104 protein-coding genes, 1 tRNA gene, 2 other RNA genes and 1 other annotated feature (1 of these 108 running past the window's edge) are annotated in these 115343 nt (G+C 43.9%); of the genes, 100 read left to right on the top strand and 7 right to left on the bottom strand.

The window, feature by feature from the left end; genetic code table 11:
- Positions 1–322 precede the first annotated feature (322 nt).
- The 7 genes from MXE28_RS01160 to MXE28_RS01190 all read left to right on the top strand — a co-directional run bounded on the left by MXE28_RS01160 (position 323) and on the right by MXE28_RS01190 (position 7131).
- On the top strand, positions 323–820 hold the full coding sequence (locus MXE28_RS01160; protein WP_021841742.1) for a MogA/MoaB family molybdenum cofactor biosynthesis protein: 498 nt from the start codon (positions 323–325) through the stop codon (positions 818–820).
- Between the two features lie 33 nt (positions 821–853).
- Positions 854–1483 (top strand): DUF47 family protein, encoded by a 630-nt coding sequence (locus MXE28_RS01165; protein ID WP_021841741.1) that lies wholly within the window; start codon positions 854–856, stop codon positions 1481–1483.
- A complete protein-coding gene (locus MXE28_RS01170; RefSeq protein ID WP_021841740.1) occupies positions 1476–2477 on the top strand; it encodes an inorganic phosphate transporter in 1002 nt (333 codons plus the stop codon). The genes MXE28_RS01165 and MXE28_RS01170 overlap by 8 nt, the downstream gene beginning before the upstream one ends.
- A 207-nt stretch (positions 2478–2684) precedes the next feature.
- A complete protein-coding gene (locus MXE28_RS01175) occupies positions 2685–3149 on the top strand; it encodes an Rrf2 family transcriptional regulator (protein WP_021841739.1) in 465 nt (154 codons plus the stop codon).
- A gap of 17 nt (positions 3150–3166) precedes the next feature.
- Positions 3167–4549, top strand: a complete 1383-nt coding sequence (locus MXE28_RS01180; protein WP_021841738.1) for a cytochrome ubiquinol oxidase subunit I — start codon at positions 3167–3169, stop codon at positions 4547–4549.
- Positions 4540–5559 (top strand): cytochrome d ubiquinol oxidase subunit II, encoded by a 1020-nt coding sequence (cydB, locus tag MXE28_RS01185; RefSeq protein ID WP_021841737.1) that lies wholly within the window; start codon positions 4540–4542, stop codon positions 5557–5559. The genes MXE28_RS01180 and cydB overlap by 10 nt, the downstream gene beginning before the upstream one ends.
- A 261-nt stretch (positions 5560–5820) precedes the next feature.
- Positions 5821–7131 (top strand): amidohydrolase, encoded by a 1311-nt coding sequence (locus tag MXE28_RS01190; RefSeq protein ID WP_021841736.1) that lies wholly within the window; start codon positions 5821–5823, stop codon positions 7129–7131.
- Between the two features lie 210 nt (positions 7132–7341).
- Here the strand turns inward: MXE28_RS01190 and MXE28_RS01195 are convergent, their stop codons facing one another.
- The 3 genes from MXE28_RS01195 to dcuC form a co-directional block, all read right to left on the bottom strand.
- Entirely contained in the window at positions 7342–8706 is a 1365-nt protein-coding gene (locus MXE28_RS01195; protein ID WP_021841735.1) for an MATE family efflux transporter, read from the bottom strand.
- A gap of 327 nt (positions 8707–9033) precedes the next feature.
- Positions 9034–10152, bottom strand: a complete 1119-nt coding sequence (locus MXE28_RS01200) for a M20/M25/M40 family metallo-hydrolase (protein WP_021841734.1) — start codon at positions 10150–10152, stop codon at positions 9034–9036.
- A 124-nt stretch (positions 10153–10276) separates the two neighbouring features.
- The gene (gene dcuC, locus MXE28_RS01205; RefSeq protein WP_247239724.1) at positions 10277–11560 is read right to left on the bottom strand and encodes a C4-dicarboxylate transporter DcuC; all 1284 of its coding nucleotides are present in this window, start codon (positions 11558–11560) and stop codon (positions 10277–10279) included.
- A 211-nt stretch (positions 11561–11771) separates the two neighbouring features.
- Here dcuC and MXE28_RS01210 point away from each other — a divergent pair, with 211 nt between their 5' ends.
- The 8 genes from MXE28_RS01210 (at position 11772) to MXE28_RS01245 (ending at position 18874) form a co-directional block, all read left to right on the top strand.
- Positions 11772–12344: a DNA-3-methyladenine glycosylase I gene (locus MXE28_RS01210; protein ID WP_021841732.1), complete on the top strand. Its 573-nt coding sequence runs from the start codon at positions 11772–11774 to the stop codon at positions 12342–12344.
- A gap of 8 nt (positions 12345–12352) precedes the next feature.
- Positions 12353–13447 (top strand): AraC family transcriptional regulator, encoded by a 1095-nt coding sequence (locus tag MXE28_RS01215; protein ID WP_247239725.1) that lies wholly within the window; start codon positions 12353–12355, stop codon positions 13445–13447.
- Between the two features lie 294 nt (positions 13448–13741).
- Complete coding sequence (locus tag MXE28_RS01220; protein ID WP_247239726.1) at positions 13742–15010, top strand: SLC13 family permease; 1269 nt, start codon at positions 13742–13744, stop codon at positions 15008–15010.
- A gap of 104 nt (positions 15011–15114) precedes the next feature.
- Positions 15115–16014: a L(+)-tartrate dehydratase subunit alpha gene (ttdA, locus tag MXE28_RS01225; RefSeq protein WP_021841729.1), complete on the top strand. Its 900-nt coding sequence runs from the start codon at positions 15115–15117 to the stop codon at positions 16012–16014.
- The gene (ttdB, locus tag MXE28_RS01230; RefSeq protein WP_021841728.1) at positions 16014–16631 is read left to right on the top strand and encodes a L(+)-tartrate dehydratase subunit beta; all 618 of its coding nucleotides are present in this window, start codon (positions 16014–16016) and stop codon (positions 16629–16631) included. The genes ttdA and ttdB overlap by 1 nt, the downstream gene beginning before the upstream one ends.
- A gap of 339 nt (positions 16632–16970) precedes the next feature.
- Positions 16971–17348 (top strand): thioesterase family protein, encoded by a 378-nt coding sequence (locus tag MXE28_RS01235; protein ID WP_226973970.1) that lies wholly within the window; start codon positions 16971–16973, stop codon positions 17346–17348.
- A gap of 522 nt (positions 17349–17870) precedes the next feature.
- Positions 17871–18440 carry a DUF3793 family protein gene (locus MXE28_RS01240; RefSeq protein ID WP_021841726.1) on the top strand — a complete coding sequence of 190 codons (570 nt, stop codon included), beginning with the start codon at positions 17871–17873 and terminating at the stop codon, positions 18438–18440.
- A 14-nt stretch (positions 18441–18454) separates the two neighbouring features.
- On the top strand, positions 18455–18874 hold the full coding sequence (locus MXE28_RS01245; RefSeq protein WP_021841725.1) for a flavodoxin: 420 nt from the start codon (positions 18455–18457) through the stop codon (positions 18872–18874).
- 366 nt (positions 18875–19240) lie between these two features.
- Here the strand turns inward: MXE28_RS01245 and MXE28_RS01250 are convergent, their stop codons facing one another.
- The gene (locus tag MXE28_RS01250) at positions 19241–20407 is read right to left on the bottom strand and encodes an aminotransferase class I/II-fold pyridoxal phosphate-dependent enzyme (protein ID WP_021841724.1); all 1167 of its coding nucleotides are present in this window, start codon (positions 20405–20407) and stop codon (positions 19241–19243) included.
- 245 nt (positions 20408–20652) lie between these two features.
- Here MXE28_RS01250 and MXE28_RS01255 point away from each other — a divergent pair, with 245 nt between their 5' ends.
- From MXE28_RS01255 to pyrR, 35 genes are all read left to right on the top strand, one after another.
- Positions 20653–21780, top strand: a complete 1128-nt coding sequence (locus MXE28_RS01255; RefSeq protein ID WP_156704673.1) for a RuBisCO large subunit C-terminal-like domain-containing protein — start codon at positions 20653–20655, stop codon at positions 21778–21780.
- A 99-nt stretch (positions 21781–21879) separates the two neighbouring features.
- Positions 21880–22713, top strand: a complete 834-nt coding sequence (larE, locus tag MXE28_RS01260) for an ATP-dependent sacrificial sulfur transferase LarE (RefSeq protein WP_156704661.1) — start codon at positions 21880–21882, stop codon at positions 22711–22713.
- Positions 22714–22805: 92 nt separating this feature from the next.
- Positions 22806–23675, top strand: coding sequence for an MBL fold metallo-hydrolase (locus MXE28_RS01265; RefSeq protein ID WP_021841721.1), 870 nt, complete (start codon positions 22806–22808; stop codon positions 23673–23675).
- Positions 23676–23701: 26 nt separating this feature from the next.
- Positions 23702–24823 carry a trypsin-like peptidase domain-containing protein gene (locus MXE28_RS01270; protein ID WP_021841720.1) on the top strand — a complete coding sequence of 374 codons (1122 nt, stop codon included), beginning with the start codon at positions 23702–23704 and terminating at the stop codon, positions 24821–24823.
- A 33-nt stretch (positions 24824–24856) separates the two neighbouring features.
- Positions 24857–25333 carry a 23S rRNA (pseudouridine(1915)-N(3))-methyltransferase RlmH gene (gene rlmH, locus MXE28_RS01275; RefSeq protein ID WP_247239727.1) on the top strand — a complete coding sequence of 159 codons (477 nt, stop codon included), beginning with the start codon at positions 24857–24859 and terminating at the stop codon, positions 25331–25333.
- A gap of 22 nt (positions 25334–25355) precedes the next feature.
- Positions 25356–26285, top strand: a complete 930-nt coding sequence (locus tag MXE28_RS01280; protein ID WP_021841718.1) for a hypothetical protein — start codon at positions 25356–25358, stop codon at positions 26283–26285.
- Between the two features lie 234 nt (positions 26286–26519).
- Entirely contained in the window at positions 26520–26975 is a 456-nt protein-coding gene (locus MXE28_RS01285; protein ID WP_021841717.1) for a CBS domain-containing protein, read from the top strand.
- Between the two features lie 121 nt (positions 26976–27096).
- The gene (tig, locus tag MXE28_RS01290) at positions 27097–28404 is read left to right on the top strand and encodes a trigger factor (protein WP_021841716.1); all 1308 of its coding nucleotides are present in this window, start codon (positions 27097–27099) and stop codon (positions 28402–28404) included.
- A gap of 43 nt (positions 28405–28447) precedes the next feature.
- The gene (gene clpP / locus MXE28_RS01295; RefSeq protein WP_021841715.1) at positions 28448–29041 is read left to right on the top strand and encodes an ATP-dependent Clp endopeptidase proteolytic subunit ClpP; all 594 of its coding nucleotides are present in this window, start codon (positions 28448–28450) and stop codon (positions 29039–29041) included.
- Positions 29042–29056: 15 nt separating this feature from the next.
- On the top strand, positions 29057–30307 hold the full coding sequence (clpX, locus tag MXE28_RS01300) for an ATP-dependent Clp protease ATP-binding subunit ClpX (RefSeq protein WP_021841714.1): 1251 nt from the start codon (positions 29057–29059) through the stop codon (positions 30305–30307).
- Between the two features lie 73 nt (positions 30308–30380).
- Complete coding sequence (lon, locus tag MXE28_RS01305) at positions 30381–32693, top strand: endopeptidase La (protein WP_021841713.1); 2313 nt, start codon at positions 30381–30383, stop codon at positions 32691–32693.
- Complete coding sequence (gene yihA, locus MXE28_RS01310) at positions 32690–33385, top strand: ribosome biogenesis GTP-binding protein YihA/YsxC (protein WP_127059189.1); 696 nt, start codon at positions 32690–32692, stop codon at positions 33383–33385. Before lon ends, yihA begins: the two co-directional genes overlap by 4 nt.
- Positions 33382–34353 (top strand): polyprenyl synthetase family protein, encoded by a 972-nt coding sequence (locus tag MXE28_RS01315; protein ID WP_226973971.1) that lies wholly within the window; start codon positions 33382–33384, stop codon positions 34351–34353. Before yihA ends, MXE28_RS01315 begins: the two co-directional genes overlap by 4 nt.
- A gap of 3 nt (positions 34354–34356) precedes the next feature.
- Positions 34357–35280 (top strand): twin-arginine translocase subunit TatC, encoded by a 924-nt coding sequence (gene tatC / locus MXE28_RS01320; protein WP_021841710.1) that lies wholly within the window; start codon positions 34357–34359, stop codon positions 35278–35280.
- Between the two features lie 123 nt (positions 35281–35403).
- Positions 35404–35627, top strand: a binding site (T-box leader).
- A gap of 41 nt (positions 35628–35668) precedes the next feature.
- Entirely contained in the window at positions 35669–38326 is a 2658-nt protein-coding gene (locus MXE28_RS01325; protein ID WP_247239728.1) for a valine--tRNA ligase, read from the top strand.
- Between the two features lie 9 nt (positions 38327–38335).
- Complete coding sequence (locus tag MXE28_RS01330; protein ID WP_021841708.1) at positions 38336–39619, top strand: folylpolyglutamate synthase/dihydrofolate synthase family protein; 1284 nt, start codon at positions 38336–38338, stop codon at positions 39617–39619.
- A gap of 11 nt (positions 39620–39630) precedes the next feature.
- Entirely contained in the window at positions 39631–40905 is a 1275-nt protein-coding gene (locus tag MXE28_RS01335) for an O-antigen ligase family protein (protein WP_021841707.1), read from the top strand.
- Between the two features lie 478 nt (positions 40906–41383).
- A complete protein-coding gene (locus tag MXE28_RS01340; protein WP_021841706.1) occupies positions 41384–42886 on the top strand; it encodes an acetyl-CoA hydrolase/transferase family protein in 1503 nt (500 codons plus the stop codon).
- Between the two features lie 28 nt (positions 42887–42914).
- Complete coding sequence (locus MXE28_RS01345; protein ID WP_021841705.1) at positions 42915–44561, top strand: methylmalonyl-CoA mutase family protein; 1647 nt, start codon at positions 42915–42917, stop codon at positions 44559–44561.
- 46 nt (positions 44562–44607) lie between these two features.
- Complete coding sequence (locus tag MXE28_RS01350) at positions 44608–45003, top strand: cobalamin B12-binding domain-containing protein (protein ID WP_021841704.1); 396 nt, start codon at positions 44608–44610, stop codon at positions 45001–45003.
- A 72-nt stretch (positions 45004–45075) separates the two neighbouring features.
- Complete coding sequence (meaB, locus tag MXE28_RS01355; protein WP_021841703.1) at positions 45076–46017, top strand: methylmalonyl Co-A mutase-associated GTPase MeaB; 942 nt, start codon at positions 45076–45078, stop codon at positions 46015–46017.
- Positions 46018–46064: 47 nt separating this feature from the next.
- A complete protein-coding gene (gene mce, locus MXE28_RS01360) occupies positions 46065–46487 on the top strand; it encodes a methylmalonyl-CoA epimerase (RefSeq protein WP_021841702.1) in 423 nt (140 codons plus the stop codon).
- A 47-nt stretch (positions 46488–46534) separates the two neighbouring features.
- The gene (locus MXE28_RS01365; RefSeq protein WP_021841701.1) at positions 46535–48064 is read left to right on the top strand and encodes a carboxyl transferase domain-containing protein; all 1530 of its coding nucleotides are present in this window, start codon (positions 46535–46537) and stop codon (positions 48062–48064) included.
- Between the two features lie 81 nt (positions 48065–48145).
- The gene (locus MXE28_RS01370) at positions 48146–48484 is read left to right on the top strand and encodes an OadG family protein (RefSeq protein ID WP_247239729.1); all 339 of its coding nucleotides are present in this window, start codon (positions 48146–48148) and stop codon (positions 48482–48484) included.
- A 26-nt stretch (positions 48485–48510) separates the two neighbouring features.
- Positions 48511–48684, top strand: a complete 174-nt coding sequence (locus MXE28_RS01375) for a hypothetical protein (RefSeq protein WP_021841699.1) — start codon at positions 48511–48513, stop codon at positions 48682–48684.
- A gap of 64 nt (positions 48685–48748) precedes the next feature.
- Positions 48749–49135, top strand: coding sequence for a biotin/lipoyl-containing protein (locus MXE28_RS01380; RefSeq protein WP_021841698.1), 387 nt, complete (start codon positions 48749–48751; stop codon positions 49133–49135).
- Between the two features lie 65 nt (positions 49136–49200).
- Positions 49201–50322: a sodium ion-translocating decarboxylase subunit beta gene (locus tag MXE28_RS01385; protein WP_021841697.1), complete on the top strand. Its 1122-nt coding sequence runs from the start codon at positions 49201–49203 to the stop codon at positions 50320–50322.
- Between the two features lie 186 nt (positions 50323–50508).
- Complete coding sequence (locus MXE28_RS01390) at positions 50509–50766, top strand: hypothetical protein (protein WP_021841696.1); 258 nt, start codon at positions 50509–50511, stop codon at positions 50764–50766.
- A 145-nt stretch (positions 50767–50911) separates the two neighbouring features.
- Positions 50912–52210, top strand: a complete 1299-nt coding sequence (locus MXE28_RS01395; RefSeq protein WP_247239730.1) for an SLC13 family permease — start codon at positions 50912–50914, stop codon at positions 52208–52210.
- 135 nt (positions 52211–52345) lie between these two features.
- Positions 52346–52990, top strand: a complete 645-nt coding sequence (locus MXE28_RS01400) for a hypothetical protein (RefSeq protein WP_021841694.1) — start codon at positions 52346–52348, stop codon at positions 52988–52990.
- A 1-nt stretch (position 52991) separates the two neighbouring features.
- Positions 52992–53393, top strand: a complete 402-nt coding sequence (locus tag MXE28_RS01405) for a hypothetical protein (RefSeq protein ID WP_021841693.1) — start codon at positions 52992–52994, stop codon at positions 53391–53393.
- A gap of 304 nt (positions 53394–53697) precedes the next feature.
- A complete protein-coding gene (locus tag MXE28_RS01410; RefSeq protein ID WP_021841692.1) occupies positions 53698–53865 on the top strand; it encodes a 4Fe-4S binding protein in 168 nt (55 codons plus the stop codon).
- A 179-nt stretch (positions 53866–54044) separates the two neighbouring features.
- A complete protein-coding gene (gene lspA, locus MXE28_RS01415) occupies positions 54045–54488 on the top strand; it encodes a signal peptidase II (RefSeq protein ID WP_021841691.1) in 444 nt (147 codons plus the stop codon).
- 65 nt (positions 54489–54553) lie between these two features.
- Positions 54554–55501, top strand: coding sequence for an RluA family pseudouridine synthase (locus MXE28_RS01420; RefSeq protein ID WP_156704671.1), 948 nt, complete (start codon positions 54554–54556; stop codon positions 55499–55501).
- Positions 55502–55511: 10 nt separating this feature from the next.
- Positions 55512–56030, top strand: coding sequence for a bifunctional pyr operon transcriptional regulator/uracil phosphoribosyltransferase PyrR (pyrR, locus tag MXE28_RS01425; RefSeq protein WP_021841689.1), 519 nt, complete (start codon positions 55512–55514; stop codon positions 56028–56030).
- Between the two features lie 130 nt (positions 56031–56160).
- Here the strand turns inward: pyrR and MXE28_RS01430 are convergent, their stop codons facing one another.
- Positions 56161–57387: a nucleotidyltransferase family protein gene (locus MXE28_RS01430; RefSeq protein WP_021841688.1), complete on the bottom strand. Its 1227-nt coding sequence runs from the start codon at positions 57385–57387 to the stop codon at positions 56161–56163.
- Between the two features lie 249 nt (positions 57388–57636).
- On the opposite strand from MXE28_RS01430, the gene MXE28_RS01435 reads away from it, so the two are divergent.
- The 42 genes from MXE28_RS01435 to MXE28_RS01640 all read left to right on the top strand — a co-directional run bounded on the left by MXE28_RS01435 (position 57637) and on the right by MXE28_RS01640 (position 106343).
- On the top strand, positions 57637–58197 hold the full coding sequence (locus MXE28_RS01435) for a hypothetical protein (protein WP_021841687.1): 561 nt from the start codon (positions 57637–57639) through the stop codon (positions 58195–58197).
- Positions 58198–58200: 3 nt separating this feature from the next.
- Positions 58201–59415: an acetate kinase gene (locus MXE28_RS01440; RefSeq protein WP_127058763.1), complete on the top strand. Its 1215-nt coding sequence runs from the start codon at positions 58201–58203 to the stop codon at positions 59413–59415.
- A gap of 107 nt (positions 59416–59522) precedes the next feature.
- On the top strand, positions 59523–60119 hold the full coding sequence (locus MXE28_RS01445) for a Maf family protein (RefSeq protein ID WP_348644749.1): 597 nt from the start codon (positions 59523–59525) through the stop codon (positions 60117–60119).
- Between the two features lie 73 nt (positions 60120–60192).
- Complete coding sequence (radC, locus tag MXE28_RS01450) at positions 60193–60891, top strand: DNA repair protein RadC (RefSeq protein ID WP_127058765.1); 699 nt, start codon at positions 60193–60195, stop codon at positions 60889–60891.
- A 308-nt stretch (positions 60892–61199) separates the two neighbouring features.
- On the top strand, positions 61200–62237 hold the full coding sequence (locus MXE28_RS01455) for a rod shape-determining protein (protein WP_021841684.1): 1038 nt from the start codon (positions 61200–61202) through the stop codon (positions 62235–62237).
- Positions 62237–63154, top strand: a complete 918-nt coding sequence (mreC, locus tag MXE28_RS01460) for a rod shape-determining protein MreC (protein ID WP_021841683.1) — start codon at positions 62237–62239, stop codon at positions 63152–63154. The genes MXE28_RS01455 and mreC overlap by 1 nt, the downstream gene beginning before the upstream one ends.
- Positions 63151–63642 carry a rod shape-determining protein MreD gene (mreD, locus tag MXE28_RS01465; protein WP_021841682.1) on the top strand — a complete coding sequence of 164 codons (492 nt, stop codon included), beginning with the start codon at positions 63151–63153 and terminating at the stop codon, positions 63640–63642. The genes mreC and mreD overlap by 4 nt, the downstream gene beginning before the upstream one ends.
- A 20-nt stretch (positions 63643–63662) precedes the next feature.
- Positions 63663–65654, top strand: coding sequence for a penicillin-binding protein 2 (mrdA, locus tag MXE28_RS01470; RefSeq protein WP_021841681.1), 1992 nt, complete (start codon positions 63663–63665; stop codon positions 65652–65654).
- Between the two features lie 166 nt (positions 65655–65820).
- Entirely contained in the window at positions 65821–67350 is a 1530-nt protein-coding gene (locus MXE28_RS01475; protein WP_226973981.1) for an AAA family ATPase, read from the top strand.
- Positions 67351–67372: 22 nt separating this feature from the next.
- Positions 67373–68476 (top strand): rod shape-determining protein RodA, encoded by a 1104-nt coding sequence (rodA, locus tag MXE28_RS01480; RefSeq protein WP_247239732.1) that lies wholly within the window; start codon positions 67373–67375, stop codon positions 68474–68476.
- A 150-nt stretch (positions 68477–68626) separates the two neighbouring features.
- On the top strand, positions 68627–70510 hold the full coding sequence (locus tag MXE28_RS01485) for a TIGR03960 family B12-binding radical SAM protein (RefSeq protein ID WP_021841677.1): 1884 nt from the start codon (positions 68627–68629) through the stop codon (positions 70508–70510).
- Positions 70482–71177, top strand: a complete 696-nt coding sequence (locus tag MXE28_RS01490; RefSeq protein WP_021841676.1) for a TIGR03936 family radical SAM-associated protein — start codon at positions 70482–70484, stop codon at positions 71175–71177. The genes MXE28_RS01485 and MXE28_RS01490 overlap by 29 nt, the downstream gene beginning before the upstream one ends.
- A gap of 21 nt (positions 71178–71198) precedes the next feature.
- On the top strand, positions 71199–72629 hold the full coding sequence (locus tag MXE28_RS01495; protein ID WP_021841675.1) for an Rne/Rng family ribonuclease: 1431 nt from the start codon (positions 71199–71201) through the stop codon (positions 72627–72629).
- 151 nt (positions 72630–72780) lie between these two features.
- Positions 72781–73350 carry a manganese efflux pump MntP family protein gene (locus tag MXE28_RS01500; protein ID WP_021841674.1) on the top strand — a complete coding sequence of 190 codons (570 nt, stop codon included), beginning with the start codon at positions 72781–72783 and terminating at the stop codon, positions 73348–73350.
- 254 nt (positions 73351–73604) lie between these two features.
- Positions 73605–73916, top strand: a complete 312-nt coding sequence (rplU, locus tag MXE28_RS01505; RefSeq protein ID WP_006555125.1) for a 50S ribosomal protein L21 — start codon at positions 73605–73607, stop codon at positions 73914–73916.
- Positions 73917–73919: 3 nt separating this feature from the next.
- Positions 73920–74234 (top strand): ribosomal-processing cysteine protease Prp, encoded by a 315-nt coding sequence (locus MXE28_RS01510; protein ID WP_006555124.1) that lies wholly within the window; start codon positions 73920–73922, stop codon positions 74232–74234.
- 12 nt (positions 74235–74246) lie between these two features.
- Positions 74247–74531 carry a 50S ribosomal protein L27 gene (gene rpmA, locus MXE28_RS01515; RefSeq protein ID WP_006555123.1) on the top strand — a complete coding sequence of 95 codons (285 nt, stop codon included), beginning with the start codon at positions 74247–74249 and terminating at the stop codon, positions 74529–74531.
- A 397-nt stretch (positions 74532–74928) separates the two neighbouring features.
- Positions 74929–76347, top strand: a complete 1419-nt coding sequence (gene hydG, locus MXE28_RS01520) for a [FeFe] hydrogenase H-cluster radical SAM maturase HydG (RefSeq protein WP_226973986.1) — start codon at positions 74929–74931, stop codon at positions 76345–76347.
- Positions 76348–76739: 392 nt separating this feature from the next.
- The gene (gene recJ, locus MXE28_RS01525) at positions 76740–78731 is read left to right on the top strand and encodes a single-stranded-DNA-specific exonuclease RecJ (protein ID WP_021841671.1); all 1992 of its coding nucleotides are present in this window, start codon (positions 76740–76742) and stop codon (positions 78729–78731) included.
- A 10-nt stretch (positions 78732–78741) separates the two neighbouring features.
- Entirely contained in the window at positions 78742–80979 is a 2238-nt protein-coding gene (locus tag MXE28_RS01530) for a bifunctional (p)ppGpp synthetase/guanosine-3',5'-bis(diphosphate) 3'-pyrophosphohydrolase (RefSeq protein WP_156704669.1), read from the top strand.
- Positions 80979–81428 (top strand): D-aminoacyl-tRNA deacylase, encoded by a 450-nt coding sequence (gene dtd / locus MXE28_RS01535; RefSeq protein ID WP_021841669.1) that lies wholly within the window; start codon positions 80979–80981, stop codon positions 81426–81428. Before MXE28_RS01530 ends, dtd begins: the two co-directional genes overlap by 1 nt.
- 118 nt (positions 81429–81546) lie before the next feature.
- A complete protein-coding gene (locus MXE28_RS01540) occupies positions 81547–82167 on the top strand; it encodes an MBL fold metallo-hydrolase (protein WP_021841668.1) in 621 nt (206 codons plus the stop codon).
- 13 nt (positions 82168–82180) lie between these two features.
- Positions 82181–83245, top strand: coding sequence for an AI-2E family transporter (locus MXE28_RS01545; RefSeq protein WP_021841667.1), 1065 nt, complete (start codon positions 82181–82183; stop codon positions 83243–83245).
- On the top strand, positions 83242–83724 hold the full coding sequence (locus tag MXE28_RS01550; protein ID WP_021841666.1) for a Fur family transcriptional regulator: 483 nt from the start codon (positions 83242–83244) through the stop codon (positions 83722–83724). Before MXE28_RS01545 ends, MXE28_RS01550 begins: the two co-directional genes overlap by 4 nt.
- Entirely contained in the window at positions 83717–83863 is a 147-nt protein-coding gene (locus MXE28_RS01555) for a hypothetical protein (RefSeq protein ID WP_247239733.1), read from the top strand. The genes MXE28_RS01550 and MXE28_RS01555 overlap by 8 nt, the downstream gene beginning before the upstream one ends.
- 2 nt (positions 83864–83865) lie before the next feature.
- Entirely contained in the window at positions 83866–85215 is a 1350-nt protein-coding gene (gene hemZ / locus MXE28_RS01560; RefSeq protein ID WP_247239741.1) for a coproporphyrinogen dehydrogenase HemZ, read from the top strand.
- Between the two features lie 3 nt (positions 85216–85218).
- Positions 85219–86490, top strand: a complete 1272-nt coding sequence (hisS, locus tag MXE28_RS01565) for a histidine--tRNA ligase (protein WP_021841664.1) — start codon at positions 85219–85221, stop codon at positions 86488–86490.
- Positions 86491–86495: 5 nt separating this feature from the next.
- Positions 86496–88292, top strand: a complete 1797-nt coding sequence (gene aspS / locus MXE28_RS01570; protein ID WP_127058781.1) for an aspartate--tRNA ligase — start codon at positions 86496–86498, stop codon at positions 88290–88292.
- A 139-nt stretch (positions 88293–88431) separates the two neighbouring features.
- Positions 88432–88605, top strand: a non-coding RNA gene (gene ssrS, locus MXE28_RS01575) — 6S RNA.
- 322 nt (positions 88606–88927) lie between these two features.
- On the top strand, positions 88928–90244 hold the full coding sequence (locus tag MXE28_RS01580; RefSeq protein WP_247239734.1) for a replication-associated recombination protein A: 1317 nt from the start codon (positions 88928–88930) through the stop codon (positions 90242–90244).
- Positions 90245–90322: 78 nt separating this feature from the next.
- Positions 90323–93142 (top strand): DNA translocase FtsK, encoded by a 2820-nt coding sequence (locus MXE28_RS01585; RefSeq protein WP_226973989.1) that lies wholly within the window; start codon positions 90323–90325, stop codon positions 93140–93142.
- Between the two features lie 78 nt (positions 93143–93220).
- Positions 93221–93670 (top strand): helix-turn-helix domain-containing protein, encoded by a 450-nt coding sequence (locus tag MXE28_RS01590; RefSeq protein WP_021841659.1) that lies wholly within the window; start codon positions 93221–93223, stop codon positions 93668–93670.
- 29 nt (positions 93671–93699) lie between these two features.
- Positions 93700–95673, top strand: a complete 1974-nt coding sequence (locus tag MXE28_RS01595; RefSeq protein WP_247239735.1) for a YgiQ family radical SAM protein — start codon at positions 93700–93702, stop codon at positions 95671–95673.
- A gap of 27 nt (positions 95674–95700) precedes the next feature.
- Positions 95701–96744, top strand: coding sequence for an extracellular solute-binding protein (locus MXE28_RS01600; RefSeq protein WP_247239736.1), 1044 nt, complete (start codon positions 95701–95703; stop codon positions 96742–96744).
- The gene (rimO, locus tag MXE28_RS01605; RefSeq protein ID WP_247239737.1) at positions 96741–98087 is read left to right on the top strand and encodes a 30S ribosomal protein S12 methylthiotransferase RimO; all 1347 of its coding nucleotides are present in this window, start codon (positions 96741–96743) and stop codon (positions 98085–98087) included. Before MXE28_RS01600 ends, rimO begins: the two co-directional genes overlap by 4 nt.
- 125 nt (positions 98088–98212) lie before the next feature.
- A complete protein-coding gene (locus tag MXE28_RS01610; RefSeq protein WP_021841655.1) occupies positions 98213–99457 on the top strand; it encodes a competence/damage-inducible protein A in 1245 nt (414 codons plus the stop codon).
- A gap of 134 nt (positions 99458–99591) precedes the next feature.
- The gene (recA, locus tag MXE28_RS01615) at positions 99592–100623 is read left to right on the top strand and encodes a recombinase RecA (RefSeq protein WP_021841654.1); all 1032 of its coding nucleotides are present in this window, start codon (positions 99592–99594) and stop codon (positions 100621–100623) included.
- Between the two features lie 4 nt (positions 100624–100627).
- The gene (locus MXE28_RS01620; protein ID WP_021841653.1) at positions 100628–101125 is read left to right on the top strand and encodes a regulatory protein RecX; all 498 of its coding nucleotides are present in this window, start codon (positions 100628–100630) and stop codon (positions 101123–101125) included.
- A 143-nt stretch (positions 101126–101268) separates the two neighbouring features.
- Positions 101269–102813, top strand: coding sequence for a ribonuclease Y (gene rny / locus MXE28_RS01625; protein ID WP_277600405.1), 1545 nt, complete (start codon positions 101269–101271; stop codon positions 102811–102813).
- A gap of 331 nt (positions 102814–103144) precedes the next feature.
- Entirely contained in the window at positions 103145–104914 is a 1770-nt protein-coding gene (dnaG, locus tag MXE28_RS01630; RefSeq protein ID WP_021841650.1) for a DNA primase, read from the top strand.
- 24 nt (positions 104915–104938) lie between these two features.
- The gene (gene rpoD, locus MXE28_RS01635) at positions 104939–106102 is read left to right on the top strand and encodes an RNA polymerase sigma factor RpoD (RefSeq protein ID WP_021841649.1); all 1164 of its coding nucleotides are present in this window, start codon (positions 104939–104941) and stop codon (positions 106100–106102) included.
- A 166-nt stretch (positions 106103–106268) separates the two neighbouring features.
- Positions 106269–106343 (top strand) — tRNA-Ile (locus MXE28_RS01640).
- A gap of 75 nt (positions 106344–106418) precedes the next feature.
- On the opposite strand, the gene MXE28_RS01645 is transcribed toward MXE28_RS01640, so the two are convergent.
- Complete coding sequence (locus tag MXE28_RS01645; protein WP_156704633.1) at positions 106419–106880, bottom strand: hypothetical protein; 462 nt, start codon at positions 106878–106880, stop codon at positions 106419–106421.
- Between the two features lie 225 nt (positions 106881–107105).
- Positions 107106–107762, bottom strand: coding sequence for a hypothetical protein (locus MXE28_RS01650; RefSeq protein WP_247239738.1), 657 nt, complete (start codon positions 107760–107762; stop codon positions 107106–107108).
- A 233-nt stretch (positions 107763–107995) separates the two neighbouring features.
- On the opposite strand from MXE28_RS01650, the gene MXE28_RS01655 reads away from it, so the two are divergent.
- The 8 genes from MXE28_RS01655 to MXE28_RS01690 all read left to right on the top strand — a co-directional run.
- Positions 107996–108742 (top strand): class I SAM-dependent methyltransferase, encoded by a 747-nt coding sequence (locus MXE28_RS01655; protein WP_247239739.1) that lies wholly within the window; start codon positions 107996–107998, stop codon positions 108740–108742.
- A 113-nt stretch (positions 108743–108855) separates the two neighbouring features.
- Positions 108856–109971 carry a Nif3-like dinuclear metal center hexameric protein gene (locus MXE28_RS01660; RefSeq protein ID WP_021841645.1) on the top strand — a complete coding sequence of 372 codons (1116 nt, stop codon included), beginning with the start codon at positions 108856–108858 and terminating at the stop codon, positions 109969–109971.
- A 250-nt stretch (positions 109972–110221) separates the two neighbouring features.
- Positions 110222–110570, top strand: an RNA gene (gene rnpB, locus MXE28_RS01665) — RNase P RNA component class A.
- Positions 110571–110735: 165 nt separating this feature from the next.
- On the top strand, positions 110736–111062 hold the full coding sequence (gene trxA, locus MXE28_RS01670; protein WP_021841644.1) for a thioredoxin: 327 nt from the start codon (positions 110736–110738) through the stop codon (positions 111060–111062).
- A gap of 165 nt (positions 111063–111227) precedes the next feature.
- Positions 111228–112379, top strand: a complete 1152-nt coding sequence (locus MXE28_RS01675; protein WP_021841643.1) for a hydrogenase small subunit — start codon at positions 111228–111230, stop codon at positions 112377–112379.
- Positions 112379–114280: a nickel-dependent hydrogenase large subunit gene (locus tag MXE28_RS01680; protein ID WP_021841642.1), complete on the top strand. Its 1902-nt coding sequence runs from the start codon at positions 112379–112381 to the stop codon at positions 114278–114280. Before MXE28_RS01675 ends, MXE28_RS01680 begins: the two co-directional genes overlap by 1 nt.
- Before the next feature lie 14 nt (positions 114281–114294).
- Positions 114295–115008, top strand: a complete 714-nt coding sequence (gene cybH / locus MXE28_RS01685; RefSeq protein ID WP_247239740.1) for a Ni/Fe-hydrogenase, b-type cytochrome subunit — start codon at positions 114295–114297, stop codon at positions 115006–115008.
- Positions 114992–115343, top strand: the 5' portion of a protein-coding gene (locus tag MXE28_RS01690; RefSeq protein WP_156704627.1) for a HyaD/HybD family hydrogenase maturation endopeptidase. The gene runs 137 nt beyond the window's last position; 352 of the gene's 489 nt are visible here — the first part of the coding sequence; the start codon lies at positions 114992–114994; its stop codon lies off the right edge, out of view. The genes cybH and MXE28_RS01690 overlap by 17 nt, the downstream gene beginning before the upstream one ends.

A 115343-nucleotide genomic window follows, 5' to 3' on the forward strand; every position in this document is an offset into this window, starting at 1 on the left:
CAGTATCTATCTAGGTTTACAGCACTTTTTACACACACTTTTTGTCCTATAACTCAAAATTTAATACATTTTGCCGAACAACCGGCAAATAGCTAAAAAAATAGCCTGCATCTGGGGTGATGTACACCTCGGATGTAGGCTTTTTTGCATTTTCATTGACAATAGTTCATCTGAGAATTACAAAAACTCAATTTTTACATAAACTTTACAAATGAAAAGTGTAATGTTGTTAACCACGATTGCCAATTCGTGTTATACTAAGAGTAAAGGCTTTGTAAATTATCAAGATAGTGTAAAATGTATTTGTGTGGAGGAGTCGAACATGTCCTTACAAGAAGTCTCAGAACGACCTTTGGTACTCGGCGTTTTGACCGTATCGGATACCCGTACACCGGAAACCGATAAGGGCGGCGACACGGTTGTTCAACTAATCGAGGAAGGAGGCCATATTGTAAAAGTCAGGACGATTGTACCTGATGATTTTACAAGAATTTCCGAAGTATTGCAACGTTGGATTGCAATCGAAAGTCTGGATGCTGTTATTTTAACAGGCGGTACAGGCATAGCCAAGCGTGATGTATCGATTGAAGCAGTGGAGTCACTGTGCACTAAAATAATCCCGGGATTTGGCGAATTATTCAGATATTTAAGCTTCACCGAAGATATCGGTACGAGAGCCATTGCGTCGCGAGCAACGGCCGGTGTAAGTTCCGATGTATTGCTTATTTCATTGCCCGGATCGGTTGGCGCCGTTACACTCGGCATGACCAAATTAGTATTGCCTGAAATTCGTCACTTAGTTTTTGAAATCAATAAATAGCAAGTACCACAATCATATGTTATGGAGGATATTATGGCTTTTCATTTAAAAGGCAAGGAAGAAAAATTTTTCAACATTTTAAATAATCATGTTTCACTATGCCATGACGCATCCGTTGTTATGGAGCAGGCATTTAAAAATGAATTACCTAAAGAAGAAGCACTCCGCGTAATCGACCAGAAAGAAAAAGAAGCCGATCAATTGGTAAACCAAACGATTGAACAGTTGCGGTCCACCTTTATTACCCCAATGGATCGTGAAGACATTCAACAACTCATTGAACAGTTGGATATTACTTTGGATAGTATGAAAGACATTATGGATAAAATGTGTATGTATAACGTAGGTCAACCTACCAAAGGTGCTATCCGTTTAATTGAAATTGTGCAGAAATGCTTAAAACATATTACAAAATCCATTTCTTATATGAATAGCCTTAAGAAGAATCATGTTCGTGTAGAAGGCCGCGTGCTTGAAGTACTTCGTCTGGAAGAAGAAGCTGACGCCGTATATCATGAAGAAATGGCCATTTTATTCCGCGATTGTAAAGATCCGATTGAAATCATCAAATGGAAGGAAATCCTTAGCTCCATGGAAGAAGTCATTGACGGTTGCGAGGATTTGGTCGGTACATTCCGCCGGGTTGTGTTGAAGTATGCTTGATCATTGGTTTGTATGGCTGGTGGTACTCTTAGCATTGGCTTTTGATTATATTAACGGGTTCCATGATACGGCCAACGCCATTGCTACATCCGTATCGACGCGAGCCATTTCACCTAAAAAAGCGGTTATGATGACGGCGGTCCTCAATTTCGTGGGGGCCCTCGTAAGTACCGGTGTAGCTAAGACCATCGGCGGTGATTTAGTTATGTCCGCCAATTTAATTAATGCGGAAGTTATCAGTGCGGCCCTCTTGGGAGCTATCATTTGGAACTTGGTCACCTGGTGGTACGGAATTCCGAGTTCTTCGTCACACGCCCTTATCGGCGGTGTTATCGGGGCGGTTATGGTAGCTGTCGGTCATGAAGCCCTTAACTTTAACGGCATCGGTAAAATTTTCTTATCACTCGTGTTATCGCCGATTATTGCCATGATTTTAGGTTATATTATCATGCACATCTTATTGTTCCTGTTCGGTAGTTTCTCGCCGATTGCTTTGAATGACAGATTCCGCAATATGCAGTTATTATCCGCGACCTTAATGGCGTTTTCCCACGGTTCCAACGATGCGCAGAAGGCAATGGGGATTATTACCTTAACCTTACTCAGCGGCGGTTATATCGATACTTTAGATGTACCGACTTGGGTAAAAGTAGCCTGTGCGTCCGCTATGGCCTTAGGTACGGCAGCCGGCGGTTGGCGTATTATCAGCACCATGGGTACTAAGATTTTTAAACTAGAAAGCATCAACGGCTTTGCGGCCGATTTGAACTCTGCCATTACGATTTTTACCGCTACTTTCTTACACTTACCGGTATCGACCACACACGTTGTGAGCGGCTCGATTATGGGGGTAGGGACGGCTAAACGTGTTAAGGCCGTAAACTGGGGTGTAGCGCGCTCCATGGTATTAGCTTGGTTTGTGACCATTCCGTTAAGTGCCATTATGTCAGGCATAGCCTATTTAGCAATCGATATGATTCGCGAAATTTTATAAAAATTCGCTGAATATCTTGTAAAATTGAATAGATGTGTTATTGCAATTACACACTGTATTGTCTATAATGTAAGTAATAGAAAAAATGCTCGAGATTTGAGCATTTTTTTGTGAACTCAATGTATACTAAGATTGTATTGTTCAATCTTACAAAAGGGAAAGCAAATTATTGGGATAATGATTCGAATTAGGATTTAGGGGGTCACAATGAAACTTAACCAAGCAACAGATTATGCATTCCGTATGGTTTTGCATATGTCGCTCCTGCCGAATGGGACTAAAATTACCGGCGGGGAGCTCGCCAAAGCGCAGAAAATTCCGGATCGATTTCTTCTCAAAATTATGAGAAATTTAATATCAGGCAATATTATGCAATCGTTCCGCGGTGTAGATGGCGGTTTTGCCTTAGCACGTAAACCTAAAGAAATCACTTTATTAGATGTTATAGAAGCTGTAGAAGGGGCAACCTATTTGCAGCGGTGTTTGTATGATAGTGAAACTTGTTCCCGTGGTTGTCACGGTAATTGTTCGGTACAAGAGCAATTTTGTCAAATTCAAAGCCATTTAGTTAAGGAACTACAAGCTGTGGATTTTGAAACCTTGGCGAAACGTGAGCGAGAAATACATTTACAGAGAGTTTGTCCATCGAAGGCGCAAGCGCGCGATTTATAAGTGAGGAGGTTTTACGTATGATGGAAGCATTACTGTTAGCTCGATGGCAATTTGCCTTGACATCGATCTATCACTGGCTGTTCGTTCCTGTTACACTAGGGATGACAGTAGTCGTTGCATGTTTAGAAATTACTTATGTATCGACAAACAATGAAGTGTACAAAAAAATGGCAAAGTTCTGGGGGAAATTATTTTTAATCAATTTTGCCATGGGTGTTGTAACCGGTATCGTGCAGGAGTTCCACTTCGGTATGAACTGGGCTGAATATTCCCGTTTCATGGGTGATATCTTCGGCGCACCTCTTGCCTTGGAAGCTTTAACAGCTTTCTTCCTTGAATCCACTTTTATGGGGGCTTGGATTTTTGGCTGGGACAAATTGTCCGCTAAAGCTCATGCGGTTGTAGCCGTATTGGTAGCTATCGGTACCAACTTATCCGCTTTCTGGATTTTGGTGGCCAGCTCCTTTATGCAGCATCCGGTTGGTTATGTGATTCGTAATGGCCGTGCAGAAATGCAGGACTTCGGCGTTATTTTGAGCAACGGTTATGTACCGGGCCAATTCAGCCATATTTTCTTTGCCGGTCTTATGACTGCAGGCGTTATCATCGCATCTATCAGTGCTTGGCACATTCTCCGCAATAATGCGGTAGATTTCTACAAACGCTCTATTAAATGGGGCTTAGTTTTCACAATTATCGGTGGTGTTTTGGTTGCCGGTGCCGGTCACTTACATGGCCAGTATGTAACTAAAGTACAACCTATGAAAATTGCATCCGTTGAAGGTCTTTGGGACACAACTAAAGGTGCATCTTTCAGTTTAGTTGCTTCGATTGATGAAAAAAATCAGGTAACTAACAGTGCTATCGAAATTCCTGGTTTACTCAGCTTCATCGCTACTGATGACTTCAACGGTGAAATGAAAGGTATGAAAGACCTTCAGAATGCTGATGTACAAAAATATGGTCCTGGGGACTATATCCCACATGTAACGTCCATGTACTGGACATTCCGTGCTATGATTTTCTCCGGCTCTTTGGTATTGTTGGTAGCTATCATTGCTTTCGCAATGAACCGTGCCGGCAAATTGGAACAATCACGCGGTATGTTACAACTCGTATTCTGGATGTTACCATTCCCTTACATTGCTAACGCAACCGGTTGGTATGTTGCTGAAATGGGTCGTCAGCCATGGCTTGTTTACGGCTTACAGAAAACAGCTGACGGTGTATCCAGCACTGTAACGGCTGCTGAAGTTTGGACTACCATTATTGGTTTCTCCGCTGTTTACATTTTGGCAGCGATTGCAGCACTTTATTTAGCGGTTAAACACATTAAAAAAGGTCCTGAAGGCAATCCGTCTCATGATATCGAAGGAGAGGAGGCAGCATTATGGAAGTAATTTTACAGAACTTAGACGTAGTGTGGTTCATCCTCGTTTGCGTATTATTCGCCGGGTTCTTCACACTTGAAGGCTTTGACTATGGTGTAGGCATTTTGCTTCCATTCTTAGGTAAAACTGATGTGGAACGTCGTCAAATGATCAATACCGTTGGTCCTGTATGGGACGGCAACCAGGTATGGATGATTACGGCCGGTGGTGCAACATTTGCATCCTTCCCACATGTTTATGCTACTTTGTTCAGTGGTTTTTACTTGGCTTTATTCTTGATGTTAGCTGCTTTAATTGCTCGCGGCGTAGCATTCGAATTCCGTAGTAAAGACAAATCCATTGCATGGCGTAAAACTTTCGATTATTGCATTTTCTTCGGTTCTTTAATTCCGGCTCTTCTTTGGGGCGTTACTGTTGGTAACTTGATTCAAGGTACTCCGATTGATGCTCAGATGAACTTCGTAGGCGGCTTCTTCGATTTACTTAGCCCTTACACAATCCTTTGTGGTTTGGCATTCATCTTGGTATTCGTTTATCATGGTGCTTTGTATACGGCTATTAAAACAACCGGTCCTATCTCTGAACGTGCACGTGCTACCGCTTTGGTAGAAGGCGTGATTACTGCAGTAGGCGCTCTCGTATTAGTAGGGGCTACTTACTACTTCACTGATTTGTTCAACAGCATGATTGCAACAGTTGCGTTTGCTCTTTGCATCGTATTCTTCTTGATTTCTTGGGGCTTCACCCGCGTACGTCGTCCGGGCGTTGGCTTCACTTTCAGCTGCTTGAGCATTATTTCGGTAACAGCCGCTTACTTTGCAGGTTTGTTCCCACGTATCATGGTTTCCAGCTTAAATCCGGCTTGGAGCTTAACGATTAAAAATGCTTCGTCTTCCGAATATACGTTGACGTTGATGACGATTGTAGCACTTATCTTTGTGCCAATCGTATTAATCTACCAAGGTTGGACTTACTGGACATTCCGTCATCGTGTAAGCCCTGACGATTTACACTATTAATTAAATACTGACTCATTAGAGCCTTCGATTGGATTATAATGAGATTTTGAAAAGCGTGCCGCAAGGTGCGCTTTTCTTTTTGTATGGCGGTGCTTTTCCTTTAATATTCAGCCGTAGCTCTTTATATATTTATTCGTATTCGATATATCAAAAGACCGTTTAAATTATATTATGAGATTACAGATGTCCCCGGAGTGTGGTAAGATAAAGGTAGCAGTTGAAAAATACTCGTAATTAAGACATTAGGGAGGCGTGGTTTACATGAGTACATATAAGAGTGTTGCATTTGCCAACGATAATCGTGAAAAATTTATAGCTATGCGGCGTGATTTGCATCAACATCCGGAACCGGGTTGGTTGGAATATCGGACGGCCGCTATGGCAGCTGATCGCTTGACTGAATTAGGTTATGATTTAAAAGTCGGCAAAGAGGTTGTTAAGGCCGAATCGCGTATGGGTGTGCCTGAAGACGCCGTTATGAAAGCGGCCATGGACCGAGCCCTTCAAGAAGGGGCTAATCCAAAGTGGGTAGAAGCCATGGGATATGGTTTTACCGGCATGGTGGCGACCTTGCATTTCGATGACGAGGGGCCTACGGTAGCTTTCCGTGCCGACATCGACTCCAATGATGTTATGGAATCCACGGCAGACGATCATTTACCGGTTAAAGAAGGGTTTGTATCGAAGCATGAAAAAGCCATGCATGCTTGCGGTCATGATGCCCATTTAACAATGGCCCTAGGCTTGGCCGAATATATAACGACTCATAAAGAAGGGCTCCACGGCACCTTTAAATTGATTTTACAGCCTGCTGAAGAGGGGGTTCGTGGTGCGAAATCCATGGTTGATGCCGGTGTTGTTGATGATGTAGATATCTTCTTCGGCATGCATATCGGGATTAATAAGAATATTGCCGGTTGCCTTGCTTGTTTAAATAACGGCTTCTTGGCTACGACTAAATTAGACGTAACCTTTAAAGGCTACTCCTCTCATGCAGGCGGGTCGCCGGAGCTTGGCAAAAACTCCTTATTGGCAGCTTGTACGGCGGCTTTAAACTTGCAAGCCATTTCTCGTCACTCCAAAGGTAACTCCTGTATTAACGTAGGCGTTTTAGAGTCCGGCACAGGTCGTAACGTTATTCCGGACAGAGCCTATTTACAGATAGAAACGCGCGGTGCTACCGGTGAAGTTAATGATTATATCTGCAAACGAGCCTATGAAGTGTTAAAAGGTGCGGCCGCTATGTATGAAAATGAAGTGGACATCAAAGAAATGGGCAGTGCGCCGGCCTGCATTAACTCAGAAGATTTGGCTAAAGAAGTACAGGTTATTGCCAAAGATTTAGGTATCTTTAAAGATGTACCGTTAGCCAATGAAGGGGGCGGCAGTGAAGACTGCGCTTACTTCTTGGAACGGGTAATCGGCAATGGCGGACGCGGTACCTATATGATTTTAGGTTCCGATATTGCGGCACCGCATCATAATCCTAAGTTCAATATTGACGAAAAGGATATGATTAATGGCATTGCTTTTACGGGCGCTTTAATTGAATCTTATTTGAAAGAAAAATAAGCACAATAAACTTAAGGAAAATAAGCACAATAAACTTAAGGTAGAATAAGCGCACTAACGTTATGGTGCAAAATAAAATAGCGTCCGGAGTTTGCAGTAAATTTTTATAGTACATAACTAAAAGCGCCTCAGCCAATTTTGGCTGAGGCGCTTTATTTTCTATTTTAAATTATAAGTGGTAGCTCAATTTGTCTAAACTAATCTTAGTTTTTATGTATTTATGATTTTAAACTTTTTGTGTTGGATATACCAGACGCGCCATGTGAAGAGGGTGGCGGCGATGGCTGTACTGCCTAAGAGGCCAATCCAAATGGCGTATGGCCCGTAGTTTAGTACGAAGGTAAAGAAGGCAGCAATGGGAATGCTGGTACCACAGAAGCTGCTTATGGCGATAATCGAGATGATGCGCACATCTTTATAGCCGCGTAGAATACCTTGAATTGGTGTTCCTAAAGCGTCAATAACCGTGAAAAATACGGCGTAACTAAGGAAGCTGCCGATTAATCCTACCATACTCGGATCATTGGTATAGTAACCGGCGATGCGCGGTAAATTTGTAAAGGTATAGAGGCAAATACTTAATGCTAATACTACAGCTGTACCACGGGCGATATAAGAATAGGTTTTGGCAGCTAGTAAGTTTTTGGCGCCTACTGCATAACCTACCGTGATAGTGGCGGCAATACCGATGCTTAAAGGCACACCATAGAATAACGATGTAAAGCTGATAGCAGCCTGATGGGCGGCAATAATTTTAGTACCGTAAACGGTGGCGGCAATGCCAGCGAGGCTGAAAATACTGCTTTCTGCAAAAATGGCAAGCCCGATGGGGATACCTAAACGTAATTGTTCTCGAATGTAGGTAAAATCAAAAGTGAAGCCTTTACGGAATAATCGGTAATTTTTAAAAGTTTTGCCAAAGAGTAATAAAGTTACGAAGGCTAAGAAATTAAACCAGTAAGCTACAGTAGTAGCAATGCCGGCACCAAGCGCTCCTAAGGCAGGAAAGCCGAAATAACCGAGTATAAGAGCGTAATCAAGGAAAATATGAACACCCAGGCCACAGAGGATAATATACATGGTGTAGCGTGTATAACCATGACAATCGACGGTATTACGCAAGACACAGGTTAAAATAAGTGGCAACAGGCCCCAAGCAATGGCCTTTAAATAGAGCCAACAAATTTCGTAGGCGGCCGGCTCCAAATTCAAACTTAATAATAATGGGTCAAGGACAGTTACGCCTAAGAAAATTAAGAGTAAAAAGAAACAGACACTTAAAATAAGCCCGTGATATATAATTGTAGGGATATTATCTTTATGATTCGCGCCTAAGAGCTGTGCAATGATAGGGGAGATACCCAGATGAATCCCCAATATGCCGAAATAACAGGCTGTCCATAGATTAAAGCCTACAGACATGCCGGCTAAATCCACCGTGCTGAATTGGCCCGTAAGGACTACTGATACGAAGGATCCGCCGGTTATAGCGAATTGCGTCAAAATAATGGGGATTGTTAACGCGACAAAGTGTTTTATTTTATCAAATAGTGTTGTTGAAATTGGTTGTTCCATACGTTTGCTACCTCAAAAAAAAACACACCAAAGTATCTATCTTCTAAGACCTACGATAGACGCATTGATGCATTAATGCCGCTTACCCGCATCCGGTGACACAAGGTAAGACTGTGTATTACTAAATTTTAAAACTAAAAGCTTTTATCTGTCTGTTATTCTAACATAGAATATATGAAAAGTCCATAGTCATGACTAATAGACGAATGTCCACTATTTTGATGAGTGGGTGATGTCATAATAATAGATAAATGACAATAAAAAATAATAACGAAAACGCCCCGTTCTTAAGGAACGGGGCGTTTTCGTTATACAGATTTAATGTTACTATTTAGCTGCTTCCACAATAATTTGTAAAGCTAAGCGGGCGGAATTATATAAATCTTCTTCCTTAATGCATTCTTCTTTCGTATGCACATTGGTCATACCAACACCGAGAACGGCTGTCGGTACACCATAGGCATTGAAGAAGCTGGCATCACTGCCGCCGCCGGATTCAACTACATTAACGGTGAAGCCCAATTCTTCGGCCGCTTTGGAAGCGAGGCGAATTGTTTCGGAATCTACCGGCACATCGAACGGATCGTAAGCCGGTAATACTTCTACTTTAATGGACGTATTAGTGTCTTTAGCGCCCTGTTCGAAAATAGCTACCACTTCGTCGGTTAATTTAGCTAATTTTGCTTTATTACGGCTGCGGGTTTCCATAAAGATAACCGCTTCTTCCGCTACGATATTGGTAGCACGACCACCACTGATGGTACCGATGTTGCAAGTCGTTTCTTCGTCGATACGGCCTTGCGGTAGTTTTATTAAAATATGACCGGCCGCAACGATGGCGTTAATGCCTTTTTCCGGAGCGTTGCCGGCATGAGCCGCTTTACCGGTGATGGTGGCACGTACTTTGTTCTGGCCCGGTGCTTTATGTACGATACGGCCCGGTGCACCGGAGGTATCAAAAGTATAACCCAATTTAGCTTTAAGTAAGGACGAATCCATATTCTTAGAGCCGTTTACACCGCCTTCTTCAGCGATAGTAAAGACAACCTGTATATCGCCATGAGGGAGATTGTCTTCTTTAACAACACGCAAGGCTTCTAGGATAGCTACCACACCGGCTTTGTCGTCACCCCCGAGGATTGTAGTGCCGTCCGAAGTAATGAGGCCGTCTTTAATTTGTGGTTTAATATTGGCGCAAGGTTCTACGCAGTCCATGTGAGCGGTGAGCATAATCATAGGGGCGGAAGGAACATTTCCTTTAAGAGTTGCCACTAAGTTACCTGCATTGCCACCCAATTTTTCACCGGCATTATCTTCTTCAACGGTAAAACCGAAAGCTTCTAAACGCTTGGTCAATAAGTCGGCGATTTCACGTTCTTTAAGGGTGGAGCAAGGAATTTGAATCAATTCTAAGAATTCATCAAGGATACGCTTTTCTTGGATCATGAGAACCTCCTAAACATAATGTGAGAGAATAAAATAAAGAAATTGTATAATGTGAGAGTTTTCAGTTATAAATAATTAATAGTACCGGTTAATATAGTAATGAATAGGGGATGCAAATTTCAACTTAGAATAAAATAAGGAATGTAATAACGCCAACCAACATTGGCACGATATTACGTTTGGCAAGCTCCATAGGACCTACATTGGCGAGGGATGCACAAATAATGGCCGCACCCGCTACCGGTGAAGTAGAACGACCGATAGCCCCTGAAATCTGTGCCAAGGAGCCAAGGTCGACCATGTTCATGCCGAAGCTGGCTGCATGCGGTGTGATGGCACCGTTGAAGGCAAGCGCTGCTGCGTCGCCGGAACCGCTTAAGATAGCGATAATGAACGGACCGAAGCTGCCGGCAATTTTAGCGATGGATTGAGAATCCTTCATATACGTTAATAACGCATCGGTAAGGCCCATGGCCTGCATGCCTTTGGTGAAAACCGCAGCGGCGATGATAAGACCGATGATGCTGCCGTAGGCATCGCCCATGCCCTTGAAGAAGTCTTTCGTTACTTCTTGCGGATTGGCGCGGGCAATAATGAGAGCTACTACACAGCCGATAATCATAGCGGCCGGTACGCTTACTTTAGCAATCCCCATATCTTTGAGCGCAGCAATGTTTAAGTTGGTTACAACTAAAATAACGAGCGGCACAATCGGTGCCATAGCTTTAAGACCGTTAACTTTGAATTTACTTACGATAGAAGCGGTACCTTGTTCTGCTAACGCTTCTTGGCGAGCCTTGCTTGGGCCTTCCTTGCGAAATGCCGTTACTAAGGTAAGTGATACGGCTACTACTAAGGATGCGATGATGGCCGGTAAGGCAGTTTCAAGGACAACGAACATAACATCTACATTGGCCATCTTGGAAATGAAGGCCACATGCGTATTGCCGGGGCTGATGGCACTGCCCCAAGTGCCGGCTAAGATAGCGGCACCGGCCATGGCCGGATGTACGCCGGCCGCAATTAAAGCGGGAATCAAGATACTGCCGATAGCCGCAGCGGCACCGGCTGCACTGGTAACGGCGATGTTGAGCCACCAGGTTACGAGCATGGCAAGCGGAATGATAATGGCATGGCTTTTAGAAATAAGGCCTGATAATGCATGCACTAAATGTTGGTCACATTCCGTATGCTTCATAACGAAAGCAAAGCCCATTACGGTACAAATAGTTGGGACTAAGGAACCGTGAATCATGGTTTTGACAAACGAATCCATGAATTGGCCCATTACGCCGCCGATGAAACACATAAGTGCGCCGGCTACAAGTAGAACGGTGCGGGTTTCATACTTTCTAATGATGGCGGCAAATGCGATGATTACGATAATACCACCTGTCAGTTGCATCATAGGTAACACCTCCGTAAGAAATACCCCCTACTATATAACATGGTATAATACTACTATAGGCTAAATTAGAAAAAAATGCCACATTTAAATGATAAAATATAATTTTGATTATGTTAATTTTGCATACATTATGAGTGTTTTCAATGGCGTATATGATTTGAGTATTTGCAATTATGTTTAAAATATGCTACTTTACGGTGGAGGTAGACGTATGACAACCGGCAGAGAATGTGCGTGGGCTAAACGCAGCTTGGAAGAGCAAGTATATCATGATACCGAGTGGGGCGTGCCAACCCATGAGGATTCCGTTTTGTTTGAGTTTTTAGTACTGGAAACTATGCAGGCCGGACTCAGTTGGACGTTAGTACTAAAACGTCGCGAAGCCATGCGTGAAGCATTTGATGGTTTCGATATAAATAAAGTGGCGGCCTATACGCCGGACAAAGAGTCTCAATTATTGGAGAATCCGAATATTATTCGGAATCGACTTAAGATTGCTTCACTTCGTAAAAATGCCTTGGCATTTAAGAAAATTCAGGCCGAGTTCGGATCTTTTGATGCGTATATCTGGGCGTTTACGAACGGCGAAAGTTTAGTTGGTCACTGGCAAACAGAAGCGGACGTGCCGGCTATAACACCGTTGGCGGAGCAAATCAGTAAGGATTTGAAGAAACGCGGTTTTACCTTTGTGGGACCTACGATTGTATATTCTTTTTTACAGGCTATCGGCATGGTAAACGACCATATTGTGAGTTGCCCTTGTTATGAACGTTTAACAAAGTAGGAGGAATCATGCAATTTTATAATTTTTTATACCAACATGGACATATAGCCTTCAGCCAATATATTTATCGGATTGGCACGTATCATTATAATTGGCATCCGGAGATTGAAGTGCTCTTAGTACTGCAGGGAGCGGTCGAGGTATGTCATGACAATGAGTACACCAATTTGGGCCCCGATGATTTTATTATCTTGCCGCCGCAGTGTGGGCATGCTACGTTGGCTTTGGAGCCGGATACGATAGCTATGGTGTTACATTTACATCCGCAAATGCTGGCGCAATATGACAAGGAATTTAGGCAATCCAGTTTCTTTTTGGCCACCGATGAAATGACTCGATACGATTCAGGGTATGACAAGTTGCGGACACAACTTAGTGAATTGATGCGGCAGTTGGCTAAACATAAAGTTGATGAGGTTACGACCATTAATGTGGTAGAAGAACCGGATATTGCAATAGAAAGGGAATTTTTAGGTATTCTCCATTGTTTAATCGATTTGTTAAAGCCTGTTTCCTATATGCCTCAGGGAAATCCGGTGGCCTTGCAACAGGCGGCTACCTTTGAAAAAATGATTACTTACATTGATCAACATTATAAAGAACCGTTGACTTTGGGGGAGATAGCCGATATTGGCGGCTATACCGAAAGTTATGCGTCGCAATTTTTTAAACGGCAGTTGGGCATTTCGTTTAAGGCCTATGTACTGCGCATGCGCTTAAGAGAGGCAGCGGTACAGTTAGTTAATACGAAGCAGCAAATCGTAGACATTGCCAATGAATGTGGCTTTTCTGATGTGAAAGCCTTTAATACGGCCTTTCGCAAGCATTTTCATACGACGCCGACGGAATATCGTCAGGTAGCCGGCAAGGTAGAGCGTCATACGATGATGGATAATTGGAAGGAATATATTGCCGTCGATGATGCGGGGATTAATGAGCGGTTAGAGACTTATAGAAAAAAAACGACTGAAAATGAGGCGACCCCGACTGATAAAGGCGCGCATCCTATGAGTGAGTCAAGCAGCGCTGATGCTGAATTGGTGGCCGCTCGTGAACAATTACGTCTCGCATTAGCTACTTTGGATGAAATTTTAGATAAATAAATACGGCTATCTAAAAAAAGTGGAAGTTGGCATTTTTTTATATTATTTGAAATAAGAATACGGTCATATGATAAGTAGGGAGTGATGATAATAGCCGGTTTTTAAAAATAAAAGCCGGTTGTTTTTTTATATCATTTGCATTAAAAGTATATAACAAATCGCATAATAAAGAGTAATTGATAATAATTTTCATAGCGTAATTTGGATAGCTGAATTATGGTATATGCGTATAATGAAAGTATCGAATGCATTCACAGTATCACCAATACAATTAGTGTACGAGAGGAGACAAAGATGGATGGTGTTATTGTAACCCTAGTTCTTTTAGTTTTTGCCATTATCATGTTCGTTTGGGAGAAAATCCCCTTGTCCATAACCGCTATGACGGTAGCCGTTTGCTTGACCTTGACCGGTGTGCTCACACCGAAAGAAGCATTCTTAGGCTTTGTGGATTCCAATGTATTGCTCTTTATGGCCATGTTCATTGTAGGGGCCGCCTTTTTCGATACCGGCGTGGCTCATGCGGTGGGCGGTTTAATCAATCGTTTTGCCAAAACGGAACGTCAGTTAATTATTGCCGTAATGTGTATCACGGGTCTTATGTCTACATTCTTATCCAATACGGGTACAACCGCCGTATTGATTCCACTGGCCATGGATCTTGTGCAGCGCACCGGCATTAAGGCAACGAAACTGTTAATGCCTTTAGCTATTGCCGCATCTGCCGGTGGTAATGTGAGTCTCATCGGTTCACCGGGCAACATGATTGCTCAATCCGGTTTGGCACAGCAGAATTTGGCCTTCGCCTTCTTCGACTATGCCTTGGTAGGTTTGCCGGTATTGCTCGTAGGTATTGCGTACTTCGCTTTAATCGGTCATAAGTTATTGCCGGAAGAGCCAACTCACACACCGGCTACGGAGTATACGACTGACGCCGATTACAGTAAAGTGGCCATGTGGCGCAAAGTATTTGCTGCCGGTACCTTGGTTGCGACCGTACTGGGGATGATTTTTGAATCACAATTGGGCATTAAATTACACGTTATTGCCTGGATTGGGGCTTTATTCCTCGTAGCGACGCGCACGATTTCTGAAAAAGTAGCCGTTAATGCTATTGATATGAAAACGATTTTACTCTTTGTAGGTTCCTTGGCCTTAGCTCAGGCTCTTGTGAAAACCGGCGCCGGTGCTATGATTGCGGATACGATTATTCAGAGCCTCGGTGATAATCCGTCGCCGTTTATGTTATTGGCCGTTGTATTCTGTATCGCTGCTATTTTGACTCAGTTCATGTCCAATACAGCGACGACTGCTTTATTGGTGCCAATCAGCTTGGCCTTGGCACAGCAGGTTGGGGCCGACCCGAAAGCGGTACTTATGGCGACCGTTATAGGCGGTTCCGTAGCCTTTGCTACACCAATCGGTTGTCCGCCGAATACGATGGTATATAACGTAGCAGGCTATAGTTTTATGGACTATGTCAAAGTAGGTGGTCCTTACATAATCTTAGCAATGATCACTTCACTCATTTTATTACCGATTTTCTTCCCGTTTTACCCTTGATTTTAAGCGGCAAAACATTTTTGATAAAAATTTTTCTAGGTTTTTCTATATGTACAGATTGTAATTTGGGATCGGTACATCCCATAAGTTAAAGGAGGATATGTATGGATAAGGAAAAAATGAGTCAACGAATGACTCAAATTCTTGCGGATTTTGTAGGCTATTTTTCTAAAGTATTGCCGGATGATGTTGACGCTAAATTAAAAGAATTGGCAGCGGACGAAAAGAATCCGTTGGCAAAAACGATTTATGACACAATGCACAAGAATATGGAATTGGCTAAAGAATTGAGCCGTCCATCCTGTCAGGATACAGGCGTATTGCAGTATTGGGTAAAATGTGGTGCCAACTTCCCGTTAATCGGCGAATTGGAAACTATTTTGCGCGATGCTACCTATCAGGCTACGCAGGAAACTCCATTGCGTCATAACTGTGTAGAAACATTTGACGAATTCAACACGAAGAAAAACATCGGCTTAACGGCTCCATACATTCTTTGGGACATTGTTCCTGACCGTGACGATGTAGAAATTTACCCTTACATGGCCGGCGGCGGTTGCTCCTTGCCGGGCAGCGGTAAAACTTTAATGCCGGGCGAAGGTTACGAAGGGGTTGCCAAATTCGTACTCGATTTGATGACGTCTTACGGCTTAAATGCATGCCCACCGTTATTGGTAGGCGTAGGTATTGCTACCTCCATTGACACCGCAGCTTTATACTCCAAAAAAGCGATCATGCGTCCGGTAGGTTCTCATAATCCTAATAAAAACGCAGCGTATATGGAACAATTGTTGGAAGATGGCATCAATGCCCTTCATTTAGGACCGCAAGGTATGGGCGGCGACAAATCCGTTATGGGTGTTAATATCGAAAACGGTACCCGTCATCCTTCCGTTTTGAGCGTAGCTGTTAACGTTGGTTGCTGGAATCACCGTCGTGGTCACTTAGTGTTTACTAAAGATGGTCAGTGTACTGTTTTATCGCATAGTGGGGTGAAATACTAATGGAAAAGAAAATCTTAACAACACCGATTTCCGCAGAAGATTTAGAAGGCATTAAAGCCGGTGATATTGTATATTTAACGGGCCACATTACAACTTGCCGTGACGTAGCTCATCGCCGTTTGATTGAATACGGTCGTGAACTGCCGGTTGACGTTCGCAACGGTGCTATTTTGCACGCCGGTCCGATTGTAAAAACTATCGATGAAGCTAACGGTAAATACGAAATGATTTCCGTAGGTCCTACGACCAGTATGCGTATGGAAAAATTCGAATACGATTTCGTAAAACATACCGGTGTTCGCCTCATCGTCGGTAAAGGCGGTATGGGCCCGGGCACTCAAAAAGCTTGTCAGGAATTCAAAGCGTTGCACTTGGTATTCCCGGCCGGTAATGCCGTATTGGCCGCTACAGAAGTAGAAGAAATCGAACAAGCTAACTGGAAAGAGTTAGGCATGCCGGAAACATTGTGGACTTGCCGTGTTAAAGAATTCGGTCCATTGATCGTGTCCATCGACACCTATGGCAACAACTGGTTCGAACAGAAAAAAGTGGAATACAACGAAACGAAAGAAAAAGTGCTTGCTGAAATTAACAAACACGTAAGCTTCATTAAATAAGAATTCGTTTATACCTAATTATTTATTAACCCGTTCATGGTGTTAACCATATACATCGTTTACTGCTAATTGCGATGCATAAGGGAGAGCCATACGAGGTTACAATTTTATACTCGCTGCAAAGGTCGTCCCGCAAGGGGCGGCTTTTTGCATTTTAATAATAATTTTCAGCAAGGCCTCTTGAAATGTAGTATACTGTTTTTAGAATATAATGTAATAGTCAAATCGCCGGTTGAGATTGCCATAGTGGATGGCTGGAATTAGTTGCAGTATTTGGCCGGTAGGGGATTACATTAAACGTATTAATGGTGATTAGGTATAGCTACAGGAGGTTTCATTATGAATATAGAAGTGGGATTAAAGGGTGAGGCAACAGTGGTTGTTAATGAGCACAATATTGCCAAAACGATGAAAAGCGGTGCTCTTGAAGTATTCGCTACGCCTGCAATGTGTGCCCTTATGGAAGAAGCGGCGGTAGCCGCTTTGGCCGGTAGATTACCGGATGGTGACGGTACGGTGGGTATTTCCCTCAGTATTTCCCACGATAAGGCATCGGCTATGGGTGCTCAGATTCGTGCGGAAGCGAAGGTATCAGCTGTGGATGGCCGTAAAATCAGCTATGAAGTGGCTGCTTATGAAGGCGATACTTGTATTGGGAAGGGAACGCACGAACGATTTGTCATCAACAACGAAAAGTTCATGAGTAAGTTAAAATAGGAAGTTTAATGGTGATGTGCCGGAAACATAATGACGTCGAGCCGGAAACATAATGGCGCCGTGCCGGAAACATTATGGAGCTAGTGTTGGAAACATAATGGCGCTAGTGTTGGAAACGAAACATAATTTCTGTAATATTGAATTATTTTCTCAATAAAAATGTCCGGATGGAGCTGGAATGTAGCTGTGGCTACCGTTTTAAAAGAGGATGAGGTATACAATAAAGATACCCCATCCTCTTTGTTTTACAAAGGTTGTAGACTTTTAGTGCACATCGATAACTATCGTTTAAGTGAAAGCTATAGGTTCTTTGCTTAAATTTCATAATTGAAAATAACTGTCAATTATATTGACAGAACAGCGCTTTGATTGTATGATGAATTAAGAAGATAGTTAGCTTAATTATTTTAAAACCAAGTCATAGTAGCTTGGTAAAAGCTACTATTCATAAATCCGGATTTACTAGTATGACAGCCTTGAGAGCAAGTGTTCTCCTGAAAACATTGAGAGGCAGGGTGAACTATGGTAAGCGAAATAGATTCTATTATCGGTTATCATTGTGCGCCGGCAATACGGGGAATCAAGGTGGCGAATCTTGTGGCCATTCCACGAGATATGGATTTGCATTTGACAACGGCTTTGTCGGCGTATAATGAGAAATTTAATGATCGCGGCTTGTTCTTTTATGAACTGTGTCATTGCGATCGGCGAAGATTATTGTTGGTGTTCCGCAAACGAATGTTAGAGGAATATTTACGTCGTCCCGAACATGCTGCGTTTTTAAAACTCTACGGCTATTTGCCGACGGAATCTTTGGAAACGTGGTTTGAGCGCTTAAAAGGTCGTTTGGAAGAACGGATGGACTTTCCTCATGAAATCGGTCTGTTCTTGGGCTATCCACTCCACGATGTACGCTCTTTTATTCGTATGAAAGGCGCGGGCTATAAGCTTTGCGGCGAATGGAAAGTCTATGGCAATCCTATGTCCGCCATGCATTCGTTTCACTGTTTTCGGGCATGCAGAAATTACTGTCATACCCAGCTTTTAAATGGTAAACAATTAGAGTCTTTGGTAGCCGTAACGGCATGCTAGTAGGAGGTAATCACATGATTGGTGTAATTTATTGGTCTGGTACAGGTAACACACAAGCAATGGCAGAAGCAATCGGTAAAGGTATTGCCGGTGCAGGTCAAGAAGTAGTCGTTAAATCCGTGTCTGAAATTTCCGCTGATGAAGCAGCTGCTTTTGACAAATTAGCTTTAGGTTGTGCTGATATGGGTGCTGAACAGTTGGAAGAAATGGAATTCGAACCATTCTACACAGCTTTGGAACCTAAATTATCCGGCAAAAAAGTAATTCTTTTCGGCTCCTATGGTTGGGGCGGTACTTGGCTCGAAGATTGGGCTGAACGCGTAAAAGCAACCGGTGCTGAAATCGTAGCTGATAACTTGCCTGTTTTCGGTGCTCCTGATGATGCTGCTTTGGCAGACTGCGAAGCACGCGGTAAAGCATTGGCTGACGCATAAAATTAGAATAAGCAATAACTTAAAATAGTACATAGCAAAGTTTTGTTGTGTAAATATATTAGGGGGCTGTAATTGTAAGATTACAGCCTCTAAGCATATATAGGTAAGAGGATACTAATCTGCTGGATACGGTGCAGAATTTGAAAGCTGAAAATGAGGCGTTAAAAGAGCGAGATAATGCGCAAGATAGTATTATTGCTCAGCTACGCCAAGAATTGGATGCCCTCAAGGATAGTTTGAATAAATAAAATAAATATGGAAGGATATATAATACAATTTTAAAATGGGGTTGTGATAAAATATATCCTCAGACATAAAAATGCGGTTTGAAGACAAGTTGCTTCCAACCGCATTTTTAATTTATTTTTATTTTTTCAAACCGTTAATGAATCGTTCAATTCGGTTCAACGCTTCCTGAATGGTTTCGCGAGATGATGCGTAGGAGCAGCGGATGCGTCCTTTACCGCATTCGCCGAAAGCGGAGCCAGGTACTACGGCTACGTGTTCCTGTTGTAACAACTGAACGGCGAAATCAAAGTCACTTAAGCCGCAACTTGAAATATCAGGGAATACATAGAAGGCACCTTCCGGAACCGCGATGGGAAGCCCCATCTTTTGGAAGCCTGCAACAATTAAATCGCGCCGTGCTTCGTATTCTTCACGCATAGCAACTACGCTGTCGTCGCATTCGTTGAGTGCCACGATGGCGGCATGTTGAATCGGGGTAGCCGGTGCAACAATGCTGTACTGGTGAATTTTGATAGCCTGTTCAATAATTTCCGCAGGAGCCAAGAGGAAGCCGATACGTAAACCGGTCATAGCGTAAGCTTTGGAGAAACCGTTTAAAATAAGGGTGCGTTCTTTCATGCCCGGTAAGGCGGCAATGCTCGTATGAGTGCGACCATAGGTTAATTCGGAATAAATCTCATCACTTACAACGATGAGGTCATGTTTTTTTACAACCTCCGCAATGCCTTCCAGTTCTTCCCGTGTTAAAATGGCGCCGGTCGGATTACTTGGGTACCCCATGAGTAACACTTTAGTTTTAGGAGTAACCGCTTTTTCAATGGCAGTCGGTGTAATTTTGAAGCCTTCTTCCAAATGAGTCGGCACCATGACAGCCACGCCTTTATTTAGTTTGACTTCCGCTGCATAGGCCACATAGGATGGATCCGGAATGAGGACTTCGTCCCCTTCATCTAGCAATACACGCATAGCTAAATCGATGGCTTCGCTGGCGCCGACGGTGAGCATCATTTCGTTTTCGGTATAGTCAACGCCATAGCGCTTGCCGTACCATTTTCGAATGGCCGTGAGAAGCGGTAATAAGCCGGCGTTACTGGTATAACTTGTTTCTTTATTTTCAAGGCTTTTGATAGCGGCGTCCAGTACTTTCTGCGGTGGTGCATAGTCCGGTTCGCCAACGCCTAATGACAGCACATTATCCATGGATAAGGCCATCTCCCAAATTTTACGAATGCCTGAAGCAGGCAATTCTTGTGCTGTTTTTGAGATGTAATTGTTCCAATTCATAGTATGTTCCTCCTTAAATACGACTCAACATGATAGGCAAATCTTCTGTATCACATTGAGGCTCTCTTTTCTCTTTTTATAGTTTATCATAAAATACTTATAACAAGTAGTAATTTGTTGAAGGATTAGCCATATTGAAAGGCTGTATATAGAAATTTATTGAATTATTATCTATAATAAATGGTCGATTTATTGTAAAATAATACATTAGAGATGTATGTAAAAAGGAGGCAAAAATGGAGACCTTGTGTAATGAGCGGTTTGTGGTGACCTATCAGATAGAAGCGCCGAGCTATGAAGAGGCGAAAGCCGTTGCTTGGGGTGTACAAGTGGAACAAACCATTGAATTTCCTTATGATTTTGTAACGAATGAAGATATTAAACGCGATATAGTAGGGCGCCTTGAATCGTTGGAACCTACCGGTGACGGCAAATATTATTTGGCTCGCATTTCCTATGGTGTGGAATGCAGTGCTTTTGAAGCTACGCAATTTTTGAATGTGGTGTTTGGTAATTCGTCTTTGCAGCCTCATATTTGGGTGGTGGATATTGACCTTGCGCCATCGCTGATTGATTGCTTTAAAGGACCACGATTTGGTTTAAACGGTATCCGTGAATTGGTGAAAACACCAAAGCGCGCTATGATACAAGCGGTTATTAAGCCGATGGGAATATCACCGGCTCAATTGGCGGACATGTGTAAAGCCTATGTGCAGGGTGGAGCCGATGTGATTAAAGATGATCACGGCATTACGAATCAACCGTTCTGTACGTTTGAAGAACGAATTAAACGTTGTGCGGCCGCTGTAGCTGAAACAAATGCGCAAACCGGGCAGCATACGCTGTATGCCGCCAATGTATCGGCCGACGGTGAAGCGGTGTTGGAGCGAGCTCATTATGCTAAAGCCATGGGCGCTACGGCGTTAATGGTGGCACCGGCTTTAGTTGGTTACGGGTGGCTCCATCGTTTGGCTACGGATGATGAATTAGGCTTGCCGATTATTACGCATCCGGCCATGATGGGCGGGTTTGTATTACCGGGGATTTCCGGTATTGCCGACTACTTATGGATGGGCTTATTGCCGCGTTTGTTTGGTTCCGATATGTCGATTTTTGTGTCCTATGGCGGCCGTTTTACCTTTACGGCGCAGCAATGCCAACGTATTTCCGCCTACTGTACGAATCCGATTGAAGGTTTGAAAGCTACGTGTCCTTCACCGGGCGGTGGTGTTACGGAAAAACGTTTGCCGGAGTTACTGGATATTTACGGTCCGGATACGATGTTCTTGGTCGGTGGCGATATGTTCCGTCGCGGTCCCGATTTGGCGGCCAATATGAAGGCTTTTGTTGAGTTATTAGCTCAGCACAGTTAAATTTACAGGCGGTGGCAGAATCTTAGTTTGAACTGTGTGAGAACAGTTTGTTTATGACGTGCACCAACTGTTTTATACAAAGAGAAAGAGAGACAAAAAATGAGTTCAAGTGAGTTGAATACTGAATTGCAGACTAAACTGTCTGCCTTGGAAGCTGCTTTACAGCGTATGGGGAGCGCTGTAGTGGCGTTTTCCGGCGGTGTAGACAGTACCTTTTTAGCGGCGGTGGCCCATAAAGTATTGGGCGATAACGCACAGGCGTTTACAGTGAGTTCGCCAACCTTACCGGAGGAAGAAATTGAAGATGCCAAACGCTTTGCCAAGGCTATAGGTATCAAGCATACGGTAGTGGAAATTAACGAATTGGAGATGCCCGATTTTACGCGCAACGATCCGGACCGTTGTTATTATTGCAAAAAAAATCGTTTTCAGAAGTTAATCGACTGGGCTAAAGAACAGGGGATTAACGGCGTGCTTGACGGTGGTAATTTGGATGATAAAAAAGACTATCGCCCCGGTATGCGCGTTTTGGAAGAGCTTGGCACCGTTCGCAGTCCTTTGTTGGAAAACGGCTTTACCAAGGATGATATTCGCGCCGTAGCGAAGGCTTGGGGCTTAGAAGTATGGGATAAACCAAGTTCGCCATGCTTGGCTACGCGTATTCCTTACAATCATGAGATTACCGGCGAAGCGTTGACGATGATTGAAAAAGGCGAAAAGTATTTGCATCAATTCATTGACGGTCCTTTGCGGGTGCGATACCATGAAGGTATGGCACGCATTGAAGTAAGTCGTGAAGATTTTCAGATTTTTGCCGATGATGAACGGCGTGAAGCGATTCGTAAAGCGTTTGAAGAATTCGGCTTCACCTATGTGAGTGTCGATTTACAAAGCTTCAAGAGCGGTAATTTGAATCGTGAAGTGAAACAGTAATACCGACAAAGCAACAAAGCGAAAGTAAGGGAATTAAGATATAAAATAAGGAAAAGTAAGAAGTAAGAAGTAAGAAGTAAGAAGGAGTTATTTTGGAAGACAAAGAAGTGACAAATTTAATGACGGATCGAGCCCGTGCTATAGCGGCGGCTTACGAAACTTTAGAGTCTTCGGAAGCTCCGTTTGCCGTACATGTGTTGGCCAGTGGCAGTCAAGGTAATGCAACGCTAATAACCTACAAAAATACCACAATTTTGGTAGATGCCGGCATCAGTGCCCGGCGTATCACCAACGGCCTTAAAGCGGTAGGTTTAGGTCTCGATAAATTAAGTGCTATCTGCATTACTCATGAGCACACCGACCATATGGCGGGACTGCCGCAATTACTCAAACAGTGCAATGTGCCTGTCTATACCAGAGCGGGTACGATGCGTGAACTCGTAAATCGTAAGAACCTTGACACCAAGGCCTTTTGCGTTTTGACGAAGAATAATTTCACCATCGGTGATTTACAAATAGAAACGTTCCGTACCAGTCATGATGCGGCGGATCCTATGGGGCTCAGTTGTTATAACGGTAAGCATAAATTGACCTTTATGACCGATACGGGGCTGGTGGATGACACTATGTTAAAAAACATGGATGAAAGTGATTTGTTGGTTTTAGAAGCAAATTACGATCCGCAAATGCTCAAGTACGGCCCGTATCCTTTTGATTTGAAAAAACGTGTAGCCGGTCCTTACGGCCATTTAAGTAATGAACACGCGGCGCAAGCATTACTCATGATGAAGCGTCCCGAACATTTGCAAGTAGTTATGGCTCATCGCTCCGAAAAGAATAATGAACAAGCTGTAGTAACCGACACGGTGACCACGGCATTAACGGCGGAAGGGCTTATAATGAAGCAGGATATAACAATTTTTCACGGTCAACCGAAAGAAATGGTAACGATCCGTGCGTAGCTGATTCTTAAGTCAGGAGGTTTATTATGGATAACAAAAGAAGAGGCTTATTTATTCTGTTAGCTGTAGTGCTCATTATTGCGGGTACTGTAGGCGGTTATTTGACGGGTAATTTTTTTGGTAACACTAAGAGTATCACCCAGGAAACTACGGCGGTCAATGCCGATGGTACTAAAAAATCGGTACCCCTTTCCGATAACCGCAATACGGCGATAGTGTCGGCGGTTAAGAAGGCAGGACCGGCTGTGGTAGGCATTACCACTAAAGTGTATGATCGTAATATTTTTGACCAACAAGTATTGGTTGGTGAAGGCGTAGGCTCCGGGGTTATTATCGATAAAGCGGGCTACATCGTAACTAATTATCACGTAGTGGCGCAGGCGAATAATCGCAAGGTTACTGTGTCCTTAAGTGATGGTTCTTCACAACCCGGTACCATTGTGGGTGTCGATCCGTTGACCGACTTAGCGGTTGTTAAAATTGACCCGACCGAAAATATGCCGGTAGCTACTTTGGGTGATTCTGACCAATTGCAGGTTGGTGAACCGGCTATCGCCATCGGTAATCCGTTAGGCTTAGAATTCCAAGGAACTGTTACGGCCGGTGTTATCAGTGCTTTGCATCGGACAATCAATATGGAATCGCAACGATTCCCGCTTATTCAAACGGATGCGGCGATTAATCCGGGGAATTCCGGCGGTGTGCTCGTTAATGCAGATGGCGACGTTGTGGGCATTAACAGTGCTAAAATTTCGCAGACCGGTATTGAAGGCATGGGTTTCTCTATTCCTATCAATGAAGTAAAACCGATTGTTAAAGAACTGATTGAAAAAGGTAAAGTAGTTCGTGCGTATTTGGGGTTAGGCCTTTTGGATAAACAAAATGCGGCGAAATACGGCTTACAACTTAAAACAGACGGTTTATTGGTAGCGCGCGTTTATAGCGACGGACCGGCCGCTAACAGCGATATCAATGAAGGTGATATCATCACAGCGGTAGGTGAGAAATCTATTACCAACTTAATGCAGTTGAAACAAATTTTAGATAATCATAAACCGGGCGAATCGTTGGATCTTACGGTGCTCAGCAATGGTGCTGAACACACGGTGTCCATTACTCTTGGCACATTGCCGGATTCAACGAATTAATAAAATTACGGGGAGGCAGGTGGAATCTGAGTTATGAAATTTACCGTATTAGCCGTAGGCAAGCTTAAAACCGCTTATCTGCGCGATGGGGTGGCCGAATTTGTGAAACGCCTTACGGTATATGGCGGTGTGACAATTACGGAATTGAACGAGAGTAAATTGCCCAGTGCCGATGATAGCAAACGTCAGGCTATTGTGGCGGAGGAAGGGGAACGATTGCTCAAACAAATAGACCCGAAGAGCTTTGTCGTTTTACTGGACGTGAAGGGCAAAACCATGTCGTCGGAGGCCTTGGCAGAAAAGATTGCCGACTTGGAAGTGCAAGGTATCAGTGAGATGACTTTTATCATCGGTGGTGCCTTTGGGGTGTCGGAAGGGCTTAGGTCGCGAGCCGATTTAAGATTATCTTTCAGCCCCATGACCTTCACCCATCAAATGGTGCGGCTCTTATTGGTAGAACAGATTTACCGCGCTTGTAAAATTAATCGTCATGAACCTTATCATTGGTAAGGGAGCAGATGGAGGTAATAGAGTGACAGATAAAGTAGATACAACGAATAATGAAGCAAATGCCAATTTCAGTGGCATGCCGAGTCTGGAAACGCTCTGGCAGGTGCAACAGAACGAGGGCAGTGACGGATTTTATAGAACCTATATTGAGGCCGCTAAGACGGCGCAGACAATCATTCACAATAATTTGGCCTTATTGCAGCAACAGGCCGCTGTATTGGCCGAAGCTGTAGCCGCTCTTGATATGCAGGTAGCGGTTGCGGCGGAGCTGAAAGAACGGAATGATTTTTTGCAAAAAACGTTGGAAGAGGTTGCAAATACAACCCGCATAGTGAATTCAACCTTAGGGGCCTACGCTGATGCGGCTATGTCCATTCAAAAGTTGGAAAAAGGCAATTTTACACCGCAATACATTATGCATCGCAAAGAAGAGTTGGGCATGCAAAGCGGCGATTTGACGAAGTTATTGGTCGAGTTCAGTCGCTATGCACAGACCTTTTTGGACGCCTTGGCAAATGAAAGCAAAACGGCGAGCCTCATCAAAACAGAAGGTACGGCGGGCGATGCAAATCATAAGGTATTGAAGGTAGCTTATCAGTCATGGCTCCAACGATCCTTTGATGTAAATAAAATTCTGGAAGGGCGTCTCGTATTCATCAGCGGCCTTTTGGAGTCTTTGAAAAAGGATCTTACCACACTTCAAGTAAGTCAGATGGAACTTGATGTGCAGGAGCGTGCCAGGCAGGTTGCGGCGCGACGCTATAAGAAACAGGTGGAAGATGTAAGAGACTATGACGACTTGGAAGGGCAGTACCGCAATCGTTATGATGAGGACGGCAATTTAATCGGCGTCGACGAAGGCGGTGAGGGTGGCAATCGTCGCGGCTGGCAGGTTGTCATTGTATTTGCCGTTATTGTGTTGGCAGTGATTGCTTATTTTGTACTAAAATAAAGAGTTGTTTTGTACTAAAATAAAGAATTGTTTTGCACTAAATAAAGATAAAAATAAATTATAAAGCAGGATTTTACGAGTATATTGTCAAAGATATATATAAGTTGTAATTGCGATTAGTGCAGAATTAAGAATTATGGAATAAATGATTTAAAGTTTTTACAATCAGCCTTAGAATTCGATGTTTTTACATTCAGCACTAATAGTAAATTTTATAGTGAGGGAGGTAATCCTATGTTAATCGCTGAAGCTATGAACAAATATCCCGCAACAATCAGTAAAGAGTTGTCAATCAATGAAGCAGCTAAGTTGCTTGTTAAATATCAGGTAGCCGCTTTGACCGTAGTGGATGAAGATAATAAATTAATCGGCATCATCACAGAAGGGGATTTACTTTATAAAAAGATTCGCCCTCATGCACCGCACTATGTCAATGTTTTGGGCGCCAGCATCTATTACAGTGGCATTGGCGAATACAATGCACAGTTCAAGAAACTCTTGGCCGCTCATGTAGAAGAATTAATGACTACCGAAGTTATTACGTGCTCGCCAAAAGATGAAGTGGAAGGTGTAGTGGCCACTATGCTGGAAAAACATTTGAAGACCGTGCCCGTAGTTGATGAAACTAACACGGTAGTGGGCGTATTCAGTCGTCGCGATGTAATGGAATTGATTGCGAAAGAAAATTAAAATAAAATCGCTACTTTTATCACATAAAATTGCATACATTCAAATTTTATGATAAGATAAGGAATGCAATATTATAAAACAGAAATTTTGGGCATTTAGCCCTCAAGGAGGACATATTTTCATGAATGCAACTGTAACCCCTGTTGATCAACATAAGGTAACCTTAACAATCGAAGTACCTGCTAAAGACGTAACCAAAGGTATTCAGCAAGCTGTAAAACGCATTGCCGGCCAGGTAAATATTCCGGGCTTCCGTAAAGGTAAAGCACCTCGCCGTATTTTAGAAATGAACTTCGGCAAAGAAGCTATTTTGGAAGAAGCTTTTGACGTAATTGCCGGTCGCGCTTACCAAGAAGCTTTGACTGCTAATGAAATCATTCCTGTAAGTGAACCTGAAATCGAACGCGTAACGTTTGAAGAAGGTAAAGATTTAGTATTCAAAGCAACTCTTACTAAACGCCCTGAAGTTACTCTTGGCGAATACAAAGGCCTTGAAGCTGAAAAACAGGATGCTACGGTAACTGATGAACAGATTCAGGAACAGTTAGATAATATCCGCAACCAGCAAGCTAAAATGGTAGTAGCTGATGCAGATGCTAAATTACAGAAAGATGACTTTGCTGTTATCGACTTTGCCGGTTCTATCGACGGCAAACCTTTTGACGGTGGCGAAGGTAAATCCTACCCGCTTCAAATCGGTTCCGGCAGCTTCATCCCGGGTTTTGAAGACCAATTGATCGGTCACGCAGCCGGCGATGATGTAGAAGTTAAGGTAACCTTCCCTGAAGATTACTTTGTAAAAGAATTGGCTAACAAAGAAGCTGTATTCAAAGTTCATGTTCACGATATTAAACGCAAAGAATTACCTGAATTGAACGACGAATTTGCTAAAGAAGCCAGCTCTTATGAAACTATGGAAGAATTAAAAGCGGATCTTCGCAAAAACATGGAAGAAGACGCTGCACATCGTGCTATCGATGCTTACAATGCTGCTATTATTGAACAAGCAGTTAAAAACGCATCCGTAGATATTCCTGAAATCATGGTTGACGATCGCGTTGAACAGATGATTCAAGAAATGGCTATGAATTTGGAAAGCCGTGGCTTGAAATTGGAAGACTACTTGAAATTCTCCAACAAAACTATGGAAAGCCTTCGCGAAGAATACAAAGCTAATGCAGCTGAAAACGTTCGCGCCGATTTAGTATTGGAAGCCATTGCTAAAGCTGAAAATGTAGAAGTAAAACCAGAAGATATGAACATGGAAATCTACATGATGGCTCAACAATTCGGGGCAGATCCTAAAGAAGTTATGAATATTATTGTTAAAGAAGGCCGTGTAGCTATGTTGAGAAATTCTGTAGCTCGTAAAAAAGCCGCTCGTTTAATTATCGAACAGGCTAAAGGCGCAGAATCCGAGGAAAAATAATCCACGGGCTATATAGGTACATGGACCCATGAGGTAAAATTTTATGTATGTACCAATCGTTGTAGAACAAAGCGGACGTGGCGAACGTTCCTATGATATTTATTCTCGCTTGTTAAAAGACAGAATTGTCTTCTTGGGCGGCCCTATCAATGATGATGTGGCTAACCTTGTCATTGCACAATTACTGTTCTTGGAAGCGGAAGACCCTGATAAAGACATTCATTTGTACATTAACAGCCCCGGTGGTGTAGTAACTGCCGGCATGGCGATTTATGATACAATGCAGTATATTAAGCCGGATGTATCTACCATTTGTGTAGGTTCCGCAGCCAGCATGGGTGCTGTATTATTGACAGCCGGTGCTAAAGCTAAGCGTTATGCATTGCCACATGCCCGCGTGATGATTCACCAACCGCTTGGCGGCGTACAAGGTCAGGCTTCTGAAATTGAAATTCATGCTCGTGAAATTTTGCGTATGCGTGAAGAATTGAATGGCTTATTGGCATCTCACAGTGGGCAGCCGATTGATGTTATCGCCCGTGATACGGATCGCGACAACTTCATGAGTGCCGAAGATGCTGTGAAATACGGTTTAATTGATGAGGTATTGACTCGTCCTGTAGCAACAGACAAGTAATTAGGAGGACTCAGCTTGAAAAAAGACGAAAAAGAAACGTTGCGTTGTAGCTTCTGCGGGCGCACCGGCGACGAAGTTCGTAAATTAGTGGCAGGTCCTAATGTATATATTTGTGACGAATGCGTAGAAGTTTGTCAGAATATTATTGATGAGGAACTTGGTCATAGTGATGAAGCAGGGTTTTCATTAAAGCATGTACCTACGCCTCATGAAATTAAGGCTTATTTGGATGAATATGTAATTGGTCAGGAGGCTGCTAAAGTCTCCTTGGCCGTTGCTGTTTATAATCACTATAAACGGTTGCAGGTAAATAATACCGTGGATGATGTAGAATTACAGAAAGCCAACGTGTTGTTTATCGGACCAACCGGTAGCGGTAAGACGTTATTGGCACAGACTTTGGCAAAAATGCTGGAAGTTCCGTTTGCCATTGCTGACGCTACCAGCTTAACCGAAGCCGGTTATGTAGGTGAAGATGTAGAGAACATTTTGCTCAAACTCATTCAGGCCGCTGATTATGATGTGGCCAAAGCAGAGCGCGGCATTGTGTATATCGATGAGATTGACAAGATTGCTCGTAAATCTGAAAATCCGTCCATCACCCGCGATGTATCCGGTGAAGGTGTGCAGCAGGCATTGCTAAAAATATTGGAAGGTACGGTTGCATCTGTGCCACCGCAAGGTGGGCGTAAACATCCGCACCAGGAATTAATCCAAATTGACACCACGAATATATTGTTCATTTGCGGCGGTGCATTTGATGGCCTGGAAAAGGTTATTTCTAAACGCACGGCTAAGAAGACATTAGGATTTGGTGCCGATATTCAAAAACAGGAAGAAAAAGACGTATCTGCTATTTTGAAGGAAGTTGTTCCGGAAGATTTGCAGAAATTTGGTCTGATTCCTGAATTTATCGGACGTTTGCCTGTTATGGTAACGCTCGATCCTTTAGATAAGGAAGGCTTAATTCGCATTTTAACAGAGCCTCGCAATGCATTAACGAAACAATACGAAAAGATGCTCTCTTTGGAAGATGTATCCTTAACGTTTGAGAAAGATGCTTTAGAGGAAATTGCGGCTGAAGCAATGAAGCGTAATACGGGAGCTCGTGGATTACGATCCATCATTGAGAAAGTAATGAAGCAAGTTATGTATGATATTCCTTCGCAAAAGGGTGTTACCGATTGTATCATTACCCGTGATGCTGTGAAAGGCACAGCTGAACCTATACTCAAGAATGAGTCTGCCGTAAAGGGCATGAATTAATTGTAAGTCTAAGAAACTCATTTCCTTTGGAATGAGTTTCTTTTTGTAAATATAAACTTGAAAAGGAGCCTATATGAGTGAGACGAATTTTTCGCTGCCTTTAGTACCGTTACGCGGTATGGTAGTGTTCCCAAAAGTAGAAGTTCGACTGGACATCGGTCGTGACAAATCCATTCGGGCCGTTGAAGAAGCCATGGCTAATGAGCGTTTGCTCGCCGTATCCGCTCAATTAGATGACGAAGTGGAGAACCCGACACAAAAGGATATTGCCGAAGTAGGGACCATCGTCAAAATCAAACAAATGCTACGCTTGCCGGGGGGCTTGGTTCGCATTTTAGTTGAAGGTATTGCCCGCGCTAAAGTGGTTGATATAGATGAAAGTGGCGTATATTATCGCGCCACTATGGAAACATTGGTTTCCCAGTATGACGATCATGTAGAAATTGAAGCTTATCGTCGTCTGGCTCAGTCCAATTTCTTGAAATGGGCCGAAGAAACCAAACTTGTTACGGAAGATGAAATTCGTCGTGTTATGGAGCGCACCGACGCATCCGAAACGGCTGACCAAATTGTACAATTCTTACAGACGGAACTCGTTACGCGTCAAAGCTTTTTGAGCGAACTCAATGTGTTACGTCGTTTAAATATGGTTGTAGGCGCCTTAAATATGGAACTTCAAATCTCTGATTTGGAAAACTCCATTAATAACCAAGTGCGTCAACAGATGGAAAAAGCGCAGAAAGAATATTTCTTGCGTGAAAAAATCCGCGTAATTCACAATGAATTGGGTGATAAATCCGATCCTGATGAAGAAGCGGAAGAATTGCGTGAACAGCTTAAGAAAATCAATGTGTCCGACGAAGTGCGTGAACGTATTGAAAAAGAAATCAGTCGTTACAGCCGCATGCCATCCATGATGCCGGAAGCGAATATTTTGCGCAATTACCTCGATTGGGTATTGTCCCTACCTTGGGATAAAGTAAGCGAAGACCGTCTCGATATCGGCGAAGCGGCTAAAATTTTAGACCATGATCACTATGGCCTCAAAAAGGTCAAGGAACGTATCTTGGAATTCTTGGCGGTTCGTAAATTATCCGATTCCTTGAGTGGCTCTATTCTTTGCTTGGTAGGACCTCCGGGAGTTGGTAAAACATCCTTGGCTACATCTATTGCTAAAGCTATGAATCGTAAATTTATCCGCGCTTCCTTAGGCGGCGTTCGTGACGAAGCGGAAATCCGCGGTCATCGTCGTACCTACATCGGCGCGTTACCGGGCCGTATGATTCAGGGCCTTAAGAATGCCGGTACAAGAAATCCTGTATTCTTGTTGGATGAAATTGATAAATTGGCATCCGACTACAAAGGCGATCCTTCGTCCGCATTATTGGAAGTGCTCGATCCTGAGCAGAACAAGACGTTCAGCGATCATTTTATTGAAATTCCGTTTGACTTCTCCGATGTATTCTGGATTACGACGGCCAATGTACCGGGCAATATTCCGGCACCTTTGATGGACCGCATGGAAGTGATTGAATTATCCAGCTACATGGAAGATGAAAAATTGGAAATCGCTAAACGTTATTTGGTACCGAAACAAATTAAGAAAAACGGTTTAAGCGGTCATAATGTGAAATTATCCGATGCGGTACTTCGTAAAGTAATTTCCGAATATACTCGCGAAGCCGGTGTTCGTACTTTGGAAAAAACGATTGCCAAGATTTTCCGCAAATTGGCTTTTGAAATTATCAACGGTTCGGAAGCAACGCCGCGTGTAACTGTTAAAAACTTGTCCAACTATTTGGGTGCGCCAATCTATTTGGAACAGGAACGGGAGAAGAATGCTCAAGTAGGTCTCGTTTGCGGCCTTGCTTGGACATCCGTGGGCGGTGTAGTACTTCCTTGTGAAGCGACTACGATGCCCGGCAGCGGCAAGTTGTCCTTAACCGGCAGCCTCGGCAAAGTCATGCAGGAATCCGGTCAAGCCGCCTTATCCTACATTCGTCATAATGCTAAGGAGTTAGATATTCCGGCAGACTTCCATAAAACTATGGATTTACATGTACATTTACCGGAAGGGGCCACCCCTAAAGACGGTCCGTCGGCCGGTATTACCATGACATTGGCTATTGTATCGGCTTTAACAAACCGTAAAGTTCGTTCCGATTTAGCTATGACCGGCGAAATTACTTTGCGCGGTCGCGTCTTGCCGATTGGCGGTTTGAAAGAAAAATTACTGGCAGCTTTACGCTACGGTATTAAAGAAGTATTGATTCCGCAAGGCAATATTAAGGACCTTGAAGAGATGCCGACATCTGTTATTGAAGGCCTTAAAATTACGCCGGTAAAAACAATGGATGAAGTGTTAGCAAGAGCATTTGTAAAATGATGAAGCAGAAGAAAAACACACCAAGACAACCAAAACCTGTATATACCCGTAAAGAGCCGCAAGGACCTCGTATTATTGCGTCCAAATATGTGGCTTCTGCCGTACGCCCCGACCAATATCCGGAAGGGGATACGGTGGAAGTGGCCTTCTTGGGGCGCTCCAATGTGGGCAAATCTTCTTTGATTAACTCGCTGTGCAATCACCGAGGCCTTGCCTTGGTGAGCGGCCAGCCCGGTAAAACGAAGACGATAAATTTTTTCACAATTACGTCCAAAGAGGATATCAGTGAAACCGAAGAACGCCGTTATGAGTGGTTCTTGGTGGATTTGCCGGGTTATGGGTACGCAAAAACTGATAAGAGTAATCGAAATATATGGTCTTCCTTTATTGCCGATTATATTTTACAATCAGAACGACTGATGTTGCTCTGTTTGTTGGTAGACGGCCGTCATCCGGAATTACCAATCGATCAAGAAGCCTTCAATTGGCTTCGTGAGGCGGGGGTACCGTTACAAATTGTGGTGACGAAGGTTGATAAATTAAACAGTAAGGAACGACAACAAAACATGCGCTTTATTAAGGAGAATTTCCCTTGTGAAGCACCGGCTATTCCGTACAGCTCGCTTAAGCATACGGGCCGTGAATTGTTGTTAAAGCGTATTAATCAAGTGATTGTGGGGGTCGACGAATGAGTTTGGAAAAAGAACTGGCATTAATTGAACAAGTAAAAGCAGACCTCGTAAAAGTGGAAGCCTATTTGGCGGAGTCCTTGCAAACCGGTTCTGAAGATTTTAACCGCTTAATTCGCCCCATTTCGGCGGCCGGCGGTAAACGCTTAAGGGCTCGGTTATGTCTGCTTATAGCCGGTGCCGGTAAAGCATCGGAAGCGGATCGTGTCCGTATTGCCGCAGCTGTAGAAATGCTGCATTTAGCCACATTGATTCATGATGATGTACTCGATCAGGCTGCCGTGCGCCGTGGCGCCACAGCCATTCATTGCAGTAAGGGCAATAAGGTAGCCATTTTAAGCGGTGACTACTTATTTGCCAAAGCGTTTGACGTGGTGGCACAAATTGGTTCGGTAGCATGTTTGCATGTTTTTTCGTTTATTATTTCCGCCTTGGTGGAAGGGGAATTCATGCAGATGGAAGATGTGTATCGTCTCGATCAGGGCATTGAACGTTATTTGACGAAGACCCAAAAGAAAACGGCTGATTTTATAGAAGCTTGTTTGGAATTGGGCGGCATTCTCGGTAAATGGTCGGAAACCGACATTCGTTTATTAAAACAATACGGTCATGGCCTGGGGATGGCATTCCAGATTACCGACGATATCATGGATTATGCTGCTACCGCTGAAACAACGGGCAAACCTGTAGGCAAAGACTTACGTGAAGGTCTCATTACCTATCCGTTATTATCTGTCATTAACGAGGCCAATAAAGCGGAAGTCACTAAAGCCGTGCAAGCTATTGCCGACGGTCAGGCGCCGGATGAACTGATTGCTTATGTGGCGGCTCAAGGCGGGGTGGCCAATGCAGAAGCATTGGAAGCCGATTATCGTCGTGATGCTCACGAAGCATTAGAGGCTTTGCCTGATTTTGCCGGTAAAGCTGTCCTTTATGAAGTATTGGATTCATTGGCTGATAGAAAGGTGTAATATATGGAATCGTTTCAGGTACGTGATTTTAATGACCCGAAACGAAAGCCTTCCTTGAATAGTGTTTTGGCGCAAAAAGAACGCCTAAAGGCAGCCGAACGAATTCGCCGCGGTGAAGTAAATGACGAAACATCGGCTGAGGAGTTGAAGGCTGTATCCGGTGATGTAGCGACTGTTGATCTTGCTGCGACTGAGTCGCAGTATACACCGCTGGAAGAGCAGATTATGGCTGAAAATAAAGCCATGTCCTTAGTAGGTCACCTGGGTGAACTGCGTAAGCGGATAATTATTTCGGTCCTCGCTATTTTGGTGGGCTTTTGTGTCGCCTATTATTATGTAGATGATATATTGGCCATGATTGTGGCGCCGGCCGGTAAGTTGTACTATATGCGCCCGACGGAAGCTTTTTTTACCTATATGAAAGTAGCTTTTGTGGCCGGCGTTATTGCAGCCTCACCGGTGTGGCTCTATGAAATATGGGTCTTTGTTATTCCGGCACTAACACAACAAGAGAAAAAGTTAACCAATTGGTTCTTACCGTTTGCGATTATGCTGTTTGCTATTGGCATCGTGTTTTCTTATGCTTTGGTATTACCGGTGGCCATTAAATTTTTCATTGGTTTTGCCACCGATGAATTGCAGCCCCTATTTTCTATCGGGCAATACTTAGATTTTGTCATAGCATTTGTGCTACCTTTCGGATTCATATTCGAATTGCCCATTGTTATGATTATTTTGGCCAAACTGAATCTGATTACGTCGGATTTTTTGCGCTCCAAACGAAAAATCTTTATCTTCCTGTCCTTTGTTATAGGGGGCTTCATATCGCCGACACCGGATATGTTTTCGCAGACTATGATTGCCATGCCGATGATTATTCTTTATGAACTAAGTCTTTGGATGGTAGCCAAGGTGATGAAACGGTAAGTAAAAATTGACAGGTTGGACATTTTTAGATATTATGAGTATAGATACAGTTGTTTAAATTCTCGTATATCAGGTAGGGCCTGATTACCGTATGATTACAGCCGTATTAATTGATATTTGTATAACAAAGCTGAGATAAGGAAAAATCTTCTCATAGCGTGGCAGAGAGCGTTGGTAAGGTGCGAGCAACGTACGTGAAAGGAAGAGGGTAGCCTTTGAGCTGACTTGATGAAGCAATCTTTGGATTGTGTGTAGTTTTGTCCGGTTAACCCCGTTAGAGGTAATGAGTGATTGCAACGGCAATAATCTAGGTGGTACCGCGGAAGTTAAGCCCTTTCGTCCTAATGGACGAGAGGGCTTTTTTTATATCATAGAGGAGGAACTTGAGATGAGTGAGTTCAAGAATTTAACAACCTATAATCCGGGGGAAATTGAGCAGAATTGGTATGAATTTTGGGAAAAACAGGGATACTTCCACGAAGAAGTAGATGAAAGTAAAAAGCCGTTCAGTATCGTATTGCCACCGCCTAATGTAACGGGGCAACTTCATATGGGGCATGCGCTCGACAATACCTTGCAGGATATTCTGATTCGCTTCAAACGTATGCAGGGCTACAATGTGCTTTGGATGCCGGGTACCGACCATGCCGGTATTGCTACGCAGGTAAAAGTAGAACAGAACCTCAAAGAAACAGAAGGCAAGTCTCGTTATGATCTTGGCCGTGAAGAGTTCGTTAAACGTGTTTGGCAATGGAAAGAAGAATATGGCAGCACTATTGTTAAACAGATTCGCAGCTTAGGCGCTTCCTGTGACTGGACCCGTGAACGCTTTACCTTGGACGAAGGCTACTACAAAGCTGTTCGCGAAGTATTCGTAAGCTTATATGAAAAAGGTCTTATTTATCGCGGTGAACGCATTGCCAACTGGTGTCCTAGTTGTCATACCGTTCTTAGTGACATTGAAGTTGAGCACAGTGATGAAGCAGGCCATTTATGGTTCATCAAATATCCTGTAGTCGGTGAAGAAGGTCGCTTCGTAACGGTTGCTACAACCCGTCCGGAAACTATGTTCGGTGACGTGGCCGTAGCCGTTAACCCTGAAGATGATCGTTATAAAGATATTATCGGTAAAACATTGTTATTGCCATTCGTAAATCGTGAAATTCCGGTAATTGCCGATGATTATGTAGATCCAGGCTTTGGTACGGGCTGTGTAAAAATTACACCGGCTCATGACCCTAACGACTTTGAAATGGGTCAACGTCATAACCTCGAATCTATCGTAGTTATGAATCTTGATGCGACGATGAACAGCGAAGCCGGTCATTTTGAAGACATGACCCGTGAAGCCGCTCGTAAACAAGTAGTAGCCGAACTTAAAGAACAGGGCCTCCTTGCCAAAATCGAAGACCATGAACACAGTGTAGGTCATTGCTCCCGTTGTAATACCATCGTAGAACCGCTCGTATCGAAACAGTGGTTTGTAAAAATGGCACCCCTTGCCGAACCTGCTTTAAAAGTTGTTAAAGATAAAGACATCGAATTCGTACCGGAACGTTTCACCAAAACGTACACTAATTGGTTAGAAAACATCCGTGACTGGTGTATTTCTCGTCAGTTATGGTGGGGTCACCGCATTCCTGCTTGGTATTGCGATGATTGCGGTGAAGTGATTGTATCCAAAGATGACGTTACGGAATGTCCTAAATGTGGCGGTCATGTTCATCAGGAAGAAGACGTACTGGATACTTGGTTCAGCTCCGCTTTATGGCCGTTTGCGACTATGGGCTGGCCGGAACAGACCAAGGAATTGGCTCATTGGTATCCGACTAGTGTAATGGTAACCGGTTATGACATTATTTTCTTCTGGGTAGCCCGCATGATTTTCATGGGTCTTGAATTTGAAAAAGAAATTCCGTTTAAACATGTATTCATTCATGGTCTCGTACGCGACAGCCAAGGTCGTAAAATGAGTAAATCTTTAGGCAACGGTATTAATCCGCTTGATGTAATCAACGAATACGGCGCCGATGCACTTCGCTTTACGTTGGTAACCGGCAATACACCGGGGAATGATATGCGTTTTTACATGGAACGCGTAGAAGCTAATCGAAATTTTGCAAATAAGATTTGGAATGCCGCAAAATTTGTTATAATGAACTTAGATAATTACGATCCTGAGTTTGTTCCTAGTGAAGAAGACTTTACGTTGGCAGATCGCTGGATTATTGATACCTACAATAATGCTGTGGCCACCATCACCAATAATTTCGATAAATTTGAGTTAGGTGAAGCAGCTGCCGGTGTTTATGACTTTATTTGGAACAGCTATTGCGATTGGTTTATCGAATTGGCTAAGCCGCGTCTTTATAATAAAGAAGGCGGTCGTGACCGTGCGGTAGTTCAATACTTATTGGTAACTATTTTGCGTCATATGCTCGAATTGTTGCATCCGTTTATGCCATTTGTTACAGAACACATCTGGCAACATCTCCCTCATGAAGGGGGAAGCATCGTAGTGGCTCCATGGCCAACGGCTTTACCGTTCGCTGATCAGAGCACCGCTGCTGCGCAAATGAACATCATGATGGATGCCATTAAAGGGATTCGTAACATGCGCGCCGAAATGAATGTACCGATGGGTAAACGCAGCGCTGTTATTTTAGCTGTCACTGATGAATCGCTCCGCACCATGGTAAGCGAACATCAAGATTACTTTAAGACTTTGGGCTGGGCTGAATCGGTAACTATTTTGGGTGCCGATGATGCGAAACCTGAAAATGCTACCGTAACGGTAGTTAACGGTCTTGAAGTATATCTCTTACTCAAAGACTTAATCGACGTAACCAAAGAACGGGAACGTTTGACAAAAGAAAAAGAAACACTTAAGAAGGAAATTGCTCGTTTAGAAGGTAAATTAGGTAATCCGGGCTTCGTGGCCAAGGCTCCGGCAGATGTAGTTGCAAAAGAACAAGCCAAATTGGCTGAATATCAGCAAAAACAACAAGCTGTTATTGAACGTGAAGAATTTCTTAAAACCTTATAGGAGGTAATCATGACGTACGCAGAGGCAGTGGCCTATTTAGACAGTTGTGCATCCTTTGGCATCAAACCCGGTTTGGAACGCATTCATGCGTTATTGGACGAATTGGGGCATCCTGAACGGGCCTACAAAACCGTCCATGTGACGGGGACCAACGGTAAAGGTTCCGTTACGGTGTATATCGATTCGGTACTCACCACCAGCGGACACCGTTCCGGTCGTTTCACATCACCCCATTTAATCAGTTATACGGAACGCATTGCGGTAAATGGTCGCAATATTACCGAAGAAGCGTTTGGTGAATTGATTGCAAAAGTAAAAGACGCTGTAGCTAAAATTGAAGCGAAAGGATCGGAATCACCGACTCAGTTTGAAGTATTGACGGCAGCTGCTTTCTTGTTCTTCATGGAACAGCAGGTTAACTATGCAGTCATCGAAGTAGGCCTCGGCGGTTTATTGGATTCAACGAATGTGATTTTCCCCGAAGTATCCGTAATCACCAATGTATCCATGGACCATCAGGCGTATTGCGGTAACACCCTCCGTGAAATTGCTACCCATAAAGCGGGCATTATTAAACCGGGAATTCCCGTAGTGACGGCGGCTCAAGGGGAAGCCTTGGCTGTTATTAAGGATAAAGCCAAAGAATTGAATTCTAAAGCGTATGTGTTTAACGAAGATTTTTCAATCAGCAGTCGCACTGTCACTGAAGATGGTCAGATGATTACCTTGGAAGATAAGAGTGGTCATAAAGATATGCTGTTTACCAAAATGGTAGGCGTTCATCAAGCTGTTAATATGGCCTGTGCCTTTCGTGCCGTTCGCGTTTTAATGGAACGTGATGAAGTAATCAGCGAGGAAACGTTGCGCGAAGGCTTGGCTCGGGCTCATTGGGCCGGCCGTTTTGAAATCATCAAAAAACTAGACCGTACCTTTATTTTTGATGGTGCCCATAATGCGGGCGGTGCCGAAGCATTCCGCTTAACGTATGAAGAAGTATTTAAAGACAGACAGAAAACGGTAGTGTTGTCCGTCTTAAAAGATAAAGAAGTCAAAACAGTTGTAGAGGATTTGGTAAACCCTTACGATACTGTAATTACGGTGCCGGCTCCGACGCCGCGCACATCCACACCGGAAGAATTGGCTGAATTTGTGCCGGGTGTAGCTCAGACGGCTCAAACTGTCAGTGAAGGCATGCAAAAAGCCATGGCCGCTACCCAGGCCGGCGATATTATTGTAGTAGCCGGTTCCTTGTATATTTTAGGTGAAGCAGAAGAGTGGTTAAAAGCTCAGTAAAGGATGAAGTAATGACAGGTGCAGTATCTATTGACGGGGGCCGTCCGTTGCAACATTATATTACACGACTCCTGTATGCCGTGGTGTTGGTTATGCCTTTACATCCGTGGCTCGGGGATGCACTGGTCATTATTGCTCTTTTGCTCAGCGTTTGGGATACCTTGCGTTACAGACCATTGTCAAAACCCGCATCGTGGCTTCAGTGGTGCGTGTTGGGCTTTATGGGGTGGAGTTTATTATCAGCCCTCGGATCAGCTCGGCCGATGTGGACAACGGCCAGCTGGCTTTATAATGTAGGCATGTACGGCGGTATTTATTTCCTCACCTATCGCTATTTGCGCGAGCCCGAGCAGTGGCGTGTTTTCTTGCGTATTTTCATGTGGTCGGCCTTCATTGTTTGTTTGGTTGGCGTCTATCAATATATGACGACGTCCATGGAATTATTAAAACAGTGGGTGGATGCGGCGCATTTTCCGCTCTTGAAGCGGCGAATGTTTGCTACATTGCAAAATCCGAATTTATTCGGTGAATATTTATTAATTGTATTGTCCATGGTAGGAACGGGAATTTTTCAAGGCCTTAAAGAAAAGCGTTGGCGCTTATTGGCCTGGATGGTGCTGATGGCATTGTTTTTCCTGATTTGTATGACCCTAACCTATTCGCGGGGCATATGGCTTAGCTTTGCCTGTGTTGTGGTGTATTGGGGGCTGACTATCGATCGGCGCTTGCTTTTATCGTTATTAATAATCCCTATTGTTCTTTTTGGCTACCATGGGGAAGTGGCATCAAGGCTTTGGTCCCTGTTCGACGGTAACGATACATCCGCTGTGTTGCGCTGGGCTTTATGGGACAGTACAACCTATATGATTGCGGATTATCCGATTCTGGGGATCGGTTGGGATGCCTTCTGGTTTGAATATCCACATTATAATTACTACATTCAGGCCCCTGATGTGATAATTTATCATGCCCATAACATGTTTTTAAATATGTTGGCAGAAATAGGAATTCCCGGCGCACTCTTCTATTTTGTCGCAATATATGGCCATGCTGTGTATGCTTTGCGTTTGCCGAAAGCAACTATAAGTAACATCGTGAAGTATGGTATCGGTGCCGTTGTAGTAGGCATAACGGTTAGCGGCTTGTTTGACCATGATTTGTTTAGTCATCAGGTATCGGTAATTTTTTGGCAACTCTTAGGTTGGGCTTCATCCGTTTTATATACTTATAAAAAACGGGGGAACAAACCACTTGAGAATGAACTGACAACAGATATAAAAAATTAATATATTCGATTAGCAAGTTAATTCGTGTACTTACTAAAGTCGCTGTAATTAATAGACAAACATTGATATATTGGATTGAAATATTCTGATGTAAATGATTAAAAAAATTGATAATCTAATTTATTGATAACCGATAATTTTAGATATTTGGTTAACAATAAACCTGAAAAAGTATAGGTATGATGAGATTAATTCATCATACCTATACTTTTTTGTATATGAAATATCATTTATGCATATTGGTTGACAAAGGAAAATAATTCTTCTAAACTTAGCCATAGTTTAAAGTATAATTCTTTAAACAACATCTAATTATGTCGATGAAAGAGAAGATTTTCGATACGGTAAACTGTGAATAAAAATAAAAAAATATTCACAAAAAAAGAGGATATTTTAAACTTTTGTCGAATATGTATTAGTGTTGGAATGCGGAAGTACAATTTAATGTCATTCAAACTTTTTAAAGGAGATGGTAGTGATGATTAACATCCTCGATCGCGTACAAGGCAGTGCTCTTCAAGCTAAAATCGTTACAGCTGAAGAAGCAGCTTTGTTGATCAACCCGGGCGACCATGTGGGTATTAGTGGTTTTACCCCATCCGGTTATCCGAAAGCAGTTCCTTTGGCCTTAGCTAAACGAATGGAAAGCGATCCATTTCAAATTGACTTGTGGACAGGCGCTTCAGTTGGTGATGAAGCTGACGGTGCTTTAGTTCGAGTTAATGGGATTGCCCGTCGTTTCCCTTACCAGACAAATGGTGATATGCGTAAAGCATTGAACGCTGCGAAAGTACGTTATAATGATATGCATCTCAGCCATGTAGCTCAGAATGTTCGCTATGGTTTCTTCGGCGACTGCGATGTAGCCATCGTAGAAGCTGTATGCATCCGTGAAGACGGTGGTATTATTCCTTCCACATCGGTTGGTAACACACCTACCTACATTCATAAAGCTAAGAAAGTTATTGTTGAAGTCAATGTATCGCAACCTATGAGTTTAGTAGGTATGCATGATATCTACGAACCATTGGATCCTCCATATCGTCAACCATTGCCTATTACAGGCCCTGGTAACCGTGTGGGTACTCCTTATATCCCATGTGATCCTGAAAAAATCGTAGCTATCGTACCTTGCGATATTACCGATAAAACTCGTCCTTTGGCAGCTATTGATGATGATGCTAAAGCAATGAGCCAACATTTAATCGAATTCTTCCAGAATGAAATTAAACATGGCCGTTTACCTAAGAATTTATTGCCGTTACAATCCGGTGTAGGTTCGGTAGCAAATGCTGTTATCAGTGGTTTGGCACAAGGTCCGTTCACTAACCTTTCAATCTTTACCGAAGTAATTCAAGATGGCATGTTTGACCTTATTGATGCCGGTAAAGTTGAAGTATGTTCCGGTACGGCATTATCGCCATCTCCGGACGGCTTAAAACGTTTCTATGACAACGTTGATTTGTACTCGAAGAAAATTATTCTTCGTCCGCAAGAACTTTCCAATAGTCCTGAATTAGCTCGACGCCTCGGCGTTATTGCTATGAATACAGCTATTGAATTTGATATTTTTGGTAATGTAAACTCCACTCATATCATGGGTAGCAAGATGATGAACGGTATCGGCGGTTCCGGCGACTTCGCTCGTAACGCATATATCTCCATCTTCTGTACTAATTCGGTAGCGAAAGATGGTGCTATCAGCTCCGTTGTTCCAATGTGCTCGCACATTGACCATACAGAACACGATGTAATGGTATTCTGTACTGAACAAGGTGTGGCTGACTGCCGTGGTTTGTCACCTGAAGAACGTGCTCGCTTAATCATTAAAAACTGTGCACATCCGGATTACAAACCAATGTTAGAAGATTACCTCGAAAGAGCCATTGTAGCGACAAAACACGCCCATACACCGATTTTGCTCGACGAAGCTCTTTCTTGGCATAAACGTTTCCAAGAAACTGGAAGCATGAAGAAGTAAAGGTATATTTAGGAGGATGATGAAAATTATGGCTAACGAAGCTCTAAAAGCTAATCTCGCCAAATACGAGGCAGAAGTTGCAGAAAAGATTGCTAAATTCCCAGAACGTAAAAACTTGAAGTACAATCGTTTATACACTCCACTTGACATCGAAGGTTTCGACTACGAAAGAGATTTAGGATTCCCTGGTGAATATCCTTACACTCGTGGTGTACAACCTACAATGTACCGTGGCCGTTTCTGGACAATGCGTATGTATGCCGGTTTCGCAACTGCTGAAGAATCTAACAAACGTTATCGTTACCTTATCGAATCCGGTGCTACCGGCCTTAGCTGTGCATTTGACTTGCCAACTCAGATCGGTTATGACTCCGATGACGCTATGGCTGAAGGCGAAGTTGGTAAAGTAGGGGTAGCAATTGACTCCTTGAAAGATATGGAAATCTTGTTCGACGGCATTGACCTCGGTAAAGTTTCCACTTCCATGACAATCAATGCTCCTGCATCCGTTCTTCTTGCTATGTACATTGCAGTAGCTGAAAAACAGGGCGTACCTGCATCCGCTTTGATGGGTACTATCCAGAACGATATTCTTAAAGAATATGCCGCTCGTGGTACTTACATTTTCCCACCAAAACCATCCATGCGCTTGATTACCAATATTTTCGAATATTGCTCTCAGAATGTACCAAAATGGAACACAATCTCCATTTCCGGTTACCATATTCGTGAAGCCGGTTCCACTGCTGCACAGGAAATCGCATTCACAATCGCTGACGGTATTGCTTACGTAGAAGCTGCTTTGAAAGCCGGCTTAGACGTTGATGCTTTCGCTGGTCGTTTATCCTTCTTCTGGAATGCTCATAACAACGTACTTGAAGAAGTTGCTAAATTCCGTGCGTCCCGTCGTTTATGGGCTCACATCATGAAAGAACGTTTTGGCGCTAAAAAAGCTAAATCCATGATGCTTCGTGTACATACTCAGACTGCCGGTTCCATGTTGACTGCACAACAAGTTGATAACAACATCGTTCGTGTAGCTTTACAGACTGCCGCTGCTGTAATGGGTGGTACTCAGTCCTTACATACTAACTCCCGTGACGAAGCTTTGGCTCTTCCTACAGAAGCTTCCGTACAGGTTGCTCTTCGTACTCAACAGATCGTTGCTTATGAATCCGGCTTAGCTGACGTAATTGACCCATTGGGCGGTTCCTACTATGTAGAAGCTATGACTAATGCAATTTATGATGAAGCTGCTGAATACATTAAGAAAATCGACGAAATGGGCGGCGCTGTAGTTGCTATTGAAAAAGGTTACATCCAGAAAGAAATTCAGGAATCCGCTTACAAATGGCAGATGGAAGTTGAATCCGGTCTCCGCACTATCGTAGGCGTTAACAAATTCCAGGTTGAAGAAAAACCTGTTGAAGGTCTTCTTCGCGTAGACGCTTCCGTAGGTGTTAACCAGGCTAAGAAAACTCAGCAAGTTCGTGCAGAACGCGACAACGCTGCAGTTGAAAAAGCATTGACAGCACTTAAAGAAGGGGCAAAAGATGAAAATGTTAACCTTATGCCATTAATTCTTGATGCAGTTCGTACTTATGCAACATTAGGCGAAATTTGTAACGTATTACGTGAAGTATTCGGCGAATACCAAGCTCACTCCACGTTATAATTCTCAAGTATAATTAGCGTAACGATTAGTTCGGAGGTAATCTATCATGGCAGAAAAACGTATTCGTGTATTAGTAGCAAAACCAGGTCTTGACGGTCATGACCGTGGTGCTAAAGTTGTAGCTCGCGCACTTCGCGATGCTGGTTTTGAAGTAATTTATACTGGTCTTCGTCAGACGCCGGAACAAATTGTTGCAGCAGCTGAACAGGAAGATGTTAATGTTGTTGCATTGAGCCTTCTTTCCGGTGCTCACAACACATTATTCCCTAAAATCGTTGAAATGTTAAAAGAAAAAGGTATGGGCGACGTTCTTGTAGTAGGCGGCGGCGTAATTCCTGATGCTGATATCCCTGGTCTTAAAGAAGCAGGCGTTGCAGCAGTATTTACTCCTGGCACTCCTACAGGCGACGTAATCGAATTTATCAAAGCTAACGTAAAATAAGATGTTTTTTAGTAACAGGCTCGGATTTTTACAAGTCTGGGCCTGTCACTATATAAGAAGGCGGTGCAACCAATGGATTTAGTCAAAGAACTATTAAACGGTTCCCGACTGGCCTTGGCGAGAGCCATCACTGCAGTCGAAAGTGAATATGATGAAGCAATCGACATTATGAAAGCGATTTATCCTAAAACGGGTCATGCTCGTATTTTAGGTGTTACCGGGGCTCCCGGCGCCGGTAAGAGTACCTTGACTGATAAAATTGTTAAACAATACTTACAGCAAGGTAAAAAAATCGGTATCGTTGCGGTGGATCCGACCAGTCCGTTCTCCGGTGGTGCCATCTTGGGTGACCGTATTCGAATGAATGATTTGACGTTAAACGAAAATGTATTCATTCGCAGTATGGGTACTCGTGGCAGCTTAGGCGGATTATCTAAGAAAACATCTGATGCAGTTAAGCTGATGGATGCGTTCGGTATGGATCTTGTTATTATTGAAACCGTAGGTGTTGGTCAATCAGAAGTCGATATCGTCAAAAATGCCGATAGCGTTTTGGTTGTACTTGTACCGGGTCTCGGTGATGATATCCAAGCTATTAAGGCCGGTATTTTGGAAATCGGCGATGTATTCGCCATTAACAAAGCTGACCGCGATGGCTGTGATAAACTGAACGTTGAAATTGAAATGATGCTCGACTTAGACTCCCGTGAGGTTAAATGGCGTCCTCCTATTAAACGTACCATTGCGAGCAAAGACGAAGGTGTTGATGAATTAGTCGAAGCGTTGGATGAACATTTTGAATTCTTGGAAGACAGCGACGAATTAACTGTTCGCCGTCAGGATAGAACAAGAAATGAAATTATCGCGATGATTAATGAACAAATCGGACGTCGTGTTGCCGATGTAGTGGTAGCGAGTGACGACTTTAATAGCCAAGTTGACGCTGTTAACCAGCGTCAAAATGACCCATATACAGTGGTCAACAAAGTCTTGGCAGATGTTTTAAAAATTTAATGATACCAGCCTTCTAAGGCCTATCAAATGCAAAGGAGATTTTAACCATGGCATTTAAAGTATTAAACGTAGATCACATCGGTATTGGTGTTAGTGATTTAGCAGCAACTAAAGAATTCTACAAAAACACATTAGGTATTGAACATCTTCCTGAAGATGAAGTAGTAGAAGAACAAAAAGTAAAAGTAAGCTTCTTCCCATGTGGCGACGCTGAATTGGAATTCTTGGAATCCACTACTCCTGATGGCCCTATTGGCAAATTTATCGAAAAAAATGGTGGCCGTAACGGTATCCAACACGTTGCTTTACGTGTAGACAACATCGAAGCTGCAATCGCTGATTTAATGGAAAAAGGCGTTCGCATGATCGACGAAAAACCTCGCTACGGTGCAGGCGGATCTGCTATTGCTTTCATTCATCCAAAAGCAACTGGTGGCGTTCTTCTTGAACTTTGCCAGAGAATGAAGTAATATAAGATATATAATTTATTTATATAAAACTCTATGGAGGTGTAGTGATGGCAACAGTCCAAGAAAAGATTGAGTTGTTACACAAAAAGTTAGAAGTTGTGAAACTTGGCGGCGGGGAAAAACGTATTGAATCCCAGCACAACAAAGGCAAAATGACTGCCCGCGAACGTATCGCTAAGTTATTTGACGAAGGTAGCTTCGTTGAATTGGATCAATTTGTTAAACATCGTTGTGTAAACTTCGGTCAAGACAAAAAAGAATTACCTGGTGAAGGTGTAGTAACCGGTTGGGGTACTATCGACGGTCGTTTAGTGTATGCTTTCGCTCAAGACTTCACAGTAGAAGGTGGCTCCTTAGGTGAAATGCATGCTGCTAAAATCGTTAAAGTACAACGTTTAGCCATGAAAATGGGCGCTCCTATTATCGGTATTAACGATTCCGGCGGAGCTCGTATTCAGGAAGCTGTTGACGCATTGGCAGGCTATGGTAAAATCTTCTTCGAAAATACCAACGCATCCGGTGTTATCCCTCAGATTTCCGTAATCATGGGACCATGCGCAGGCGGTGCAGTTTATTCTCCTGCATTGACTGACTTCATCTACATGGTTAAGAACACTTCCCAAATGTTCATCACCGGCCCGGCTGTAATTAAATCGGTAACGGCTGAAGATGTAACGGCAGAAGCACTTGGTGGTGCTATGGCACACAACAGTGTATCCGGTGTTGCTCACTTTGCTGCTGAAGACGAAGATGATTGCATCCAACAGATTCGTTACTTGTTAAGCTTCTTACCAAGCAACAATATGGAAGATGTACCGCTCGTTGATACCGGCGATGATCCAAACCGTATTTCTGAAGAACTTAACACATTATTGCCAGACAACAGCAATATGCCTTATAATATGTTAGACGTAATCTCTGCTGTTGTAGATAATGGTGAATACTATGAAGTTCAACCTTTCTATGCAACTAATATTATTACATGCTTCGCTCGTTTCAACGGCCAAAGCGTAGGTATTATTGCTAACCAGCCAAAAGTAATGGCAGGTTGTCTCGATATTAATGCATCCGATAAATCTTCTCGCTTTATCCGCTTCTGTGATGCATTCAATATTCCAATCGTTAACTTCGTAGACGTTCCTGGTTTCTTGCCTGGTACTAACCAAGAATGGGGCGGTATCATTCGTCATGGTGCGAAAATGTTATACGCTTATTCCGAAGCTACAGTACCTAAGATTACAGTTATTACTCGAAAAGCATACGGTGGTTCTTATCTCGCTATGTGTTCTCAAGACCTCGGTGCCGATCAAGTATATGCATGGCCTACATCTGAAATCGCAGTTATGGGTCCTGCAGGTGCAGCTAATATCATCTTCCGTAAAGATGCAGACAAAGATGAAAAAACTGCCAAATATGTTGAAGAATTTGCTACACCATACAAAGCAGCTGAACGCGGTTTCGTTGACGCTGTAATCGAACCTAAGGTTACTCGTCCTGCAATTATTAATGCACTCGCTATGCTTGCAAGTAAGAGCGAATCTCGCGCAGCTAAAAAACATGGTAACATTCCATTGTAATTTTTAGAATGTAAAACTTAGTTTTGATTTGGAGTATCAAAATTCTTATTCTTTATTGTTAGATAGAAAGAGGAATTTATTATGGGAGGAAACGAAAGTGCTATGAACCCGTGGCTATTTATGGCAATCAATATGACTGTCGTATTTGCCGTGTTGGTTGTATTAGGTGCAATCATGGTCATTACTCATAAACTTGACCCTACAAAAAAAAAGCCTAGTGAACCGGCCAAAAGCGTAGCGCCAGCAGCTGCTCCTGTGACTGCAGCAGCGCCAGTGGTAGCTAATGATGAACCTGTAGTAGCCGCTATTACGGGAGCCATCGTGGCTATGGGTTACTCGTCAGATCAAATTGCATCAATTCGTCCGGCTACAACCAGCCGTAACTGGACACTAGATGGCAGACTAAGTGGTAGATACTAGTCAAACGTAATCTAGGAGGTGTAAACATGAGCAAGACGGAATCTAAAACCGGTAGCAACAAAGTCAATGATGAAGTAGTTGCAGTAATTGCCAGCGCTATTAGTGCTATGGGTTACTCGGTTAATCAGATTGCCAGTATTCGTCCAAGTGTAAATATTTATAATTGGAAATTGGACGGACGTTTGCGCATGAGTCGTTAATTGTAATATTGTGATGAAGAATTAGCAATTAGCATTGAAGTTTATATGTTTGGAGGATAACAAAATGAAAAAATTTAGCGTAACTGTAAATGGTACTGTATATGATGTTGAAGTTAATGAAGTAAAAGCTGGCGGCGCAGCTCCAGCTCCAGCAGCAGCTCCTGCACCTAAAGCAGCTCCGGCTCCAGCACCTGCAGCAGCTCCAGCTCCTAAAGCAGCAGCTCCTGTAGCAGCTGGTGCAACTACAGTTAAAGCTCCAATGCCTGGTAAAATTTTATCTGTTGCCGTTTCAGCTGGCCAAGCAGTTAAAAAAGGCGACCTTTTATTAGTTCTTGAAGCTATGAAAATGCAGAACGAAATCTACGCTCCACAGGACGCTACTGTATCTGAAGTTCGCGTATCCGCTAACCAGACTGTAGCTACCGGCGAAGACATGGTAGTTTTAGGCTAATAAAATATTTGTAGTGAATTGTTGATTATATCAGTAATTAAGTTCTCTGAGAAAGGAGATCACACATGGATGCATTTATCGTAGCGGTCTCTTCAGTTTGGACAGACAGTGGGTTCGTCAACTTCAACTGGGGTAATGCTGTTATGATTTTAGTAGGTTTACTATTATTATACATGGCATTTGCTAAAGAATTTGAACCATTATTGCTCTCGCCAATCGCATTTGGTTGTATACTCGCCAACATTCCTCGCAATGGTTTTGAAGAAGGGGTTATGGCCCTTATCAGCGCCGGGGTTGCTAATGAAATCTTCCCTCCACTTATCTTCTTAGGTGTAGGTGCGATGACTGACTTCGGTCCTTTAATTGCTAACCCTAAAACATTGTTCTTAGGGGCAGCAGCTCAAATCGGTGTTTTCGTTGCGTTAGCCGGTGCTATGGTGATTGGTTTCACTGCACCACAGGCAGCTGCAATTGGTATTATTGGTGGTGCTGATGGTCCTACATCCATTTACTTGGCTACTAAATTGGCACCAGAATTACTCGGTGCTATCGCCGTAGCGGCCTATTCTTATATGTCCTTAGTACCATTAATCCAACCACCGGTAATGAAGTTGTTAACAACGCAGAAGGAACGTGAAGTTGTTATGGAACAGCTTCGTGAAGTTTCTCGTTTTGAAAGAATTGCATTCCCAATCCTTTCCACTATCTTCATTTCCTTGTTATTACCATCCATCACTTCCTTGTTAGGTATGTTGATGTTAGGTAACTTGTTCCGTGAATCCGGTGTAACTGAACGTTTATCCGATACTTCTCAAAACGCTTTGATCAATACCGTTACCATCTTCTTGGCAACAGGTACCGGTCTTACTATGAATGCTGAACACTTCTTAACAATTGAAACCATTAAGATTATCATCTTAGGTTTAGTTGCGTTCATCTTCGGTACAGCCGGTGGCGTATTGTTCGGTAAAATCATGTACATGTTGGATGGCGGTAAAACAAACCCACTCATTGGTTCCGCCGGTGTATCCGCGGTTCCAATGGCAGCTCGTGTATCTCAGGTAGTAGGTGCTAAAGCAAACCCTGCCAACTTCTTGTTGATGCATGCTATGGGTCCTAACGTAGCCGGCGTTATCGGTACTGCAGTTGCAGCCGGTACTATGCTTGCCATGTTGGGTGCTAAGTAATTAAATATTGAAATGCTGGCTTGGGGGGATTCTCCCCCCCAAGGTTAGCTTTTTACTTGTCGATTTACAGTAATGTGAAGAGATACTTTGACAATAGGTTCTGCTCGAAGTATTCTTTGGGGATATTACAGATTAGTATCGATAAATCGTATTGCATTTATAATTTAATGTAGAGGTGATTTAGACTTGTTCTCCATAGAATTGAAAATTTTAATTTCTTTCGCGTGGGCACTTATTGTCTTTTTAGTTGTAGCCTTAATTATCGGACCTGAGCGTAAAGCTCAATGGTTCCAACGTCGTAAAAAGTATTCCTTCTTTAATCGACGGGGTGTTATTAGTGAACTCTTATTTTTTGGCTATCCCAATACTAAGGAGGGCATTTTTATAACAACAGGCATGGCTGTTGCCATCGGGGCGGTTGTCTTTGGTCTGTATCATTTATAGTCCTTAGTATGAGGTAGGATATTCTGATTATATGTAATCGGATAGTTGAAAAGATATAATTGAATAATCGAAGTTCACTTCCTGAAATAAGGGTCCTATTAATACGTTTAGTGAATATTGATGTATTAAAAGGAGATGACTTTACATGGATGCTGCAGTACAAACGTTGATCGTACTCGCTGTTATGGCGGTTTTCTTTGTAACTGAAATTATCCCACTTGCTATTACCTCCTTGGGTGGTGCCATTGCTTTAGCATTGATGGGTATCATTAGTAGTAAAGAAGCTTTTTCCGGCTTATCCGATAGTACAGTAGTATTATTCGCCGGTATGTTCGTTGTAGGCGGTGCTTTATTCTACACCGGTTTAGCCCAGAAAATTGGGGAAACCGTAGTATCCAAAGCCGGTACCAGTGAAAACGGCTTGATGTTCGCAATCATGGCTGTTACAGCCGTCATGTCCGCATTCTTGTCTAACACCGGTACAGCTGCTGCTTTATTACCGGTAGTAGTTGGTATCTGTGCGGTTGCTAAAATTCCTGCCAGCCGTCAGTTAATGCCATTAGCATTCGCTGCCGGTATCGGTGGTATTATCACAATGGTTGGTACACCTCCAAACATTATCGTTAACGGTGCCTTATCCAAAGCCGGTATTGAACCATTCGGTTTCTTTGAATTTGCTTGGATTGGTATTCCTTTGACTGTTGCCACTATCGCTTTCATGATGTTCATCGGTAAACACTTCTTACCTAAACATCAGATTACCGATGTTGGTGATGTTGAACAAGAAGTAGCTGCTGAAGATATTTCTAACGATCCTAAGAAACAATTATACTCCGGTTTAATTCTTTTAACAGTTATCGTATTGATGATCTTAGGCGATCCATTGAAATCCATTGGTATTAACTTACCATTGAGCTTGGTAGCCGTTATGGGCGCTTTAGCTTGTGTACTTACCGGTTGCTTGGAAGAAAAACAAGCTTACACTTCGATTGACTGGGTAACCATCTTCTTGTTCGCAGGTATGATGCCTGTAGCAGGTGCTATGGATAAATCCGGTGCCGGTCAATTAATCGCTGACTCAGTACTTGGCGTTATGGGTTCCGATCCTAGCCCTTACTTCGCAACAGCAGTATTGTTCTTATTATCTTGCGTTATGACTCAGTTCATGTCCAATACCGCATCTTGTGCATTGCTTGGTCCTATCGGCATCGCAATTGCAAAAGGTATGGGTGCTGACCCTCATGCCGTATTAATGGCTATCGGCGTTGCTGCATCTTGTGCTTTTGGTACACCTGTTGGTACGCCTCCAAACACATTGGTACTTGGCCCTGGTCAATACAAATTCATGGACTATGTTAAAGCCGGTGTTCCATTGATCGTTGTATGCTTCATCGTAAGTATCTTGATCATTCCAATGGTATGGCCTTTCTTCCCTGGTAAATAATTACCGGTCAGAAAGTAACTTTAGTTGAGATAATACTAAAAAATACTTTATAATTAATGTTGAGGCGGTGCGCTTTACGTGCTGCTTCAACATTTTTTATTTTATTGAACGGTATTTTTATGGGAGTTTATGATTATGAAGATTTTTGGAAAGGCTGAATCAAAACGTAGTATAACGGCTGCTTTTGTTATAGCCTTCTTCTGTATTTTATTATTGATTGCTATGGGCTGGACCATATCCAGAAGTATTGCCAAGGGCATTATTATCTTAGATGAATTATTTGTTGAAGTGGTGGCTTTATTTGTCATTTTAAAGTCCGCTGTTGCACAATATACATATCTATTAACTGGAGATAAATTGGTTATTGTCGAGAAAATCCTGTTTTACACTAAAAAGATGGAAATTCCGTACAATATGATCGATGGGGTGTATGCTCATAAGACCGAATTCATCAGCAAATTCCGTTTGCGTTATAAATATCGGAAATGTTCAACGGTAGATAATCGTCCTATTTGGGCGTTAATATATTCCATTGTTAACGGTAAGAAGATTAAAAATGGTCGTGTATTGTTAAAAGCCGATCCGGCTTTTTTTGAGGCATTCGATCGCTTTGTGCCGAATAGAATCTGTGCACCGCAAGCCGATGTCATGTTATATTCTTATGCAAGACGTGATGCTGTAATGCATGATGAGTCGGTAGAAGAATATTTTAAGAAACTATCAGGCGCGTCTGAAGAGTCGACTGATACAGCACATACGGAAGAGGAGGGCAGTCGCTAAGATGAATCATGAAGAATTAACCAAAAGACGTAAGGAACTGATTGATGAACGAGCCGCCCGTTTAGAGGAATGGCGTAAGCTAATTCAATTGGAGGATCGGCCTCCGCTGGCTATCTCCCTCATTGGTTTTATTTTAATTGCTGCCGGTACCGTCATGGTATATTTGGTGGAACATCCAAGTATTTATGAACCGATGTTTTTAGGTGGCTTAGCATTAATGCTCATAGGGGCGGCTGTTTTTTATAATAGTAAAATTACAGTAGATGGTCGATTTAAACGTAAACAAAGATTGCGTACCATTGTGGAAGAGCTGAATGAACAAATTCGTGATGCTTCACAAGAATTAGGGTTGCCGAATCCTAAAATTAAATTCCCTAAAGATCACAGTAAACGCAAAAAGTAATTGATAATGCTAGTCATTTGAAATTGAGCATGGTTCACATCTTAAATGAGAATGCACTGTGGGCCTATGGTTGGACAAAAACTTAAAAATGTATATTGAAAATGTCTATCAATAACCCGTAAAGTGGCATTCCTACTATGTAAATAAGTCAATTTAACTTGCGTAAAAATAATAAGAAATCATTCTCCATAAGTTTGACAAGAAGGAAAAATCGTGCCATAATGAGAATATAAAGTTAAGGTAAGTTCCTTAAAGAAATGATAATTCAGAAATTATCCGGTATATTATGTGGAGGTGTCCAACTATGAGATTGATCGGTGACGAATGTATTAAATGTGGTTCTTGTGCTTCTGTATGCCCAGTAGGCGCTATCAGCGAAGGCGAACTCAAATACGAAATCAATGAAACTTGCATCGACTGCGGTTCTTGCGAATCCGTATGCCCTGTAGGCACTATTCATCCAGCTGAATAATCTTGGATGCTCAAAGCCCTCTAGATAGAGGGCTTTTTTTCTTGCCCTTTTTTATATAGAGTAGACCAAACCGAGCGTTTTATGTCATAATACATAGTAAAGGAAATGCCCTAATGATATGGAATACAGGCATTTTAGAATAAACTGGCTAGACTATAAACTGATAAAGGATGGATAGAGTGTATATTATAATTGGTATTGCATGGTTCGTATTAGATCAATTGACAAAGCAATGGGTGCAGGCATCGTTCTTGCTGGGGGAATCCCTACCGGTCATACCTAATGTCTTTCATTTGACATATATTTTAAATAAAGGCGCAGCCTTTGGCATATTGGCGAATCAGCGACTTTTTTTCTTGGCTATAGTCGTTGTCTTACTCGGTGCGTTATGGTATTTTCGCCGATATATTTTAAACGGCGATGTTTTTACAAAACTGGGGACCGCCTTATTGGTTAGCGGTGCTCTGGGCAATGGCTGGGACCGATATCACTTGGGCGCCGTAGTGGACTTCTTTGATTTTCGTATATGGCCCATTTTTAATGTAGCCGATATCGGGATTTGTGTCGGTGTGGTGCTATTGGCAATTCATGTTTGGCGAACACCGCATGAAGGAGGTAAGTAATGAAATCAGATACTTTACATACTATGGATGAATCTTTGCAATATATGGATGAATCTTTGGATACGATGGAAGCAGTGGACGGTAATGCAGGAATTGATAAGACGATTACCTTAACCGTTCCGGACGATAAAGAAGGGGAACGACTAGATGTATATTTAACATCGATTATGGAAGGGTCTCGCAGTTATGTACAACAATTGATTAAAAGCGGGGCTGTCACGGTTAATCAAAAAGCGGCCAAAAGTAATTTAAAGCTTACGGCCGGTTCAAAGATTTTTGTGGCCGTGCCGAAGCCGCAAGCGGTTGAAGTAAAACCGGAAGATATTCCTCTCGACATCCTCTATGAAGATCACGATATTATTATCATCAATAAACCGCGTGGTATGGTAGTGCATCCGGCGGTAGGTAATTATACGGGCACACTGGTAAATGCTTTATTATTCCATTGTAAGGATTTATCGGGAATTAATGGTGAAATTCGTCCGGGCATCGTTCATCGACTCGATAAAGATACATCGGGCGTCATGATGGCAGCGAAGAATGATTTGGCTCACATCGGTTTGGCTGAACAGGTAAAAGCCCATTCGGCAACGCGTACCTATTATGCATTGGTACACGGCAATATTGTGGAAGAACGAGGCACGATTAAGGCGCCTATCGGACGTCATCCGAAAGACAGAATGAAAATGGCCGTTGTGTTTGAAAACAGTAAGGAAGCGATTACACATTTCACGGTTGTAGAACGATTCGGCAAACATACCTTGGTTCAATGTGTACTGGAAACAGGCCGGACACATCAGATTCGTGTTCATTTTGCTCATATCGGCCATCCGGTGGTCAACGATCCGTTCTACGGCTATCGTAAGATGGATTTTCCTATTGAAGGGCAAGCCTTACATTCCTTCAGTTTAGCCTTGAAACACCCTATTTCGGGACAGGATATGTATTTTGAAGCGCCGTTACCGGAGGACTTTTTAGCTTGCTTAGACTATGCTAAAACTCATAATGTATAAGGAGTCAGCTATGCAGGAAAAACGAATTCTAATGGATGAACAGGCTATGATGCGGGCCATTCGCCGCATTAGCCATGAAATTTTAGAACGTAATAAAGGCCTGGAACATGCACTCATTTTAGGCATTGAACGGCGCGGCATTTATTTAGCGGAGCGTTTACAAGCTCAGATTGAAGCTATCGAAGGCGTGCATATTGATGTGGCAACTATCAACGTGGCTATGTACCGTGATGACAGAACGACCAAGGGCAAAGAAGGGCCGCCGTTCACGTTAGATACGACGGGGAAACTGGTTATTTTGGTAGATGATGTTCTCTATACGGGGCGAACCATTCGTTCCGCCCTTAATGCCTTAATGGAAGTGGGCAGACCGCGGGCTATTCAATTAGCCGTACTCGTTGACCGAGGACACCGCGAATTGCCGATTCGCGCCGATTATGTGGGGAAAAATATTCCTACATCTCATATGGAAACCGTGCGCGTAAATGTTAAAGAGCAGGACGGGGAAGATAGCGTTACTATTTCGTAAGATTGAAAATATGATAATAGCAGGAAGCTTCGGTTGATGGCAAATAAAAGGACATTGCCTTATTTTGGCAATGTCCTTTTGGTATGTATATTTCTTAACGTCATAGCAGCAATATAGAACTATGAAACACTTATTTTTTTATATACCAAGGCGTAAAGTAGAAATCTTCGCCGCCTTGTCGTTTGATTGGATTGGTTAGGCACAGCTTTTGAATATCTGTAGCTCGTTGGTCCAGTGCAGCTAATTCAGCGGTGAGGCCGGAGGCCGTATTTATAAAAGGAGCCCACTTCTGGATGAGGGGCACCGTAAACTCTTTACGTTGCAGCCAAGGTCTGGCTTCATCGGTAAAACCAAGGAGGCGTGCATATTGCGGCCCTTCTGTGTGAGCTTCATTTTGTAATTCCCTAGTAATGCCAAGGACCGTATAAGAAGCCATGCGATCAAGGCGGGCATAGGAATAACGCTTCGATTTTAATTGCTCACGCGCTTCCGGCCAAGATGCTTTTTGACTGACCGAAGTCCAAATTTGGTGGAGACCTTCTTTAAAATCGGCTAATGCCTCTAATTGAGCGGCCCCTTGTTTTCGGCTTTCATAGAGCACGAGGTCATAGTATCTGGCTAAATCAGAATAAGCGCCCGATTCGACAGACTCTTTATATTCGCCTTGTAAATTAGCTGAAATATAGGGGGATACGTTATCCGTTGAAGGAAAATCGGTGAGCGCGTCGAGATTTCTGATTTGGCGGCGCAAGGCTGTGCCGGATGGCCAGTTACTTGCGAGTTTGTCACTATGATGTTCACCTTCCCGCAAAATGGGGATGATATTCATCGCTAAGCCATATTGATGAATGGCTTTGGTATATTCGAGACCAAGCAAGGCGTTTGGTTGATTGACGATAGCCGCCGCATCCGGACATTCAGTAATAATAGCTTGGCGTAAAGCGGTACCGTAAAATTCACCCTTTTTCAGCGCTTCACGGCAGGCCGTTTGTACGGTACTGCTCAGGCTAAGGCGGGCGATTTTTTGTAATAAAGAGGCATCTTCCGTTTCGGTGCCGAAAGCGAGGGCGCGAGCTCCTAATCGGTGCAATAATCTGACCCCGCCGGCGGCAAACCGTTCGGCGTTGGCCGTAGCGTACACCGTAGGAAGTTCGATGACAGCGTGAGCGCCGTTTAATAGAGCCCAACGGGCCCTGGTGAATTTATCAAAAAGAGCCGGTTCGCCGCGTTGCACGAAGGAACCGCTCATAACAACAAGACGCAGTGCATCGGGATAGCGTTTTGCCAATTCTTTCAGTTGATGTTCGTGCCCTTTGTGAAAGGGGTTATATTCGGCAATGATTCCGATACAATTCATAATGTTACTCCTTTGAAAATTTACGTGTTATTTATTTCATTATAGCACAGAATGAGAGGGCGTATTTTCAGTTGTAGAGAGGCAATTTTTTTGAAAAAACTTAATTTTTACAATAAAATTACAGTAAATATACATATGAATAAAAATAATAGTGAATATGTCTAAAAAGAGGCGTGCAAGTAATTGCAAAGAATGGTATAATTTAAACGTACGCTTTACTTGTACAGACGTTTTGAATCGAGGGATATTATGAAGAAATGGTTCACTGTTTTTTGCATGGCTTTGCTGATGCTTGCGATTAGCGGCTGTGGCAGTGATAATGCATTGGATTCTTATAGTTTCGGTCATAAAGTAATTAAGAGCGGCAACTCGGAAATTACCGTTGCCTTGCCTTACGATATAGGTGTTCAGCCTAATACGACCAAAAATGCGTTGGGGTATCCTGTAACGACGTATTTAGGGGCCGATAAAAACTTCCTGGTTTCCATTGAAGCCATCTCCCCGAAAGCGGGTCAACCTTTGCCGACAGCAGCGGCTTATGGTGCTGAATCTAAAGCTTTTTATGAAAAAAGCTTCGGCAACAATTTGACATGGTCGGATGAGATGAAAACGGTAGACGGTGTTCAAGCCTTTATCTCGTCAGCTACACTGGTAGCTAACAAAATCCAAATTCGTTTCTTTCAATACACATTTGCCGATAAAGGTGTATTGTGGAATATAACCTATCAGTATCCTGTTGACAGCACAATGGGAGCTCAGATTTCTGACCTTGTGGTAGGAAAAATTCAAATTACTAAGAAAGAGGGATAAGTAATGAATGTTTTAGTAGTAAACTGTGGTAGTTCTTCTTTAAAATACCAACTCATTGACATGGACAATGAAGCGGTATTAGCTAAAGGACAATTTGAAAAAATCGGTGCGGAAGATGCTATCTTCACTCACAAACGTCCGGATGCTGAAAAGTTGGAACGCGTAGAACCAATTTTGGACCACAAACAAGCGCTTAAAATTTTGCTCGACATCTTGATTGATGCAGAATTCGGCGTAATTTCTTCCATGGATGAAATTGATGCAGTTGGTCATCGTGTGGTTCATGGTGCTGAAAAGTTTGCTGACTCCGTGTTGATTACACCGGCCGTTATGGAAGCTTTAGAAGAATGTGCTAAAATTGCACCGCTTCATAACCCACCAAACATCCAAGGTATCGAAGCTTGCGAAGCTATCATGCCAAAAGTACCTCAGGTAGCTGTATTTGATACGGCTTTCCATCAGACTATGCCTGCTGAAGCATTCCTTTACGGTTTGCCATACGAAGCATACACTGAACTCGGTGTTCGTCGTTACGGCTTCCACGGCACCAGCCATAAATACGTGGCTCAGCGCGTAGCTGAATTAATGGGCAAACACATGAGTGATTTGCGCATCATTTCTTGTCACCTTGGTAACGGTTCCAGTGTGGCTGCTATTAAAGCCGGTCGTTCCATCGATACTTCCATGGGCTTCACGCCATTGTCCGGTTTGATTATGGGTACTCGTTGCGGCGATATCGACCCTGCTATCGTTCCTTTCTTGATGGATAAATGGGATATGACATACCATGAAATCGACGCCATCATGAACAAGAAATCCGGTGTATTCGGTATTTCCGGTGTGTCCAACGACTTCCGCGTAATCGAAGAAGCGGCTGAAGAAGGCAACAAACGTGCTCAGTTGGCACTTGATATGTTCCACTACAAAGTTCGCTCCACAATCGGTGCTTATGCAGCTGTTATGGGCGGCGTAGACGTAATCGTATTCACAGCCGGTATCGGTGAAAACGGTATTGGTAACCGTGACGCTATTTGTAACGGTCTTGAATACCTCGGAACTCGTCTTGATCGTGAACGCAACAACGTACGCGGTAAAGAAACTGAAATCAGCGTAGAAGGTTCCAAAGTTAAAATCTTCGTAGTTCCTACTAACGAAGAAATCATGATTGCTCGTGATACTAAACGTATTACTGCAAGTCTTGTGATGAAAAACTGGTAATATAATAGTCTGATTGACGATTGTAAAATCTAATGATGATATGCTCGCGCAGTACCTTTCGAGGTACTGCGCGTTGTAGTTTACGGCATATTCGGGGGTAAACATAACTGATGAAAATATATTTGGCATCGGCGTCGCCGCGGCGCCGTGATTTATTGGAACAATTACACATTGAATTTGAAGTTGTGACGAGCACCTATGAAGAGCATAATGAGGAGTTTGAGAGTCCCTATGAATTGGTGGAAGCGCAGGCTTTGGGGAAGGCCTTGGCGGCGTTGGTTCCGGAGACCGGGGTCGATAAAACTTATGTGGTTATTGGTTCCGATACGATTGTGGCTCATAAGGGCCATGTGTTGGGCAAACCGGCTAATGAAAAAGAGGCCGTTCAGATGCTCCGTGAATTGTCTGGTGATACACACGAAGTGGTGACCGGGGTGGCGCTTTGTTATTACGATGGAGACAAGGAGTTAATTAAGCAAGAGGTGTTTCACGTCGTAACAAAGGTTCTTTTTTACTCGCTTAGTGATGCGGAAATAAAAGCGTATGTGGCTACCGGTGAACCACTCGATAAAGCCGGTGCTTATGGCATACAGGGGAAGGGGGCTTATTTAGTAGAGCGCATTGAAGGTTCTTATACGAATGTGGTTGGCCTTCCGGTGGAAGTGGTAGCGCGATATTTACGGCGCATGGGGGCGCCGGACTAACAGCGTGAATTAGGTTAGTGAATTAGCTTGGTAATTTAGGTTAGTGAGTTGGGTTAGTGATTTAGGGGGACATATGATTAAGACATATACAGGCGTTGTCAGAGAATGGCAGCCATGGCAGAAACCACGTGAAAAATTTTTAACTTTGGGAGCCGCCGGCGTAAGCACGGTTGAGTTATTGGCGATTTTACTCAGAACGGGACGACAGGGGTCATCCGTATTGGATTTGGCCAAAGAAGTCCTTGATACAGTAAGTCATGGCGCGTATGGACTGAATGATACGACCGTAGGTGCTTTACAAAAGATTAAGGGCATCGGTCGCGATAAGGCGGTTACCGTTTGTGCGGCCATTGAATTGGGGCGTCGTCTCGGTCAGCTGCGAGTGAAGGAGCATTTTGAAGATTTCAGTAGCCCTAAAGCGGTGGCATCCTATATTATGGAGCGCTTGCGTTATGAAAAAGAAGAGCATTTCTGTGCCGCCTTTTTAACTTGTAAAAATAAATTAATTGATGTGGAAACCATCTCAATCGGCGGTTTAACCGGTAGTTTGGCAGAGCAGCGTACCGTGTTTCGTCAAGCTATGCAGGCCAATGCGGCGAGCCTCATTTTAATTCATAACCATCCATCCGGTGATCCGGAACCCAGTTCTGAAGATATCGGTATTACGAAACTGTTTATTAAAGCGGGCAAGCTGATGGGCATTCCCGTGCTGGATCATGTAGTTATCGGTGATGGCCGCTATACCAGTCTCTGTGAGAAGGGACTATTATAGGTTACAGAAGGCTTTGCGAAAATGGCTGATGAAAATTGCTGCATTCTTTGCTAAAAAGCTCTTTTATAGAAAAAATTGTCTAAACGAATTCACGGTAAATGCTATAATAAAGGGACAGGCTGAGTATAAAAAGGAAGATTTGAAAATGAATTTTTGGCGATGAGATTTATGTTTGCCGGGCCTGTTTTTACAAAAATACAGCAGTATGAATAGGGCGTGATAATTAGAGAACAAGCGCCGATTTGGTTGATTTATCCTTACTGCCGATAGTATAATATAGGGATGAGTAAAGTAAGGAGACTAAACATATGATTCGTATTTTTTCGTCCTTAGGACGAGATTTAGGCATAGATATTGGAACCGTGAATACCCATGTACATGTGCAGGGGCGCGGGGTCGTATTGTCCGAACCGTCACTGGTGGCTACCGATACGAAACAGGAAGGTATCGTAGCTGTTGGTGCCGATGCGGAACGACTTTTGCTTAGAACCCCTGACATGCTGGATGAACTTCGCCCGTTGCGCGACGGTTTTATTGTAGATTATCGTGTTATGCTCACTATGTTGCGCCACTTCATGAGTAAGGCGTCTCGTACCGTAGGTCGTACGCGTGTTATTATGGCCGTGCCTTGCGGTATTACAGATGTGGAAAAACGAGCCATGACGGACGCTATTATTCAGGCCGGAGCGCGCGAAGCGTACTTGGTGGAAGCACCGGTGGCGGCTGCTTTAGGCTGTAATTTGCCGGTATTTGAAGCATGTGGCAGTATGGCTGTAGATATTGGCGGCGGTACCACTGATATCGGCGTTATGTCCTTAGGGGGCAAGGTTATTGCTCACTCCGCACGTATTGGCGGTCATGATTTTAATGAAGCTATATTACAATATATTAAAAATACCTATTCCGTAATGGTCGCTGTAGAAACGGTGGAAGGTATTAAAATGGAACTGGGAACGGCCTTGCCGCCACAGGAAGAATTGGAAGTTTCTTTCATGGGGCGCGATATTGCCAATGGTCTGATGAAACGAATTATTATTCGTAAATCGGAAGTTTACCAGGTTATGCAGGACACATTACAACGGATTGTAGATGAAATTAAATCCGTTGTGGAACAGACGCCACCTGAATTGGCAGCGGATATTATGGAGCGCGGTATGACTTTAACCGGTGCTACGGCACTTATGGAAGGCCTTGGTCAGCGCATTAGTGAAGAATTGGGGATTCCTGTGCAGGTACCGCCGGAACCGGGGTATGCGGTGGCGGTTGGTTTGGGCCAAGCGTCCAAAGAATTTGCACGGATGGATCGTTTTATTATTGCATCGAAAAATCGGAAAGGAAGGGCGTAATGTTTTCATCAGAACGACGGTTAATAGTCGTAGTAGGATTATGCTGCGTATTTTTAGCGCTCTTAGGCTATGCGTGGAAACAACGAACTGCTATTCCGTATGTAACGGTACCGTTGGAGCGAGTAACAACACCGTTTACTTATGGCGCTTCGCGATTTTTAGGATCCATTCATACCGGCATTGCCGTTATTGATACAGCTATTAATGGTACTAAAGAAATAGACGCTATTCGTGAAGAAAATGCACAATTACTGCAACGCGTAACAAACTATGATGAAGTAGTAGCTGAAAACATGCGTTTACGTCAGTTATTGTCTTTTCAGAACAATCATCCTCAATTTGATATGATGGCGGCGACTGTGGTGACCCGCGATGTGGGGACTTGGACCAATACCTTTACTATTGATCGCGGTAGTGAAGACGGTTTGGAACCGAATATGCCAGTTGTGATTCCCGGTGGGGTAGTTGGTTTTATCAGCGACGTATATACTCATTCAGCTCGCGTACAGACCATACTTGATCCGCGTACGGCTATCGGCGTTATCGTACAGCGTCCAGAATCGCGTGTAGCGTCAATTGTTAAAGGTAACGGTAGCAATCCGGATGAGCCTTTATTGGTTAACGTGGCTCGCGATGGCGACGTATTGAATGGCGATACCTTGATTACCTCCGGCTACGGCGGGATTTACCCGAAAGGTCTCTTGGTTGGTCATGTAACGCGAATTGATAATGATTCGGAAGGTTTTGTTAAAAACGCGGTCGTACAATTATCGGCCGATTTACGCAATGTAGAAGAAGTATTCGTTATTATGCGCTCTCGCGAAGGCGAATTGGATAAGCCAAGCTTAACTCCAAAATTGGTACCGCAAACACAGCGTGACCAAGTTGAAGGGGTAAAAGGAGCGACGCAGCAATGAGAACTCTAATATACATACTCATGGGTATATTTACCTTTTTGATTCAAGCCGATGTATTGCCCATGCTCTTTAGGCAAGGGTGGATACCGAATTTGATTCTGGTTTGGGTTATTGTATTATCTTTGCTCAAAGGCCGTCGTATCGGCCTTATGGCCGCTATTACAGGCGGTTTAGTCCATGATATTTTGATCTCGAATTCTTTTGGACTTCACTTATTCCCATATATCGCCGTTGCTTACATTGTGAGCATCTGGTCATTCAGCGTATACGAAGAGCAGTGGTATATTACCTTTGCGTGGGTTTCCGTAGGTACTTTGGCGGATATTATTTTCCGCATTGGTATGCTCTGGTTGGGGCGTGAAGATATTCTCGTAGGTTCGTATTTATGGCATCATATTTGGCCTGTTTGGTGGCTCAACGGGCTCTTGGGCATTATGATTCATGAAATTTTATGGAACATGGAGGAGAAAGACGAATATATTTGGTAGTCAATTAAGGAGGCATCGGCGTGCTTGAAGCATTATATAAAAAGAATAAAAAAGGCCGTTTTGATGCCTTAATGTATATAGTCAGCGCTATATTTGTTATTCTTATTATTCGCTTATTTTATCTGCAGATTATGGATGGCGAATATTACCACACCAAGGCGGAAGGCAATCGCCTGCGCATGGTGTCGGTAACGGCGGCGCGCGGGGTCATGTATGATCGTAACGGTCAGATTGTAGCCGGTTCACGGCCAGCTTATACGGTATCCATTGTACCAACCGGGCAGGATATCGATCCGGGCGAACTCAACCGTTTGGCCACAATGCTTAATATTAAGCCGGACGTGATTCAAAGTAAAATTGCAGCCCATAAGGGCGGCTATGAGCCGATTCGCTTGGCCACGGACATTACGATGGACCGCGTAACTATGATTGAAGAACATCGCCATGAATTGCCGGGCGTAACCATTGATGTAGAGCCATTGAGATACTATCCATATGATTCTTTGGCATCACAACTCTTCGGTTATGTAGGTGAAGTCAGCGAAGATGAATTGAATGAGCTTAAAGCGGAAAATCCAGAAACACCGGTAGGACCGGGCACTATTTTAGGACGCTCCGGTCTTGAAAAAATGTATGATGATGTATTGCGTGGCATCGACGGCGGTAAGCAGGTAGAAGTAGATGCTACCGGTCGCCCCGTGGCGGAAGTGGGCCGTAAGGACACTATTCCGGGGCGAGACATTCATTTGACCATTGATTTACCGTTACAAAAAGCGGCTGAAAAAGCGGTAGCCGATCAATTGGCGTCACTCCGTTCTCAAGGCATTCCGGCCCAAGGTGCGGCGGTTGTAGCTATGGACCCGAATACGGGGGCTATTCTCGCCATGGTAAGTGCACCGGGTTTCAATCCGAACTGGTTTGCCCGTGGTATTACATCGGCACAATGGAATCAACTTAATAACGACCCAAATCATCCGTTTGATAATAAAGTTATTTCCGGTGAATATCCACCGGGCTCACCATTTAAAATTATTACCGGTGCAGCTGCATTGGAACTAAAAAAAGTAACGCCTAACGAGATGATATTCGATAGTGGTCGTCACTGGTTAATCGACAAGCGAAATGCCGAAGGTGAAGCTTTAGGCTGGCTTGATTTTAATACAGCCTTGGCCAAATCGGATAACGTTTATTTCTATGAAATGGGTAATCGTGTAGGCATTGAAGAACTGGACCGTTTTGCGAAGTTGTTTGGGTTGGGTGAAAAAACGGGCATTAAGCTCTATGGTGAATCCAGCGGTAACTTGGCAAGTCCGGAATACAAGCGTAAAGTATTTGATCAAGACTGGTATTTAGGGGAAACCTTCGATGCGGCCATCGGTCAGTCCTTTACCTTGGTAACGCCAATTCAGATGGCTATGATGATGTCGGAAGTAGCTAATGGTGGTATTCGTTACCAACCATATGTAGTAAGTCGTATCGATAATAGCGACGGTACACCGGCAGAAATTTTCGGACCTAAAAAAATGGGCGTATTACAAGTTTCAAAAACAGTTATGGATTTAATCCGTAATGCATTGCGCGACGTAACAGCCGAAGGCGGTACAGCAGGTGCGCTCTTTAAAGGGTGGCCTATTGAAATCGCCGGTAAAACCGGTACGGCGGAAAACTCCACCGGCCGTGACCATGGTTGGTTTGTAGCCTATGCACCATATGATAAACCGCGTATTGTTGTAGTTGCTTTGGTAGAACAAGGTAGTTTTGGTGCCGGCTCGGCCGGTCCGATTGTTAGAGACGTACTAGCTGAATATTTCCATATTAATGGTGCCGGTACTGATAATAAAAACGGTACTAATGGGAATGGTTCGTCAACCGGTGTCAATACTAATAGTGCAGCAAATAATAATTCTCTAGGAACTACTTCAACTAATACCGGTAATACAGCAAACGGTTCAACCGCTGCAGGCGGTGATAATTCATCGAATACAGCGGTAACAGGACCGCAACAACGTTAAAACATTGTTTAGTTATTCAAGTTTAACGGTTAAGTTTTAGTATCTGTTAAGTGTTAATAATTTTAGTATTTGTTATGTGTTTATTTTCTGAATTTTTTACTGCTATAGGTATGTTTGAGATTGATTGTGTAGTGGGTTATGGTAGTGAGAAAGGAAAGGAGTTGCTATGGGAAAGGTTATAGCTATTATGTCCGGTAAGGGCGGCGTTGGTAAAACTACAATGACAGCGTATATTGGTGCTGCTTTAAATCGTCGAGGTCATCGCGTGTTAATTACCGATGCCGATTTTGGGATGCGTGATTTAGACTTAGTCATTGGCAAAGAAAATGATATCTTTTTTGATGCTGTAGATATTTGGAAAGATAACTGCAATCAGGACAGTGCTATTATACCGTTAACGGACGATTTTGACTTTTTACCGGCAACTCAGACTCGCCGCTGGGAAGATGTGGGGCGCAAAGGTTATGCGAAACTTATAAAAAAACTGGCGGAAAGTTATGATTTCGTCATTATTGATGCGCCGGCCGGTATCGGTCGCGGCAATGAAGCCGTTTTCAAAGCCGCTGATCAATTATTGCTCGTAGCGGAACCTATGTGGGTATCGCTTCGTGCGGTGCAGCGCGTTATGCAGCTTTGTCACGAAGAACGTCAGTTCAACTATGCTTTAATTTTAAATAACGTAGGCCGCAGTGAAGTAGCCGTAGCCGTTGAAGAAGCTTTGGCGACGTTACAGGTAGAACAATTAGCAACCATTCTGCCTCACAGCATTAAGCTTATGAGCTGGGCACAGGATGGTACATTACATGAATTCTGTGATGATGCAGTGGATACCATGATGGTACCGCTCCTTGAATACATTGAAACATCCGAAGTTTGGCCGGAAGAAAAATTGCTGGACCGTTGGTATCAATTACAAGCGGCTGAGGAAATAGCAAAAGAAATAACGCCAACGGCCAATACGAAGGTTGAAGCAGCAGTGACTGCGGCCGTAGCCGAAGCCGCTACAGCTGAGCCTATGGTAGACAGAATTGTAGAAGGCGAACGCGTTGAAGTTGAGACTTTAGAAGTAAATCGAGACTCTGTGTCGGTCCATAGCGATGTGGCTACCCAAAATGAATTGGTTGGCAATGGCGCTAAAGTTGGTGCTGTTCCGGCTGTCAGCGATGTGGCAGATGAAGCCTCTGAGGACAGTGCGGTTGAAGCAAAATCCATGGTTGAGGCGGTTAAAACCGAGATGACCGCACCGGTAGCATCTTCGGCGAAAGTAGCTGTTGAAGCAGCCAAATCTACGGCTGAAACGGCAGCGGCTAAAGCGGAAGATATAGTTGATTCTGTAACCGACAAAGCTGAAGCAGTGACACATGCCGCATCAGACAAAGCTGAAGCAGTGGCAGATGCCGTATCAGATAAAGCTGAAGCAGTGGCAGATGCCGCAACCGACAAAGCTGAAGCGGTGGCAGAAAAAGCTGAGGACTTAGTAGAAGCTGTAACAGATAAAGTTGAAGAAGTAGTGGCAACTGTAGAAGATAAAACGGAAGAAGTAGTAGATAAAGCGAAAGAAGTTGCTGAGGAAACAGCTGCTGAAATTAAAGCAGTAACAGATGAATCGGCAGAAGAGAAAGAAGAACCGGCACAGCCTAAGAAAATGAGCTTGTTTGAAGTTTTTAAAAAGAAAATTTCAAGCCTATGGTCGTAGCCGTATGCGCTAGGAGGTATATATGTGGCATAGAATCTGGCGCGAATGGGACTGGACCGTCGTAATTTGTACGCTCCTGCTCATTAGCGTAGGTGTTGTCATCATTGGCAGTGCCACTCATGTAAATCGTGATGGTCTCGACATAAACGATTTAGTGAGTAAACAACTTATGTTTTTTGTAATTAACACAGTAGTTATTGTTATGATGCAATGGTTTGATTATCGTCGCCTTCGTTCGTGGGGACGGCCACTGTATTTTATTACCATATTACTGTTGGTAGCGGTTATGCTTATCGGTACATCCGCTTTAGGTGCGCAGCGTTGGATCCAAATCGGGCCAATCACCATTCAGCCGTCGGAATTCACGAAATTACTCATGATTATCAGTATGGCGCAAATGATGGAAAATCGAGTGAATAAACTGAACACCTTTCGCTCGCTGGTGCCGATAGTATTATATATAGGGATTCCGACCTTATTGGTATTTAAACAGCCTGACCTTGGTACATCCTTGGTATATCTGGCCATTTTGTGCGGCATGCTCTTCGTAGCAGGCATTCGGATGCGTTTGGTACAAATCATCGTAGGTGTTGCCGTTGTTTTGGCGCCGTTAGGTTGGTTCGTTTTGCAAGAATACCAGAAACAACGTATTTTAGTATTTTTAAACCCGAATATTGATCCCTTTGGGGCCGGGTATCACATTATTCAGTCGAAAATCGCCATCGGTTCCGGTATGATTCTCGGTAAGGGCCTTTTTGAAGGTACGCAAAGTCAGTTAAACTTCTTGCCGGAAAATCATACAGACTTTATTTTCTCCGTTATCGGGGAAGAATTAGGCTTTGTAGGCTGTGTAATCGTATTATTGTTATTGTTCCTTTTAATTTATCGCAGTATTATGATTGCCCGCAGTGCCAACGATACTTTCGGTACACTCTTAGCTACCGGTATCGGCTCCATGTTGGTATTCGAAGTGCTCGTTAACGTAGGTATGACGACCGGTATTATGCCGGTTACGGGGATTCCGTTGCCGTTTATCAGTTACGGTGTCAGTGCGTTGACCACGAATATGATTAGTGTCGGTTTATTGCTTAATATTGCAATGCATCGCAAGAAGTTAATGTTCTAAATTTAATTTTAGATTGATTGAAATTACGCCCAATAAATTAATAGCAGAGGCTATAAAAATAGCCTTAGAAGAAGTTTTAAAATGTTTTAATGAAAGTGAAAGGCAACTTCAGAAAGTTGTCATTATGATAGATTTTGAATCGGAGGTCCTATGGTTCAATTAGATGCGAGCTGGTTGCAGCATGTACAAAAGCCCGCGCGATATACAGGCGGCGAATGGAATAGCGTTGTGAAAGATCACAAAGATATGGATGTTACCATGTGTTTTGGTTTTCCTGACGTATACGAAGTGGCCATGAGTCACTTAGGTATTAAGATTTTATATTCCTTGCTCAATGAATTACCCTATGTGGCGGCAGAACGCGTATGCGCGCCGTGGCATGATATGGAAGAGGAAATGCGTAAACGCAACATTCCGTTGTATTCTTTGGAAACGAAGACACCGGTTAAAGATTTTGATTTCTTAGCGTTTACCTTACAATATGAAATGAGTTATACCAACATTTTAAACATGTTGGATATGGGCGGCATTCCGTTCTACAGTAAAGACCGAGACTTGTCCTTCCCACTCATTACGGCGGGTGGTCCTTGTGCATACAATGTGGAGCCGATTGCCGATTTTGTAGATATCGTAAACCTCGGTGAGTCGGAAGAGCACATCGTTGAAATGGTGGAACTCTACCGTCAGGAAAAAGCGGCCGGCTTCCCGGGCGGCAAAGAAGGGCTTTTGCGCAAAATGGCGCAGATTCCGGGTAACTATGTGCCGTCTTTATATGAACCGCAGTATACCGAAAAAGGTGATTTCAAAGGCATGAAAGTGCTGGCCGAAGAGGCACCGGCAGTAGTGCAGAAACGTATCATCGAAGACATGGACAACTGTTTCTATCCAACTAAACCGGTTGTACCGTATATCGATGTCGTTCATGACCGTGCCGTATTGGAATTGTTCCGCGGTTGTACCCGTGGCTGTCGTTTTTGCCAGGCCGGTATGTTATATCGTCCGGTGCGTGAACGTTCACCGGAAAAACTGGTTCAATTGGCGAAAGAAATCATTGCCAATACGGGCTATAACGAAATTTCCCTTATGTCCTTGAGCTCCGCCGACTACTCCCGTTTGCCGGAACTGGTTGACATGCTCATGGAAGAATTTAAGGACAAGCAGGTCAGCGTAAGCTTGCCTTCATTGCGTATCGATGCGTTCTCAATCGATATTGCCAAAAAAGTGCAGCAAGTTCGCAAGAGTGGTTTGACGTTTGCGCCGGAAGCGGGCTCCCAGCGTATGCGTGATGTTATCAATAAAGGGGTTAGCGAAGAAGACTTAATCGCCGCTTGTACCAATGCTTTTAAATCGGGCTGGAATACGGTTAAATTGTACTTCATGATGGGCTTGCCGACCGAAACGGATGAAGACGTAGCAGGCATTGCCGATTTGGCCTATAAAGTACTTGATTTACATCGTGAAATCACGGGCAAACGAAATGGCAAGGTAACGGTCAGCGTATCCTTCTTCGTGCCGAAGAGTCATTCTCCATACCAGTGGTACGGCCAGCAGTCGGTGGAAGAAATTCATCGTAAACAGCAATATTTAAAAACGCTCATCAATAACCGCAATATTTCCTATCATTATCATGACGGGGCTACCGGTTATATGGAAGCGGTGTTTGCCCGCGGCGACCGTCGTTTGGCGAAAACATTGATTGAAGCGTGGAAATTAGGCTGTAAGTTTGACGGGTGGACTGAATTCTTCTCCATTGATAAATGGATGCAGGCGTTCAAAAATACAGGCATCGATCCTGATTACTATGCCCGTCGCGACCGCGATTTTGATGAACCGTTGCCATGGGATCATCTAGATGATACTGTTTCCAAGAAATACTTAAAACAGGAATGGGACCGTGCCGTTGAGGCAACCTTGACCCGTGACTGCCGCCGCTTACCATGTAACGGCTGTAATGTGTGTCCGGAACTTAATACGGCGATTGTAGATTATCAGGAGGGTGGACGCGTTGAAAAAGTTACGTTTGGCCTTAAGTAAGGGCGAAGAAATGCGATTTTTATCGCACCTGGATTATGCACAGGCCGTGGAACGTATGATTCGTCGTGCTTTTATTAAAATGGCCTATTCGGAAGGTTTTAACCCGCATATGAAAATAAGCTTTTCCTCCGCTTTAGCCTTGGGTATTACGGCGGAAGTGGAATATCTTGATATGGATATTCTGGAAGATGAGGCCACCGTGGAATCCATTATGGAGCGCTTAAACCGGGTAGCACCGCCGGGACTCACCGTAATGTCCGGTCGTGAAATGCCGGATAAGGTAAAAAAACTCATGGCCATTTGTAACTATGCGGTCTATGAAGTATCCGGTCCGATAACGGCCGATGTCAATTGGGATGAACTTTTAAAAGAGTTCAATGAGGCTTCGGAAATCGCTTATGAAAAGGTGACACCGAAGAAAACCCGTACTATCGATGTGAAGCATTTTGTAAAAGAACCGATTACAGCGCGCCTTGACGGTGACCGCGTGACTCTAACCATGGGCATCGGCATATATCCGGAAGGTACCATGAAACCGGGGGATGTATGGCAACTTGGCCGTGAAAAATACGGCTGGCCTGTAACCGACGGTTACTCCATTCATCGCCATGAAATCATGGTGGAACGGGATGGGGAGTTATTGTCCCCGTTAGATGTAACGGTATAAGTATAAAGAAAGGAGTTTGCCATGAAACGAATCGTAGCCAATGTGATGGCTGAAGAAATTCGTATGGTTGTGTTGGATGAGCAGAATGAGCTGGTAGATACAGCCTTTTATCGTCCCACTCGTGACGAGACCATCAACCATATCTACAAGGGCATAGTGCGCAATGTACTGCCCGGCATGTCGGCGGCGTTCGTTGATATTGGTCTTAAGCAAAATGCGTACCTTAATTTGAAACAAGGTAAGCAGACTAAGGCTATGGGCAAACTCTTTGTAGGTCAAAATATACTCGTCCAGGTTGTGAAGGAAGAAATGCTCGGCAAAGGGGCGCGCGTCAGTGCCGACGTGAGCCTGGCCGGTCGTTTTATGGTGCTTTTGCCTTATTCGGAAGGGCTCCATATTTCCAAGCGTATTACCGATGACAATTTACGCGCTCAATTGGCTGATATGGCAGCGCCGTATTTAGCGAACGGTTGCGGTTTTATTCTGCGCACTGCGGCAGCGGAAGCTACGGCGGATGAGTTAAAGGGGGATATGGAATTCCTTTGGCGTACTTGGCAGCAATTGCAAAATCGCTACAAGGTGGCCAAGGGTGGCTCTGAGCTCTATAGTGATGCGGATTTTTGGTTCCGCGTTATCCGCGAATATTTAGGCCATGATGTTAATGAAATCATCGTAGATGACGGCGGGGCTTACGAACGGTTGCAGGAATTGTTGAGTATCACTAACATGACGGAGGCCGTTTCGCTGCAGCTCCATAATTCGGCGGAACCTATTTTTAAAGAGTGGCAGGTAGAGTCACAGCTTGATATATTGTTAAATGCTACCGTGGATTTACCGTCCGGCGGTTTTTTGAAAATCGATACGACGGAAGCTTTGACGGTAATAGATGTTAATTCCGGTCATTTTACGGGTCGTTCCGGCACCGCCGGGGAAGTAGCCATGGAAGTGAATCGTGAGGCCGCCAAGATGATTGCCAGACAGTTGCGCTTGCGCGATATCGGTGGTATCATCGTGTGTGACTTTATAGATTTGCCAAAGAAAGCACAACGGGATGAATTGGTGGCCTATTTGACACAACTGGTTCGTCAGGATCGGGTAAAAACCGTGGTGTGCGGCATTACCTCTTTAGGGCTCGTAGAAATTACCCGTAAACGGGAACGACAAGGCTTGCAGAGTATTTTATTTGATACTTGTTCCCAATGTGGCGGCACCGGTCAATTATTTTCGGCGGAAACCGTGTATTTACAGATTATTCGGCGCTTACGGGAATTATATCGAGGCGGCCGTTTGAAATCTAATGTACTCATTGAAGTCAATGAGGAGGTAAAACAATACTTCACAAAATCCGTTGTGGCTGATTTGGAAGCTGAATGCAAACGGACTATTAAGGTGGAAGTGCAACCGACTATGAGCCGGGAAGCGTACTCTTTGCTCGCCTTAGGGGATGAGTAAACCATTCGCACATTAAGCTTTGTGCGTCGAATGGACCTTTGGCGCTTGACTAATCGATTGTAAAATTTTTAAGACTTAGCTTGCTAAGTCTTATTTTTTTCGATATAATAGTTAGGTTATTGATTTACCTTTTAAGTGAGGTGCATGCTGTATGTCAATGTGGGAGCTCGTGTTAGTTGCCTTAAGTTTGGCCATGGATGCGTTTGCAGTGGCCGTAGCTAAGGGCCCTTGTCTCACGAGTCGGGACGATTTAAAGAGAGTAGGAATGCCTCTTTTGTTTGGTATATTCCAAATGGCTATGCCGCTTATTGGCTGGGTTATAGGTGCTCAATTGGCGGATAAAATCAATGATTACGATCATTGGATTATTTTCGGTTTACTGGCGTATTTGGGGATTAATATGATACGCAACAGTAAAAAGGCGGCCGAAGAAGAAGCTCATATTATATGCCAACTGGTAAGCTGGCGTGAAATTGTAGTATTGGCCTTTGCTACCAGTCTTGATGCCTTAGCCATCGGTTTGACGTTTGCCTTTATGGACATCAATGTGTGGGGGGCCAGCGGTTTAATCGGCGTGGTTGCGTTCCTTATCTCCTTGGTGGGGGTATTTTTGGGGCAACAATTAAAACGATTTTTGGGCGGCCGTGAAGAAGTACTGGGTGGTGTCGTGCTCATTTTAATCGGATTAAAAATTTTGTTGCAACATTTACAGATTATCTAGGGAGAGGGCGTAATAGGTTAGCTGTAGTGCTTTAATTGAATTTGAAGAATCCCTTTTAATTTTTAAGAAGTCGATGACAAACTATGAAGATAGGTCATTGACTTTTATTGTCTAATCATGTAAAATAAATTAGTCATAGTTTGGGTACGCCCAACTATTGCAGCCGCGTGGAGAGGTGTGTAAATTTCACTCATCCCGATTCCGGCATGAGAGAATACCGTATTCAGCGAGTTCGAAAACAAGGAGGTGTCACAATGTACGCAATTATTAAAACCGGTGGTAAACAATACCGCGTTGCCGAAGGCGATGTAATTACTATCGAAAAATTGGAAGCAGCTGCTGAAGAATCCGTAACGTTTGACGAAGTGTTAACTGTAGTTAACGACGGTGACGTTAAAGTAGGCGCTCCACTTGTGGACGGTGCAAAAGTAACAGGTAAAGTACTTGAACATGGTAAAGCGAAGAAGATTTTAGTTTTCAAATACAAAGCAAAATCCAACTATCGTCGTCGCCAAGGTCATCGTCAGCCGTTCACAAAAGTTCGCATTGAATCCATTCAGGCGTAAGTCATGATTAAGATTCATATTCGTCGTAATGAGGCACAACAAATTGTTGCTTGCTCCATTAACGGACATGCCGGCTATGACGAGCATGGCTATGATATCGTATGTGCCGCCGTTTCCGTACTGTCTTGTACCGCCATTTTGGGGTTACAATCAGTAGCTGAACAGCAAGGTATTTACGAGAACAGTTCCGGTGAATGTACCATTGAATTACAAGGGGCAATCACAGAAAAGGGACAGGCTATATTGGCAACCATGGTTCTTGGCTTCCAAGAAATTGCTCGCCAATATGATGATTTTGTATCACTTAGTGAAACATAGGAGGTGAACGGAATGTTTACTTTTGATTTGCAATTATTTGCACATAAGAAAGGTGTATCCAGTACACGTAACGGTCGCGATAGCGAATCCAAACGTCTTGGCGTTAAATGTCATGATGGTTCCGTAGTAAAAAGCGGTAACATCATCGTTCGTCAACGTGGTACTCATTTCCATCCCGGCACTAATGTAGGTATTGGTAAAGACGATACTTTATTCGCATTAGTTCCTGGTAAAGTTGCTTTCGAACGTGCTGGTCGCTATAACCGTAAAGTTAGCGTATACCCAGTAGAAGCGTAAGCTGAAACGAATATACAAGAGCCCCTGATTTATATCGGGGGCTTTTTTGCATGCCATTTTAAGACAGTACAGTTCTTTTTATGCGATATAAATGTAATGTCTGAAATGCCTATTTGTATGCGCTAAATAGGCATGGTAATGAGAAAATTCGATGAGCAACTAACATCAATCAAATAATGATAAAAACGGGCTTATTAGGTGGTGTTTTTATTTTCAAAAGTGGAGAAAAGGTGTATAATATAAGACATATTCAAGAGATTCAATATAGAAGAAGTGAAGTGCATAGTAAGTATGCTTGACCTGAATAGGCAGTCGAAGTGTGGACTGTCATTGAGCTCGTACTTGGGAAAGGACGAGGGCACAGGACTTCTCTATGGTATGAGTAAAGGAGACCAGTATGTACGATGTAAAATCTTCTAAAGCAGAAGAGTTTATTAACCACGAAGAGATTCTTGATACGTTGGCCTATGCGGAAGCGAATAAAGAAAATCGTGAAATTTTGGACCAAATTTTGGCAAAAGCGGCGACCATGAATGGCTTAAATCACCGCGAAGCGGCTGTTTTATTGGAATGCCCGTTGCCTGAATATAAAGATAAATTATTTGCTTTGGCTAAAGAAATTAAACGCAAAATTTACGGCGATCGCATTGTATTGTTCGCCCCTTTATACTTGTCCAACTACTGTGTAAATGGCTGCGTATATTGCCCGTATCATGCCAAAAACCGTCATATTACCCGTAAGAAGTTGACACAGGAACAGGTTCGTGAAGAAGTGTTGGCTTTGGAAGCAATGGGGCACAAACGTATCGTTATCGAATCCGGTGAAGACCCTGTAAACAATCCGTTGGAATACATTTTGGAATGTATCAAAACGATTTACAGCATTAAGAATAAAAACGGCGAAATTCGTCGTGTAAACGTAAATATTGCTGCTTGCGAAGTTGAAGATTACAAGAAACTTCACGAAGCGGGCATCGGTACTTACACTTTGTTCCAGGAAACATACAACAAAGAAAACTACGAAAACTTGCATCCCCATGGTCCTAAGAGTAACTATGCGTACCATACGGAAGCCATGGACCGTGCTATGAAAGGCGGCATTGATGACGTAGGTATCGGCGTTTTATACGGTCTTGAACATTACCGTTACGACTTCGTCGGCTTGTTGATGCATGCGGAACACTTGGAAGCCGTATTCGGCGTAGGCCCTCACACAATCAGCGTGCCGCGTATTTGCCCGGCTGATGACATCGATGTAGATGATTTCAGCAATGCTGTGCCGGATGATACGTTTGAAAAAATCGTAGCCCTTATTCGTGTATCTACACCATATACCGGTATGATTATGTCCACTCGTGAAAGTCAGCGCATGCGTGAACGCGGCTTGGCTCTCGGTATCTCGCAGATCAGCGGTGGTTCTCGTACCAGCGTAGGCGGCTACAAAGAAGAAGAATTACCGGAAGACAACTCGGCGCAGTTCGATACCAGCGACCGTCGCAGTCTCGATGAAATTGTTGACTGGTTGTTGGAACTCGGCTATGTGCCTAGTTTCTGTACTGCTTGCTATCGTGCGGGCCGTACGGGCGACCGCTTCATGGCCTTGGCGAAGAGCGGCCAGATTCATAACTGCTGTCAACCAAACGCGTTGATGACCCTCAACGAATACTTGCTTGACTATGCAACGGATGAAACGAAAGCTACCGGCGAAGCGGTTATTGAAAAACAGTTAGATCTTATCCGCAATGAAAAGGTTAAAGAAGCATCGGCCAACTACATCAAACAGATGGAACACGGCGAACGGGACTTCCGCTTCTAAGAATTACTTTCAACGCGATATAAACAATAAGAGATTCCGATTCTCCTATTAGTTGTTGAACATGTATGGCTCAGCCATCAATAATAAAAATATTTGAATAAGAATTTTGTCATTTAAAAGTTTATTTAACATGAGCTATTAACTGAAAATGATAAAGAAAGAGCGATTATATAATGATAATTGCTCTTTCTTTTTTTATAATATATAATCAAGAAAAATGAAAAAGAGGTTTAATTTAATAGGGTAATGGTGTATAATAAAATAAATTGAGAATGATAATACAGTATTTAATAGTAGGAAATCATAAATTGAGATTGATATTCGATTAAGTGATTTTATACATGCGCTAAACAGATAAATTGATGATAAGCAGATGATAAGTGAGACGACATATGAGACAGAGTAAAGCAAAACGATGGCGCATAGAGCCCGGTGATGAAACAATTGAACAAGAATTAGTGCGAGACCTTAAAGTATACCCGGTTGTAGCTAAATTATTGGTGAACCGCGGTATTACGACGGCAGAGGCGGGTCGTGATTTTTTATATGGCAATGTAGGGGATTTATTGGATCCTTACTTGTTAAAAGGCATGAAAGAAGCGGTGCCGCTTATTCAAGATGCGATTGCAACGCAGAAACGGATTGTTATTTACGGTGACTATGATGTGGATGGCATTACGGCTACCTCATTGATGTATCGTTTTTTGAAACGGTGCGGTGCCAATGTAAGTTATTACATTCCGGAGCGGCAAAGCGAAGGCTATGGCCTCAATGAGGAGGCTTTGGAGCATATCATTCAGCAGGGCACGGAGCTTGTCATTACGGTGGACTGCGGCATCAGCTCCTACGATATTGTGGAAGGTGTGCGGGACCGTTTGAACATGATTATTACGGACCATCATACGGCACCGCCCGATATACCGCGAGCGGCGGCCGTTATCAATCATAAGCAGCCCGACTGCCCGTATCCTGACAAGAACTTATCCGGCGTAGGCGTGGCGTTTAAAGTTTGCCAAGCCGTTTGGCAGGAACGAACCGGCGCAGAATATTTGGATGATATGGATATTGTGGCCTTGGGGACAGTGGCTGACGTGGTGCCGCTAGTCGGTGAAAACCGCATTATTGTTCGCGAAGGGCTTAAGAAGATGATGACCTCGCCCAATATGGGGATTGATGCCCTCGTAGCGGTAGCGGGCCTTCAAGGTCGTAAATTAACAACCGGTCACATCGGTTTTACCTTGGCACCGCGCCTCAATGCGGCAGGCCGTGTAACTCATGCGACGCGGGCGGTGGAATTATTGACCGCTGCCGATATGGCAACAGCCAATACCATTGCGGAAGAACTGCAAGAAACTAATTTGGAGCGCCAAACCATTGAGCGGGGCATTCACGAAGCGGCCCGGCAGGACGTAATCAATCAGGGGGAAGCGGCTCATAAGGTTATCGTCGTAGCCGGTGAAGGTTGGCATCCCGGCGTTATCGGTATCGTGGCGTCGCGCCTGGTGGAAGAATTTTATCGGCCATCTATGGTTATCAGTATTCATGACGGTGTGGGCAAAGGATCCTGCCGCAGTATAGATAATTGCAATATTTATGATGCTTTAAAATCGGCAGAAGATTTACTCTTGCAATTCGGCGGTCATAAACAGGCGGCCGGTTTCAGTATTGAAGCGGATAAAATCCCCGCTTTGCGGGAGCGCTTGGCCGCCTATTGCGAAGCGAATTTGACGGCGGAAGATTATGTGCCGATTATCGATATCGACTCGGAGTTGGAACCGGGTGAAGTAACGGTAGAATTGGTGGACCAGATTGAAACCTTAGAGCCCTACGGCATGGGGAACAGTACTCCGGTATTTGCCATCAATCCGATTGCCGTACAGGACGTGTACTTATTGGGGCAGCAGAAGAATCATTGTAAGATTATTTTGCAATCTCAAATAGGCCCGTTGGATGCGATTATTTGGCACGGCGCCGACTATCATCGGGAAGTATTTCCTGATGAACGGGTTAAAGTCGCGTTTTCTTTGCAAAAGAATGAGTGGCAAGGGCGCATTTCGCCACAATTGATGGTGCAGGATTTGGCGCTTTTGGATGAACAGCCCATCAAACTGACGGCAGAGGGCTTGCGCGAAATGTATGTCATCGTGCGCAGTATTTTCAGAAGTGCTACGGCGCCGCGTTATATTGTGGAATCGGAAGTATTGCACCGCCATCCGGACAATCAGACGAATAAGGAAGCTATGCTGTCCTTGGATGTTTTCAAAGAGCTTGGGATTTTGCAGGAAGAAGCCACGGATGACGGCATGGCGCTTTATCGTTGGTGCCATGTAAAAGAAAAATTAGAGTTAATTACATCACTGACATTTTTAAAATACAGTGCCTAAGGAGGTGGAAATTATGGCTGAAAATGAAGAAGGCAAGGTTATCGTCGATCAACCGGCTTTTAATAAAGAAGTGGAATTGGCACATCTGATGGAGATTGTTCACTCCTATTTGGATGATAAAGATTGTGACGACATTATGCGGGCTTTTAAAGTAGCGGATAAAGCTCACGCACCGCAAAAAAGAGCGTCCGGCGAACCGTACATCTTACATCCTTTAGCCGTAGCCACCATTTTGGCCAATTTACAAATCGATGCGACTACCGTTATTGCCGCACTGCTCCATGATGTTGTGGAGGATACGGAGTATACGTTGCCGCAGATTGAAGAGTTATTTGGGAAAGAAGTGGCTTTTTTAGTCGATGGTGTTACGAAATTAAATCAATTTCAGTATCATACCAAAGAAGATCAGCAGCTGGAGAACTATCGCAAGATGATTCTGGCTATGGCTAAGGACGTGCGCGTGGTGGTTATTAAATTAGGTGACCGCCTCCATAATATGCGTACCTTGAAGCATATGCGCAGCGATAAGCAAAAGCGCATTGCTCAGGAAACCTTGGAAATCTTTGCACCGTTGGCTCATCGGTTGGGGATTTTTAACATTAAATGGGAATTGGAAGACTTGTCCTTCCGTTATTTGGAACCGGACAAATACTACGACTTGGTAGAGCAAATGCGTGAAAAGCGCCATGTACGCGAAGAAATTGTTGACGATACCATGGAACAGCTGAAAAAGGCATTGGATGATGCTCATATTAAGGCGGATGTTAAAGGTCGACCAAAACATTTTTACAGTATTTATAAAAAAATGAAAAAGGACAATCGTGATTTGTCGCAGATTTACGACCTGTATGCAGTGCGCGTTATCGTGGATACGATTCCGGATTGTTATGCCGTACTGGGTATCGTTCATAATCTGTGGAAACCGTTGCCGTATCGTTTTAAAGATTATATTGCCATGCCGAAGTCGAATATGTATCAGTCCCTACATACCACGATCATCGGGACCATGGGGCATTCCGTAGAAATTCAGATTCGAACCTGGGAAATGCACCGCGTTTCCGAATACGGCGTAGCCGCTCATTGGCGCTACAAAGAAGGCAATAAGGGCGGCGATAAAGACTTTGACCAGAAGGTCGGTTGGCTTCGCCAAGTCCTTGAATGGCAGGATGCCAGCAATCCGAAGGAACTGGTTAATGCGTTAAAACTGGATGTGTTTTCCGGGGAAGTGTTCGTTTTCACGCCGCGCGGTGACGTATTGAAGCTCCCTAAAGGGGCAGTACCGCTTGATTTTGCGTATCGTATTCATACCGATGTAGGCCATCGTTGTGTAGGGGCTAAGGTAAACGGTAAAATCGTATCCCTTGATTACACCTTACAAAACGGCGATATCGTCGATATTATTACGTCGAAAACGGGCAAACCGAGCCTTGATTGGCTTAATATCGTAGGCTCTACGGAAAGCCGGAGTAAGATTCGCAACTGGTTTAAAAAGGAAAATAAAGAAGAAAACATCGTTAAAGGACGTGAACTTCTCGAAAAAGAAGCGAAACGACTCAATTATGATTGGAAAGAGCTCAATAAGCCGGGCCGCATGGAACAAATTGCGAAAGCTTTGAATGCAGGCAGTGAAACTGAACTCTTATCGGCTGTCGGTTACGGCGGCATTCCGGTCAATTCCGTATTGTTACGTTTTGTTGATTTATATAAACGTGATTTGGCAAAAGAAGACAATCGTCGCGATACGATGGCTCTGTTGGAAAAACTCAAAACCCACGAACCGGTGCATCGTAAGAGCAGTACGGGGATTCTTGTCAACGGCGAACCGGACGTAATGGTTCGTATGGCTCGTTGCTGTAATCCGGTACCGGGCGATGAAGTGGTAGGCTATATTACCCGCGGTCGCGGGGTATCCGTTCATCGGGCGGATTGTCCGAATATCGGTCATACGCCGGAAGACGTGGACCGCATGATTGAAGTATCGTGGGATGCAGGCACGTCGGAAAACTTCCACGTAGCCATTGAAATTACCGCCTACGATCGCGGTGGTTTACTCATGGAAATCATGGCCACGCTGTCGGAGATGAAAATTAACATTGTTAATATTAATGCCAAAGTAGACGATACGAAGAATGCGAACATCAACTTAGTTATTGAAATTCGCGACGTATCGGAACTTGATTTTGTTATGACTAAATTACGGCGTATTCGCGATGTGTATACCGTGCAACGCGCCAATGGAGGTAGTTGATGCGGGCAGTAGTGCAAAGAGTAAGCGAAGCAGCCGTAACCGTAGCCGGAGAAACAACCGGTGCCATTCCTAAGGGACTTGTAGTCCTCTTAGGTGTGGGCAAAGGTGACACGGATGCAGATGCCGTTTATTTGGCTGACAAGATTGTTAACTTACGCATCTTTGAAGATGCCGAGGAAAAGATGAATCTGTCCGTAGCCGATGTGAATGGTGAGATTTTGGCTGTGTCGCAGTTTACACTGTACGGTGATGTGCGTAAAGGCCGTCGCCCCGGTTTTGATCAAGCGGCACCGCCGGACGAAGCGGAGCGCTTATATGAAGTATTTATCAATCGCTGTCGCGAAGCGGGCGTTAATGTTGAAACCGGTCGTTTTAGAACGCACATGATGGTGAGCCTCACTAATGATGGGCCGGTGACCATCTTGTTAGACAGTCAGAAGCTATTTTGATGCCAGTGCTTTAGCAGTTAAGAATTTATAGAATGAATCCGGTAGCTAATGTTATCGGCAAGTTCGAATGATGACGTTTTAGTCTATTTCGCGTAATACATTGTGGAGAGTGATGCGTATGAAATTATATCGGATGCCCTTAGGGGCGTTGGGGACGAATTGTTACATCGTCGTTGATGAAAGCAATCAGCATTGTTTGGTCGTAGATCCGGGCGGTGAAGGCGAGCGTCTTGTTGCGCTTTTGAAAGAAAAAGGGCTGCAACCGGAAGCCGTTATTCTCACCCATGGTCACGGTGACCATATCGGTGGGGTACAGGCCGTGGTGGATGCATTCAAAGTGCCCGTTTACATCAATAAGGGCGATGAAGAATTTTTGACAAACAGCAATCTTAACTTGAGTGGTGCCATCGGTCAGCCCGTGAAGGTGACCGGCGATATTCATTTTATCAAAGAAGATGATGTGATTCATCTCGGTGAGTACTCCTTTAAGATTATTGAAACACCGGGGCATACGCCGGGCGGTGTTTGCTTCTACGGTGAAGGCATGGTTCTGGCAGGGGACAGCCTCTTTTTGGAATCCATCGGCCGTACCGATTTCCCGGGGAGCAGCTACGAAGATCTGATTGATTCAGTTCGCCATAAACTCTTTACTTTGCCGGAAGAAACTGTCGTTTATCCGGGCCATGGGCCGGAGACGACCATCGGTCATGAAAAGACTTATAATCCGTTTGTTCGTTAGGCGGTGACCGAATATGTTAAAAAAATCAACACAGTATTGGCTCAGAGTCGTGTTGATTGTGCTGGCCGTGATTTTTCTGTGGGCCATTATTCCGGTGCTCTGGCCGCTTATCGTATCGTTAATCTGTACGCTCATTTTGCTACCCGTAGTGAATGGCATCCAGGATTACATGCGGCATCGGGTGGGGCTTACGTGGTTCCCGCGCTGGCTGGCCATCATACCGGCATTTCTGTTGGTAGCACTCATTTTACTATTGGTAATTCAGTTTATTATCTTACCGTTTATTGCTGAATTTACCCGTTTGCTCAATAATTTACCGGTCTTGATGTCACAACTCATTGTGTTGTGGCAAGATATCACGTCCGGTGAATGGTTGAAGTTACCGCCACAGATTGATGCCATCGTCATGACTACTTTGGCCCGTATCAGTTCGTACGGCGTCGAGTTGGCGCAGCGCGGCATTTTCGCTATTTTTTCATTGGCAACGACTGTTTTGGAATGTTTACTCGTACCGATTATGACCTTCTATTTATTGAAGGACGGACGGCAAATTAAGGGCAAAGTCATTTCGATTTTCCAGCCGCCGCACAATCGGTATTTAATGGACGTGGTGAATCAGATTCACCGCACCATGGGGCGCTATTTGCGGGGACAGCTTCTTTTGGCAACCAATATGTTCTGCATAACGCTGGTCATAGCCTATTTTTTTGAATTGCCTTATCCCTTGGTATTGGCTTTGTTCGCGGCTATCGCGGAATGGGTTCCTATTATCGGACCTATTGTTGCAGCCATACCGGCTATTATATTGGCCTCCTTGGTGGGGCCTGCATTGGTAGTGAAAATTATCATTACCTATGCCATTATTCAGTTAATTGACGGGCAGATTGTGATGCCTAAAATCTTAGGTCACGTTATCAAGCTGCATCCGTTAGTTATATTAACCGTAATTTTTGTAGGCGGTTATTTCTATGGCATCATCGGTATGATGACGGCAGTGCCGATCACAGCGATGTTACAAATCGTGCTTACAAAACTTTGGTATTTTAACTCGTTTTACAAGAAGGATGGAACTGTATGAACACGACATTAGAAAAATTGAAAGAACGTATTAAAGACAAAAAGTATAAGTTGACGACGCAACGCCAGACAATTTTACAAGCGTTTATTGATGCGGAAGAAAAGCATCTCTGCGCTGAAGACGTATATGTATTGGTTAAAGCCGTAGCCCCTGATATCGGTTTGGCTACCATTTACCGTACCCTTGATTTATTCACTGAACTTGATTTATTAAAACGCCTTGACTTCGGTGACGGTCGTAATCGTTACGAATTAAATGATGAAGAATTTGCTCATTTCCATCATCATTTGATTTGTGTAAAATGCGGTTGCGTCAAAGAATTTGAAGACGATATGCTCGAAACTTTGGAGTCCATCATTGCCAAAAAACTTAACTTTAAGACAATTGACCATCAGTTGAAAGTCTATGGCTATTGCGGCGACTGTCAGGAAAAAATGAAAGCGGAAGAAGCGGAAGCAGCTGCTCAAAAGGGTGAGTAATTTGACCTATCGTTATACGGGACCGTTGCCTTTGGGCAGTGTGGTGGCGCATTATTGCGGCGCCGCCGGTCTTACGACGACTAAAGGGGCCCCGTTTGGCGCCTGGAAGGGCTGGGTGCTGAAGAGGGCTATACCTTGACGGTGTATCATAATGACGTGCCGGTAGCAGTGTTTAAAGGGGCTCTTTCCAATGAAGGACGCCTCGAGATAGGTGGGCAATTACTTAAATTAATTCGCACTACCCAGGGACGACCGGCTCTGGGTGAGTGGGGCACTTTGGTAGGTGTTCGGCCAACAAAAATGTTCCATAAATTATGGGACATTGACGAAAATAGCGATACACCACCAGCCGCTGAACCATCGAATCCCGATGAGCCCGGTACTGTCATAAACGGTTGTGACACGGCGGTACAAGTCTTGCGGAAACGTTTTGACGTCAGCGAGCCGAAGATTGAGCTGTTAAAAGCGGTAGCTACGCTGCAACGTCCTTTTGTGGCGCCTCATGAAACGGCGGATCGGGAAGTGAGCGTTTATGGGGGCATTCCGTTTTGCCAAACGCACTGCACGTATTGTTCGTTCCCGTACGGACTGATTCAGGATTACCGGCGCATTCCGGAGTTTTTGGGCGCTTTTGTAAACGATGCAACGCAGCTTAAGGGGCTTATTGAGACATATGGCTTACAAGTTGCCACGGTGTACATGGGTGGCGGCACACCGACGAGCTTAGGTGATGAGGATTTTGCCACAGCCTTGGCGGCCTTGGCCAAGCTTCATCGTGAAAACAGTGAATTTACGGTGGAAGCGGGGCGGCCTGATTCGGTGACGCCTCATAAACTTGCAACTATGGCTAAACTCGGGGTTAACCGAATCAGTATCAACCCGCAGAGTATGCACGATGATATTTTAAAAGCCGTCGGGCGCGGTCATACGGCTGCGGCTATTAAAGAATTATATGCCTATGTGCGTTCTTATACGAATTTTGCGGTGAATATGGACTTTATTGCAGGTTTACCGTATCAGACTCTTTCGCACATGGAAGAAAATCTAGATTATGTTTGTCAGGCACGGCCTGAAAATGTTACAATTCATACATTGGCATTGAAGCGGGGTAGTCCGCTTTATGACGGTGTAGGTCGCGAGGCCATGCCGGAAGCCGCAGCCGTGGAAGAAATGGTGGCGCGCAGTAAAGAGCGCCTTGAGGCGGCCGGTTATGTGCCTTATTATGTGTATCGTCAACAATATATGACGAGCCAGACTGAAAATATCGGCTATACTTTGCCGGGGTATATTTGTGAATATAATATTCGGATTATGGAAGAACGGCAGAGCATATTATCCGTTGGTCCGGGTAGCTCCTCTAAATGGATGCGCGCTCCGGAATATCGGCAATTACAACAGCATATGCCTAAAGATGTGTCCGTTTATATTGATACCTTATCAGCACTGCTTGAAAAGCGCAGTCGATTATGCAAAAAGTTTTGGGAGGGATAAAATATGGGAATTCAAAAGCCTAGAGGTACACAAGACTTATTACCTAATGTAATTGGTAATTGGCGCTATGTGGAAGACAAAATTCGCCGTATTTGCGCAGCGTATGGATTTGACGAGATTCGTACACCTATGTTTGAAGAAACAGGGTTGTTTTTGCGTGGTATCGGTGAAACAACCGACGTAGTACAGAAGGAAATGTACACATTCCCGACAGGCGACAAAAAAGAACAGACGTATACTTTGCGCCCTGAAAATACGGCATCCGCCGTACGTGCGTATTTAGAAAACAAAGTATACGGCCAGGAAAACTTGACGAAATGGTTCTACATCGGACCGATGTTCCGTCATGATAAACCACAGGCCGGTCGTTATCGCCAGTTCCACCAATTCGGTGTGGAAGTATTGGGTACGCAGGCTCCGGCAACTGACGCCGAAGTGATTTTGATGGTATTGCAATTATTTAACGACTTCGGCCTTAAGGACTTAAGCGTACAGGTTAACTCCGTAGGTTGCCCGAACTGTCGTCCGGCGTACCGTGAAAAATTAATTGCTTTCTTCGAACCTAAAAAAGATCAACTTTGCCCGGATTGCCAAGCTCGTTTATATAAGAACCCACTTCGCATTTTGGACTGCAAAGAAGAAACTTGTAAAGCTTTATCTGTCGGCGCCCCTGAAATTCATGAAAATCTTTGCCAGGAATGTTCCGACCACTTCGATCAGCTCCAGAAATTCTTGACCGCAGCGAATGTTAATTATGTAGTAAACCCTCGTTTGGTACGCGGTTTGGATTACTACACGAAGACAGCTTTCGAAGTACAGTACGCACCGCTTGGTTCTCAAAGTGCCGTAGCCGGTGGCGGTCGTTATGACGGCCTTGTAGAAGAATTGGATGGTCCGCATACGCCGGCCGTCGGTTTTGCCATGGGCATCGAACGTCTTTTGTTGGCCCTTGAAAAGCAAGGCTTATTACCGGAAGAAACGATTGATCCGTCCGTATTTGTAGTTGCTTTAGGCGAAGAAGCACAGGTTGCCGGTTTTAAATTGGTTAACGACCTTCATAAAGCCTATATTAAGGCGGCTATGGACGGCGAAGGTAAAAGTATGAAGAGCCAGTTAAAACATGCTAACAAAATTAATGCAAAATATGTTATTATAGTGGGTGATGATGAATTAGCTCGCGGCGAAGCAATTATTCGCGACATGGAAAGCAGCGAGCAGGAAACCGTAGCCTTTACGGATGTATTGGCACGAGTAACTTCACTAGTGAAAGGATGACAAGAATGGAAACAATGCAAGGATTGCACCGCACACATGGTTGCGGTACTATCAGCGAAGAACAAGTAGGTAAGGAGGTTGTCCTTTGCGGTTGGGTAGAACGCCGTCGTGACCATGGCGGATTGATTTTTATCGACCTTCGCGACCGCTCCGGCGTAGTTCAGGTCGTAGCATCCCCTGATCATAATTTAGAATCTTTCCACAAAGCGGAAGATGTACGTAGTGAATATGTACTTTGTGTTCGCGGTAAAATTACGGAACGTGATGCAGATGCCATCAACCCTAATTTGGCAACCGGTCGTTATGAAATGTACTGCGAAGAACTTCGCGTACTCAATGCGTCCAAAACACCACCGTTCTATATTCAAGACAATATCGACGTTGATGAAAACATCCGCTTAAAATATCGTTATTTGGATCTTCGCCGTCCTGAAATGCAACGTAACTTAATCCTTCGTCACCGCGTGACTAAGGCTATGCGTGACTTCTTGGATTCCCGCGATTTCCTCGAAATTGAAACACCAATGCTTACGAAGAGTACACCGGAAGGGGCTCGTGACTACTTGGTACCGTCCCGCGTGAACCCTGGTTCTTTCTATGCATTGCCACAGTCTCCTCAGATTTTTAAACAAATCTTGATGGTAGCGGGCTATGAAAAATACTTCCAAATCGTTCGTTGTTTCCGTGACGAAGACTTACGTGCCGACCGTCAGCCTGAATTTACCCAGCTCGACTTGGAAATGAGCTTCATTGACCAGGAACAGATTTTGGAAACCTTGGAAGGTTTGATTCACCACGTATTCAAAACAACGATGGACATTGATGTTCAGATTCCGATGGCGCGCATCACTTGGGATGAAGCCATGGATAAATACGGTTCCGACAAACCGGATCTTCGTTTCGGTATGGAATTCACCGATGTAACCGACTTGGTTCGCACAACTGAATTCAAAGTGTTCCGCTCCGTAATCGACAATGGCGGCATGGTTAAAGGTATCGTAGTACCTGGCGACGCCGGCATTCCGCGTCGTGAACTTGATGACCTCGTAAACTATGTTGGTCAATACGGTGCGAAAGGTCTTGCTTGGGCATGCTTCAACGAAGACGGCACTATCAAATCCCAGATTATGAAATTCTTGGGTGAAGATACTATCCGTGCCATCGGTGAAAAAATGCAGGCTAAACCTGGCGACTTGGTACTCATGATTGCGGACAAACCGGCTGTGGTAGCTAAAGCTTTGGGTGAACTTCGTCTTGAAATGGGTCGTCGTATGAACCTTATCGACGAAAACAAATTGGCCTTCACTTGGGTAACCGATTTCCCAATGTTCGAATACGATGAAGAAGAAAAACGTTATGTGGCTATGCACCATCCGTTCACTTCACCGCGTGCCGAAGATATGGATAAATTGGAATCCGATCCTGCATCCGTTAAAGCCATCGCCTATGACATGGTATTAAACGGCGTTGAAATCGGCGGCGGCAGTATCCGTATTTACCAATCCGATGTACAGGAAAAAGTATTCAAAGCTATCGGCCTTACGGAAGAAGAAAGCCGCAGCAAATTCGGCTTCATGTTGGATGCCTTCCAGTTCGGGGCACCTCCACACGGCGGCTGTGCCTTCGGTCTTGACCGTTTGGTAATGCTCATGGCTAAACGCCAATCCATCCGTGACGTAATTGCGTTCCCTAAGACACAGAGTGCGGCCGACCTCATGAGCCAGGCTCCGTCTACGGTAGCACCAAAACAGTTGCGTGAACTTCACATTAAAACCGATACGGAAAAAGAAAAGTTAGTGTAAAATCAAGTTTCTTGTTAAAAAAAGTATGACCGCTAGTACTTTTTGGTCTACTTCTGCTTGATATATGCTAAATCTATATCAGTCGTTTGTTTCAAGACCTTGAAATAAACGGCTGATTTTGTTAATATAATAGTAAAGAATCCCCCTGCTGTGTGCGTGTGGTATCGTAGTTTTGAGCCAACACTATTACATCGGGAGCCTGGACTCTTGTATTGGCACTATGCCTGATGAAGGACAGTAAGATTACGAGGAGGGCACCCACCTGCTATCGCAGGATCAAAACACGGTACATATACGGCATGGTGGGGCTCTTATAAGCCGCCTTAGGGCGGCTTATTTTTTTATCTTGAATTAGGTAATAGAGGACCTAGAGGACCGTTTTTGCGGCCGATAATTATAAATTTAAGGTCAAATAATCCTCAAATTAAGGCGAGATAATCCCAAATAAAAAGAGGATATAGGGTATAATAAATATAAGTGCAAAGTAAGACGTTACATATTGTCTTTACACTTTGAACGCGAGCTTTTAACGGTAAATTTAAATTAGCAGTTATAGATGGTAAGCCTTTAACGGTAAATTTGAATAGGCAGTTATAGAAGATAAGCCTTTAGCATATATTTTAGGAGAGAAATTTATGGACAGTTTATTTGCTGAATATGAACCGAAACGGTTTGAACCGTTGGCCGTGAGACTGCGTCCTACCTCATTGGATCACTTTTACGGACAGGAAAAAGCAGTGGGGAAGGACAGTTTTTTACGGGCTATGATAGAGCGCGATACAATTCCGTCTTTGTTGTTTTACGGGCCGTCCGGCACCGGTAAGACTACCTTGGCCGGTATTATAGCCGCTATGACCCATAGTCAATTTGTGGTTTTGAACGCTACCAATGCGGGCATTGGTGAACTGCGGGCTATTATTGAAAAAGCACGCAAAACGATTCAGAATTTGCAACAGCGTACGATTTTATTCCTCGATGAAATTCATCGTTTTAACAAGAGTCAACAGGATGTGCTTTTACCATGTGTGGAAGACGGGACTATTATATTAATCGGCGCTACCACGGAAAATCCTTTTTTTGAAGTAAACCGACCACTCTTATCGCGTTTGCGTTTGATTACCTTGGAAACATTGACGCCGGATGCGATTGTCAAAGTATTGCAACGGGCACTTACCGATGAAGATAAGGGGCTTGGTAAGCAACAACTTAAAGCAGAAGAATCTGTATTGCGCGAAGTGGGCATGTTTGTAAATGGTGATGCCCGTATGGCTCTTAATATTTTAGAACAGGCCTCCGCCATGGTTGAAAACGGCGGCGAATTGACCTTGGAAATTTTAGAGCGCGTAGTGGGTCGTCGCATTTACAGTTATGATAAAAAGGGTGATAACCACTATGATACGATTTCCGCTTTTATTAAAAGTATGCGTGGTTCCGACCCGCAGGCAGCGGTATATTATTTGGCGCGCATGATTGAAGCGGGGGAAGATCCTAATTTCATTGCCCGGCGCATTGTGATTTGTGCGGCCGAAGATGTAGGGCTCGCCGATCCGCAGGCCCTCGTAATAGCGAATGCAGCGGCTCAGGCGGCGCACTTAGTGGGCTTTCCGGAAGCACGTATCATTTTGTCCGAAGCTGTTTTATATGTAGCCTTAGCGCCTAAGAGCAATAGTGCGTATATGGCTGTTGATGCGGCTATTCAAGATGTACGTCATTACGAACATGGGGAAGTACCGGAGCATTTGCGGGACGCTCATTACAGCGGCGCGGCTAAATTAGGTCATGGCGTTTCCTATAAATATGCCCATAATTATCCGAACGGGTATGTGAAGCAGCAATACTTGCCGACCCCGTTGGTGGGACGCACCTATTATGAAGGCATTGAGCGCGGCAAAGAAAAAGAATTACTGACTCTTTGGAACGAACGTACAAGCGGTAAAACTTCTAAAAAGTAGTCAATCTGTGGTATAATAAAATGCTAACGAGTTTATAGTTTAATCGGATTGATATGTATAGAGGTGTGTAGATAGATTATGGCGGAACAAAAGAAGGAGCGAGCGAAGGCGGCGCCGCGTAAAACGGCAACAAAGCGCAAGACGACCACTTCCTCGCGGACTGTTAAAACGAATAAAAGCGATAAGGCCCCTAAAATTCGTAAAGAAGTGCGAGGCCTTTTTACCATGCTCTTTGCTGTGGTAGCTTTGCTGGGGATATTTAACATTACATCCGGTACGGTAGTTGATATAATAGCCGGTATTTTTAAATACGGTTTCGGTATTGGCGGTTTGATCCCTTGCCTCTATGTAGGTTATGTGGGCTGGCGTATTTTGTATGCCGACAAAGGGTTTTCAATCACCCGTCGGGGGCTTTTGTTGAGTTTGGTATACTTGTTTGCCATTACGCTCGTAACCCTTCTTATGGCCGGCAATGGGGAAGAATTAATGACCACTAAAGTTGCTGCTCAAGGCGGCGTTTTAGGTGGTATGATAGCCAGCCTGCTACGCAGTTTGCTTGGCAATGTGGGGGCCATCCTGGTGACTATCGTTGTGGAATTAGGTTTAATCCTATTGATTTATCAGATTTCCTTGCGTACCGGTCTTCATAAGGCAAAGGCTAAAACCGATGTAGGTTTGGAAAAAGCGCGCGTGCTTACGGAAGAAACCGTGCAGCATGCGAAAGAACGCTATGCGGATTGGAAAGAAGAACAAACTGAAAAACGCCGCATTTATAATCAAGAAAAAGATACGCGTTTTTCACCGAGTGCGGCCGTAGAAGTACTGACCAATGCAGCACAAGTATCGGCTGAAGCTAAGGCTAAAGCGCAGGAAGAAGCGGCCCGTATAGCGGCCGAAGAACAGCGGGTGGCAGCGGAGGCTGAGGCGAAGGCTAACCTTGTGGCAATGGGAGAACAAGTAGATCTTACTAAAGCCCAGGCTGAACGTATTGATGCGGCCCAAGCCGAAGCGGCTGAATTCTATGCCACTGTTGCTTCTGAGACAAGCAATACTACCGCAGCTACTAATTATAATGAGCCTGCTTCAAATGACGAAGATGATGAATTGGAAGTGCCGCCGTTTTTACGCGGTCGTGGCGCCGGCACAACGCCGACTACGACAATAACGAGTGGGGCTACAAGCACGGCAGTTGCTGCCGATACGGCTATGCCTATGGAGGCTAATCCGGCTACCGTTGGTGTAGCAACTGACGGTGATGACGCTTCCGGTACGGTAGCAACCGATTCAGTTGAAACGGAGGCCGTAGCTGCTGATGCAAGTACAATTAATAATACAGAATCTGAGACGGACGTAATTCCGGTAGCGGCCGACACGTTGGCTACCTCTAATATGCACCCCGTACCGACGTTAAAAGGTACGGAAGAAGATACGGCGGCGGTGGCCGTTACTGTTGACGGTAAACCGAAACCGCGCCGCATTGAATTACCGTATCATTTTCCGCCATTGGCGATGCTTGCCAAAGGCCAGCCTAATCAGGTGACCAGTCAAGAAGTTACTCATAATGTAACGGTATTGGAAGAAACATTAAAAAGCTTCGGCGTAATAGCCCATGTAGTAAATGCTACACAGGGACCAACGGTAACCCGCTATGAATTGGAACCGGCGCCGGGCACTAAAGTAAGCAAGATTTTGAACCTTACCGATGACCTTAAGATGGCATTGGCGGCTATTGATATTCGTATTGAAGCACCAATTCCGGGAAAATCGGCAGTGGGTATCGAAGTACCGAATAAAAATACCTCGGCCGTTCATTTGCGGGACGTATTGGAATCTGAGAAATTCCAAAAAGCACGGGGTGGTATTCCAGTAGGTCTCGGCAAAGACATTGCAGGCGAAGCGGTTATTACCGACCTTGCTAAAATGCCGCATTTACTCGTGGCCGGTTCTACCGGTTCCGGTAAGTCTGTGTGCGTAAATACGCTGATTTCCAGTATTTTGTTCAGTCGTAAACCGAGCGAAGTACAGTTAATCTTAGTGGATCCGAAGATGGTAGAATTATCTGTTTATAACGGTATTCCTCATTTAAAAGTACCGGTTGTAACGGATATGAAAAAAGCGGCTGCCGTGTTACGTTGGGCCGTTCGCGAAATGGAAGCCCGTTATCTCACCATGGCTACGTCCGGGGTGCGTAATATCAGCGGTTATAATGAACAATATCCGGAATCGGCTATGCCGCTTATTTTGATTATTATCGACGAATTGGCAGACCTTATGTTGGTGGCACCGGATGTGGAAGAATCCATTAACCGTTTGGCCGCTAAAGCGCGTGCTGCCGGCATCCATATGGTATTGGCAACGCAGCGTCCATCGGTTAACGTTATTACCGGTACCATTAAAGCCAATGTACCGAGTCGTATTTCCTTTGCCGTGGCAACGCAAATCGACTCCCGTACCATTCTGGATATGGCAGGGGCTGAAAAACTCCTCGGTAAAGGGGATATGCTCTTTAATCCAATCGGGGCTAGCAAGCCGATTCGTATTCAAGGGGCCTTCATTTCCGATGAAGAAGTGGAAGAATTGGTGGCCTTTGTTAAACAGCAGGGACGACCTGATTATGACGAATCCATAACGGAAGAAACGGAACAAGGCACTTCGGAAGAAGCGGCCGCGCCGGCGGAAGAGCGGGATGAACTCTTAGAACGGGCGATTGAGCGCGTTATGAGTGAAGGTCAGGCTTCTACGTCCATGTTGCAACGTCGCTTCCGAATCGGTTATTCCAGGGCGGCTCGCTTAGTGGATACGATGGAAGAAATGAAAATCATCGGGCCTGCTAACGGCAGTAAACCGCGCGATATTTTAATGACACCGGAAGAAGTGAAAACGCGTTATTTCTCATAGGATTTTATGAGTTAAAAACTAGAAGCATTGGTAGAATTAGAAAGTTAAAATGATGTTAGAATTTAAAGGAGGCCGAACTTGTCAACGATAGGCGAAGAATTACGTCGAGAACGTACACGGCGAGGTCTGACTATTAAAGATATTGAACAGGCTTTACACATCCGCTCCGCGTATTTGGAAGCGATTGAAGAGGACAATTATAAGATTATCCCCGGTGATGTGTATGTAAAAGGCTTTATCGGCAATTATGCGGATTTAATGGGCCTTGAACGACATCGCATGATTGATCGTTATAAAAGTTTAATCGGTGAGCCCTTGGGCGTACCTTTGCGGCGAGTAAAACCGCGTAAACTTGTTCATCATGAAGATGTTGAACGGGAAGTGGACATTGTAGTACCTCATTCCAAGCGCTTGAGCTATACGTCACGGCAGCAACGTCGTCAGAAGACGTTGGCTCAGGAGCGATTAGCCGTATCTGTTATTGTTATTTGTATAGTTGTATTTTTAGGCTGGTTATTTTTTGTGTAAATACAGTATAAATTAAGGAGATATGTGTAGTGAGCGACTTTTTAATTACGGAACGGGCGGAGATGGAAGCACGCGGTTGGGCTGAACTCGATTTCGTGTTGATTACCGGTGATGCCTATGTGGATCACCCCTCTTTTGCCGGTAGTGTGATTGGCCGACTGTTGGAGCACCACGGTTATCGGGTGGGGCTCATTGCACAGCCCGACTGGCAAGATGTAAATGCCTTTAAAGTGCTGGGCAAACCTCGATTGGCTTCGTTGGTAACAGCCGGTAATCTTGATTCTATGCTTAATAAATTTACGGCGGCTAAAAAATTCCGCCACAATGATGATTATTCACCGGGCGGTGAAAGCGGTCATCGGCCGGATCGGGCGACACTGGTATATGCGAACCGCATGCGTGAAGCATTCCGTGATGTGCCCGTAATCATCGGTGGGATTGAAGCGAGTTTGCGCCGTTTTGCCCATTATGATTACTGGTCCGATACGGTGCGCCGTTCGCTCTTGGTTGATAGTAAAGCAGACGTACTCATCTACGGTATGGGTGAAAAACAGATTTTAGAATTGGCGAAAGCCTTGGATGAAAATCGTCTGATCGAGCAATTGCCAACCATTAAAGGGATTTGCTACATGTCAAAGACTTTGCCGGAAGGAAAAATCAAGGAATGTCCGTCTTATGAAATAGTGAAAGAAGATAAGAAGCAATTTGCTGAAGCTTTTCGCATTCAATATTATGAACAAGATCCGTTTATCGGCAAAACCGTGGCTCAGCTTCACGGGGACCGTTATGTGATTCAAAACAGTCCCGCTTTGCCGCTCACGCAGGCTGAAATGGATGAAGTATACAGTTTGCCGTTCACGCGGCGTTGGCATCCTCGTTATGATGCGAAGGGCGGCGTGCCGGCACTTAGGGAAGTGCAGTTTAGTCTGGTAAGCCATCGCGGCTGTTTCGGCAGCTGCTCCTTCTGTGCCATTACGAGCCATCAGGGACGCATTATTCAGAACCGTAGTCATGAATCGCTCATCGCTGAAGCGGAACGTATGATAGCCATGCCTGATTTTAAGGGCTATATTCATGACGTAGGTGGTCCGACGGCAAATTTCCGCCACACGGCTTGTGAGAAACAGGGAACTAAAGGTGCGTGCCCCGGTAAGAACTGTGCGGCCCCTCATGCCTGTGAAAATCTCGACACCAGTCATGATGATTATTTAGCAATATTGCGTAAATTGCGTAAGCTCAAAGGCGTTAAGAAGGTCTTTGTGCGCTCCGGTTTACGCTATGACTATGTATTGGAAGATAATAACCGCGAATTTGTGAAAGAATTATGCGAACATCATGTAAGCGGTCAGCTGAAAGTGGCACCGGAACATGTGTCGGAAGCGGTTACGGAAATCACGGGGAAAGCGGACAAAACCGTTTTCCTCAAATTTAAAGATTGGTTTGAAACGGCTAATCGCCAATTAGGTAAGAAACAATTCTTAGTTCCTTACTTTATGAGTTCTCATCCCGGTTGTACCTTGGCTGACGCCGTTGAACTGGCGGAGTTTTTACGGGATCAGAAGATGACGCCGGAACAGGTGCAGGACTTTATTCCTACGCCGGGCAGTTTATCCACCGCCATGTATTATACGGGTATTAATCCGCTCACCGGCGAAGCCGTCTATGTGGCCAAAAAAGGGCGCGACAAAGCGATGCAGCGGGCACTTATGCAATATAAGAATCCCGATAACTATGACTTAGTCCGCGAAGCCTTGGTAAAGGCAGGGCGTACCGATTTAATCGGCTTCGGACCTTTGTGCTTAATTCCGCCTCGTCCAATCGGACGTAATAAGGCCGGTAATCAGCATAGAAAGCAGACCGGTAATCAGCCGCCAAATCGACGGACTCAAGGTGGTCGGTCCGGCTCCGGCAGAAGTCAGGGGTCAAAGTCGAACGACCGTGGCAAAATCAGTATAAGTAAACAGTCAAAACGAGGTGGTTTGGCTGGCAATAGACGACCTTAGTGTGTCATAATGGAGGCGGGCATGAGCATGAAACGATTTTGGCCTATCGCATTATTAATAGCCTTTGTTCTCGGCATGTTTGCAGCGGGAACATATTTTGAAAAAACTGAAGAAAAAGAGCGTACGGCCATTCCGGTTAAAGCGGAGCTGACGATTTATACGGACCTGCCTTCCAACTTGACCACTTTGTTGGCGCAACAGTATGAAATGCAGTACCATGTACGCCTCACCATGTTGCCGATTACGGAAGAACAGATGGCAACGCGTATGACCTTGCCCGCATCCGATCAAAAGGGCGATTTGGTCATCACGACCCGAGATAATTTAGACATCGGTGTTAAATATAATCAATTAAAACCGGTCCTTACCGAAGGGGTAGACGAAATATCCGATCGTTTTAAAAATAACGATGCCCTTTGGGTCGGCATTTGGTATGACCCGGTTGTATTTGCCCAGAGCGATGCCTTTTATAATCGCATGGGCCGCTATGTAACGGCCTGGCAATCATTAATTCTTCCCGGCGATTGGCGCATCATTATGACAGACTTTGTAGCTTCGCGCAGTGCGGCGAATATTTTATACAGCTTTGTCGAAATGAACGGGGAAGAACAGGGTTTGCATTATTTTGTGGAATTAAAACCGCATGTGGTGCAATACGCGAAATTTTTATCGACACCGATTCGCTTGGCCGCCTTGGGTGAAACTGATTTGGGTATCGGTAACTATTCTGACGGTCAGCAATATGTGAACCATAAATATCCGGTGAAAATTATTTTCCCCGCTGACGGTACACCGTATTACTTGACCGGTGTGGGTATGTTAAAAGGCACAACCCATGAAGAAGAGGCGACCCAAGTTATTAAATGGTTATTGTCAAAACAAGTGTCGCAATTTTTGCAAGACAATGGCTTTTATTATGTGTACACCAATCCGGAATTGCCAAATCCGGTGGATTCTTTAGGCCGTGAATTGGTTCTTTGGGATACCAAGGGTGGTTACACGGAAGACGGCAAAAAAGTATTGTTGGATAAATGGATTAGCCAAGTGCGCTTTAGAAAGGATATACAATGAGTAAAAAATTAGGCTATGTGAGTTTAGGCTGTGCCAAAAACCTGGTGGATACGGAGATTATGCTGGGGGCCCTCAAGGATAACGGCTATGAAATCACGGAAACCTTGGATGAAGCAGAAATTATCATCGTTAATACCTGTACGTTTATTGAAAAAGCTAAACAAGAATCGATTAATACGATTTTAGAAATGAGTGAATATAAGCAATTCGGCGCTTGTCGCGGCTTGATTGTGGCCGGTTGTTTAAGTCAGCAGTATCAGGAAGAGCTATTTGCGGAAATTCCTGAAATCGACGCCCTCATCGGTACCGGTTCATGGAATCGTATCATGGAAGCTATCGAAGCGATTGATGATGGCAAACGTATCTGCATTATGGACTCGATTACCAATATTTATAATGAACGCATGCCGCGTATGCAGACTACACCGACGTACAGTGCCTATGTAAAAATTGCCGAAGGTTGTGACAATGGTTGTACTTTCTGTATTATTCCAAAAGTACGTGGTGCTTACCGCAGCCGTACAATTGAATCCATCGTAGAAGAGGTGGAGCGTTTAGCCGCTATGGGCGTTAAAGAAATTAATCTCATTGCTCAGGATACAACGAGTTACGGCTCCGATCTTAACAATGGTAAACCGATGTTGGCGGAACTCTTAAAAGCCCTCGTAAAAGTGGAAGGTATAGAGTGGTACCGTTTATTGTACTTATATCCTAAATATTTCACCGATGAGCTTTTGGATCTTATTGTAGCGGAACCTAAGATTTGTAATTATATCGACTTGCCGTTGCAACATATTAATGACGATATTTTGCGTCGCATGAATCGTAAAGACCGTAAAGCGGATATTGTGAATTTATTGCAAAAAGTTCGCAGCAAAGCGAGTCACGTAACGCTTCGTACATCCCTTATTGTAGGTTTCCCCGGTGAAACGGACGAACAGTTTGAAGAACTTTGCGAATTTGTCAAAGACGTTTGCTTCGATAATATGGGCGTATTTACTTACTCTCAGGAAGACGGTACACCGGCAGGCGCTATGAATGACCAAGTTCCGGAAGAGGTCAAGGAAGAACGTTATCATGCGTTGATGGCCATTCAGGCGGCCATTTCAGAGGAAAATAACCGTGACTTAGAAGGCACGGAGCACGAAGCGATTATCGAAGAAATCAGCGAAGACGAACATGGTCATTTATTGGCTAAAGGCCGCTTGGAAACGCAGGCGCCTGATGTAGACGGCAATATGTACATTGAAGATGTGGCAGGCCTTGAAGTGGGGCAAATCGTGCCGGTTACAGTGGCCCAAGGCTTTGCTTATGACGTGGTAGCCGAAGTGCGCACTAAGTAATTTCTGAGAAGTAATTCCCAAGAAGTAATTCCCAAGAAGTAACGCGCTTTCAGGCGAACTGACGGAATTTGAAGTAACAAAGAAATCGGTATCCGTAATCCCGAATGGGAGAATTGAGGCAAATGATGATAGTAGAATTGATTTCAACAGGTTCAGAATTGTTATTAGGTGATACCATTAATACCAATGTGGCGTGGTTGGCGCGTGAGCTCAATAAGCTCGGTTATACCGTAGCGTTTCAAAGCACAATTGGCGATAATCCGACGCGAATGGAAGACTGTTTTAAATTGGCCGGCAGCCGTGCCGATTTAGTGGTTTGTACCGGTGGTTTGGGACCGACTCAGGGGGATATTACCCGTCCATCCTTGGCAAAAGCCATTGGTCTTGAATTGGAGCTCAATGCTGATGCAGAACGCATGGTAAAAGCCTTTTTTGCCAACAAAGGGCGGGAAATGCCGGATCCGAGCCGTCGGGAAATGATGTTGCCCGTTGGCAGCCAAGCGCTCATGAATAGTTGCGGCGTAGCGCCCGGCGTAGCCGTTCAAGCTGAAGGCACGACGTATATACTTTTGCCGGGACCGCCGGCAGAAATGAAAGCCGTATTTGATGAATCGGTGCGCCCGTATTTGATGGAACATTTTGGCGGTCAAGGTGTTGTTCAATCTCATCGCTATGCGGTGTATGGTATGCGCGAACTGGAGTTGGAATCAGCTCTCATGGATTTAGTCAAAGCACAGCAGAATCCGACCATTGCTTTTTTAATTAAAAACGGCTATATCGAATTACGGATTACGGCAAAAGCTATGACGCCGGAAGAGGCGGAAGCTTTATTGGCTCCATGGGATGCTATCTTGCGGGAACGCCTCGGCGATTCCTTAGGGCGCCGTTTAGAAAAATCCATGCTGGAACTGGTAACGGATGCCTTATTGGAGGCTGAAGCTACGGTGGCTACCGCCGAATCCTGTACAGGTGGCTTGGTGGGGAAAAAGCTCACTGAAATGCCGGGCAGCAGTGCTTATGTACAGGGCGGAGTCATTTCCTACTCCAATGAAGTAAAACACAAAGTACTCGGCGTGCCGCAAGAAGAATTGGATACTTATGGCGCTGTCAGTGAAGAAGTGGCCAAGTCCATGGCGGAAGGTACGCGTAAACTGTTAGGGACAACGTATGGCGTATCTACGACCGGTATTGCCGGACCGGGCGGCGGAACGGCAACAAAACCGGTAGGCCTTGTATATATCGGGGTTTCCGGGCCTAACGGTACGGTAGCCTATCGCAATGATTTTATCGGTGACCGTGAAAGTATTCGTCAGAGTACGGCGGAACGAGCCTTATATCTCTTGTATCAGGCTATAACCGGTAAACGATAAGGTGTTACTTATACTTTTAGAAGTTCTACGTTTACGTTGTGAGCGGAAGGCTTGTTGCAAAAGTATGCTTATCAATTTTAAAGATTAATATATTTATTAAGTCATGTATGATATGACAAAGAAAGGATTATATCATGGAAGGTAGAGAACAAGCCTTAGACAATGCGTTGAAGAAAATCGAGAAAGATTATGGTAAAGGTGCTATTATGCGCCTTGGCGATATTACGGACCGCATGAATATTGAAGTTATTTCCACCGGCTGTTTGGCTATTGACCTTGCTGTAGGTGTAGGTGGTTTTCCCCGCGGCCGTGTTATTGAAATTTATGGCCCTGAATCCTCCGGTAAAACAACCGTAGCTTTGCATGCTATTGCAGAAGCACAAAAGGGTGGCGGCATTGCGGCCTTTATTGATGCGGAACATGCGCTCGATCCTGTATATGCCCGTCATTTGGGTGTCGATATTAATAACTTATTAGTATCTCAGCCGGATAATGGTGAACAGGCTCTTGAAATTACAGAGTCCCTCGTTCGCAGTGGTGCTGTTGATATCATCGTTGTCGACTCCGTAGCAGCGTTGGTACCGAAAGCCGAAATCGAAGGTGAAATGGGCGATGCTCACGTAGGTTTGCAGGCTCGTTTAATGAGTAAAGCGCTTCGTAAATTAACAGGTATTATCAGCAAATCTCGTACGGTTGTAATTTTTATCAACCAGTTGCGTGAAAAAGTTGGCGTTATGTTCGGTAATCCGGAAACAACGACCGGTGGCCGTGCCTTAAAATTCTATTCCACCATTCGCCTCGATGTGCGTAAAGGGGAAGTTATTAAACAAAATAATGAAAACGTAGGTAACCGAACTAAAGTAAAAGTTGTTAAGAATAAAGTGGCACCGCCATTTAAAACTGCTGAATTTGATTTGATGTATGGCAGTGGCGTTTCCTATGAAGGTACTTTAATTGATATCGGTACCAACATGGAAATTATTAAAAAATCCGGTGCTTGGTACTCTTACAATGATGAACGTATGGGCCAAGGTAAGGAAGCGGCTAAAGAATACTTACGTTCTAATCCGGAAATCGCTCATGAAATCGATACTATCATTCGTGATACTTTGATGGCGGAACCGGAAACTTTTGATGTAGTCGGCGAAGAAACGACGGAAGAATAATTCGATGGCTTTGACCAAAGAATATACGCTTACAACGGCCATAGACCAGGCGATGCGCTTTTTGGCGCCTCGCTTCCTGAGCCGCTTGGAGCTGACGCAAAAACTTCAGCGTAAAGGCGTGCCGGCCGATTTAATACATCAAGTATTGGAGCGTCTGGAAGACCTTGATTACATCAACGACGAACGTTTAGCTCATGATGCATTACAATTATACATAAGTGAAGCTAAATACAGTGTTCAGTTCATTCGTAATAAGCTTTATCAACGAGGCTTGCCAATTGGGAATGAACTTTCGCAGTATGATGAAACTGAGCCGGCCCTTAAGTTGGTGGTTCGTCATTTTATCGGTGTTGATGCGGCAGCAGAGGCCGAGTGGTTTGATAACACTTGGCCTCTGGAGGCCCGCGTTGAATACAAGAAAGTTTTTAACTATTTGAAAAACCGTGGTTTTAGCGCCGGAACAATCCGGAATATCTGTGACCGGGTTGCTCGCTATGAGTAGTCTATATAGAGTTTACCTTGACAGGGGATTGATGACAGACTACAATTATAGTAGTCTCACAGTAGTGGGCAAATTTCAAATATGTATGAAACAGACGGCAATTTAGGAGAAGACGAAAGCGCTTCTTACTTTTATATGAGGAGGTGAACATTATTTTAGAGTATAGTATTATTGCCGTTGTAATGGTGCTTATCGGTCTTGGTGTAGGCTATATGATGCGTAAGAACATCGCTGAAGGGAAGCTTAACCGTGCTGAAACTGAAGCGGCTCGTATTGTAGCTGATGCTGAGCGATTGGCTGAGTCTAAGAAAAAAGAAGCCTTAGTAGAAGCTAAGGAAGAAATTCATAAACTTCGCAGTGAAGCGGATAAAGAAAACCGAGATCGACGCAATGAATTACAACGTTTAGAACGACGTATTCTTCAGAAAGAAGAACATCTCGACGGTAAATTGGAATCCTTAGAGAAAAAAGAAGATGCGTTGCATCGTAAAGAACAAGAAACAAAAACTTTAAAAGAACGTACAGAAGCTCTGTACGACCAACAAATGGCGGAATTAGAACGTATTTCCGGCATGACATTTGAGGAAGCGAAAGGAATTTTACTTTCCAATGTAGAACAAGAAATTCGTCACGAAACGGCGGTTCTTGTTAAAGATTTAGAGCAACAAGCCAAGGAAGAGGCTGAAAAGAACGCCCGAGAAATTATTGCATCCGCAATTCAACGTTGTGCTGCGGATCATGTTGCAGAGTCTACCGTATCGGTAGTAGCTCTTCCAAATGATGAAATGAAAGGGCGAATTATCGGTCGTGAAGGCCGAAACATTCGTGCCCTAGAAACCTTAACAGGTATAGATCTTATCATTGATGATACCCCTGAAGCAGTTATTCTCTCCGGCTTTGACCCGATTCGCCGTGAGGTAGCGCGTATTGCCCTTGAGAAATTGATTGTTGACGGCCGTATTCATCCGGCTCGCATCGAAGAAATGGTTGGTAAAGCTCGTAAAGAGGTTGACCAAGTTATTAAAGATGCGGGGGAACAGGCAACTTTTGAAGCCGATGTACATGGCTTACATCCTGAAATTATCCGTATTTTAGGTCGCTTAAAATATCGTACCAGCTACGGTCAAAATGTATTGAAACACTCCGTTGAAGTGGCTCATTTGGCCGGCATGATGGCAGCCGAATTAGGTTGTGACGTAACCCTTGCTAAACGCGGTGGTTTACTCCATGACTTAGGGAAAGCGCTTGACCACGATATGGAAGGCTCCCACGTACAGATTGGTGTGGATGTAGCTAAGAAATACCATGAAAGTGTATTGGTACAGAACTGTATCGGTGCTCATCATGGGGATGAAGAATTCAAATCGGTTGAAGCCGTATTGGTGGCAGCTGCTGACGCTATTTCGGCGGCTCGTCCGGGCGCACGTCGCGAAACCCTTGAAAACTACTTGAAACGTTTGACTAAGTTAGAGGAAATTGCCGAGTCCTTTGATGGCGTTGAAAAATGTTTCGCAATTCAAGCGGGTCGCGAAATTCGCGTTATGGTTAAACCTGAAAAGATTGACGAAGCGGAAGCAACCTTATTGGTACGCGAAATGGTTAAACGTATTGAGTCTGAATTGGAATATCCGGGTCAGATTAAAGTCGTTATCATTCGTGAAACCCGCGTTGTTGATTACGCTAAATAATTAAAGAGAACGGAAACGGACTCTTTATAAAAGATTAATAACCAAAAGACTATAATTACCACTCCCTTTGGCGGACGTCACGAGGGAGTGGACAATTATAGTCTTTTTTTCGTCTTGTTTTTAATTGAGAAAAGAAGTATAATAATAGTCCTTGTGAACAAAATAAATTATAATGGCTTATTTCATACCCTAAAAGCAATTGCATAAATTGCATAAAAATTTTGCAGATAAAAAATGAATATATTTAAAAAAATCTTCTTGACATAGAAGGAAAAACATTATCTTTTGTAGAAATATATATACAGTGAAGTTTATTAAGGGATGTGAGGAAATGAGTAGACACTTCGATGCTGAACTGATTGAACAGATAAAAGATGCAAATGACATTGTGTCAGTGATTTCTGAGCATATGACATTGAAGAAGAAGGGGAGGAATTACTGGGGCTGTTGTCCCTTTCATAATGAGAAAACGCCTTCATTCAGTGTAAACCCAGAAAAGGGCTTTTTTTATTGTTTCGGATGTCACGAATCAGGCAATGCGATTGGCTTTTTAATGAAATATGATGGACTGTCATTCCCCGAAGCCTTGGAAAGGTTGGCGAATCGTGCGGGCATTGCGTTACCTCAGCGCGATTTAACCAAAGAAGAATTACATCGGCAGGCACACAGGGAAAGTTTGTACAAGGTGAATGCCTTGGCGGCTACATTTTTTCATAATTGCCTGACGCAGACTGAAATGGGTAAAGCAGGGCTTGCTTATTTGGAGAAACGGGGTCTCACTAAAGACACCATTGAAAAATTCCAGCTTGGCTTTGCGCCCGACAATTGGGACAAACTATATCGCTCATTCAGAGAGCGAGGCATAGATGAACGCATATTAATTGAAACCGGTCTTTGCCGTAAAAGTAATGGTAAAACGTATGATTATTTTCGTAATCGTGTAATGTTTCCCATTATGGACGGAAAAGGGCGTGTGGTTGCGTTCGGTGGCCGTGTGCTGGATGACAGCAAGCCTAAATATTTAAACTCACCGGAATATGAATTATTCAATAAAGGCCATATGCTCTTTGCTTTTGACAAAGCATACCGAACTATTCGGGAGAAAAAACAGGTCATTTTAGTAGAAGGGTATATGGATGTTATAAGTGCTCATAATCGAGGGGTTACCAATGTAGTGGCCTCTTTAGGCACGGCTTATACCAAAGATCACGGGCGCTTATTAGTGCGTCAAGCTGATGAAGTCGTATTGGCCTATGATATGGACGGAGCCGGGCAACAAGCAGCGCGCAGGGCTATTGAGCTTTTACAAGATACGGAATTTAAAGTGCGCGTGGTAGCTATGCCGGACGGCAAAGATCCGGATGATTATGTGCGCAACCATGGGCCGGAAGCATTCTTAAAACTCGTAGATGAGGCCGTGCGGCCATTTGATTTTTACTTGAACAGTGCCATGATTCGGCACGACAGTAATACGATGGCCGGCAAACAGGCTATTTTAGAAGAAGTGTTTCCCCTCATAGGTGCTACAAGCAGTCAGATAGAGCGCGAAAATTATCTGAAAGCACTGGCATTGCCATTGTGGTTGGATAATAGTCAGATTTTTCGCATGTTTCGCCAATACTTGGCCAAAGGTGGGGTAGAATTACCAACCGATACGGCTAGTGCGGTTGTGCCGGAAAATGTGACGACCGAAGAAGACCGATTACTGGCCGCGGCCGTAGTTTGGCCGGCGGCTTGGGAACGGGTCCATCAATATTTACCGTTGGAGGATATAACCAATCCTTTGTACCGTGCTTTGTTTAACAAAGCCGGAGAACTTCTAAGTAAGACCGGTGCGCTTTCGACAGTGGCGCTGGAAGAAATGCTTACTGACGATGAAAAGACCGCTTATGGTCGCTTAATGGTGCTTGGTGAAGGCGAGTATAAGGAAGCACAAGTGGATGGCTATATACGAGCAGTGCGCTTGAAGTCATTACGAGAACAGTATAAACAACATAGTGTGTTAGCAGATCAACTGAACCGGGCAGGTAATCCTAAATTTATTGAGGAATTACGTATTTGCCAGGAATTACAAAAATTGATTAAGGAATGGTCTCGATAAACTATGAAAGAAAGGAAGAGCATTGTGGCTAAGAAGCAAACTAAATCACGGTTAGAAGAAATAATAGAACAATTACTGGCAAAAGGTCGTAAGGCAGGGGCATTAACGAGTAAAGAAATTACGGATGCTCTTCACGAAGAAGTAGAACTTACGGCTGAGCAGTTAGACGATATGTATGAAGTATTACAGAAAAGTAATATAGACGTTATCACCGATGATGCTGAAGTGGCAGCTGAAGAAGATGACATCATCGAAGATGAAGAAGAAAGCGACGAAGTTCGCGAAGCGAAAGAAGTAAGCCTTGACCTTAGTATTCCGGAAGGCGTTAACATTGACGATCCTGTTCGCATGTACTTAAAAGAAATCGGTCGCGTACCTTTGTTGTCCGCTGACGAAGAAATTCTTTTGGCTCAGCAGATTGAAGCGGGTGCCAAGGATGATGCGTCGTATAAAGAAATGAAAGCCGGCGAAAGAGCGAAACAGAAATTGATTGACGCCAACTTGCGTTTGGTAGTTAGTATCGCTAAACGTTACGTAGGTCGCGGCATGTTGTTCTTGGATCTAATTCAGGAAGGTAACTTGGGCCTCATTAAAGCGGTTGATAAATTCGACTATACGAAAGGTTATAAATTCTCCACTTATGCAACATGGTGGATTCGCCAGGCCATTACCCGTGCCATCGCCGACCAGGCACGTACCATTCGTATTCCGGTACATATGGTAGAAACAATTAATAAATTGATTCGTATTTCCCGTCAACTCTTGCAGGATAAAGGTCGCGAACCATTGCCTGAAGAAATTGCGGAAGGTATGGGCATCAGTGTAGAACGTGTTCGTGAGATCCAGAAAATCGCACAGGAACCGGTTTCTTTGGAAACGCCAATCGGGGAAGAAGAAGACTCCCATTTGGGCGATTTCATCGAAGATCAGGATGCTATTGCACCGGATGATGCAGCCAGCTACATCTTACTTAAAGAACAAATCGAAGATGTATTCTCTTGCTTAACCGATCGTGAACAGCAAGTCTTGGTATTGCGTTTCGGTTTGAAAGACGGCAAACCTCGTACCTTGGAAGAAGTAGGTCAGCACTTCAGCGTTACCCGTGAACGTATTCGTCAGATTGAAGGTAAAGCCTTGACGAAACTTCGTAATCGTGGCAAACGCGATAAGATCAAAGACTTCTTATAAGATTAAACATTGGTAGTGACGCACTCTGAAAATTTGAGATTAACGTTGACTATCGCTGGTGTATTGATGTGAATTACACTTTAAGTGTAGATTTTCGGCGTTATATTGACGTGAATCACACTTATTGTGTATAATATTTTGGTGGAATACTGCAGTATTCCCCTATGGGCCTATAGCTCAGGGGTAGAGCAACCGGCTCATAACCGGTCGGTCCCTGGTTCGAACCCAGGTGGGCCCACCATGATTTGAAAGAAAAACCGCTTGTATCAAATTGATGATACAAGCGGTTTTTTGTAGTTATAATGAGGTTCTTGTGCTATAAGACTAAATTAACCTGGCCGGTTTCTATGGCTAACTTAAGAGCATACATTGCTTCTGGATAGGCTGGATATTCCGGCCCCAGCACCACTTTTTTAGGATTCTTATAAATTGTTTTACTGACTACTTTACCATTTCTGCCATTAATCAAATATATCTGCTCTGTAGCTAATATAATTTTTTTAGTATTTAAGTCATAGTAATAATGGCACAGTAGTTCAGATACTGCATAACTGCGATGTGATGTCGAGATAACATATAGCTTCATTTTAATTTCTGGTGTTTCTGTTAATCCGTTTATTACTTCTATATTGTTATCGGCGTAGGTTGTCATGATCTCATCTTTTTCAATTACTGTATAATTCCCTATAGTGAGGTCATTTAAAGTAACAGCATGAGTTGTAGAAACAGGAAAGAACAACAAACCAATTAACATAACCCCTAAAATAAACTTTTTCACAATATCATTCCTTAACTTCAATGGCACATAATAAAAAATATATAATCGCATCAATTCTCTCCAGTGTTCTCTCTGTTACAGCAAAAACTTCCTGTTTAAATAAAGGCAGAATAAGATCCTTCATTATCGCACAACTTTGTATTATTACGGGTCGCTTTTACGGCAGCTCCTGAAAAATGACGCGTATTGGATTCGGTACCGACAATGATGATTAGTAGATTTATCTTACGAGTTCAACCGATTAATATACTCAATCTTTTCCGGTGTAAACACAATCCTTGTCACGCCGTTAGCGTAATAAGAGATTTCATACGGCTGATAGAGCATAGCGATTTTGCCCTCGCCGAGCAAAACATAGTTATTGTTACGAATCGGATTTTTTTTATCGAGAATTTGGAATTCATTGTACTGCAATTGATGTTCGCGAGAGCTGAAAACCGGCAGCATACCTTCCATAACTAATTTATACAATTGCTCATCGTCTTTGAGATGGACATAGTTGGTGGCCGGGATGAGATTTCCTGTATGCTTGTCAAAAACGAGACCTTGCGATGTGTAGTAGCCGTGCGCACTTTGACCGTTATACCAACCGCTTGTGATGATAAGCGATATATAATCATCATCTTCATAGGTGGTTTCGTAGTTTAAATTAACCGTGTACATTTTTTCTTTGTAATAGAGGTCGCGCATTTTATCCACATAAATGGCAATTTCAGTGTTAACTTTAGTTTGCGCTGCTTCATTGTACAGATAAACCAGCGGGTAGGTGAGGTTCATATTCACATCTGTTTGGTGCATTAGAACAGTATAGGCGTCGCTTGTAAATTGGGGACAACTAAGACAGGCCAGAAGACCGGATGAAATAAGAATTTTTTTCCACATACCATACCTCCGTTTACAATTAATATATTTAACACTAAACAGCTTACTTGTTGCTTCTTTCGACAGTGACATGAAAAACTCCTGCTATATCAAGTATTCAACTTATAAAAAGGATGTTTTATGATACAATAATAATAGAAATAAATATAATTACTAAGCACGGAGTTTGTTTATATTATTATATAGAAAGCATATTACAATAGATTTATAGAAAGATTGCGAGGAATGTGAGTGTGACAATGAAAAAGATGACCGATAGGTTAGAAGCGGTGTTTACCTTGATTCCCAAGGCTGAAGTCATTGCCGATATCGGTACCGATCACGGTTATTTGGCGGTAGAATTGGTGCGACGCGGACGTGCTGACAAAGCGATTGCCGGTGATGTAAATAAAGGCCCCTTAGCATCGGCCAAAGCCTATGTGGCGTCAACGGACGTGGCCCAATTTATCAATTGTCGTTTGGGCAATGGTTTGCAAGTGGTAAAAAAAGGCGAATTACAGGGCGCTGTCATTTGCGGTATGGGTGGTTTTTTAATGAGAGACATTATTGAAGCAGGTCCGGAATTATTGGACTTTTATGTACTCCAACCGCAGAATGGCCAAGCGGAACTGCGGCAGTATATGGTGCAACAGGGCTATCGCATTGTGCGCGAAGTGATTATGACGGACATGGGTAAACATTACCAAGCATTCTTAACCCTTAAAAAAGGCCGAGAATCGGTCTATGTTACGGCTGATGGACCGGTTACACAAGCAACAATTGATGCAAAAGACCCTTATGACGCTCTGCCGGATACATCCCTATTGTGGCTGATAGGAGCGCTGGTTCAACGCGAAAAGCCGCCTTTGTGGCAAGATCACATGGCGCATTTACTTCATATTCGTGAATCGGCCTTGGCAGGTATGACGGATGCTATGGCGCATACGGAAAAATATCAAGCGTTAGCAGCTGAAGTTAAAGAGTTAAAAGAATTAATATAAGCTGATTTGCTAGATGAGTCCAGACAAATGGGCCAATCAATCGATTAATGAATCGACTAATGAATCGGCTAATGAAAATGAATAACAACTTTTATAAAATAAAGGAGGCAACTATGGCAACAGTGCAGGATATCGCCAAAATCGTAGAAAAATTGGCACCAAAGCATTTAAAAGAAGATTGGGATAATGTAGGCCTTTTGGTAGGCGAACGCAACATGGAAGTCAAGGGTGTTTTGACAACCCTTGACGTGACGCCTGAAGTGGTTGCCGAAGCAGAAGCGAAAGGTTGCAACCTGATTGTGAGCCATCATCCGGTTATTTTTAAGGGGATGAAACAGATTACCGATGAGTCTGCCTTGGGCCGTTTGGTTATTGAATTAATCTCCAAGAAAATCGCCGTATACAGTGCCCATACGAATTTAGACATCGCACCGGGTGGCTTGAATGACTTGGCGGCGGCACAAATCGGCTTAGGTAATGTGAAAGGACTTGAGACTGTTCACGAACAAGGTTTTTGCAAAATTATTACCTTTGTACCGGCTACTCACCGTGATGCGGTAATGCAAGCCATGGGTGATGCGGGAGCCGGTCAAATTGGCAACTACAGTCATTGTGCTTTTTATACGGAAGGCACCGGAACCTTTAAGCCGTTGGACGGAGCTAATCCATATATCGGCGAAGTAGGGGAAGCAACTACGGTGCAAGAAAATCGCCTTGAAGCTATTGTGCCGCAGATTTTGGTAAGTGCCGTTATCGAAGCACTGAAAGCCGCGCACCCTTATGAAGTGCCGGCCTATGAAGTGCATCAATTGGTGACACCGAGTGAAGAAGCGACCATCGGCCGCATCGGTGAATTAGCTGATACGTTAGACACGGAAGGCTTTATAGAACTCATTAAAGCTTGTTTCCCACGGGGACGAGCGCGTTTTGGCGGGGCTAAAGTGGACGCTATTACTAAAGTGGCCCTTTGCACAGGCAGTGGCGCCGAATTTATTAAAGTGGCTGCTAAAATGGGGGCACAAGCCTATGTAACGGGTGACGTGAAGTATCACGATATGCAACTTGCCAAAGAACTGGGCATCTTGGTTGCTGATGTTGGTCATTTTGGTACTGAAATTGGTGCGGCTGCTTTATTGGCTGCTCATATCGGTATCCAATTACAAGAACAAAAAATGACTGACGTGCCGGTTGTTATCAGTGATGTACATGAAGATTTTTTCTTCGCGTAAACGAATTAGGCTAAAATAAATTAGGCTTAAATAAATATTGATTAGATAGTTTTTTAGGTAAATAGATTTTTTAAGTAACAAACTATGCTAATTTGATTAGAGTGGGATATCTGGCATAAACAGTGTTGAAGGTCAATCTCAATTAGATGGTTATAAGCTTATTCGATACCTTTAGATGTGCTGTTAGTTCATACAATTATTGAGAAAAAGATAATTGACCTACTTCGCTGTATCTGCTAGACTTTAAGTAGCAAGTATGAAAGGTGATTGCGAGCGTAAGTTCGAGGAAAGTCCGAGCTCCATAGGGCAGGATGCCGGATAACGTCCGGCGTGGGTGACCATAGGGAATAGTGCCACAGAAAAGTAAACCGCCGCTTATGCGGTAAGGGTGGAACGGTGTCGGTAAGAGCGCACCAGCAATATAGTAATATATTGGCTCGGTAAACCCCATCCGGAGCAAGGCCGAATAGGGAAGGGATAAGGGTGGCCCGCCTACCTTTCGGGTTGTGCCGCTTGAGCCTATAAGCAATTATAGGCCTAGAAAGATAATCACCGCTGTGCAAACAGAACAGAACTCGGCTTATTGATTGCTTGCTTAAAACCGCTCTTCGGGGCGGTTTTATTTTAGTCCAAAATTGATTGGCAGATGAGTATAATTAAAACTAGAATGTAGAAAAATATAATACATTTTTTGACTAAACATTGTCACCACATACGTATAATAAAACAATACTAAGAGGATTAGGTATTAAGGAGGGATTGTAATGTCTGTTACAAAAATTGAAAGCTTAGAAGCATTGGAAAAAGTAGTAAAAGAATCATCTAAAGTGGTAGTTGCCGATTTTTGGGCCACTTGGTGCAAACCTTGTGAATTAATGAATCCCGAAATGGAAACATTAGCTGAAGACATGAAAGATGACATTGAAGTAGTTACCATTGATGTGGAAGCCCTAAAAGATGTTGCCTTGAAATATGAAATCCAAGGTATTCCTACCCTTATTTGCTTCAAAAACGGCAAAGAAAAAGATCGCATTGCAGGTTACAAAACGGCAGCTGTTGTAGAAGGCTTAATTCGTTCTATTATTAAATAATGTGTATTAAGTTATAGTTAAGTTTTGCCTGTAATACAGCAATTTCATGTAATATTCTATAGAAAATCTGAATACAACATGATATACTTACTATAATAATTAATATAAAAATTTAGATATTTTCCAAAGGACAGTAAAGTTATTGCAAGCGAGGGGGGTCCACCTGTGAAAGAGAAGACAAACAGTCTGTGGAAATTATTCCAGGAACGTAAACTCAGCCGCCGCACATTTATGAAAACATGTGTGGCTTTGACCGCCATTTTAGGCATGCCACCGACCTTTTTAAATAAAGTGGTGGAAGCGGCCGATACAAAAGAATTACCAACCGTAATTTGGTTACATGGCCATGAATGTACGGGATGTGATGAATCCTTCATCCGTTCTACGTCACCATTCGCTTCCGATGTGGTATTAAACATGATTGCGTTGGAATACGATGATACCTTATCTGCAGCGGCAGGTGCTCCTTTTGAAGCTCACCTACATAAATTATTAAACGATAAAAAAGGGCAGTATGTATTAGCCGTTGAAGGCGGTGTACCGCTTGACGATAACGGTACATACTGTATGGTTGGCGGACGTCCGTTCGTTGACGTGCTTAAAGAATGTGCCGCCGGCGCCGCTTTTATCATTGAATACGGTTCCTGTGCCGCTTGGGGCGGTGTTCAAGCAGCGAACCCTAACCCTACCAATACTGTATCGGTTTCCGAAGTAGTATCGGGTAAGAAAATCATTAAAGTACCGGGTTGTCCACCGATTCCTGAAGTTATGACCGGCGTTATCATGCACTATGCCTTGTTTGGTGAAATTCCGCCTCTCGATGTGGAAGGTCGTCCAAAACAATTCTATGGCAACCGCATTCACGATACATGCTATCGTCGTCCGTTCTTTGACTCCGGACTTTTTGTTGAAAAATACGATGATGAAGGGGCTAAAGCCGGTTGGTGTCTTTATAAAATGGGTTGCCGTGGTCCGGTAACATATAACTCCTGCGGTAACTTACGTTGGTGGAATGGTTTATCCTATCCGATTCAGTCCGGTTCGGGCTGTATCGGTTGCAGTGAAAAAGGCTTCTGGGATAACGGTGTTTTCACACAACGCTTGCCGCAAGTACAAGTGGCCAATACCGTTACCACCGCTGATACCATCGGTACTATTGCCGGTCTTACCGCTTTCGGTGCCGTTGTAGCTCATGGTGGTGTAACGTTGGCTAAACATAAATATGATACAATTCAGCTGGAAAAGAAAATGATAGCTGAACAGGAAGCAAAAAAAGCAGCGTCTGAGCAGACGAATAACGAAGGAGGTAACCACTAATGAAACGTGTAGTAGTTGATCCGATTACTCGTATTGAAGGTCATTTGCGGGTTGAGGTGAATGTAGATGAAGCAACCGGTAAGGTAGAAGACGCGTTGTCCAGTGGTACTGCTTGGCGTGGTATTGAATTGGTAGCTAAAGGTCGCGATCCTCGTGATGTGTGGGCTTTTGTGCAGCGTATTTGCGGTGTTTGTACATCTACGCATGCCATTGCATCCTTGCGTTCCGTCGAAGATGCTTTAGGCATTCAAATTCCTAAAAATGCGAACTATATTCGTAACATCATGCATAGTTGTTTAGATGCGCATGACCATATCGTTCACTTTTATCATTTGCATGCTCTCGACTGGGTTAGTCCAATCGAAGCGTTAAAAGCCAATCCGGCGCAAACAGCAGCCCTTCAGGAAACCGTGCTTAAAAACTACAACTTGAGCGGTTTAGAACCGGCTGAAACACAAAGTACTTCATCGGCGTATCCGAAAGAATTCCCTAAAGGCAATGCAACTTACTATGCCGCTATTCAAGCGAAAGTTAAAAAGATCGTAGACAGCGGTCAATTGGGTATTTTTGCCGCTCAGTGGTGGGATCATCCTGATTATCAATTATTGCCGCCGGAAGTTCATTTGATGGGCGTAGCTCATTACCTCAATATTTTGGACCGTCAGCGTGATATTGTAACACCGCATGTTGTATTTGGCGGTAAAAACCCACATCCGCATTTCTGTATCGGCGGTATGCCTTGCTCCATCTCCATGGATGACATGAATGCACCGGTTAATGCGGCGCGCCTCGCAACAGTTGATGAATCCATTTCGTTGGCTAAGGATTTGGTAAATTACTTCTATGTACCTGACGTGTTGGCTATCGGTCAGATTTACGCCAAAGCGGGTATGGTTGATGGCGGCGGTTTATCCAAGAAACGCGCCATGGCTTACGGTGACTATCCGGATGAACCATACAGCGGTATTTCCAACGGCGATTATTTCAAAAAAATCTTAGTCCGTGCCAACGGTGTAGTTGAAGATTTCGGCCTCGGCGTAGATAAAGCTAAATTTATCCCAATGGATGGTCCTGATTTGATGAATCCTGACTTCTTATCAGAAGAAGTTGAACACTCTTGGTATGAATATCCAAACGGTACTAAGACAGCCCATCCGTCTGAAGGGATTACCAAACCTAACTATACCGGTCCTAAGACAGGTACTAAGGAACATTGGGAATTCCTCGATGAAACTAAGAAATATTCGTGGATTAAATCCCCAACATTTAAAGGCAAAGCCTGCGAAGTGGGTCCATTGGCAAAATATATCGTAGTGTATACGAAAGTTAAACAAGGCATCATCAGTAACCCATCTTGGGCAGAACAGATGATTGTAAAACAAATTGATACCGTTTCTTCCGTATTGGGCGTTCCGGCTCATGTATGGATGTGTAGTACGGTAGGCCGTACCGCTTGTCGTGCCCTCGATGCACAGGTTGCGGTTAATATGAGCCAATACATGTTCAATAAACTCGTAGCCAATATTAAAGGCGGCGACGAAGTAGTAGCCGATATGAGCAAATTCGATCCTAACTCTTGGCCAAAAGAAGCCAAAGGCGTTGGTGTTCTTGATGCGCCTCGTGGTGCCCTCGGTCACTGGAGCGTTATTAAAGATGCAAAAATCGACAACTATCAGTGTATCGTACCATCCACTTGGAATGCATGTCCTAAGACAATGGCCAATGAACATGGTGCTTACGAATCTAACATGATTGATACGCACGTTAAAATTGCGGATAAACCGCTCGAAATTTTGAAAGGGATTCACTCGTTTGACCCTTGCCTTGCTTGTGCAACCCACTTGTACAATAAGAAAGGTGAAAAAATCGTCTCTGTTAATACGGATGCTTTGTGCAAATAATAGGGGGGATTCATATGTTAGAACAACCGGAAAAAAAGCCGTATCGTGTATTTAGTCTGTGGTTGCGTATTTTTCACTGGACCATGGTGCTTTGCGTTACGTTCCTGTTCTGGACCGGTCTCTATATTGGTGCTCCCGGTTTCAGCATGTTCGTAGGAAAAGAACCGGCAGAAGCTATTAACAGCTGGTTTTCCATGGAAATGATTCGACGCGTTCATTTCGGATTTGCATTTATCCTCATTTTTGCCTTTATATTCCGCATTTATGGGGCTATTCGCTATCGCGGTGACCGTTTATTACCTAAGTTCCGTAAACGCTTATATTGGGACGGTTTAAAACAAACCACGTTACACTATTTGATGTTGCCACGTCAGGAAGAACACCGTGTGCTTCGTAACTCCTTAGCACGTACCAGTTATTTAATTGTGTATATTATGATGTTCTTCGAAATCTGCACGGGTCTGGCTATGTATTCGCAGATTCGTCCGGAAAGCTGGCTGGCCATTGTATTTAATCCGATTAATTTACTGTTCAATGAATATCAGATCCATATCATTCATCATTATATTGCTTGGTTCTTCTTGTTGTTCACGGTGGCCCATGTATACTTGGCTTTCCGCGAAGACGTAATGGAAGAATCCGGGGAAGTATCCAGTATGGTATCGGGGATGAAATTCTATCCGCAGGATCCGGAAGATATTGAGGATTTATATGGTAAACGAGAATAGTATTACCGTGTTGGGCGTAGGTAATATTTTGCTTACCGATGAAGGGTTGGGCGTACATGTCGTACATCAATTAGAAAAAGAGTACGAATTTAGCCCGGCCGTAAATATAATTGACGGCGGCACCATGGGGATGGAGCTCCTCAGCTATATGCGAGGCATGAAAAAACTGCTCTTGGTGGATGCTGTTAACGGTGGTGAAAAGCCCGGTACAATTTATGAGTTTCCCCATCAGGAAACAGAAAACTACTTCACCGGGAATATTTCGGTTCACGAAGTGGGCATGCAGGATATTTTGCGCATTCGTGCGTTGCAAGAAGATCCCCTGGAAGATGCTA

The sequence above is a fragment of the Veillonella sp. KGMB01456 genome, assembly GCF_023051165.1.
GTDB lineage: Bacteria > Bacillota > Negativicutes > Veillonellales > Veillonellaceae > Veillonella_A.

Excerpts from the sequence above, each read along its gene's own strand:
- MXE28_RS01160 (WP_021841742.1), top strand. The coding sequence starts at position 323 with ATGTCCTTACAAGAAGTCTCAGAACGACCTTTGGTACTCGGCGTTTTG.
- MXE28_RS01165 (WP_021841741.1), top strand. The coding sequence starts at position 854 with ATGGCTTTTCATTTAAAAGGCAAGGAAGAAAAATTTTTCAACATTTTA.
- MXE28_RS01170 (WP_021841740.1), top strand. The coding sequence starts at position 1,476 with ATGCTTGATCATTGGTTTGTATGGCTGGTGGTACTCTTAGCATTGGCT.
- MXE28_RS01175 (WP_021841739.1), top strand. The coding sequence starts at position 2,685 with ATGAAACTTAACCAAGCAACAGATTATGCATTCCGTATGGTTTTGCAT.
- MXE28_RS01180 (WP_021841738.1), top strand. The coding sequence starts at position 3,167 with ATGATGGAAGCATTACTGTTAGCTCGATGGCAATTTGCCTTGACATCG.
- cydB (WP_021841737.1), top strand. The coding sequence starts at position 4,540 with ATGGAAGTAATTTTACAGAACTTAGACGTAGTGTGGTTCATCCTCGTT.
- MXE28_RS01190 (WP_021841736.1), top strand. The coding sequence starts at position 5,821 with ATGAGTACATATAAGAGTGTTGCATTTGCCAACGATAATCGTGAAAAA.
- MXE28_RS01195 (WP_021841735.1), bottom strand. The coding sequence starts at position 8,706 with ATGGAACAACCAATTTCAACAACACTATTTGATAAAATAAAACACTTT.
- MXE28_RS01200 (WP_021841734.1), bottom strand. The coding sequence starts at position 10,152 with ATGATCCAAGAAAAGCGTATCCTTGATGAATTCTTAGAATTGATTCAA.
- dcuC (WP_247239724.1), bottom strand. The coding sequence starts at position 11,560 with ATGATGCAACTGACAGGTGGTATTATCGTAATCATCGCATTTGCCGCC.
- MXE28_RS01210 (WP_021841732.1), top strand. The coding sequence starts at position 11,772 with ATGACAACCGGCAGAGAATGTGCGTGGGCTAAACGCAGCTTGGAAGAG.
- MXE28_RS01215 (WP_247239725.1), top strand. The coding sequence starts at position 12,353 with ATGCAATTTTATAATTTTTTATACCAACATGGACATATAGCCTTCAGC.
- MXE28_RS01220 (WP_247239726.1), top strand. The coding sequence starts at position 13,742 with ATGGATGGTGTTATTGTAACCCTAGTTCTTTTAGTTTTTGCCATTATC.
- ttdA (WP_021841729.1), top strand. The coding sequence starts at position 15,115 with ATGGATAAGGAAAAAATGAGTCAACGAATGACTCAAATTCTTGCGGAT.
- ttdB (WP_021841728.1), top strand. The coding sequence starts at position 16,014 with ATGGAAAAGAAAATCTTAACAACACCGATTTCCGCAGAAGATTTAGAA.
- MXE28_RS01235 (WP_226973970.1), top strand. The coding sequence starts at position 16,971 with ATGAATATAGAAGTGGGATTAAAGGGTGAGGCAACAGTGGTTGTTAAT.
- MXE28_RS01240 (WP_021841726.1), top strand. The coding sequence starts at position 17,871 with ATGGTAAGCGAAATAGATTCTATTATCGGTTATCATTGTGCGCCGGCA.
- MXE28_RS01245 (WP_021841725.1), top strand. The coding sequence starts at position 18,455 with ATGATTGGTGTAATTTATTGGTCTGGTACAGGTAACACACAAGCAATG.
- MXE28_RS01250 (WP_021841724.1), bottom strand. The coding sequence starts at position 20,407 with ATGAATTGGAACAATTACATCTCAAAAACAGCACAAGAATTGCCTGCT.
- larE (WP_156704661.1), top strand. The coding sequence starts at position 21,880 with ATGAGTTCAAGTGAGTTGAATACTGAATTGCAGACTAAACTGTCTGCC.
- MXE28_RS01270 (WP_021841720.1), top strand. The coding sequence starts at position 23,702 with ATGGATAACAAAAGAAGAGGCTTATTTATTCTGTTAGCTGTAGTGCTC.
- rlmH (WP_247239727.1), top strand. The coding sequence starts at position 24,857 with ATGAAATTTACCGTATTAGCCGTAGGCAAGCTTAAAACCGCTTATCTG.
- MXE28_RS01285 (WP_021841717.1), top strand. The coding sequence starts at position 26,520 with ATGTTAATCGCTGAAGCTATGAACAAATATCCCGCAACAATCAGTAAA.
- tig (WP_021841716.1), top strand. The coding sequence starts at position 27,097 with ATGAATGCAACTGTAACCCCTGTTGATCAACATAAGGTAACCTTAACA.
- clpP (WP_021841715.1), top strand. The coding sequence starts at position 28,448 with ATGTATGTACCAATCGTTGTAGAACAAAGCGGACGTGGCGAACGTTCC.
- lon (WP_021841713.1), top strand. The coding sequence starts at position 30,381 with ATGAGTGAGACGAATTTTTCGCTGCCTTTAGTACCGTTACGCGGTATG.
- yihA (WP_127059189.1), top strand. The coding sequence starts at position 32,690 with ATGATGAAGCAGAAGAAAAACACACCAAGACAACCAAAACCTGTATAT.
- MXE28_RS01315 (WP_226973971.1), top strand. The coding sequence starts at position 33,382 with ATGAGTTTGGAAAAAGAACTGGCATTAATTGAACAAGTAAAAGCAGAC.
- tatC (WP_021841710.1), top strand. The coding sequence starts at position 34,357 with ATGGAATCGTTTCAGGTACGTGATTTTAATGACCCGAAACGAAAGCCT.
- MXE28_RS01325 (WP_247239728.1), top strand. The coding sequence starts at position 35,669 with ATGAGTGAGTTCAAGAATTTAACAACCTATAATCCGGGGGAAATTGAG.
- MXE28_RS01330 (WP_021841708.1), top strand. The coding sequence starts at position 38,336 with ATGACGTACGCAGAGGCAGTGGCCTATTTAGACAGTTGTGCATCCTTT.
- MXE28_RS01335 (WP_021841707.1), top strand. The coding sequence starts at position 39,631 with ATGACAGGTGCAGTATCTATTGACGGGGGCCGTCCGTTGCAACATTAT.
- MXE28_RS01340 (WP_021841706.1), top strand. The coding sequence starts at position 41,384 with ATGATTAACATCCTCGATCGCGTACAAGGCAGTGCTCTTCAAGCTAAA.
- MXE28_RS01345 (WP_021841705.1), top strand. The coding sequence starts at position 42,915 with ATGGCTAACGAAGCTCTAAAAGCTAATCTCGCCAAATACGAGGCAGAA.
- MXE28_RS01350 (WP_021841704.1), top strand. The coding sequence starts at position 44,608 with ATGGCAGAAAAACGTATTCGTGTATTAGTAGCAAAACCAGGTCTTGAC.
- meaB (WP_021841703.1), top strand. The coding sequence starts at position 45,076 with ATGGATTTAGTCAAAGAACTATTAAACGGTTCCCGACTGGCCTTGGCG.
- mce (WP_021841702.1), top strand. The coding sequence starts at position 46,065 with ATGGCATTTAAAGTATTAAACGTAGATCACATCGGTATTGGTGTTAGT.
- MXE28_RS01365 (WP_021841701.1), top strand. The coding sequence starts at position 46,535 with ATGGCAACAGTCCAAGAAAAGATTGAGTTGTTACACAAAAAGTTAGAA.
- MXE28_RS01370 (WP_247239729.1), top strand. The coding sequence starts at position 48,146 with ATGGGAGGAAACGAAAGTGCTATGAACCCGTGGCTATTTATGGCAATC.
- MXE28_RS01375 (WP_021841699.1), top strand. The coding sequence starts at position 48,511 with ATGAGCAAGACGGAATCTAAAACCGGTAGCAACAAAGTCAATGATGAA.
- MXE28_RS01380 (WP_021841698.1), top strand. The coding sequence starts at position 48,749 with ATGAAAAAATTTAGCGTAACTGTAAATGGTACTGTATATGATGTTGAA.
- MXE28_RS01385 (WP_021841697.1), top strand. The coding sequence starts at position 49,201 with ATGGATGCATTTATCGTAGCGGTCTCTTCAGTTTGGACAGACAGTGGG.
- MXE28_RS01395 (WP_247239730.1), top strand. The coding sequence starts at position 50,912 with ATGGATGCTGCAGTACAAACGTTGATCGTACTCGCTGTTATGGCGGTT.
- MXE28_RS01400 (WP_021841694.1), top strand. The coding sequence starts at position 52,346 with ATGAAGATTTTTGGAAAGGCTGAATCAAAACGTAGTATAACGGCTGCT.
- MXE28_RS01405 (WP_021841693.1), top strand. The coding sequence starts at position 52,992 with ATGAATCATGAAGAATTAACCAAAAGACGTAAGGAACTGATTGATGAA.
- MXE28_RS01410 (WP_021841692.1), top strand. The coding sequence starts at position 53,698 with ATGAGATTGATCGGTGACGAATGTATTAAATGTGGTTCTTGTGCTTCT.
- MXE28_RS01420 (WP_156704671.1), top strand. The coding sequence starts at position 54,554 with ATGGAAGCAGTGGACGGTAATGCAGGAATTGATAAGACGATTACCTTA.
- pyrR (WP_021841689.1), top strand. The coding sequence starts at position 55,512 with ATGCAGGAAAAACGAATTCTAATGGATGAACAGGCTATGATGCGGGCC.
- MXE28_RS01430 (WP_021841688.1), bottom strand. The coding sequence starts at position 57,387 with ATGAATTGTATCGGAATCATTGCCGAATATAACCCCTTTCACAAAGGG.
- MXE28_RS01435 (WP_021841687.1), top strand. The coding sequence starts at position 57,637 with ATGAAGAAATGGTTCACTGTTTTTTGCATGGCTTTGCTGATGCTTGCG.
- MXE28_RS01440 (WP_127058763.1), top strand. The coding sequence starts at position 58,201 with ATGAATGTTTTAGTAGTAAACTGTGGTAGTTCTTCTTTAAAATACCAA.
- radC (WP_127058765.1), top strand. The coding sequence starts at position 60,193 with ATGATTAAGACATATACAGGCGTTGTCAGAGAATGGCAGCCATGGCAG.
- MXE28_RS01455 (WP_021841684.1), top strand. The coding sequence starts at position 61,200 with ATGATTCGTATTTTTTCGTCCTTAGGACGAGATTTAGGCATAGATATT.
- mreC (WP_021841683.1), top strand. The coding sequence starts at position 62,237 with ATGTTTTCATCAGAACGACGGTTAATAGTCGTAGTAGGATTATGCTGC.
- mreD (WP_021841682.1), top strand. The coding sequence starts at position 63,151 with ATGAGAACTCTAATATACATACTCATGGGTATATTTACCTTTTTGATT.
- MXE28_RS01475 (WP_226973981.1), top strand. The coding sequence starts at position 65,821 with ATGGGAAAGGTTATAGCTATTATGTCCGGTAAGGGCGGCGTTGGTAAA.
- rodA (WP_247239732.1), top strand. The coding sequence starts at position 67,373 with ATGTGGCATAGAATCTGGCGCGAATGGGACTGGACCGTCGTAATTTGT.
- MXE28_RS01485 (WP_021841677.1), top strand. The coding sequence starts at position 68,627 with ATGGTTCAATTAGATGCGAGCTGGTTGCAGCATGTACAAAAGCCCGCG.
- MXE28_RS01495 (WP_021841675.1), top strand. The coding sequence starts at position 71,199 with ATGAAACGAATCGTAGCCAATGTGATGGCTGAAGAAATTCGTATGGTT.
- MXE28_RS01500 (WP_021841674.1), top strand. The coding sequence starts at position 72,781 with ATGTCAATGTGGGAGCTCGTGTTAGTTGCCTTAAGTTTGGCCATGGAT.
- rplU (WP_006555125.1), top strand. The coding sequence starts at position 73,605 with ATGTACGCAATTATTAAAACCGGTGGTAAACAATACCGCGTTGCCGAA.
- MXE28_RS01510 (WP_006555124.1), top strand. The coding sequence starts at position 73,920 with ATGATTAAGATTCATATTCGTCGTAATGAGGCACAACAAATTGTTGCT.
- rpmA (WP_006555123.1), top strand. The coding sequence starts at position 74,247 with ATGTTTACTTTTGATTTGCAATTATTTGCACATAAGAAAGGTGTATCC.
- hydG (WP_226973986.1), top strand. The coding sequence starts at position 74,929 with ATGTACGATGTAAAATCTTCTAAAGCAGAAGAGTTTATTAACCACGAA.
- recJ (WP_021841671.1), top strand. The coding sequence starts at position 76,740 with ATGAGACAGAGTAAAGCAAAACGATGGCGCATAGAGCCCGGTGATGAA.
- dtd (WP_021841669.1), top strand. The coding sequence starts at position 80,979 with ATGCGGGCAGTAGTGCAAAGAGTAAGCGAAGCAGCCGTAACCGTAGCC.
- MXE28_RS01540 (WP_021841668.1), top strand. The coding sequence starts at position 81,547 with ATGAAATTATATCGGATGCCCTTAGGGGCGTTGGGGACGAATTGTTAC.
- MXE28_RS01545 (WP_021841667.1), top strand. The coding sequence starts at position 82,181 with ATGTTAAAAAAATCAACACAGTATTGGCTCAGAGTCGTGTTGATTGTG.
- MXE28_RS01550 (WP_021841666.1), top strand. The coding sequence starts at position 83,242 with ATGAACACGACATTAGAAAAATTGAAAGAACGTATTAAAGACAAAAAG.
- hisS (WP_021841664.1), top strand. The coding sequence starts at position 85,219 with ATGGGAATTCAAAAGCCTAGAGGTACACAAGACTTATTACCTAATGTA.
- aspS (WP_127058781.1), top strand. The coding sequence starts at position 86,496 with ATGGAAACAATGCAAGGATTGCACCGCACACATGGTTGCGGTACTATC.
- MXE28_RS01580 (WP_247239734.1), top strand. The coding sequence starts at position 88,928 with ATGGACAGTTTATTTGCTGAATATGAACCGAAACGGTTTGAACCGTTG.
- MXE28_RS01585 (WP_226973989.1), top strand. The coding sequence starts at position 90,323 with ATGGCGGAACAAAAGAAGGAGCGAGCGAAGGCGGCGCCGCGTAAAACG.
- MXE28_RS01600 (WP_247239736.1), top strand. The coding sequence starts at position 95,701 with ATGAAACGATTTTGGCCTATCGCATTATTAATAGCCTTTGTTCTCGGC.
- rimO (WP_247239737.1), top strand. The coding sequence starts at position 96,741 with ATGAGTAAAAAATTAGGCTATGTGAGTTTAGGCTGTGCCAAAAACCTG.
- MXE28_RS01610 (WP_021841655.1), top strand. The coding sequence starts at position 98,213 with ATGATAGTAGAATTGATTTCAACAGGTTCAGAATTGTTATTAGGTGAT.
- recA (WP_021841654.1), top strand. The coding sequence starts at position 99,592 with ATGGAAGGTAGAGAACAAGCCTTAGACAATGCGTTGAAGAAAATCGAG.
- MXE28_RS01620 (WP_021841653.1), top strand. The coding sequence starts at position 100,628 with ATGGCTTTGACCAAAGAATATACGCTTACAACGGCCATAGACCAGGCG.
- dnaG (WP_021841650.1), top strand. The coding sequence starts at position 103,145 with ATGAGTAGACACTTCGATGCTGAACTGATTGAACAGATAAAAGATGCA.
- MXE28_RS01650 (WP_247239738.1), bottom strand. The coding sequence starts at position 107,762 with ATGTGGAAAAAAATTCTTATTTCATCCGGTCTTCTGGCCTGTCTTAGT.
- MXE28_RS01660 (WP_021841645.1), top strand. The coding sequence starts at position 108,856 with ATGGCAACAGTGCAGGATATCGCCAAAATCGTAGAAAAATTGGCACCA.
- trxA (WP_021841644.1), top strand. The coding sequence starts at position 110,736 with ATGTCTGTTACAAAAATTGAAAGCTTAGAAGCATTGGAAAAAGTAGTA.
- MXE28_RS01680 (WP_021841642.1), top strand. The coding sequence starts at position 112,379 with ATGAAACGTGTAGTAGTTGATCCGATTACTCGTATTGAAGGTCATTTG.
- cybH (WP_247239740.1), top strand. The coding sequence starts at position 114,295 with ATGTTAGAACAACCGGAAAAAAAGCCGTATCGTGTATTTAGTCTGTGG.